85 protein-coding genes, 8 tRNA genes, 1 other RNA gene and 2 pseudogenes (2 of these 96 running past the window's edge) are annotated in these 115343 nt (G+C 45.9%); 25 read left to right on the top strand and 71 right to left on the bottom strand.

Going from position 1 to position 115343, the window contains the following annotated elements:
* Both L5M29_RS08085 and L5M29_RS08080 read right to left on the bottom strand, forming a co-directional pair.
* On the bottom strand, positions 1–1329 hold the 5' portion of the coding sequence (locus L5M29_RS08085) for a hypothetical protein (RefSeq protein ID WP_113941018.1). Its footprint begins 183 nt before the window's first position; only the first 1329 of its 1512 coding nucleotides appear in the window; it begins with the start codon at positions 1327–1329; its stop codon lies off the left edge, out of view.
* A 388-nt stretch (positions 1330–1717) separates the two neighbouring features.
* A complete protein-coding gene (locus L5M29_RS08080) occupies positions 1718–3073 on the bottom strand; it encodes an MATE family efflux transporter (RefSeq protein ID WP_263167191.1) in 1356 nt (451 codons plus the stop codon).
* Between the two features lie 400 nt (positions 3074–3473).
* On the opposite strand from L5M29_RS08080, the gene L5M29_RS08075 reads away from it, so the two are divergent.
* Complete coding sequence (locus tag L5M29_RS08075; RefSeq protein ID WP_028760700.1) at positions 3474–5015, top strand: MFS transporter; 1542 nt, start codon at positions 3474–3476, stop codon at positions 5013–5015.
* Between the two features lie 100 nt (positions 5016–5115).
* Here the strand turns inward: L5M29_RS08075 and L5M29_RS08070 are convergent, their stop codons facing one another.
* Complete coding sequence (locus L5M29_RS08070) at positions 5116–5640, bottom strand: DUF3087 domain-containing protein (protein WP_263167216.1); 525 nt, start codon at positions 5638–5640, stop codon at positions 5116–5118.
* 384 nt (positions 5641–6024) lie between these two features.
* On the opposite strand from L5M29_RS08070, the gene L5M29_RS08065 reads away from it, so the two are divergent.
* A complete protein-coding gene (locus tag L5M29_RS08065; RefSeq protein WP_263167188.1) occupies positions 6025–6786 on the top strand; it encodes a substrate-binding periplasmic protein in 762 nt (253 codons plus the stop codon).
* Positions 6787–6864: 78 nt separating this feature from the next.
* On the opposite strand, the gene L5M29_RS08060 is transcribed toward L5M29_RS08065, so the two are convergent.
* The 10 genes from L5M29_RS08060 to malQ all read right to left on the bottom strand — a co-directional run bounded on the left by L5M29_RS08060 (position 6865) and on the right by malQ (position 25688).
* Positions 6865–7971 (bottom strand): CobW family GTP-binding protein, encoded by a 1107-nt coding sequence (locus L5M29_RS08060; protein ID WP_263167186.1) that lies wholly within the window; start codon positions 7969–7971, stop codon positions 6865–6867.
* 270 nt (positions 7972–8241) lie between these two features.
* Positions 8242–9660 (bottom strand): DEAD/DEAH box helicase, encoded by a 1419-nt coding sequence (locus L5M29_RS08055; RefSeq protein ID WP_263167183.1) that lies wholly within the window; start codon positions 9658–9660, stop codon positions 8242–8244.
* A 129-nt stretch (positions 9661–9789) separates the two neighbouring features.
* Positions 9790–12837 carry an EAL domain-containing protein gene (locus L5M29_RS08050; protein WP_263167181.1) on the bottom strand — a complete coding sequence of 1016 codons (3048 nt, stop codon included), beginning with the start codon at positions 12835–12837 and terminating at the stop codon, positions 9790–9792.
* A gap of 128 nt (positions 12838–12965) precedes the next feature.
* Complete coding sequence (locus L5M29_RS08045; RefSeq protein WP_263167179.1) at positions 12966–14585, bottom strand: glycogen synthase; 1620 nt, start codon at positions 14583–14585, stop codon at positions 12966–12968.
* Positions 14586–14688: 103 nt separating this feature from the next.
* The gene (gene glgC, locus L5M29_RS08040; protein ID WP_006085131.1) at positions 14689–15951 is read right to left on the bottom strand and encodes a glucose-1-phosphate adenylyltransferase; all 1263 of its coding nucleotides are present in this window, start codon (positions 15949–15951) and stop codon (positions 14689–14691) included.
* Entirely contained in the window at positions 15944–16087 is a 144-nt protein-coding gene (locus L5M29_RS08035; protein WP_263167177.1) for a hypothetical protein, read from the bottom strand. Before L5M29_RS08035 ends, glgC begins: the two co-directional genes overlap by 8 nt.
* A 61-nt stretch (positions 16088–16148) precedes the next feature.
* Positions 16149–18683, bottom strand: a complete 2535-nt coding sequence (locus L5M29_RS08030) for a glycogen/starch/alpha-glucan phosphorylase (protein WP_212600350.1) — start codon at positions 18681–18683, stop codon at positions 16149–16151.
* Between the two features lie 18 nt (positions 18684–18701).
* On the bottom strand, positions 18702–20897 hold the full coding sequence (gene glgX, locus L5M29_RS08025; RefSeq protein ID WP_263167172.1) for a glycogen debranching protein GlgX: 2196 nt from the start codon (positions 20895–20897) through the stop codon (positions 18702–18704).
* A 1-nt stretch (position 20898) separates the two neighbouring features.
* A complete protein-coding gene (glgB, locus tag L5M29_RS08020; protein WP_263167168.1) occupies positions 20899–23130 on the bottom strand; it encodes a 1,4-alpha-glucan branching protein GlgB in 2232 nt (743 codons plus the stop codon).
* A gap of 131 nt (positions 23131–23261) precedes the next feature.
* The gene (gene malQ, locus L5M29_RS08015; RefSeq protein ID WP_263167166.1) at positions 23262–25688 is read right to left on the bottom strand and encodes a 4-alpha-glucanotransferase; all 2427 of its coding nucleotides are present in this window, start codon (positions 25686–25688) and stop codon (positions 23262–23264) included.
* Positions 25689–26280: 592 nt separating this feature from the next.
* Here malQ and L5M29_RS08010 point away from each other — a divergent pair.
* On the top strand, positions 26281–26910 hold the full coding sequence (locus tag L5M29_RS08010) for a peptidylprolyl isomerase (protein ID WP_012588211.1): 630 nt from the start codon (positions 26281–26283) through the stop codon (positions 26908–26910).
* Positions 26911–27022: 112 nt separating this feature from the next.
* Here the strand turns inward: L5M29_RS08010 and L5M29_RS08005 are convergent, their stop codons facing one another.
* The 6 genes from L5M29_RS08005 to betI form a co-directional block, all read right to left on the bottom strand.
* A complete protein-coding gene (locus L5M29_RS08005) occupies positions 27023–27499 on the bottom strand; it encodes a MarR family winged helix-turn-helix transcriptional regulator (protein WP_006080852.1) in 477 nt (158 codons plus the stop codon).
* A 102-nt stretch (positions 27500–27601) separates the two neighbouring features.
* Positions 27602–28306 (bottom strand): TorF family putative porin, encoded by a 705-nt coding sequence (locus tag L5M29_RS08000; protein ID WP_263167162.1) that lies wholly within the window; start codon positions 28304–28306, stop codon positions 27602–27604.
* A gap of 14 nt (positions 28307–28320) precedes the next feature.
* Complete coding sequence (locus tag L5M29_RS07995; RefSeq protein WP_263167159.1) at positions 28321–29538, bottom strand: BCCT family transporter; 1218 nt, start codon at positions 29536–29538, stop codon at positions 28321–28323.
* A gap of 372 nt (positions 29539–29910) precedes the next feature.
* Positions 29911–31596 (bottom strand): choline dehydrogenase, encoded by a 1686-nt coding sequence (betA, locus tag L5M29_RS07990; RefSeq protein WP_263167156.1) that lies wholly within the window; start codon positions 31594–31596, stop codon positions 29911–29913.
* 9 nt (positions 31597–31605) lie between these two features.
* A complete protein-coding gene (betB, locus tag L5M29_RS07985) occupies positions 31606–33075 on the bottom strand; it encodes a betaine-aldehyde dehydrogenase (protein WP_263167153.1) in 1470 nt (489 codons plus the stop codon).
* Entirely contained in the window at positions 33060–33671 is a 612-nt protein-coding gene (betI, locus tag L5M29_RS07980; protein ID WP_263167150.1) for a transcriptional regulator BetI, read from the bottom strand. The genes betB and betI overlap by 16 nt, the downstream gene beginning before the upstream one ends.
* 601 nt (positions 33672–34272) lie before the next feature.
* On the opposite strand from betI, the gene yiaY reads away from it, so the two are divergent.
* The 3 genes from yiaY (at position 34273) to L5M29_RS07965 (ending at position 37132) form a co-directional block, all read left to right on the top strand.
* Positions 34273–35421 (top strand): L-threonine dehydrogenase, encoded by a 1149-nt coding sequence (yiaY, locus tag L5M29_RS07975; RefSeq protein WP_263167149.1) that lies wholly within the window; start codon positions 34273–34275, stop codon positions 35419–35421.
* An 850-nt stretch (positions 35422–36271) separates the two neighbouring features.
* Positions 36272–36637, top strand: a complete 366-nt coding sequence (locus L5M29_RS07970) for a hypothetical protein (protein WP_028760718.1) — start codon at positions 36272–36274, stop codon at positions 36635–36637.
* A 288-nt stretch (positions 36638–36925) separates the two neighbouring features.
* Complete coding sequence (locus L5M29_RS07965) at positions 36926–37132, top strand: hypothetical protein (RefSeq protein WP_028760719.1); 207 nt, start codon at positions 36926–36928, stop codon at positions 37130–37132.
* Between the two features lie 81 nt (positions 37133–37213).
* Here L5M29_RS07965 and L5M29_RS07960 read toward each other — a convergent pair whose 3' ends face one another.
* From L5M29_RS07960 to aceB, 3 genes are all read right to left on the bottom strand, one after another.
* Positions 37214–37582 carry an acyl-CoA thioesterase gene (locus L5M29_RS07960; RefSeq protein ID WP_006080843.1) on the bottom strand — a complete coding sequence of 123 codons (369 nt, stop codon included), beginning with the start codon at positions 37580–37582 and terminating at the stop codon, positions 37214–37216.
* A 535-nt stretch (positions 37583–38117) separates the two neighbouring features.
* The gene (aceA, locus tag L5M29_RS07955; RefSeq protein WP_263167147.1) at positions 38118–39443 is read right to left on the bottom strand and encodes an isocitrate lyase; all 1326 of its coding nucleotides are present in this window, start codon (positions 39441–39443) and stop codon (positions 38118–38120) included.
* A 140-nt stretch (positions 39444–39583) separates the two neighbouring features.
* The gene (gene aceB, locus L5M29_RS07950; RefSeq protein WP_263167146.1) at positions 39584–41233 is read right to left on the bottom strand and encodes a malate synthase A; all 1650 of its coding nucleotides are present in this window, start codon (positions 41231–41233) and stop codon (positions 39584–39586) included.
* An 860-nt stretch (positions 41234–42093) separates the two neighbouring features.
* Between aceB and L5M29_RS07945 the strand changes: the two genes are divergently transcribed.
* The gene (locus tag L5M29_RS07945; RefSeq protein ID WP_263167144.1) at positions 42094–44556 is read left to right on the top strand and encodes a TonB-dependent receptor; all 2463 of its coding nucleotides are present in this window, start codon (positions 42094–42096) and stop codon (positions 44554–44556) included.
* A gap of 92 nt (positions 44557–44648) precedes the next feature.
* Here the strand turns inward: L5M29_RS07945 and L5M29_RS07940 are convergent, their stop codons facing one another.
* The 4 genes from L5M29_RS07940 to L5M29_RS07925 all read right to left on the bottom strand — a co-directional run bounded on the left by L5M29_RS07940 (position 44649) and on the right by L5M29_RS07925 (position 49607).
* Positions 44649–46418, bottom strand: coding sequence for a monovalent cation:proton antiporter-2 (CPA2) family protein (locus L5M29_RS07940; protein WP_105249794.1), 1770 nt, complete (start codon positions 46416–46418; stop codon positions 44649–44651).
* A gap of 329 nt (positions 46419–46747) precedes the next feature.
* Complete coding sequence (locus L5M29_RS07935; RefSeq protein WP_263167213.1) at positions 46748–48481, bottom strand: GGDEF domain-containing protein; 1734 nt, start codon at positions 48479–48481, stop codon at positions 46748–46750.
* A gap of 63 nt (positions 48482–48544) precedes the next feature.
* Complete coding sequence (locus L5M29_RS07930) at positions 48545–48757, bottom strand: hypothetical protein (RefSeq protein WP_263167143.1); 213 nt, start codon at positions 48755–48757, stop codon at positions 48545–48547.
* Between the two features lie 58 nt (positions 48758–48815).
* On the bottom strand, positions 48816–49607 hold the full coding sequence (locus L5M29_RS07925; protein ID WP_263167141.1) for an SAM-dependent methyltransferase: 792 nt from the start codon (positions 49605–49607) through the stop codon (positions 48816–48818).
* A 427-nt stretch (positions 49608–50034) separates the two neighbouring features.
* On the opposite strand from L5M29_RS07925, the gene L5M29_RS07920 reads away from it, so the two are divergent.
* Entirely contained in the window at positions 50035–50526 is a 492-nt protein-coding gene (locus L5M29_RS07920) for an outer membrane protein assembly factor BamE (protein ID WP_028760727.1), read from the top strand.
* 89 nt (positions 50527–50615) lie between these two features.
* On the opposite strand, the gene L5M29_RS07915 is transcribed toward L5M29_RS07920, so the two are convergent.
* Positions 50616–50948: an RnfH family protein gene (locus tag L5M29_RS07915; protein WP_263145130.1), complete on the bottom strand. Its 333-nt coding sequence runs from the start codon at positions 50946–50948 to the stop codon at positions 50616–50618.
* Positions 50938–51375 carry a type II toxin-antitoxin system RatA family toxin gene (locus L5M29_RS07910; RefSeq protein WP_028760728.1) on the bottom strand — a complete coding sequence of 146 codons (438 nt, stop codon included), beginning with the start codon at positions 51373–51375 and terminating at the stop codon, positions 50938–50940. Before L5M29_RS07910 ends, L5M29_RS07915 begins: the two co-directional genes overlap by 11 nt.
* Before the next feature lie 278 nt (positions 51376–51653).
* Between L5M29_RS07910 and smpB the strand changes: the two genes are divergently transcribed.
* Positions 51654–52145 carry an SsrA-binding protein SmpB gene (gene smpB / locus L5M29_RS07905; protein ID WP_006080832.1) on the top strand — a complete coding sequence of 164 codons (492 nt, stop codon included), beginning with the start codon at positions 51654–51656 and terminating at the stop codon, positions 52143–52145.
* A 71-nt stretch (positions 52146–52216) separates the two neighbouring features.
* Positions 52217–52572, top strand: a transfer-messenger RNA (tmRNA) gene (ssrA, locus tag L5M29_RS07900).
* 178 nt (positions 52573–52750) lie between these two features.
* Here the strand turns inward: ssrA and L5M29_RS07895 are convergent.
* Together L5M29_RS07895 and L5M29_RS07890 are read right to left on the bottom strand one after the other, a co-directional pair.
* The gene (locus tag L5M29_RS07895; protein WP_263167139.1) at positions 52751–53989 is read right to left on the bottom strand and encodes a DEAD/DEAH box helicase; all 1239 of its coding nucleotides are present in this window, start codon (positions 53987–53989) and stop codon (positions 52751–52753) included.
* Between the two features lie 99 nt (positions 53990–54088).
* Entirely contained in the window at positions 54089–56809 is a 2721-nt protein-coding gene (locus L5M29_RS07890) for a putative bifunctional diguanylate cyclase/phosphodiesterase (protein ID WP_219250111.1), read from the bottom strand.
* A gap of 519 nt (positions 56810–57328) precedes the next feature.
* Between L5M29_RS07890 and L5M29_RS07885 the strand changes: the two genes are divergently transcribed.
* Entirely contained in the window at positions 57329–59746 is a 2418-nt protein-coding gene (locus tag L5M29_RS07885; protein ID WP_198572106.1) for a Lon protease family protein, read from the top strand.
* 71 nt (positions 59747–59817) lie between these two features.
* On the opposite strand, the gene L5M29_RS07880 is transcribed toward L5M29_RS07885, so the two are convergent.
* Positions 59818–60885, bottom strand: a complete 1068-nt coding sequence (locus L5M29_RS07880; protein WP_263167137.1) for an alkene reductase — start codon at positions 60883–60885, stop codon at positions 59818–59820.
* A 133-nt stretch (positions 60886–61018) separates the two neighbouring features.
* On the opposite strand from L5M29_RS07880, the gene L5M29_RS07875 reads away from it, so the two are divergent.
* Positions 61019–61600, top strand: a complete 582-nt coding sequence (locus L5M29_RS07875) for a TetR/AcrR family transcriptional regulator (protein WP_263167134.1) — start codon at positions 61019–61021, stop codon at positions 61598–61600.
* Between the two features lie 176 nt (positions 61601–61776).
* On the opposite strand, the gene L5M29_RS07870 is transcribed toward L5M29_RS07875, so the two are convergent.
* Together L5M29_RS07870 and L5M29_RS07865 are read right to left on the bottom strand one after the other, a co-directional pair.
* Positions 61777–62001: a TIGR02922 family protein gene (locus L5M29_RS07870; protein WP_028760777.1), complete on the bottom strand. Its 225-nt coding sequence runs from the start codon at positions 61999–62001 to the stop codon at positions 61777–61779.
* 332 nt (positions 62002–62333) lie between these two features.
* Complete coding sequence (locus L5M29_RS07865) at positions 62334–63902, bottom strand: methyl-accepting chemotaxis protein (RefSeq protein ID WP_263167132.1); 1569 nt, start codon at positions 63900–63902, stop codon at positions 62334–62336.
* Positions 63903–64337: 435 nt separating this feature from the next.
* On the opposite strand from L5M29_RS07865, the gene L5M29_RS07860 reads away from it, so the two are divergent.
* Positions 64338–65060: a YebC/PmpR family DNA-binding transcriptional regulator gene (locus L5M29_RS07860; RefSeq protein ID WP_028760779.1), complete on the top strand. Its 723-nt coding sequence runs from the start codon at positions 64338–64340 to the stop codon at positions 65058–65060.
* Positions 65061–65125: 65 nt separating this feature from the next.
* On the opposite strand, the gene L5M29_RS07855 is transcribed toward L5M29_RS07860, so the two are convergent.
* Positions 65126–66790: a carotenoid oxygenase family protein gene (locus L5M29_RS07855; protein ID WP_263167131.1), complete on the bottom strand. Its 1665-nt coding sequence runs from the start codon at positions 66788–66790 to the stop codon at positions 65126–65128.
* A 13-nt stretch (positions 66791–66803) separates the two neighbouring features.
* Positions 66804–67313 carry a DUF2141 domain-containing protein gene (locus L5M29_RS07850; RefSeq protein ID WP_263167130.1) on the bottom strand — a complete coding sequence of 170 codons (510 nt, stop codon included), beginning with the start codon at positions 67311–67313 and terminating at the stop codon, positions 66804–66806.
* A 183-nt stretch (positions 67314–67496) separates the two neighbouring features.
* On the opposite strand from L5M29_RS07850, the pseudogene L5M29_RS07845 reads away from it, so the two are divergent.
* Both L5M29_RS07845 and L5M29_RS07835 read left to right on the top strand, forming a co-directional pair.
* Positions 67497–68695 (top strand): annotated as a pseudogene (locus L5M29_RS07845) (sensor histidine kinase).
* A gap of 29 nt (positions 68696–68724) precedes the next feature.
* The gene (locus tag L5M29_RS07835) at positions 68725–69375 is read left to right on the top strand and encodes a response regulator transcription factor (RefSeq protein WP_263167127.1); all 651 of its coding nucleotides are present in this window, start codon (positions 68725–68727) and stop codon (positions 69373–69375) included.
* A 93-nt stretch (positions 69376–69468) separates the two neighbouring features.
* Here the strand turns inward: L5M29_RS07835 and hpf are convergent, their stop codons facing one another.
* Together hpf and L5M29_RS07825 are read right to left on the bottom strand one after the other, a co-directional pair.
* A complete protein-coding gene (gene hpf, locus L5M29_RS07830; RefSeq protein WP_028760784.1) occupies positions 69469–69825 on the bottom strand; it encodes a ribosome hibernation-promoting factor, HPF/YfiA family in 357 nt (118 codons plus the stop codon).
* A gap of 248 nt (positions 69826–70073) precedes the next feature.
* Positions 70074–71642, bottom strand: coding sequence for a methyl-accepting chemotaxis protein (locus tag L5M29_RS07825; RefSeq protein ID WP_105249832.1), 1569 nt, complete (start codon positions 71640–71642; stop codon positions 70074–70076).
* A gap of 428 nt (positions 71643–72070) precedes the next feature.
* On the opposite strand from L5M29_RS07825, the gene L5M29_RS07820 reads away from it, so the two are divergent.
* The 5 genes from L5M29_RS07820 (at position 72071) to L5M29_RS07800 (ending at position 75654) form a co-directional block, all read left to right on the top strand.
* Entirely contained in the window at positions 72071–72445 is a 375-nt protein-coding gene (locus tag L5M29_RS07820) for a DUF3649 domain-containing protein (RefSeq protein ID WP_131523016.1), read from the top strand.
* Position 72446: 1 nt separating this feature from the next.
* Positions 72447–74117 (top strand): PepSY-associated TM helix domain-containing protein, encoded by a 1671-nt coding sequence (locus L5M29_RS07815; protein ID WP_263167126.1) that lies wholly within the window; start codon positions 72447–72449, stop codon positions 74115–74117.
* Positions 74114–74464 (top strand): DUF3325 domain-containing protein, encoded by a 351-nt coding sequence (locus tag L5M29_RS07810; RefSeq protein ID WP_113940646.1) that lies wholly within the window; start codon positions 74114–74116, stop codon positions 74462–74464. The genes L5M29_RS07815 and L5M29_RS07810 overlap by 4 nt, the downstream gene beginning before the upstream one ends.
* A gap of 87 nt (positions 74465–74551) precedes the next feature.
* Positions 74552–74989: an OsmC family protein gene (locus L5M29_RS07805; protein WP_131523019.1), complete on the top strand. Its 438-nt coding sequence runs from the start codon at positions 74552–74554 to the stop codon at positions 74987–74989.
* Between the two features lie 224 nt (positions 74990–75213).
* Positions 75214–75654 (top strand): hypothetical protein, encoded by a 441-nt coding sequence (locus L5M29_RS07800; RefSeq protein ID WP_263167125.1) that lies wholly within the window; start codon positions 75214–75216, stop codon positions 75652–75654.
* 106 nt (positions 75655–75760) lie between these two features.
* Here L5M29_RS07800 and L5M29_RS07795 read toward each other — a convergent pair whose 3' ends face one another.
* The 6 genes from L5M29_RS07795 to thrA all read right to left on the bottom strand — a co-directional run bounded on the left by L5M29_RS07795 (position 75761) and on the right by thrA (position 85891).
* On the bottom strand, positions 75761–79045 hold the full coding sequence (locus tag L5M29_RS07795) for a S41 family peptidase (protein WP_263167123.1): 3285 nt from the start codon (positions 79043–79045) through the stop codon (positions 75761–75763).
* A 347-nt stretch (positions 79046–79392) separates the two neighbouring features.
* Positions 79393–80250, bottom strand: coding sequence for a substrate-binding periplasmic protein (locus L5M29_RS07790; protein ID WP_263167120.1), 858 nt, complete (start codon positions 80248–80250; stop codon positions 79393–79395).
* A gap of 280 nt (positions 80251–80530) precedes the next feature.
* The gene (locus L5M29_RS07785; protein ID WP_028760793.1) at positions 80531–80824 is read right to left on the bottom strand and encodes a hypothetical protein; all 294 of its coding nucleotides are present in this window, start codon (positions 80822–80824) and stop codon (positions 80531–80533) included.
* Between the two features lie 284 nt (positions 80825–81108).
* Positions 81109–82392: a threonine synthase gene (gene thrC, locus L5M29_RS07780; RefSeq protein WP_263167119.1), complete on the bottom strand. Its 1284-nt coding sequence runs from the start codon at positions 82390–82392 to the stop codon at positions 81109–81111.
* Between the two features lie 71 nt (positions 82393–82463).
* Positions 82464–83426 (bottom strand): homoserine kinase, encoded by a 963-nt coding sequence (thrB, locus tag L5M29_RS07775; RefSeq protein WP_263167118.1) that lies wholly within the window; start codon positions 83424–83426, stop codon positions 82464–82466.
* On the bottom strand, positions 83423–85891 hold the full coding sequence (gene thrA, locus L5M29_RS07770; protein WP_263167117.1) for a bifunctional aspartate kinase/homoserine dehydrogenase I: 2469 nt from the start codon (positions 85889–85891) through the stop codon (positions 83423–83425). Before thrA ends, thrB begins: the two co-directional genes overlap by 4 nt.
* A gap of 641 nt (positions 85892–86532) precedes the next feature.
* On the opposite strand from thrA, the gene slyD reads away from it, so the two are divergent.
* Together slyD and L5M29_RS07760 are read left to right on the top strand one after the other, a co-directional pair.
* Positions 86533–87192 carry a peptidylprolyl isomerase gene (gene slyD / locus L5M29_RS07765; RefSeq protein WP_198572123.1) on the top strand — a complete coding sequence of 220 codons (660 nt, stop codon included), beginning with the start codon at positions 86533–86535 and terminating at the stop codon, positions 87190–87192.
* 237 nt (positions 87193–87429) lie between these two features.
* A complete protein-coding gene (locus tag L5M29_RS07760) occupies positions 87430–87801 on the top strand; it encodes a hypothetical protein (RefSeq protein WP_028760798.1) in 372 nt (123 codons plus the stop codon).
* A 64-nt stretch (positions 87802–87865) separates the two neighbouring features.
* Here the strand turns inward: L5M29_RS07760 and trpR are convergent, their stop codons facing one another.
* The 15 genes and pseudogenes from trpR to recA form a co-directional block, all read right to left on the bottom strand.
* Positions 87866–88141 carry a trp operon repressor gene (trpR, locus tag L5M29_RS07755; RefSeq protein ID WP_028760799.1) on the bottom strand — a complete coding sequence of 92 codons (276 nt, stop codon included), beginning with the start codon at positions 88139–88141 and terminating at the stop codon, positions 87866–87868.
* 197 nt (positions 88142–88338) lie between these two features.
* Positions 88339–88677: pseudogene (locus L5M29_RS07750) on the bottom strand (transposase); the annotation flags it as partial.
* Between the two features lie 520 nt (positions 88678–89197).
* Positions 89198–89274: transfer RNA gene (locus L5M29_RS07745), tRNA-Arg, on the bottom strand.
* Positions 89275–89375: 101 nt separating this feature from the next.
* Positions 89376–89467: transfer RNA gene (locus tag L5M29_RS07740), tRNA-Ser, on the bottom strand.
* A 45-nt stretch (positions 89468–89512) separates the two neighbouring features.
* Positions 89513–89589: transfer RNA gene (locus L5M29_RS07735), tRNA-Arg, on the bottom strand.
* 49 nt (positions 89590–89638) lie between these two features.
* Positions 89639–89715, bottom strand: a tRNA-Arg gene (locus L5M29_RS07730).
* 49 nt (positions 89716–89764) lie between these two features.
* Positions 89765–89841, bottom strand: a tRNA-Arg gene (locus L5M29_RS07725).
* Positions 89842–89927: 86 nt separating this feature from the next.
* A tRNA-Arg gene (locus tag L5M29_RS07720) sits at positions 89928–90004 on the bottom strand.
* Positions 90005–90048: 44 nt separating this feature from the next.
* Positions 90049–90125: transfer RNA gene (locus tag L5M29_RS07715), tRNA-Arg, on the bottom strand.
* Positions 90126–90147: 22 nt separating this feature from the next.
* Positions 90148–90239 (bottom strand) — tRNA-Ser (locus L5M29_RS07710).
* 205 nt (positions 90240–90444) lie between these two features.
* A complete protein-coding gene (gene csrA, locus L5M29_RS07705; RefSeq protein ID WP_006082602.1) occupies positions 90445–90642 on the bottom strand; it encodes a carbon storage regulator CsrA in 198 nt (65 codons plus the stop codon).
* A gap of 118 nt (positions 90643–90760) precedes the next feature.
* Positions 90761–92017, bottom strand: coding sequence for an aspartate kinase (locus tag L5M29_RS07700; RefSeq protein WP_006082603.1), 1257 nt, complete (start codon positions 92015–92017; stop codon positions 90761–90763).
* Positions 92018–92026: 9 nt separating this feature from the next.
* Entirely contained in the window at positions 92027–94651 is a 2625-nt protein-coding gene (gene alaS, locus L5M29_RS07695) for an alanine--tRNA ligase (RefSeq protein WP_263167115.1), read from the bottom strand.
* Between the two features lie 319 nt (positions 94652–94970).
* Entirely contained in the window at positions 94971–95441 is a 471-nt protein-coding gene (locus L5M29_RS07690; RefSeq protein ID WP_411569039.1) for a regulatory protein RecX, read from the bottom strand.
* Positions 95442–95458: 17 nt separating this feature from the next.
* The gene (gene recA / locus L5M29_RS07685) at positions 95459–96526 is read right to left on the bottom strand and encodes a recombinase RecA (RefSeq protein WP_105251812.1); all 1068 of its coding nucleotides are present in this window, start codon (positions 96524–96526) and stop codon (positions 95459–95461) included.
* 402 nt (positions 96527–96928) lie between these two features.
* Here recA and mutS point away from each other — a divergent pair, with 402 nt between their 5' ends.
* Positions 96929–99499, top strand: coding sequence for a DNA mismatch repair protein MutS (gene mutS, locus L5M29_RS07680; protein ID WP_263167111.1), 2571 nt, complete (start codon positions 96929–96931; stop codon positions 99497–99499).
* 132 nt (positions 99500–99631) lie between these two features.
* Here mutS and rpoS read toward each other — a convergent pair whose 3' ends face one another.
* From rpoS to mazG, 11 genes are all read right to left on the bottom strand, one after another.
* Complete coding sequence (gene rpoS / locus L5M29_RS07675; protein ID WP_028761361.1) at positions 99632–100612, bottom strand: RNA polymerase sigma factor RpoS; 981 nt, start codon at positions 100610–100612, stop codon at positions 99632–99634.
* A gap of 80 nt (positions 100613–100692) precedes the next feature.
* Positions 100693–101589: a peptidoglycan DD-metalloendopeptidase family protein gene (locus L5M29_RS07670; RefSeq protein ID WP_263167110.1), complete on the bottom strand. Its 897-nt coding sequence runs from the start codon at positions 101587–101589 to the stop codon at positions 100693–100695.
* Positions 101590–101689: 100 nt separating this feature from the next.
* A complete protein-coding gene (locus L5M29_RS07665; protein WP_028761363.1) occupies positions 101690–102325 on the bottom strand; it encodes a protein-L-isoaspartate(D-aspartate) O-methyltransferase in 636 nt (211 codons plus the stop codon).
* Positions 102322–103071, bottom strand: a complete 750-nt coding sequence (gene surE / locus L5M29_RS07660; protein ID WP_105251808.1) for a 5'/3'-nucleotidase SurE — start codon at positions 103069–103071, stop codon at positions 102322–102324. Before surE ends, L5M29_RS07665 begins: the two co-directional genes overlap by 4 nt.
* Positions 103068–104171: a tRNA pseudouridine(13) synthase TruD gene (gene truD / locus L5M29_RS07655; protein WP_263167108.1), complete on the bottom strand. Its 1104-nt coding sequence runs from the start codon at positions 104169–104171 to the stop codon at positions 103068–103070. The genes surE and truD overlap by 4 nt, the downstream gene beginning before the upstream one ends.
* Positions 104172–104191: 20 nt before the next feature.
* Entirely contained in the window at positions 104192–104677 is a 486-nt protein-coding gene (gene ispF, locus L5M29_RS07650) for a 2-C-methyl-D-erythritol 2,4-cyclodiphosphate synthase (RefSeq protein WP_263167106.1), read from the bottom strand.
* Positions 104678–104714: 37 nt separating this feature from the next.
* Positions 104715–105506: a 2-C-methyl-D-erythritol 4-phosphate cytidylyltransferase gene (gene ispD / locus L5M29_RS07645; protein WP_263167103.1), complete on the bottom strand. Its 792-nt coding sequence runs from the start codon at positions 105504–105506 to the stop codon at positions 104715–104717.
* A 12-nt stretch (positions 105507–105518) separates the two neighbouring features.
* Complete coding sequence (ftsB, locus tag L5M29_RS07640; protein WP_105253074.1) at positions 105519–105818, bottom strand: cell division protein FtsB; 300 nt, start codon at positions 105816–105818, stop codon at positions 105519–105521.
* A gap of 99 nt (positions 105819–105917) precedes the next feature.
* Positions 105918–107213 carry a phosphopyruvate hydratase gene (gene eno, locus L5M29_RS07635; protein ID WP_105251763.1) on the bottom strand — a complete coding sequence of 432 codons (1296 nt, stop codon included), beginning with the start codon at positions 107211–107213 and terminating at the stop codon, positions 105918–105920.
* A gap of 230 nt (positions 107214–107443) precedes the next feature.
* Positions 107444–109081, bottom strand: a complete 1638-nt coding sequence (locus L5M29_RS07630; RefSeq protein WP_012587102.1) for a CTP synthase — start codon at positions 109079–109081, stop codon at positions 107444–107446.
* A 116-nt stretch (positions 109082–109197) separates the two neighbouring features.
* Positions 109198–110121, bottom strand: coding sequence for a nucleoside triphosphate pyrophosphohydrolase (gene mazG, locus L5M29_RS07625; protein ID WP_263167101.1), 924 nt, complete (start codon positions 110119–110121; stop codon positions 109198–109200).
* A 537-nt stretch (positions 110122–110658) separates the two neighbouring features.
* Between mazG and aguA the strand changes: the two genes are divergently transcribed.
* Positions 110659–111771, top strand: coding sequence for an agmatine deiminase (aguA, locus tag L5M29_RS07620; protein WP_263167099.1), 1113 nt, complete (start codon positions 110659–110661; stop codon positions 111769–111771).
* A 73-nt stretch (positions 111772–111844) separates the two neighbouring features.
* Positions 111845–113551 (top strand): amidase, encoded by a 1707-nt coding sequence (locus L5M29_RS07615; RefSeq protein ID WP_263167097.1) that lies wholly within the window; start codon positions 111845–111847, stop codon positions 113549–113551.
* Positions 113552–113732: 181 nt separating this feature from the next.
* Here the strand turns inward: L5M29_RS07615 and L5M29_RS07610 are convergent, their stop codons facing one another.
* Together L5M29_RS07610 and L5M29_RS07605 are read right to left on the bottom strand one after the other, a co-directional pair.
* On the bottom strand, positions 113733–114797 hold the full coding sequence (locus L5M29_RS07610) for a methionine synthase (RefSeq protein WP_263167095.1): 1065 nt from the start codon (positions 114795–114797) through the stop codon (positions 113733–113735).
* 55 nt (positions 114798–114852) lie between these two features.
* Positions 114853–115343, bottom strand: the 3' portion of a protein-coding gene (locus L5M29_RS07605) for a DUF1852 domain-containing protein (RefSeq protein WP_061782783.1). 484 nt of this gene lie beyond the right edge of the window; only the last 491 of its 975 coding nucleotides appear in the window; the start codon falls outside the window, past its right edge; its stop codon occupies positions 114853–114855.

The raw sequence follows: 115343 nt of genomic DNA, 5'->3' as shown, positions 1-115343 counted from the left end.
CTTGAACTCTTGAAATTCATCAATCTTCTCAGTGGTTTTAATCATGTACTGCACTAACTCTGCATTGCTGTTCGAAGCCAATAGCGCCTCAGCTTTAGCACTGATATTGGCACTCGCCTCGGCAATCACCAGCGCGCGTGCCTGCTCGTCTTTACTCATCACTCGGCTGTAATTTTCAGGTGTGCGGGCAATACTGGCATGCTGTAAGTAACTGCGCAGATGCTTATCGAGATCCTTACGGAAATTATCTAAGTTCTTCTGCATACTGACTAAATCATTGTCGAGTGCAGTGACTTGTTGCAGTTCTTTTTCGATTTCAGACATAAACCGTTCGGCCTGCTGATAAATTTTCAGGCCATTTTCTTCAGCAAACTTTTTATCACTACGGCTTAAGTCACTGTTGTCATAATTAGAGCGATCAAAAGTCGCCGCTAAGAATGACTTAAAGGGTTCGGCAAAGGCGGAATACGCACCGGCACTGACCACGTTTAAGGTGGCAGTAGCTAAGTCACCAAAGGGTTTCACCATAGAGCCTAAACGCGCCTGTTGGAGAGGCGATGCCACACGTTTAGCGTCAGTTAAAACCGACCTAAAAGTGTTATATCCCATAGGGTTAGACATTTTATTGCGCTCAGACGTCGCCAACACAAAGGTGATACTTGAATAAATAGCATTCGAGTACTCGAGGTATTGTCTTTGGCTCTCGAGCTGGGCGGCATAATTTTTACCTAAAGTACGAAAGGACTCAGACTGCACTTCGTAATTCTTGTCAGCTTTCAGCTTATCTAAAATCCCGCCGATAATTTTCTGCTCATTTTTTTGCAGGGCCATATCAAGGCGAATTTTGCCTAAGCTCAAATCGTCCAAACTGATAGGGCCATTAATGGCCTCAATATCAAGACGGATATATTGGCGACTCGGATCATCAATAGACACTCGGTGTGCTAAATATTCGTTAGCCCCAGGGGTGATATCGATTAAAGCAACATGCTGCCACTGGGCATCGAGCTTTAATACCGGAGAGGTCAATACATTGATTCGATATTGGGTTTGAGTATTCTGGGTTTTGACCCAAAACTCTAATAGACCCGCTTCAGAAATAGGGTACTTACTGACGATACTGCTATTGCCTTCGACGCAAAGCAGCGCACTTTCACCTGTGTGAGGTTCAGCGCCTTCAAATTGACAACCCATGATCCACGACCAAGGTTGAGATAAACGATTGCCTTCGAAGTCGCTGGCAAACACTAACTCATTCTCTTTGGCACTGGCATTAACTGTCGTTAACACGCCAAGCAACAGCATAGAAATGACTGCAGTGGTGCGCATAAGGGCCTCATAAAACATAAATTACTAAAATCAACGAGCGAGTCATTCGGCTCAATACCCAGTCATATCAACAATCAATCGACCCAAAAGCCTAAGCGAACTCAGTCTGTTAATTGAGGGCTATAGCCTCGGCTCAACAGCACGCTTGGATAAGTCATTTTTGATTGCAGATTAAACCAGCGAAATGTACCAGAGGCCATCATCCCACGCTAGCCCTAAGTCATGTTTAACGACGAAAGATATGTGGGCAATTACAATCGGGGCCATTAATCACCCCAATTGTAAAATTTACGTAAAACTAAACACTTATGCCACAGCTACAGGTTACTTGCCTCGCCCCTTGTCTTGTCAATAAATCAGGCGAAACCAATACAAACCAAAGCAAGGATTAATGCAGACGTGCCTCGACTCGCTTCATGGCGTAAAACATCCATATCGTCAAGATAGTGCTACAGGTCGCGAGCGACACCCACACACCAATCACGCCGAACGCCCATGCAAAGCAGTAGATAATCGCAGCGATAAGAATAAGCTTAGCGCCCGTCAGCATAGAAGCTTGTTTCGAACAATTAATCGCTTGGAAGAAACTCGCACCAACTAAGATTAAGCCTTCCATAGGCAAGCCCCAAAAATACCAGCGCATACCTTCAATCGCCACTGGTGTTAAATTCGGATTATCACCGGCAAACAAATACACTAACCATTCAGGGCGAGAATAAATCAGCGCTAAACCTAAAGCTGCGGTAAGTAACGTCATACCAAAGGCAATATTGCGCGCTTGTTTAACCCTGTCGAAACGCCCAGCTCCCGCGTTGAAGCTATAAATGGGTTGAGTACCAAGCGCAATGCCCTCAAAAATCAGATAGAAAAACGCTTCGGTGTAACTCACCACACCATAGGCGGCCACATGTAATGGACCGCCAACCCACAAAAAAGCCGTATTATGCAAGGTTAACACTATCGACAAATACAGATTCATCAAAAAGCTGGGGAAACCAACGCGGGCTATATTAAGGCAATTATCGAGCTTGAGCTTCATCTGCTCAAAAGTGATTTTAAGCTGAGTGCGCGGACTGAAAAAATGCTGTAAACACAAAAGCCCCGTTACCGCCTGCGACAACATAGTCGCAATCGCTGCACCTGCTAAACCAAAGGGGAAAACCACAATAAACAGCCAGTCTAAGAAAGTGTTTAATACACCACCCAAAATCAGCACCCAAGTCACCATGGATGGCCTGCCATCATTACGCAGCAGTGTGGTGAAGGTCATTGAAATTATGGGGAAATGACACAGTGCAAAATACCAGAATAAGTATTCGTTAGCATTTTCGAGCATCTCACCTTGCGCCCCAAGGGCAACCAAAATATCTCGCGAGAATATCCCACCAACAAGGGCAAAAAAGCATCCCGTTAATAAACATAACGTAAAGGCATTACCCAGTAGTTTACGGGCCTTGACTACATTACCTTGGCCAAGATTGATTGACACTAATGCCGCGCTACCCATACCTATCATGGCGCCAATAGCGTATAAAATCGCGCCCACAGGGTAAGCTAGCATCATCCCCGCCAGCCCTGTTTCACCTAAATAGTGGCCAACAAAGATGCCATCAATTGTCACATATACGCCCGTGACCAACATAGAGGCTATGGTGGGTATGGTATAGCGCCAAAAAAGCTTCGCAATCGGCGCCTCGAGCAAGCTCATATCCGCAGGAGCATGATTAGATGTTGTTGCTGTCATTAGCGTTTCTCACAAAAAGGGGGGCTAGAGTCGTATCTATCTAGAAAAATGATCGGGTGAACAAAAATGCGACAATGGATTGTACCTAAAAATAGCGAGAACTCAAAGCATGTTCATTGTGAATAATTAACAATAAAGATTAATCATCACAATGACTTAAGCAGAAACAGTCCAATTTCAGCCAAATGACAAACTCAGTACAGTTCAATAACAGATGTGGGTTAATTCATCATTTTCTGCTACTTTTTTGGTGTTTAAGGCCGAATTAGGTAAAGTATCCGTTCAAGCAAGCCCATTAACGTATTTAAGCAAGATGAAATCATTAAATTTATAAATTTAAGCTTTTGATAATTAATGGGTTAAACAGAAATAAATTCAATAACAATAATAAGGGAAGGACATGAGTCAAAATAGTCCAAATGCAGGCAACGATCTGCGAGAAGTCAAACAGCTCGGCATGTGGGCCTCCATTACTAGCTTAGGTTATGTGTTTTGGTTAGTTGGCGGTATGGAATTAGTCGAGCGTATCGCCTACTACGGTGTTAAAGCCAGTGCTGGACTGTACGCTAAAGCGCCAGAGTCTGCGGGCGGCCTTGGGATCAGCCTGAGTGACTACGGCATTATTATTTCCCTCTGGGCGATCATGCAAACCTTTGTGCCCGTGTTCACCGGTGGCATGTCTGACCGAGTGGGCTACAAAGAAACCATCTTCGGCTCCACCATCATTAAAATCTTTGGCTATCTCGTCATGGCATTCTTCCCCAGCTTTTGGGGCTTCCTTGTCGGTGCATTACTCCTTGCCATAGGCACAGGGATATTTAAACCGGGCATTCAAGGCACCTTAGTGCTGTCCACTAATCGCAACAACACTTCAATGGCTTGGGGCATTTTTTACCAAGTTGTAAACATTGGCGGTTTCCTCGGGCCTTTAGTTGCTGTGCATATGCGCCAATTGTCGTGGGACAATGTATTTTTCGCCTGCGCCGCAATTATCTCACTCAACTTCTTATTCTTACTCACCTATACCGAGCCTGGTAAAGCCGAGCGACTGGAACGCAATAAGCAAATAAAATCGGGTGAAGTCGAACAAGAATCCCTGTGGCGTGATGCTTGGCGCGAGTTGAAAAAGCCGATTGTAATCTACTATATGCTCGTTTTTTCAGGATTTTGGTTCTTGTTCAATGCCCTATTCGATGTGCTGCCTATCCATATTTCCGAATGGGTCGATACCAGCGTAATCGTCACCTCCCTCTTTGGCAGCGAAGGCACCAGCAACGGCATTCTGCAATTTTGGCTTGGCCTCAATAACGAAGGCACTAAGGTGATGCCAGAAGGCATGCTCAACCTCAATGCGGGCCTGATTATGACCTGCTGCTTTATCGTTGCGGCGCTGACGGCTAAATACCGTATTACTACCGCTATGTTTATTGGTTGTTTGCTGAGTATTTTAGCTTTTGTGTTTATCGGTGCTTTCCATGCGGCATGGTTTATCGTATTCGCGATTGCCATGTTCTCAATTGGCGAAATGATGATTAGCCCGAAGAAAAACGAGTTTATGGGTAATATTGCTCCCGAAGGCAAAAAAGCCATGTACTTGGGATTTGTGATGTTGCCCCAAGGGATCGGCTGGGGATTAGAAGGCTATTTTGGCCCTAAACTCTATGAGATTTATGCATCAAAGGAATTGTTTTCGCGAGATTTATTGCTAGAGCGCGGTATGAACAGCACTGAGGTCAGCGCCATTCCTCAAGGTGAAGCCTTTACTACCTTGGTGAGTTACACAGGTGAAAACGCACACGATCTCACCCAATTGCTGTACCACAGCCATAACATTGGCATGGCGTGGTACATCATCGCCGCCATAGGGACTATCTCAGCGGTAGGAATTTACATCTATGGTAAGTGGTTACTCACACTACAAAGAGCCCAGCAAGCCGCCTAAGTGAAACTCGCTGACCTCATTTTGGGCAAGGACGACAAAGACAAGATAAGGGCTAGATGATGGCAAGGTGAGGAGCGATCCTCATCTTGCCTCATCAGTATCAGAAAGATCTTGTCAGCAACTCAGGCGTAAATTGTTCGGGCGACAGCAATAGGCCTAGGCTTTCGATTTGTGCATTCAAACGATTGAGATCTTGAGTCAGTGTCGGCAAGGTCAGCGTATTGTCATCGAGTACATACACTTGCCTTAAACTGGTGTAATAAAACAGCAGTATAATCAAAGCATTCACGTCATTTTGCGCTGCAGCGCCTTTAATCTTTATCAACTTACGATAAATACGATTATGGAGTTGCTTTAATTGCCACACATAATAAATTTCACTGAAAAAAGGTCGGTCTTTTAAGTTGTAAATCACGGCGCTACACAGACCCAGACTGAAAATTACGCCTAAGAGATTCAAGTGAAAATTACCTGTTGGCTCACCTGGCACTGGCGTTGCCCCAAACAGCGCAATGAGTCCAGTACCAAAAATCAGTGATAACACGACTAAGCTAACAACTAGAATAACAATGAATAAATTCATGTTTTTACGATACAAGGTTTTATCTATTTCCTGCAGCTTCATAACATCCCGCTCAAATAAACCGCCCAGCATTGGCGTATAAATCAATGAATGGCAGAGCATACCGCAATCCCCTTTATTCGGCCTTAACTGATTTAAACGCATAACGAAAATACATTTCTCCCCCTTATCCGCGAGCGATACAAACTGAAACCTTTAAGCGTAACTAAGCAGGCTGAGGGATAGGATGATGTATTGATTGAAGATCAACGGCTTAATGCCCTTACGATTTATCTTCCATTTATTTCAAAACATTAAAATGTTAACGTTCAATCAAATCTGGGTAAAATTTGCTAACCTTAACCCTAGTGAATTGCATAATAATATCGCCGCTTTTACGAGAGACTGTGTTCTAACCTCCCGCATTCAAACCACACAAGGAATACCATGATACTCAGCAAAGGCTTTGCACAGGTCGTCCTTTTGGCGCTCAGTAGCCTTTGCTTGACTGCACAGGCCAAAGACCTACTCGCAGTGGGTTCGAGTTTCAGCCAAATTTTTGAACTACAAGCCAATGGCGAATATACCGGCTTAGGTGTCGATATTTTGAATCGCTTCGCCCAGCAGCAAAGTGTGAACATTCACTATCAAATTACCCCATGGCGCCGCGCTATCTCTATGGTTGAACGTGGCCAAGCGGATATTCTTATTGGTCCCTACGATAACCCAGAGCGTAATGCCAACTTGGTTTTTGCGGCGAAGGCATTTTACCGCGATGATATGGTGTTTTATGCTCGGGCAGACAATGAAATAGTGTGGAATGGCGACTATGCCAGTATTAAAACACAACGGATTGGAAAAATGCAGGGCTGGAGTTATGGCACAAGGTTTACTGAACAAACTAAATCATTAAATATCAATGAATTTGTCGATATTAAAAGTGGCATAGAACGGCTTTCGCGGGGTGATTTAGATTTACTCGCCACCAATAGTCGCAATACAAATGCTGTGCTCGCCCAAATCAAAATCCCTAAAGCAATTACGCCAATCATGCCGATAATCGATGTCCGAGATGGCTTTATGGCTTTTCCGAAACAAGCTAAATTTGATCCGCTAAGAACTCGTTTTGACAGCTTCTTCGAGGAGATGATCCAAAATGGCACACTCACGACACTCGGCCAAAAATACCGCGTGACCTTGCCTTACTGATCCAACCTTATTATTCCCGTTAAATCTGACCCTCTTGGCGATGCTCACACCTGTAATAAAGAGTGATGGGGAACTCAGTTAGCTAAGACAAGCAATCAATTGCTGCTCAATCTCGTCCCAATTAACCTCCTCCATGGTAATCATTTCTAGTCTGGAATCTAGGATGTCATCGAGTTCAACCACAGTAAACTCATGGTCAATCCAGTTAAATCCTGCAATTCCATCAGTAGTGATCATCACGGCCTTTAATCTAAGCAACACTTGCCCAACGTCGGATGATTGAGCTTGCAGCTGAATAAAATCCATTAATTTATCAAAATCAAATTCTTGGCTCGGTTCAAACACCCAGCCGCAGCTAAAACAACCTTCACCTTGATTCTGCTTTCGCACTATACCGCGATCATCAAAATCAAGTGCGGCTTCGATTGCACCTTCGGCAAAGAGGCTCAACTCACTCAAGCGAGAACCACCAGCACGAAACAAGCTTGGGGCCGTCGTCGGTAGGCTGCCCAGCTTTAGGCCCGCGCTAGCATGCCCATTTATATTGAGTGACACGCGCCTTGGTTGGTTAAGATAGTCCAGCAAAGCGCTAGGTAAAGGCTGTTGATTAGAGTGGCTCACTACAGGAATATCAGTACGTTCAATATGGCTTAAATAAGTCTGCAATTCATAGAGTAACTTAGTATTTTCAGCATCATACAAGTCAGACTTAGTTGCGATGATCACATCGGCCACTTGCAACTGTTGAATAAAATTTGCATGTTCGCGATAGCGAGGATCGTGGATCTTACGCGCGTCGACCAAACATAGGGTGCTACGCAGTGAAATCACATTCTGATAATGGGGCGCACTCAGTACTTTAATGATTTCATTAGGATGCCCAAGCCCAGTCGGTTCAATCAATAAGCGGTCAGGTTTCGCTTTCGCAATCAACTGATTGATGGCCACTTGTGTCGGTACGCCCGCGGCGCAGCACATACAGCCACCCGCAACCTCACGAATTTGTATGCCGTTATCGGAGGAGTTCAGTAACCCCGCATCAATGCCGACCTCACCAAATTCATTGACCAGTACTGCCCAAATTTCATCCGCGGGTTTAGTCGCCAGCAATTGCTTAATCAGAGAGGTTTTACCTACACCTAAAAAACCTGTAATGATATTGGTGGGAATCGCTTTGATAATCATAAGGAAACTCGCTCGAATAGAAAGCTTGGCGCTCGAGTGTAGAAGTATTGGCTTTGAAGCTCAACAAAAAGCGCATCGGTGAGGATGCGCTTTTAGAATAGCGACAGGCTATGTAGCAAAATATGCAACTGACTATTCAACAGTCAAATCAACAAACTAGGCAACCGTTAGACGGCTAAACTAATAGGCACTTTGCACTTATTAGCCTTGATTGTTGGGCTTAGCTTATTTTGACTTAACTTATTTTGACTTAACTTATTTTGACTTAGCCTATTTTGACTTATTGGTGCGAGAGCCAAAACCTGACTTATTGCTCACCAAATTCGACTTAGGTTTAGTTGCATTAAACGGCTTACCTGAGCCAGAAGCTGGCTTAGCACGGCTAGAGGATTTATCTGCACCTGCTTTGCTGTCCTGTGCTTTACCTTTCGCGTACTTACCCTGACGAGACTGACCAATAGTACGATCCTGCGGCGCCTTATGGCTCCACTTTCCAATCGGCTTAATCGGTGCCGCGGGCGCATCACGGTAACGAGCAGGCAAAGGCGTGCCTTCTTCATAACCTGGTTGTACCGACACGGGCAGTTTCTGCTCAATCAAGGCTTCAATTTCAGCGAGCATTTCATCGTCAGAAGGTGAAACAAACGAAATCGCGCGACCCGTTAATCCAGCTCGGCCAGTACGACCAATACGATGGATATAGTCTTCGGCGAGGAAAGGTAATTCAAGGTTAATCACCATAGGCAAGGCATGAATGTCTAAACCACGAGCGGCCACATCGGTCGCCACCAGCACCCGCAATTTACCGGCTTTAAACTCTTCCAACACCCGATTACGGGCGCCTTGTGTTTTATCGCCGTGGAATACACCTGCGGCTATGCCATCCAGCTTTAATTCTTGTAACAAATGCTCGGCGCTTTCTTTCGTGCTGGCAAACACCAGCACTTGGCGCCAATTGTTGCGGCCAACGAGTTCTGACAACAGCTCGGCTTTGCGACGTTTATCAACGCGATAGACTTCCTGCACAACTGTGGATGCAGTTGTCGTATCGGCAACATTCACCCACTGAGGTTCATTCAGCATTTTCTCGGCAAGTTGTTTCACCGCATCGCTATAGGTCGCTGAAAACAACATGGTTTGATGCTGCGGCGCAATTAAGCGTTTCACTTTTTCAATGTCGCGCACAAAACCCATGTCTAACATGCGGTCGGCTTCGTCGATCACTAAGGTCGTGACACTCGATAAATCTAACTGGAATTGGCCAATAATGTCGAATAAACGACCTGGTGTCGCCACCAAAATATCAACGCCCTGCTCTACCCCTTTACGCTGGGGATTCATGTTGGCGCCGCCGTAAACCGCTAAGGTTTTCAGTGGTAGGAACTGGCTGTATTTTTGGATATTTTCGCAGACTTGAATCGCAAGTTCACGGGTTGGTGTCATCACCAACGCGCGTAAAATCGGTTTATCATTGCTGTCGCTTATTAAAGACTCGGCTGCCAACTTTTCAAGTACAGGCAGAGCAAAGGAAGCCGTCTTACCTGTCCCCGTTTGGGCGCAGGCCATAATGTCTTTGCCTTCAAAGGCAAGCGGGATCACTTTCTCTTGCACTTGAGTGAGTTGCTGATAGCCACACTCAGTTATCGCATTCAAAATAGGAGAAGATAAACCGAGTGTTTCAAATTTCATAGGGACTCTTTAGCTAAGTAGTAAAACTTTGATGCGAGGTGATACTCAATGCCCCAACGCGGGGCCGCGGAGTCTAGCAAAATTCGCGGCGTTTTTATAGGCAATTATCGCCACTAAGTTAATATCTCCTCAGACATGGGAGACTAAAAGCGGATCCTGTAAGTATTTTTGGCTAAATTCACCCGCAGGCACAGGTCTTGAGAACAAGTAACCTTGGCCGTAGTCACAGCCTGCAGCCAACAAGACTAGCCGCTGCGCATCGGTTTCGACACCTTCGGCAATCACCTTCATTCCCAACTTGTGGGCCATCACGATAATCGCCTCGCAGAGAATTTGATCGTTTGAATCGGTATCGATATGGCGGGTAAAAGATTGATCAATTTTAAGATAATCAATGTCAAACTTTTTCAAATAGGCGAGTGACGAATAGCCCGTACCAAAATCGTCCAGCGACACTTGCACACCCGCATCGCGGTAGGCCAGTAGTTTTTCGGTTACCCCCATACTGGCGTCCAATAACAGGCCTTCGGTAATTTCAACACAGACTCCCGCGCCTGTAATATTAAGATCTTGCAATAACTTCAACCAATCATTGAGCAGCGTGCCTTCATCACGAAATTGAATTGGGGATTTATTGACGCTGATTTGGATTTCAATCCCTAATTCATGACGCCACGCCGCACTCTGGCGAGCGGCTTGCTCGAACACCCAATTGCCGATTTCAACAATCAAGCCAGTATCCTCCGCCACAGGAATAAACTCAGCAGGCGACACAGCACCACGCTCCGCATGATGCCAGCGGATCAAGGCTTCAGCCTTAGTCACTTCACCCGTTGCTAAGGCAACAATCGGCTGATAATGCAGTTCAAATTCTTTATTCACGACCGCTTGACGTAAGTCTTGGATCAAGCGCATGCGGTATTTGGCGTATTCCTGCATCGATGGGGTGAAATAGTTGAAGCGATTACGCCCTTGATCTTTCGCCGCATACATAGCCTGATCCGCATGCTTGAGAAGCCCTTCAATACTGGTCGAATCATCGGGATATAAAGTAATCCCGATACTGACGCTGATATAAGCGGTTTCTTCCCCTAACACATAGGGTTCGGCAATTCTTCGCAAAATATTCTCGGCGACGCGCTCAATCCCCTTATGGTCTTCCATCGAACTTAACACCACAGTAAATTCATCGCCGCCAAGACGCGCCACGACGTCGGCATCACGCACACAGGATTTCAATCGACTCGCGGTTTCTATCAACAGTAAATCGCCCATAGCATGGCCTAAGGTGTCATTCACTTCTTTAAAGAAATCTAAATCCAAGAACAATAAGGCAAAGTGGTTGCGATTGCGGTCGGCATTTTTCACTTCACTGCTTAAATACTCCAACAACATGCGCCGATTAGGCAACCCCGTCAGCGTATCGTAGTTAGCCTGTTTCCAAATCAGATGTTCATTTTGCTTCTTATCGGTAATGTCTGAGAACAGGGCAACACGTCGATAGGGATGGCCTTCTTTATCATTAATCGTATTGATGGTTAACCAGATGACATATTCCTCGCCATTTTTGCGCCGCTGCCACATTTCCCCCTGCCATTGGCCCTTTTCACGGATCTCATTGTTCATTTGAGTGTAAAAATCACGGCCATTAAGGTCACAATAAAGCAGCCGAATATGTTGGTCCCGCACTTCAAATTCGCGATAACCCGTCATCACACTAAAGGCGGCGTTGACGGTAATAATCACGCCCTTTTCATCGAGGACACTCATGGCTTCAGAGCTGTTATCGTAAACCAGTGCCGACAACTTTAAGGATTCTTCGATAAGTTTTGCGTCGGTAATATCGGTATAGGTTCCACACATACGCAGGGCATTATCGTTGGCGTCGCGGCTCACGACTTTACCTGTATCAAGGATCCACCGCACCTTACGATTTACGGTATTTAAGCGGTACTCCATCTTATGTTGCGCCGTTTCGCCACGAATATGGGCCTCAATCGAATGCAGCACTTTAGGCCTGTCTTCGGCGACTATCGCATCCATCCATTGGCGACTATTAGCGTTGAGCATATCAACATCGCAGCCAAGAATATCGGCGCTGCGGGCGTTACGTTCGATACGATCATTGCGAATATCCCAATCCCACACCCCAAGATCGCTACTGCTCAGCACCAGTTCGAGTTGCTCACGACTAGCAAGTACCTCTTGGTCAGCAATGGCCTGTGAGGTGATATCTAAATATCCAGCAATAACAAGCAACACGGCATTATTACCACCACGCTTACAGGCGACTGTCATATGGGTGTAAACCACGCTACCGTCTTTAACGATAAAACGTTTATCCATCTCGTAATTATCGATATCCCCCCGCAGCATAAGCTCAAATTTCAGGGCATCCGCTTCTAAATCATCGGGATGAGTAATTTGTGCCCACGTCATCCGTAGCAATTCAGCTTCTGAATACTTGAGCATTTGACATAACCGTGGATTCACCTTTATCCACTTTTGATCTATCCCCGTTATTGCAATACCAATATTGCCCGCGTTGAATTGGCTCCTAAAAAGAAAATCATCCTGCAGACGAATTTGTTCATCACGCTCTAATTCAAAACGTCGCGATAACAAGCGGCTCAATAGCCAAGTCGCAATCGGGAAAATGGTCAATACTGGGAGGGTCACTTTGGCGAGTAATGGCATTGCTATGCCATCGGGTAGAAATAAGAACCACAACAACATCACGATATGAACGGTATAGGCAAAGAGAAAAATTTCTCCACCTGAAATATTGGCTAACAGAGACTTACGATATTGACGCCAGATCACCCCGATTAAACCGGATGACACTATCACGCCGACGCCAACCCATATACCAGCGCCACCGATACTGATGCGATACAGCGCCGTCATCACGACAGCAACTAAGGTCGGTAAACCACCGAAAAATAGACCAGAAGTACAGAGAATAACCGAACGGGTATCAAAGAAAACGCCAGGCAAATATACCCAAGGCGTACTCATAATAGTGATACCAATACCACCGATGAGTATCCCAATAATGATGCGCCACAGTAAAAAATACTGCCGCTGGTGTTTTTTAGGGATCACGTCGTACAAAAAGACCAACGCCAGCAATAAAGCCGCATTTTGTACTAACGGAAAGAGAATACCTTTATCCATAACTCAGAGAGCGACTCCAAAAATGAGGGGGCTTGATACCATTTTAACATTCCCCCACAAGTGTAGCAGAATCACTTAGAAATCATGCGTTAATTCCCTTTGCCGCATCACACTTTGGACTTACCACATTACATTTTGCAATAGAGTTGTTGACGATATTGCTCTGCAATAGAATGCCAGTCAAAACGCTGTGCCATGGCCGCAGCACGCACTTGTGACCATGTTTTCCCCTCGAAACAAGCAATGGCTTGCGTCAACCTTTGCAGAAACGCTTCGGCTTGCTCATTTAAGCTATTGCCGTTAAAAGCAAAACCATTAACGCCATCCTCAACAGTATCCTTTAAACCGCCTACACTATGCACTAAACATGGCTGCCCCGCGCGCATGGCCAACATTTGACTGATGCCACAGGGCTCAAAGGAACTTGGCATCAAAAATAGATCGCCATGCTGATACAGCGCTTCGGATAACGCCTCGTTGTATCCCTGCAAAAATAATAGGTTATCGTATTTAGCCCCTAACGCTTGGAAAGACTTAGCAATCGATGCATCGCCACTGCCGAGTAAAATCAGCAGCGCCGTCGGTTTTGTTTGCTTCAATGCTTTAAGTAAGGTTTCAAGCACAGATAAACCCGAGGGCAATTGATGGCGCAGCAGTAAGACTTTTTGATCGGTCAAGCGGCCCACCGAAGTCAATAACAGACTCGGTACTTGCTCCGCCACTGCTTGACGCCAATGGGCTTGGGTGCGGGCAAAAGCAATCATGTCCACGCCACTCACTTGCGTTTGATGCCCCTGCCATTGCACTAACGCAGCTTCAACCGCACTGAGCAATTGCTTAAACTCGGGTACTTGAATACGCGCAGGTGGCTTAGCGGGTAAATCCGATACTGACGAATATACACAGCCATTTAAAATCCCCACCACTTTGCCGTCATTGGCCTTGACCTGTAAGTCTTGCTCTAGCCCTTCGCCACCAAAAAATCCCGCTTCGGGTTTGGAGGGCTGCAACACTTCTTTGGCGTAACTGGGTGAGACTAAATGCACTTTGTCGCTCAGCACTATGCCCATGCGCATAGGGTTAACACAGTAGGGATAACGGGGATCAGTAATTAACTGTTTTTGCCCCTGCGTCAAAGTGGCAAACAGCTCGGGAAACCAAGCCGCAAAGGAGGATGAGTCTTGGCTTAAGGGACGTATCCCCTGCAGCGCAAGATTGTGGATAGAGAACACACACTCAATTTCTTTGAGAACACTGAACTCAGGCACGAATGCTCTTAACATGGCTAAGCAGCCCGCATGCCAGTCATGTAAATGCAGCACAGTCGGCATAGGCACTCGGCCAGTAACTAATGCTGTCGCGACGCTCGCGCAAAGGAAGGCAAACTTAGTCGCATCGTCGGCGAAAGGACGCTCGGCACTGCCTTGGCTATAAATCTGCCCAGGTACGGATTGCCATAATGCATGTTCGAGCAAATAAATCATCGCCTCTGGTACATGGGGATGGGGCATGGCAAACAAATGCACTCGCTCCAATCGGCCGCCAAAGGCCACAGTTAACTCGCCAAGATCTTGGGAGTGATTCGCTACCGCAGTTAAAAAGCCATAGCTTGGCATGATCACATCGGCGCACAAATCAACACCCGCCAGAGCGGCGGGTAAATCACGGATGACATCCGCCATACCGCCAACCTTGGCGCCCGCAAGGGCACCGTTTTCAGCCGCGACCATCAAAATGCGTTGTTTCAATTAATTGGATACTCCCGCTACTTCAACTGTGCAGCTTTTATTAAGCTGCCTATACCTAAGTCATTTTTACTTTAATGATCAATTTACTTTAATGATCAAAGCACTATTCATAGCCTACAGGCAAACCTAGCATGTCACGGGTCACTAAAGTCACGCCTTTTTCGGACACCCTAAAGCCTTTGGCTCTGTCGTGATCATGGTTATAACCTATTACCATGCCTTCGGGAATAATGCAGCCACGGTCGAGTATCGCATTCTTGATTTTGCAATGGCGCAGCACGACTACATCGGGTAGCACTACTGAATCTTCAACCAACGAATAAGAACAAACGCGTACTTCGTTAAACAATACGCTACGGCGCACTGTCGCCCCCGAAATAATACAACCGCCCGAAACAATCGAGTCCAACGCCATACCACGTCTGTCATCGTCATCAAACACAAATTTAGCGGGAGGTAATTGTTCTTGGAAAGTCCAAATTGGCCATTTCGCATCGTACAAATTCAGTGCTGGCGTGGGCGATAACAGTTCCATATTCGCTTGCCAGAAAGAATCTAGCGTACCCACATCGCGCCAATAGGCTTGCTCATTTGGGAAAGCACTCTTAAAGGGATAGGCGAACACATTATGTTTTTCGATGATCGCAGGAATAATATCCTTACCAAAATCGCGATCTGAGCTTTCGTTTAAGGCATCTTTCTTGAGCTGGTCAAACAAAAACTCTGTGTTAAACACATAGTTGCCCATAGATGCTAAACACATTTCAGGATTACCCGGAGAATGCTTAGGTTGCAGCGGCTTTTCTTCAAAGCCTAAAATGCGCATCTCTTCATCGACTTCCATCACCCCAAACGAACCCGCAGCTTCGGCAATCGGCACTTCAAGGCAAGAGACTGTCATATCTGCGCCCGACTCGGCATGGGCGGCTAATAACCCAGCATAATCCATGCGATACACGTGATCGCCAGACAACACCATCACGTATTTAGGCAGCTCGTGGCGAATGATATCGATATTTTGAAATACCGCATCGGCCGTGCCTTGGTACCAGTTTTCCGAATAGCGTTGTGAAGCGGGTAAAATCTCCACCGACTCGCCCAGCTCCTTCTTAAAATGACCCCAACCGCGCATCACATGGCGGATCAAAGAATGCGACTTGTACTGAGTCACAACCCCGACACGACGAATACCTGAGTTGATACAATTTGAGAGCGGGAAATCGATAATACGAAACTTACCACCGAAATACAGTGCAGGTTTAGCACGCCAATCCGTGAGTTCATGCAAGCGAGACCCGCGCCCACCAGCTAAAATCAACGCATAGGTTTCACGAGTTAAATTACTGATATAACGAACATTAGACATAGGCTCTTACTCCGAAATCGGCAAACTGATTGCCCATAAATGGCTTATCGATACGGCAGACACTGCCGTACTCCCCTGAGTATTTCTCACTTGCATTCCCCATTCCCTCCATTGATTCTGCATTCCTTTCAAACATTTATACTCATCCGCTATAACAAGACTTATAACCCAGAGCCCAACCCCTACAGTTTCCAACCCTACAGTTTCCAAATTTCATCGCGATAACCTGCGATCGTCACATCACTCGAAAAACGTCCGCTGGCGGCGGTATTGCGAATACTCATCTGCGTCCACACCTGCGGATCTTTATAGGCCCGCGCCACGGCTTCTTGCACGACTCGGTAACTGTCAAAGTCGGCGGCCGTCATCCATTGATCATCGCTACTTTCGATGGCGGCAATAATGGGATCGAAAATCCCCGGCTCCAGCAGATTGAAGTGACCACTTTTGAGTAACTTCATCACCTCAGATAACGCCGGTGAATCATCAATAATACTGCGCGGATGATAGTGACTACGTACCTGCGAGACCTGCTCCGCATTGAGTCCAAACAGGAAGAAGTTCTCAGAGCCCACTTCCTCTAACATCTCGATATTGGCGCCATCCATAGTGCCGATTGTCAGGGCGCCGTTCATCATGAACTTCATATTGCCCGTGCCCGATGCCTCTTTGCCCGCGGTTGAAATTTGCTCGGACAAGTCAGTCCCCGGACAGATTTTTTCCATGGCGCTGACGTTGTAGTTTGGTAAGAAAGCAAAGCGTAGGTAAGGCGTCACCATAGGATCGGAATTGACCATATGAGCAACATTGCTGGCGAGTTTGATGATCAACTTAGCCATAAAGTAACCGGGCGCCGCTTTACCGCCGATCAATACACAACGTGGCACCATGTTTTCGGTGTGGCCTTGCTGGATCTGATGATAGAGATGAATCACATGCAATATGTTGAGTAACTGACGTTTATATTCGTGAATACGCTTCACTTGCACGTCAAACAGCATAGCCGGATCGAACTCAACCCCACATTCCTTAACAATCATCTTAGCCAGCAAAGCCTTGTTGGCTTGCTTCACATCACGCCATTTTTGGATAAACGCATTGTCCTGTGTGAGAGCATTGAGCGCCGTTAACTGGCTTAAGTCTGTCACCCATTCTTGACCTAAATGGGCAGTCAGTAACTTAGCTAAGGCAGGGTTACAATGGGCAAGCCAACGCCTTGGCGTCACACCATTGGTACGGTTATTAAACTTATGCGGCCACAACTCATAGAAATCCTTAAACAACCCAGATTTGAGTAGTTGCGTGTGTAAACCCGCGACACCGTTGACCGAGAAACTCGCCACAATCGCCAAATACGCCATACGCACATGGGGATGTGGGCCATCTTGAATAATTGACATACTCGCCAATTTCTCACTATTTCCTGGCCAATGGTGGGCGACTATATCTAAGTAACGGGCGTTGATTTCATAAATAATTTCTAAGATGCGTGGCAACATTTGCGCCATCATACGCACGGGCCAACGCTCTAATGCTTCAGGCAACAGGGTATGGTTAGTGTAAGCCATGGTCTGACTGGTAATCGCCCATGCACTGTCCCATTCCAAACCGTATTCATCGATCAATAACCGCATCAACTCAGGCACGGCAATGCTAGGGTGAGTGTCATTCAACTGCATGACATTTTTAGCGGCAAACTGCGTAAAATCATGACCATGACGACTCACCCAACGTTTGAGTAAATCCTGCAAACTAGCGGAGGATAAAAAGTATTGCTGACGTAATCGCAGCTCTTTGCCGTTCTCGCTCGCATCATTAGGATAGAGCACCATAGTGATCTGCTCGGCCAAGTTTTTACGGGCCACGGCTTCCGTGTAGTCGCCTTGGTTAAACTCAGCTAAATCAAAATCATCGGTCGCTTCAGCCTTCCACAATCTCAGGGTATTTACCCGCCCATTGCGATAACCAGGAACAGGCATGTCATAGGCGACGGCGAGCACATCTTGGGTTTCAACCCAAATAATGTGCCGACGGCCTTGTTTATCGACATAGGATTCGGTATGACCAAAAAATGGCACAATCACGTTGTGGGTAGGGACACGCACTTCCCACGGATTGCCTTCGCGCAACCAACGGTCAGGGCGTTCAACTTGGTAACCGTCGACGATCTTCTGGGCGAACATGCCATATTCGTAACGTATGCCATAGCCTGTCACTGATAAGTCCATGCTGGCGCAGCTATCGAGGAAACATGCGGCTAATCGACCTAGGCCGCCGTTGCCTAAACCGGCATCATGTTCGGCCTCTTCTAACTCTTCTAACGATACCGCATAGTTGCTCAAGGCATCACGGCTATCTTGTTGCAAATCTAAACTCAGTAGTGCATTACCTAGTGCTCGGCCCATCAAAAATTCGAGGGATAAATACGCCACTTGCTTGCGCTTAAAATGGCTGTCATCCACTCGAGTCTGACGCCAATTATCTAGCATCTGTTCTTTCACGCTGTAAGCTAACGCTTGAAATAATTCGCAGCTCACGCCTTCGCCACGGCTGAGTCCATAACGTAAATGGCGCTCAAAAGAAGCGGGCAAAGCATCGCAGGGTTCACAGGGCTCAGCGGCTTTAGACTTAGTCTGACGCTTAGCGGGAGCCTTCTTGCTCGCGGCTTTTGACTGAGCTAGTGTTACTGGTTTTTCGCTGGTATTGGGGCTCAGCTCGCTTTTGTCACTCATAGTTAATTCCTTCATTTCCTATAAAATCAAATCAGCATGAAAAAGCATGAGACTACGATCTTGCAGTAAGTATCGCGTCGCAGAGATCTGAACATCCAGCGGCTCAGTTTGGGTATGAATAAGGCATTGCCACGGACTCAAGTGCTCGAAAGTCGGCAGGGTAAAAGCGAGAGGGTTGTCGTCGGCATTAACCATCAACAGCAAAGCTTGCTGCTTGCCTTGATCTTCTAAATCACCGGAAAGCACCACAGACAAACTGCGGCACATAGATTCAGTCCACAAGCTCTTGGTCATTTGTTCACCTTGGCGACTAAACCAATCTAATCGAGTACCAATATCGGCTAAGGATTCAGCCAATAACTGTTCGTGAATGAAGCGCTTAGCACATAACAGCGGGAAACGTTTCCGCAGGGCAATAAGCTGTTGAGTAAAGGCCAACAGCTCAGTGTCCATGCCCTTTGCCGACCAATCAAACCAGTTCAGTTCATTGTCTTGGCAATAGGCATTATTGTTGCCTTGCTGAGTGCGGCCCGTCTCATCACCGCTCAACAACATAGGCACACCTTGAGATAAAAATAGCGTAGTCAATAAGTTACGTTGTTGACGACTGCGAAGTGCCAGAATTGAGCTATCTTCGGTTTCCCCTTCAATCCCATAATGATGGCTGAAGTTTTCTTGATGACCATCGCGGTTATCCTCCCCATTTGCCAAGTTATGGCGCTGGGTATAACTCACCAAGTCTTTAAGGGTAAAACCGTCGTGACTGGTTAAAAAATTAAGACTAGTCGCAGGTGGACGGCCACTGTGCTCAAAAAAATCCCCCGAGCCGTGAAAACGCCGAGCAAATTCGGGCAACATGCTGTGATCGCCGCGCCAAAAGCGGCGCATAGTGTCTCTATATCTGTCGTTCCATTCGCTAAAAGCCACGGGGAAATTGCCCAATTGATAACCACCGGGGCCAATATCCCAAGGCTCAGCAATCAATTTCACTCGGCACAAAACAGGGTCTTGCAACAGCGCATCGAAGAAACCTGAGCCGGGATCAAAACCATAGGCCTCGCGACCTAAGCAAGCCGCCAAGTCGAAGCGAAACCCATCGACGCCCATGATTTCTACCCAATAACGCAGCGAATCTAGTACGAGCTGTAACATGCGTGGATGGTTGATATTTAAGGTGTTTCCACAACCCGTATCATTAATATAAAAACGCTTATCATTCGGATGCAGGCGGTAATAACTGAGATTATCTATGCCACGAAAACTAAAGGTCGGCCCAAGTCGACTCCCCTCGGCGCTGTGGTTATAGACCACATCGAGGATCACTTCGATACCTGCGCCGTGAAGTGCATCCACCATGGCCCGAAACTCACCAATATCGTCGGATGATAGATAACTCGGCTCAGGGGCAAAAAAGCCGATACTGTTGTAACCCCAATAGTTAGTGAGCTTTTTCTCGAGCAAAAATGGCTCAGTGAAAAAGGCCTGTACAGGAAGTAACTCGACACACGTCACCCCAAGTTCGGCCAAATAATCGATAGCCGGCTGAGTCGCTAAACCCGCAAAGGTGGCACGTTTATGGGGTTCAATCTCAGGATGCGCCGCCGTAAAGCCTTTAACGTGCATCTCATAAATGATGCTACGCTCTAGGGGTTTGGGCTGAAACCTCGACGCAAGGGGCTGAATCGACTGCTTGGCAGCTATCTCGATTAATGGACGAATGTCCACGACCTTGCATTTTGGCACATGGGCAGCGTTATCTAACTTACTGAAAGATAAATCTTCATCCATGTGGTTCAGCTCGTAACCATAGTTAGACTCATGGTCGCGATATTCACCGACGAGCTGGCGCGCATAGGGGTCGAGCAATAATTTATTGGGGTTAAATCTGTGACCAAGCTGAGGCTCATAGGAGCCATAAACGCGATAACCGTAGAGTTGCCCCGCCTTAAGCCCTTGTACAAACACATGCCAGATTTGCTGGGTTTGTTCAGTTAACACAATACGCGCGACTTCTTGCTCGCCATTGTCATCAAATAAACATAACTCAACCGCTGTGGCGTTAGCTGAAAATAACGCAAAGTTGACGCCATCGCCCTCAACATTAGCACCGAGCGGAAAAGGCTCACCTACCCCTAACGCCCATTTTTCGCTTTGAAATGGGTGATTTTTAGCGTCTGGGTTGAGCTTAATATCATCAGCCGTGGGCTTTTGCATGCTAGTTCGCCTCAGCCAATCCAGTTGCAGGCCCTATGACTAGGCAGCCCAAGGGTGGCACAGTGATCAGCGCGCTCTGCGCCATTCCCTGCCACGGTAGCGACTCAGCAACCACAGTGCCCGCATTACCTTGATTACTGCCACCATAAATCTGGCTATCGCTATTAAGGTATTCGCGGTAATCTCCTGCCAAGGGCAAACCAATACGGAACCCAGTGTGCAATTGGGGCGTCATGTTGATGACAAACACTAACGGCGCATCACCTGCTAAACCGTAACGCACAAAGGTAAAAATGCTGTCGCGGCTATTCTCACAATCTAGCCAACTAAATCCTGCGCCCTCGTAATCCTGAACCGATAAGGCTGGCATTTTTTGATATAAGTGATTGAGATCTTTAAGCCAACGCTGCACGCCTTGGTGCGGCTCGTAAGCCAATAAGTGCCAATCTAAACTCTGGTTATGGTTCCACTCATTTCGCTGACCAAACTCGCAGCCCATAAAGAGTAATTTCTTACCTGGATGCCCCCACATAAAACCGTAATAGGCACGCAGAGTTGCAAATTTCTGCCAATCATCACCGGGAATTTTATGCAGCAACGAACCCTTGCCGTGGACCACTTCATCGTGACTCACGGACAACATAAATTGTTCGGTATAGGCGTACATTAAACTGAAGGTCAATTGATGATGGTGGAACTGGCGGTAAAGCGGATCACGGCCTAAGTAGCTTAAGCTGTCGTTCATCCAGCCCATATTCCACTTAAAACCAAAGCCGAGACCTTGCTGATCCGTCGGCTTAGTCACCCCAGCAAAGGCGGTGGACTCTTCGGCAATCATGCAAATGCCGGGGAAAGCTTGGTACAAGCGTTGATTCAAAATTTGTAAGAAACTGATGGCCTCGAGATTCTCCCGTCCACCATAGGCATTAGGCAGCCATTGGCCCGGCTCGCGGCTGTAATCGAGATACAACATAGAAGACACGGCATCGAGACGCAGACCATCAAAGTGAAATTCCCGCAGCCAGTAACAAGCATTACTCAACAAGAAGCTGCGCACTTCACCGCGATCATAGTTATAAATCAGGGTATCCCAATCGGGATGTGTGCCCTTGCGAGGATCTTCATGCTCATACAGACATGTGCCATCGAAACGCACTAAGCCGTGGGGATCCTTAGGGAAATGCGCCGACACCCAATCGAGGATAATACCAATTCCCGCCTGATGGCAGGCATTCACAAAGGCCTTTAACCCATTGGCATAGCCAAATCTGTGGGTCGGCGCATAGAGACCCACTGGCTGATATCCCCACGAACCATCAAAGGGAAACTCGCTGATCGGCATCAGTTCGATGTGGGTAAAGCCTTGCTCCTTCACATAGGGAATAAGCTGTTCAATCAAGTCTTGATAATCAAGATATTGCTCGCCTTGCTCTCCCTTACGACGCCACGAACCTAAGTGCACTTCGTAGGCCGACATGGGCGCTTTATGCCAAGCAGTCGCCGCTCGCTTACTCATCCAAGCGGTATCATTCCAGCTATGGTGGGCTTTTGGGGGCACGATAGAAGCATTGTGGGGCGCGCATTCCATTTGGGTTGCCATAGGATCGGATTTAGTATGGCGCTCACCATTTTGATAAACCAAATCAAACTTATAGTGTGCACCTTCAGCCACATTGGGTAAAAATAGCTCCCATAAACCATTGGCAATATGTTGGCGCATCACATGGCGAGTATCATCCCAATGGTTAAAATCTCCCACCACAGACACCCGCTTAGCATTGGGTGCCCACACACAAAAATGCACACCTTCGACGCCTTGGGTTTGACGCCAGTTGGCACCTAAAAATTCATAGGCGCGCTCGGCGCTGCCTTCACCAAACAGGTAAATATCATCACTATTGAGCAGTGAATTAAACTGATAAGGGTCGACTATATCTAACTGACACAGGGGATATTCCACCCGTAGCAAGTAGAGAAACGGCTTGACGCGTCGTCCCAAAGTGCCGGCGAACAGTCCCTGCTCGTTGACCTTGTCCAGACTCGCCACTTTGCGGCCATCTTTAATGCTGATCACATCCACACTGAGGGCATTGCGAAAAAAACAACGAACAATTAATGCCTTACCCTCGTTGGCACTGTGCATACCCAAGAGCGAAAAAACATCAGTGTATTGACCATTAAGTAGGGCGACGTCGGCACCATCGTAGAAATAGGCATTGGCTTGAGTCATCATTTTTCTTCCGTTTATCAGTCAATTAAACTTGCAAATTGGCACTCTTTACCCACATAACACCCCCTAATAATCTAATCTTTAGGGATGGCATAATGTGGTGCGACTTAGGCAGCCTTTCGCTGGTGCTAGATTTAGCTCGGTAGCTGTCTCGCCACAGCGATATTTTGTAATCGCTGCAGTATCTCTGGCGAAGTCGACACTTGCGTTAAATTCAGCGGCAGGCGACGCTGCCAATTTGGATATTCGAGCCAAGTACCGGGAATATTCACCGCATGGCGATCGGCTAATAAATCGCACAGTTGCACGCTGTATAGCGCACTATTACCGCGAGCTCCTAAGGTCATCCAAGCCGTGAGCAAGGTTTGAATATCGAGTTCGGCTATCGTCACATCGGCTAACAGACCTTGAGCGACTAACAGTGAAATGAGTTGCTGCTTTTCATGTTCACGCCCCGCGAGCGCCTCGCCTAGCTGCTCGTCAGTTTCAAACAGGGATAACTGCCGACGCAGGTGTAAATCGCTGCCACACCACCAAGCGACTAAAGTCGGCACATCGTGATTCGCCAGCATCATTAAGCTTTGAGACTTATATTGATCCGGTGATTTAAAGCCTTGATGGTCTTTGCAGAAATAGAACAACTCGTTGGAATAAATGCCAGAAGTGTAGAGACGATGAATAATGTCAGGTGGCACCAGTCCTAAATCTTCGCCAATCACCACACAGCGAGCACGTTGGCTCTCAAGGCAAACGATGGCAAGCAAGGTTTCGACGGGATAATACACATAGGCACCGTGACCGAGTTGCTTATCCAGCGGCCACCACCAGAGTCGCAGTAAGCCCATCACATGATCGATACGCAAGGCGCCACAGCTTTCCATATTGGCGCGGATCAAGGCGATAAAATGGCTGAAATTATGTTGTTTTAACTTCACAGGATCGAGTGGCGTTAAGCCCCAATTTTGTCCTTGGGGTGCAAAGGGATCGGGCGGTGCACCTATGCTGGCATTCAAACAAAACTGCTCGGCATTAGCCTGTACTTCACTGCCCTGCAGCGCTGCACCGACGGCCAAATCACGGATCAATCCCAGCCCCATCCCAACCTCTTTAGCTTTTAGCTGACAGAGGTGTAACTGCTTTTCAGCCACAAATTGCAGGTAAAGATAGAAACCTTCCTCTTGCACAAACGCTTTAGGACTACGCAAATATTCCGCTTGAGCAAACTCTTGTAGCGCACTGCCCTGCTCACGCACAAACTCATGGAATCTTTGCGCTCTGGGCGTGTCGTTCGCCAGATGCGTGTCACAAAAAACGCGATATAACTGCTCAAAGGCACGGTATTTCAGCTCGCTCACTTTAGGATAATCGAGCCAATTATCACGATTCAGTAAGGCGATAGCCTCTACCCAAGTAGCGCTTGAAAATTCAGTGGCAAGAGCTTGGTATTCAGGAACGCTTTGTAATTGAATATAAAGAGGATTAAGTCTGCGGCGATCGCACGGACTGTAGGGACTCGGATGCTCTGGCGCCGCGATATCGAGGGCATGCAAGGGATTGAGTTGAATAAAATCCGCGCCCTGCGCCGCCACCAGCCCGATCAGTTGTTCTAAATCACCAAAGTCACCAATGCCCCATTGGCTCTCGCTGCGCAAACTGTAAAGTTGAACGCTGATCCCCCAAGGTTTATGGCGTTTACCTTGGGCGACAGCCGTGAGTACGCCTTGGTAGGCGGCCCGCGGCGCCACCATTAAGGTGCCAGAAAACAAAGTGCTGGTATCAGCTTCAGCCGTCACACAGCTCTCTAGCGCCAAGCTTGGCGCTTGTGTACTTGTCGATAGGGCATGTTTTAAGCTTAAGGCTATGCGATGAAAGCCCAAACCTAACACAAAGAAATCACTCGCATTTTTGTCGGCTGCATGCGCAAATGAGTCTTGGTTTTTTGTGAATGCAGGGTTGTTAGTGAACTCTTGGCTGCTCAGGAAATAGGACGCTAAATTCACCGCTTCAGTCTCGGCGGGCATTAAGTTGTCAGGGAAAGCTTGGGTCTTGGCCTCAGCTAGATCGAGGCGTGCGAATCCCAGTTGCGTAAGATCAAGGCGATAGTGTAGATAAAGCGTTTGTTCAATGCGGTAATCGCCAATGGACTTAAGCGCCGAGAAAGGCACATCGAATACGATGGACTCACCCTGTTCGCATTCAATCGCCACACTCAGATCTGAGGTGTAGGTTTCTGGTAAACAAAGGCTTATCCAAGGTTCATCCACAAAACACCAATGGAATTCAGGTAGAACCTGAGTCCAAGGACGGGCATCCAGCAAGTCAATTTGCGACGCGATCAATGCTTCGGTCAATACCGCATCGACACAGGTCAGCCCAGCATCACTCGATAACGCTTCTGTAGCAGGAGCATCAATGGCAGTCCCTGCCACGCTGTTTTTTTCCTGTAACATACAGGTCAAGATACCTTGCCTGTCTACCTCGGAAATATGGATATTTTGGCCAAAACAATCAGTAAATTCTGCTCCAACTCCCCGCAAATACAGCAACTTTTCCAGCCCCATATTTTGTCGCCCCCGCGACCGCTCATCCATAGCTTTAGATATACAGTAACCATGCCAACGAAAAGTAACAAGAAGATGACATAAATATTTCAGAGAAATAACAAAAAACTTTTTCAAAAAATCAGTAACTTACTAGAAGCACTCAGTTAAGTTGGCGCTCAGTAGCTATCAGGATATAAAGAGTGGAATGCACTAAATTGGGGCATGCGTTCAGCAAGAGGGCAAGCATGCTTCCCAAGACCTTGACGAGAGGCAGTTAAAAAAGACAAGCACTAAGCAGGGAACTAAGGCATAAAAATAACATGACAGGCGTAAGACATTTATATGTCATAGCATTCGAACTAAAACCCAATGAATAAGACCCAAAACATATCAACTAGTGAGTTCGGTGCAACACTTTGTATCAATTGCACTTTATAACTTGAACAGCCTATCTCTCCTCTGTCAACATCTCATCTCGCTACAGCGTAGAAACATAATAACAACATTACATTCATGGAGCCTGATATGCCCTCGCTTATCCGCCAGAGGCTCGCTCGATGGAACGCTAAAGCAGAAACTCCCCAATGATGATTGAGAATAAGGATATGAAATGAAGAAGTTATCAGGATTACTGTTTGTCGGCTGCATAGCCTTAACCGGTTGTGAAGGAAGTACAGATGGTGATCTAACGCCGACGCCACCGACGCCCGATCCCACTCCGCCAGCCTTAGCTGCGGATGTATGTTATTTAATGAAAACCACAAAAGGCGATATCACACTCGCCATTGACTTAACGAACATGCCAATCACAGGTAAAAACTTTAAGCAGTATGTTGATAAGTCTTTCTATAACGGCACCTTATTCCATAGAACCGTTAATAATTTTATGATCCAAGGCGGCGGTTTTACCACTGGACTCAAAAGCAAACCAGGCGATGCCCCCATCAAGAATGAAGCCGCAGTCGGTATTAGCAACAAACGTGGCACTATCTCCATGGCTCGCACGGATGACCCTAATTCTGCAACATCACAGTTCTTTATCAATGTGTTAGATAATCCACATTTGGATGCGTCTGCGAGCAATTATGGTTATGCCGTGTTTGGCAAAGTGGTTGACGGCATGGATGTGGCGGATCAGATAAGCATAGTTCCAACAAAAAGTAGCGGTGGTTTTGCCAACACGCCAGTACAAGAAATCCTGATTAACTCTGTGGCTAAAACAAGCTGCCCTGCTGCTTAAACATCTAAAAAGACGCACAGCTAAACGACATCGAGTTAAAAGCAAAAAAGCACTGAATCTTCAGTGCTTTTTCATTTTAAAATCTAATCAATTTAAAGCATGAGCTAAACGATTACTCATCCCCTTGGATCTTCCCTACCAAGAGCATAGGCGCCGCATCAATTTTATCGGCGTCCATCATAGTCGCAATACGCTCAACGGCTGAGAGCAATTGGCTCTGCTCCCATTCTTCAAGATTTTGATAACGCTTAATAAAATGATCCTGTAGCGGTTTAGGTGAGTCCTGTAACAGCGCTCGGCCCGCATCACTAAGGTATAAATGCACCTTACGTTTGTCAGTCTCACTGCGCAGACGGATCACTAAACCACGGCCCTCGAGTCGATCGATAATGGTCGTCACCGTCGCAGGGCTCAGCGTAATTTCTTCCGCCACGGTTTTAGCCAATGGCGCATCCAATTGGGCGATTTTCTGCATCACCATCAATTGCGGCCCAGTTAAACCTGAGTGTTTGTTCAGCTGGCGAGAATGAATGTCGATAGCGCGTATCACTCGGCGCAGCGAAATGAGCAGTTGTTCGTACTTTTCCATCGTTCTTTTCATTCTCCCCATTCTAAGCAACGAGTGCACCTTACCAGAAAGCGCGACTGAACTCACCAAGAGGAGGCACTTTTATGGTAAAAGTCCCTTAGATTACAACATGAATTGACGCGATACCGACAACACTAAGCGCTCGTCACTGGTATCTAAGTTCATGCTAGTATCTTCAGCGGCAAGACTGAAATCAAAGCCACTCCAGCTGGTCAGATAGGCGATACGGAAATGATTAAAAGATTTGCCACCATCCCATGACCATTTATCCTCATCAAGTGATGTCGAGCGATCGACACTAAAGCGAATATCATGTCCTTCAGCGAGACTGACAGTATGGCCAAGCAACATAGTGTAATGCTCACCACCCAAACCAAAGTAATCCCATGTATAGGTCAACTTAGCCTCAGAGTGACCCAGTGAACTATCATATCCTAACTTGCTATACAGCTCAGGATAGTTGTACTCATCGGAAAACGACTCGCCGTGGTAAGTGTAATAAGCCAGTCCGACATCGAAACTCAGTTGCTCATTGAGCTGATAAAACTTACCCGCATAGGCATCGAGCTCCAACCAAGTGCTGTCGTTCCCCCCAAAGTCGACGTTCGAGGTAAAGCCGCCCACGTACCATCCCGAATCAAAACCGTAATCCAAACTGCCTTGCAGTGCTGGGCCGCTGTCCGTTTGGCTGACACCATTAAAAGTGTAATCCGACGTCGCCGTTACAGTGGCCGATAATCCGGCATTGGCCGCTGTTGACATCAATAACAACCCTCCAGCGACAAGATAAAAACATTTTGATTTCATTATTAATTTTTCCATTAGTTGGCTAGCTCAATTTTAGTAAAGTCGATTTTGTTCTCTTTTGGCGAGCGCTCAATGGCACGAACAGTTTGCAATTGCGTCATCATGATGTAACCAAAACAGCTAAAGATCAGGCCCAGTGCGATTGCACCAACCCATTGAATTTGAAGAAAGTCTAATTGAAAGAGTAATGTCAGACTGCAGAGCAAGACTAAGTTAAAGCTGACATATTTAGGCTTGCCTAACCGCTCAATGGTCAAATTAAGATTATCGGTATACAGGCGCACCAGTGAGTCGAGTGAGTTGATTACAAAAGTAATTCCCACAATCACCATCGCCAGATTATAGAAGCCCGAAGTATCTAAGCCATTGGCGCTGTAGTAATAAAGTACGGTGAACCAGATAGCGATGGGGATAGACGGAAACACCATCATGGCCAACAGCACTTGATATGTTTTCATGCCGCCGACAAAGCGCGAGGTAAATTGACCGATCATAATGCTCCACGCAAACCACCAGAACAGATAAAACTCATGGTAGTCGTTGATGGGTAACATAAAATGTTGAATATTGCCGAAGTAGTCACCCAGCATGGCAAAGGTCGTAAAGAACTCGCCCACACTCGAGTCAGCCGATAAAAATGCACTGGCCCACATCATGGCAATCAAGCCTAAAAACAACCAAGTGCTAGCCAGACTCAAGATACGCACATAACGTATGCTAGTGCTGGAATACACAGCCGCGGCGATCACCATAAATACGATTAAATAGAAGCTACCGACTATAGTTTCGCCATCACCTAATTCGGGTAAATACCAAGGTAAATTGCTCAATAGCAAATAGGCGGTAAAGGCGCAGGTGCCAATAATTACGATATTATTAATGAACTTAACCCAAGGAATATCAAAAAACTTCACCCTAGGCTCGATGACACAAAAATAGAAACAGGTTAAAAAGTAGAAGCTCCAAATCAAGAAGGCCCAGAAGCCAAACTCAATCGCCAGTGGATTACTAAAGCCGTATTCAGGACTCGCCGCCACATTGGCGTAACCCGCAAACTCGGTGAGCGGAAACATGATCAAGCCGACATCAAGTCCTGAGGTAAACAGAATCGCGATAAAGGTAAAAGTACGCACAGGCGTCACCCCGATACAGCGAATATTGCCCCAGCGATAAATCACAAACGCAATCGCGGTAAAAGTGAACAGTATCCCTGCGGATAATAACCAAGTCATAATGAGCACTCAGTCCCAGTCGATACTGGGTGTAAGTCGGCATCTGGATATAAACCCATAAAATGTAACTCCATGTTTTTATTTAATAATAAAAACTGAACCATTTTTAAAGGCAACGTTCTGCCCTCAAGCCTTAAATATCGCTACTTAAAAACACTCCGCGATAGTTAAACCCTGATAGATGATCAGTCGTGAAAGCGGTCATTTGCACACTCACTGCGGGCTGACCGACCCTTTAGATAAAATAAATCATGACCCTTTTGAGTCATCAATTAATGAGTTTTGAGCCATCAATTAATGAGTCACTTCAAAATTGAAGCCGCCAGTCCGTCGATACGACGGACTGAGCAGGCGTGTTGTTAACTTATGGCTTTAACTTGTCGCAGTACTTCTTTGTGTGGTTTGCCAAGCGTCGGCAACCACAACGGCGGAATCTGCTGGCACTAACATCTCAGCCTCTAAAATCAGATCCGCGGCGCGCTCAGCCAACATTATGGTCGGCGCGTTCAAATTGCCGTTCGGGATAGTCGGGAAAATAGAAGAATCCACCACCCGTAAATTCTGCAATCCATGCACGCGGGTTTCGGGATCCACCACCGCCATCGCATCCATGCCCATCTTGCACGAACAAGAAGGATGGTAAGCACTCTCAACCGATTGACGCACAAAGGCATCGATTTGCGCATCGGTTTGCACTTGTATGCCGGGTTGAATTTCCTCACCGCGATACTCATCGAATGGCGCTTGATTGATGATCTCACGGGTCAAACGCACGCAGGCCCTAAAGCCTTCAATATCATCGGGATGCTGTAAATAATTGAACTGAATTTTGGGCGGCACTTTTGGATCTGCCGACACTAAGGTCACGGCACCACGACTTTTAGGCTTGTTATGGCCCACATGCACCTGAAACCCATGACCCGCAAAGGCTTCTTTGCCATCGTAACGCATGGCCGCAGGTAAAAAGTGGTACTGCAAATCCGGCCACTCCAGACCCGCTTTTGAGCGAATAAAACCACAGGATTCAAAGTGATTTGTGGCCCCTAGGCCAGACTTATCTAAGATCCACCGTGCACCGATTAAGAACTTGCTGAAAGGATCTAGCTTGCCATTGAGTGAAATCGGTTTAAGGCATTTGAATTGGAAATAAAACTCTAAATGATCCTGTAAATTCTGACCAACACCGGGCAACTCATGTTGTAACTCGACCCCTGCATCAGCCAATACTTGGGGATCGCCAATACCTGATAATTGCAACAAATGCGGCGAACCTATTGAACCAGCAGCTAAAATCACTTCTTTATTGCAGCGAATATCTTCAACTTTGCCTTTGTGCTCAATGCGAACGCCAACGGCTGTTTGTCCTTCCAATAACACTTTATGCACTAAAGCGTGGGTCACAACCGTGAGGTTACGTCTAGCCATCGCTGGGCGTAAATAGGCATTAGCGGTAGACCAACGCACGCCTTTTTTGACCGTCATGTGCATAGGGCCAAAGCCTTCTTGCTGCGCGGCATTATAATCGGCGGTCGATAAATACCCCGCCGCAATGCCCGCATCCACAAAGGCTTGGTACAGGGGATTCTGCATCTGATTACCGTTATTCACGCCTAACGGTCCAGACTCGCCGCGATACTCATCGCCACCAAAGGCCCAGGTTTCCGCCTTTTTAAAGTACGGTAAGCAATGGCTGTAATTCCAGTTGGTCGCCCCTTGCGCCTGCCACTCATCAAAGTCCCTAGCATGACCACGAACGTATACCATGCCATTGATCGACGATGAACCGCCAAGCACCTTGCCCCGAGGACAATGCATTTTGCGATTATCTAAATACGGCTCAGGCTGCGTCTCAAACTGCCAAGCATATTTAGGGCTGTTCATCGGAATTGATAACGCCGTCGGCATTTGAATAAAGATACTCTTATCACTGCCTCCGGTTTCTAATAACAGCACTTCGTTTTTAGGATCCTTTGACAAGCGATTGGCGAGCACACAACCCGCTGAGCCTGCGCCAACTATGATGTAGTTATAATATTTTTGCTCTAATGACTGGGCCAAAATGCCTCCTTAAAATGGGCTTTCTAAGGGCTGTAGACCCACGTAAACGGCTTTAACTTGGGTGTAATGCTTGAGTGTCTCGCTACCGTTTTCACGGCCAATACCCGACAACTTATATCCACCTACCGGCATTTCGGCTGGCGATGCACCATAGGCATTGATCCAACAAATACCCGCTTGTAACTGATGAATAACCCGATGGGCACGGCTGATATCTTGAGTGAACACCCCAGCGGCTAAGCCCATGGCGGTATTGTTTGCCCGAGCAATCACTTCGGCTTCATCTTTAAAGGTGAGTACCGACATCACAGGACCAAAGATTTCCTCTTGGCAGATGCGCATCTCGTCGGTGCAATCGGTAAAAATGGTTGGGGCGACAAAGTAACCATTGGGAGCATTTTCCGGCGTTAATGCTGTGCCACCGGTGAGCAGCGTTGCGCCGTCATCGATACCTTGCTGAATATAATCGAGCACTTTTTGCTGGTGGTCTTTGGAGATCAAGGCGCCAAAGTTAGTCTCTGGCGCCATAGGATCGCCCACCACAATATTAGTTTGAGTACGCATAAGCAGTTTTTCGATAAAGCGTGGATAAACCGACTCATGGACAAACACCCGCGTCCCATTGGTACAGACTTCACCTTGGGTATAGAAGTTACCGAGCATGGCACCTGAAACGGCATTGTCGATATCGGTATCGTCAAACACGATAAGCGGTGATTTACCGCCGAGTTCCATAGTGACGTCTTTTAATGAACTTGCCGCCGCGGCCATGACTTTCTTGCCAGTACCGACTTCGCCCGTGAAGGACACTTTGGCAATATCCGGATGCCCCGTTAACCAAGCGCCAACCTTGCCATCGCCCATTACAACGTTAAATACGCCATCAGGTAAACCCGCCTCACTTAAGAGTTGCGCTAATTTCAGTGCGCCAAGCGGCGTTTCTTCCGAAGGTTTAAAAATCATCACATTGCCGCTAGCTAAGGCAGGCGCCGCCTTCCAACAGGCGATTTGCAATGGATAATTCCACGCGCCAATGCCAGCACAAATGCCTAAAGGCTCACGGCGGGTGTAATAAAAATCCCCACCGACTTGCTGCTGCGCGCCTTCAAGCCCTGGGGCAATATGGGCGAAAAACTCGATAGCATCTGCGCCTGTGACCACATCAACCACTGAGGCTTCTTGCCAAGGTTTACCTGTATCGCACACTTCGATTGCCGCGAGTTCATCATTACGAGCCCGCAATAATGCGACCGCGTTTAACAGAATACGGCTGCGTTCGGTGGCACTCATGGCAGACCAAATAGCAAAGCCTTTTTTGGCGCTCTCGATGGCCGCTTGCTGAATTTTTTCATCGGCCACTTGCACTCGATACGCCAATTGCCCCGTGGCAGGATTGACGACGTCGAAGGTTTCGCCGCTGTCGTTAGCGAGCAACTGACCCGCAATAAAGTTGTACTGAACTTCTACTGATACTGACATGTATTAACTCCATGCTGCTTTATCACGTTATGGATAAAGGTTTTGCATAATTTTTCGGCCTGAACAAAATCCTGCTCAGGGGTTTCACTTAAGGCACTGCGTAACCAGAATCCATCGATCATCGCCGCCGTTTGCTCAGCAGCCATCAGGGCAAACTCTTTGGGCAACACGTGCCGAAAGGAAAAATGTAAGTTGCTGTATAAGCGGCGACTATTGATATTCTGCAAACGGGCTAACTGAGGATCGTGGACGGCCTGTGCCCAAAAACTCAGCCAAGTGTGAGTGACATTTCGTGAGCGCTGTAACTCGGTAAAATTCGCTTCAACTATCATCATTAAGCGCTCTGTTGGCGCCAACACTTGTCCTTGGATTCGATTGAGCAATGCTTGCTTTAACTGCTCGAGCAAGTGGCGCAGCGTCGCTTGGATTAAGCCCTGCTTACCACTGAAATAATGACTGATGATCCCCGACGACATCCCCGCCAACTGACTAATGCTGTTGATGGTCGTGTGCTGCAATCCATGCAAGGCAACCGATGCTAATGTCGCATCGATAAGCTGCTGTCTGCGTATCAATTTCATGGCGGTTTTAGGCATAAATACTCAAGGAATAACCACTCTCTCAATACTCTGAACGACGTTAATTGAACGTTCAATTAACAATCATGATAATGATTAGTGATGTAACTATCAACCTAAAATAGCACAGTGACAAAGCTCACAAGTTAGTTATGTAAAAAAGAATTAATCTGTAAAAACAAGATAAATGTATAGATTTCTTTGACTTGAGGCCCTACCACAACCACAGCAGCACGCATAAATTAATATTAGATATCAAACTAATTAACTGGAGTTAATGCTACGAATGAGAGTATTAATGAGGTTTAACCTCTGTTAGATTTAACAATTGAGCCGTCAAACTCTGGATAAGAAAGTGGGATAAAAAGTAAACGAAAAATGCACAGAAATGATGCATCACCAGGGGCGCTAACAACGCTAAAAAAACCATATCGTACGCCAACACTAATACCCGTCATAAAAGTCCGAAATTTAGTTACCCAGTTCCAACTTTAGTGGGAAATTACCCTCAGATAAGCGCCGAACTCGATCAAGCTCACACTTTCACTACCTCCAAATTGGTAGCTTGATCACCAGAAAAGAACACAACTTAATCTTTACAAGCAAATAGGTGGATTTTATGGCTGCTAAATTTTTTATTCCTTCTGTCAACGTATTAGGCCAAGGCGCAGTGGATGATGCTATCGGTGACATCAAAACCTTAGGCTTTAAACACGCACTCATAGTGACAGATAAACCCTTAGTCAAGATTGGCTTAGTGGGTGAAGTGGCCGAAAAACTCGGTCAAAATGGCATTACCGCCACCATCTATGATGGCGTACAACCTAACCCAACAGTGACGAACGTCGAAGCGGGTTTAGCCCTGTTAAAAGCCAACAAGTGTGACTTTGTGATTTCACTCGGCGGCGGATCACCCCATGATTGCGCCAAGGGTATCGCCCTTGTTGCCACCAATGGCGGCAGTATTAAAGACTATGAAGGGTTAGATCAATCCGCAAAACCACAGTTGCCGTTAGTAGCCATTAATACGACGGCAGGCACAGCCAGTGAAATGACGCGCTTCTGTATCATTACCGACGAAGCCCGCCACATTAAAATGGCGATTGTCGATAAACACACCACGCCTTTGCTGTCGGTCAACGACCCTGAGTTAATGCTGAAAAAGCCTGCGAGCCTAACTGCCGCAACCGGTATGGATGCACTGACTCACGCGGTTGAAGCCTATGTGTCTATTGCTGCTAACCCGATCACCGACGCCTGTGCGATCAAGGCCATGGAATTGATTCAAGCTAACTTAGTCAACGCAGTTGAAAACGGTCAAGACATCAACGCCCGTGAACAAATGGCCTACGCCCAGTTCTTAGCGGGTATGGCGTTTAACAATGCCAGCTTAGGTTATGTGCATGCGATGGCGCACCAATTAGGCGGTTTCTACGATCTGCCCCACGGTGTGTGCAACGCCCTGCTGCTGCCCCATGTGCAGGAATACAACGCCCAGGTCGTCCCTGCTCGCTTAAAAGACATTGCCAAGGCTATGGGTGTCGATGTGTCTGCGATGACAGATGAGCAAGGTGCTAGTGCGGCGATAGCGGCAATCAAAAAACTGTCTGTTGCGGTTAAGATCCCTGAAAACCTGACCTTATTAGGCGTGAAAGCGGAAGATATTCCAACACTTGCGGATAACGCGTTAAAAGATGCCTGTGGATTCACGAATCCAAAGCAAGCAACCCATGCGGAGATCTGTCAGATCTTCACTAATGCGCTGTAATTGTGCGCTGTAATCGCCATACCTTACCAATCGCAAGTTATCGCACTGTAATCGTGCGCTAACTTGCTGGATAACGACTTATTGTCCTGCTAGTGCGTAAACACGACTTCATCCTCCAATGAATTCGTTTTAGGCTCCAATAGTGCACAGATTATTGCTGCACTATTGGGGCCTTTTTTACACCTGTATCAACAAGATGGTGAGGTAAGTTACTATCTTAAAAATTGAGTAACAAAAACCAACATAAAACTCAGTGTCTATGCACCTTTGCACTGACAAAACACTCACAAATCAGCATATTCAAGAAGAAAGGATCTGAACCTAAAATATTCATAGCAAAATGATATAAAAAACGTGATCTCTGTGGGTTACAGACTGTTACAGATCCGATAAGATGGCCCCAGTTCGCTTTTTCCCTGCAAAAGATGAAGCCAGCTGAGAGGCCCGTTTTAACGAATGGGCCTCTGTCCATTCTGCCTTCTGCGTTTCCTCTGCGACAACTTATGCTGCCAGTTACCCGTATAGCTCCCATCAAAGTTTAATTAACCTATTTACTCCGCTGTTAACTCTTTTTATCAATAAGACTTACTGACGACCAAGTTGTTGCTTTATTAATCAGTAATTCAGCAAAAGCGAAACTTCACCCAAAACTGAGATCTAGCACAAAGTTATTGGCATAAAACTCATGCTAAATAGAGACATGACAGATTAAGTAAATGGTTAATTTTCATGCAGTAACTATCCTTCTCCGTCAAAAAACATCAAGGCTATATAGACTTAATTAATGATTGACCGAATTCAAAAACGATGCCTATGATGGCAACAATATCCTCGAACAGGTAGGTACGCTATGACTGCAATCACCCATGTATATAACTACACAGTTAGATGTCCACATTACAAAGATCCTGAACATCCCGTTACTTGGTTAAATCATATTGAAATGAACCAGTCCTGTGAGATCGCGTTAAATCGCATCACTAAATGGCACGAGCTTTCTGGGGAAAAAACCTTCGAAACGAATAAGTTTGTGGTTCGTAAAGCCGAAAATGAAGATGCTTACTTCTCAATGCAGAGTGACAGACTCAAAAATGACGGCCATGCCTTAGTCACCTTTAAAATCTTTTTAGACGATTGCTGTGACGATGCGGCGCCAGAAGAAATCATGCAGCACCTGATTGAAGACTATCAACAACGCTTAGCCAAACTCGAATAATCTTTGCAGTATTATTTAGCGACCTTAGACGCCAGTGCGCAAAACGCCACTGGCGTTTTTATTTGTCGAGTTCGATAACTCAACCCACGACGTCATTTAATGCTCTTAGTTTCACTCACTCGGTTGATACTCGAACAGAAACATTGCAACAGCGGCTCAGCAGATAATGTCGCCATAGCGTGATTCAGCTCAAGATCTGTTATATTGTCCCGAATGTCATTTTGCACAGTAAAAATGGCAAGGCCCAGTAAATTGAGTTACGAACTTAAATTGAGGATTGGCATCACAATGAATAAAGCGACGCTCATTATTATTCCTTTATTACTCGCTACATCCGCCTGTGCGGATTTAAAGGACGCAGGCCGTGCCATCGGCACAACGACTAAAGAAGTCACCACTGAGATAGGCCACGCGACTAGAGACACGACAAAAGCCATAGGTCATGCTTCACGGGATGCGGTCAAATCGGTAAAAGAAGATTTAACCAAAGACTAATGACAGTGACGCCTAGGCGTCACTGCACATTTTAAGCATCTTATACATTTAAGCATCACGCATTTTAAGCGCCACGCCCCCTTAAGCCGCATTCGCCCGAATACCATGGGGCACAGGCAATCCTTGGGCATTCACATGCACAAACACCATCTTATCTATACTCACCACTGGCGCCTGCGTCATTTTATTGCGTACTTGACAGCTCACGGTAATAGAACTGTGGCCGAGACTCACTAGCTCCAGACCAAACTCAATCACATCCCCTTGATGCGCTGGCGTCATAAAGTTGATTTCAGAAATCAGCTTAGTCACATGGCTGGTGCTCTTCATCTGGCAGGCAGCAAAGATAGCGGCCTCCTCGTCTATCCAACTGAGCAACTGACCGCCAAACAGGGTATTTGCTGGATTTAAATGTTCAGGTTTAACTAAACGGCGACTGTAATATTTCATGGCGGTGACCTCAATGTGAATGCCAATAATCAGCTTTAATGAGCTGTAACTTCCCGTGATATTAAGAGCATTATTCAGGCCACATTTGATAGCTATTAAATAACAATGAGATAGCAATAAGCTGCTGTAAAATAATCCGATTATTGCACCAAGTCGCATCAGAGTTGCACCATATTAATCAGCACAATAGTGAACCAATAAGCAAAAAAATAGCGACTCATAGAGTCGCCAAGCTAAGGCAAGCAAAAAACTTACTGGGTAGGAAGTTAAGTCACAAGGTTTGACTTAAAAACCCGCGCAGCACATGTAGGCGAACTGCACGGGGACAACAGCTGCAAAGCAGCTAAACACAGGCTTACGGGTAACACTCTTTCATACTCAACTCGAGATTTAAGCTGCAAGCTCGGTAACTCATCACAGTCCGCTCTTGCCCTCTATTTCGAGTTTTTAACCACGCCTCACCAGATACATCAGCATAAGGCGTGCTAAGGATTAATCCACAATCACAATGGATCATCCTAAGCGCTTCTACTGCTTAAAACTGTTCTTCTTCGGTAGACCCAGTCAGTGCAGTCACTGAAGAATGGCCACCTTGAATAACCGTAGTCACTTGGTCGAAATAACCTGTGCCCACTTCCTGTTGGTGCGCCACGAAGGTGTAACCTTTCTTCGCTGCTGCAAACTCAACTTCTTGAACTTTTTCAACATAATGCTTCATACCTTCGCCACGAGCATAGTCGTAAGCGAGGTCGAACATGTTGTACCACATGTTGTGGATGCCAGCTAAAGTGATGAACTGGTACTTGTAGCCCATATCTGACAATGCTTGTTGGAAGCGCGCGATAGTGGCGTCGTCCAGATTTTTCTTCCAGTTGAACGAAGGCGAACAGTTATAAGCAAGCAGTTGATCTGGGTACTGAGCATGAATCGCTTCAGCAAAAATACGCGCTTCTTCAAGATCCGGTTTAGCGGTTTCACACCAAATCAAATCCGCATACGGAGCATAAGCCAGACCACGAGAAATCGCTTGGTCAAGACCAGCTTTAACACGGTAGAAACCTTCATTGGTGCGCTCGCCAGTCACGAAATCACGATCGTATGGGTCGCAATCTGAAGTTAACAAATCGGCCGCGTTAGCATCGGTACGTGCGATAACCAGTGTATCGACACCGCTCACATCCGCCGCTAAACGTGCAGCAACCAGCTTTTGTACCGCTTCTTGGGTTGGCACTAATACTTTGCCACCCATGTGGCCACATTTTTTCACTGAAGCTAACTGATCTTCAAAGTGAACACCGGCAGCGCCCGCGTCGATCATCGACTTCATCAGTTCGAAGGCATTTAATACGCCGCCAAAACCCGCTTCTGCGTCAGCAATGATTGGCAGAAAGTAATCAACAAATTTTTCATCTTCTGAATTAACGCCATTGCCCCACTGAATTTGATCAGCACGACGGAAAGAGTTATTGATACGTGATACCACAGCGGGCACAGAGTTGGCTGGGTATAAAGATTGATCTGGGTACATAGTGCCGGCTAAGTTAGCATCGGCTGCCACTTGCCAACCTGAAAGGTAAATCGCTTCGATACCCGCTTTCGCCTGTTGTACCGCTTGACCACCCGTTAACGCACCCAATGAATTCACATAGCCTTTTTTAGCGCCACCGTTAACCAATTCCCATAACTTAGTAGCACCGCGCTTAGCGATAGTATTCTCAGGCACGATTGAACCGCGAAGCGCAACCACTTCTTCTGCGGTATAAGGACGACGCACGTGTTTCCAACGTGGGTTTTCTGCCCAATCTCGCTTGATTGCATCAATCTGCTCTTGACGTGAAGTCTGAGTCGTTGCCTTAGTCATAGTGTCGCTCCTTTCTCTTTGATGTTGTAGCTATCATGAAACTGCCCCCCAGTTTCACTCTGCTAAATTGTTTGGTTGGCGGTAGCCCCGCCACAGCTAAATCTGGTTTACCTAAAACGGTTCAAGCAAATGAGTTCATTCTAAGCTGTCAGCATTTCGTAACCGGGTAAGGTTAAGAAATCGACCAGCTCGTCGGAAGTGGTAATGTCTTCAAGCAACACGGCTGCTTGGGTGAATTTGCCATGGGTGAATCTGTCGCTACCCACTTCTTTTTTCACGTTCGACAGCTCTTCAACCAACATGTCTTTAAAGAGTTGCTTGGTCACGAGTTTGCCGTTTGACAGCGACTTACCGTGTTGGATCCATTGCCAAATTGAGGCTCTAGAGATCTCAGCCGTAGCCGCATCTTCCATTAAGCCGTAAATAGGTACGCAACCGTTGCCGCTGATCCACGCCTCTAAATACTGCAGTGCGATACGAATGTTCAGACGCATCCCCTGTTCGGTGCGCTCACCGTCGCAGGTTTTAAGTAACTCGCTGGCAAGGATCGGTGCGTCTACATCACGGGTAATATGTAATTGATTACAGTGATCTTGGCCTATGTATTCGTTGAAAATCCCCATAGCGGTGTCGGCAAGGCCAGGGTGCGCGACCCAAGTGCCATCGTGACCGTTACGCGCCTCAAGCTCTTTATCTCGACGAACTCGCTGCAATACCGCTTCGTTCTGAGCAGGATCTTTAGCAGGAATAAAGGCTGCCATGCCGCCCATCGCTAAGGCACCGCGTTTGTGGCAGGTCTTAATCAAGAGTCTTGAATAAGCGCTTAAGAAAGGCGTATCCATAGTGACGGCTTGGCGATCCGGTAAGACTCGGTCGCTATGACGTTTTAATGTTTTGATATAGCTGAAGATGTAATCCCAACGACCACAGTTCAGTGCGACGATATTGGAACGTAGTTCATAGAGAATTTCGTCCATTTCGAACACGGCAGGCAAAGTCTCAATCAAGCAAGTACATTTAATCGTGCCCGCTTGCAGACAAAACCTTTCCTCAACAAAAGCAAACACTTTTGCCCACCAGCGCGCTTCAATATGACTTTCTAACTTAGGAATATAAAAATATGGACCACTGCCCTTGGCCAAAAGTTGGCGATAGTTGTGGTAGAAATACAGTGCGAAATCAAACAGTGAGCCAGGAATCGCTTTGCCATTAAACTGCACGTGTTTTTCTTTAAGGTGCAGACCACGAACGCGGCAAATAAGCACTGCAGGATTTGGCCCTAATTTATAGTGCTTACCCGTGTCCGGTGCTGTGTACTCAATATCGCCACGCACTGCATCACGTAGATTGATTTGACCTTCGACGACTTTTTCCCAGCTTGGTGCTAAAGAATCTTCGAAATCGGCCATAAACACTTTGGCATTGGCGTTGAGTGCGTTAATCACCATTTTACGTTCAACGGGACCTGTGATTTCTACGCGGCGGTCAAGTAAGTCATCAGGAATACCGCGAATTTGCCATGCACCATCACGAATAGCGCGGGTTTCAGGCAGAAAGTCGGGTAATGAGCCTTTATCGATACGCGCTTGCTTATCTTTACGTTTAGCGAGTAAGGCGGGTACTTCGTCGGCAAATTCACGACAAAGGGATTCGAGTAAGGCGACAGCCCCTTCGGTAAAGATGACTTCTTGGCCTGGAATGTCACGGCCCACAATATTAAGCGTGGCGTTTGCTGTAGCTTTACCCAGTGTCGAATTCAATTGCTGTTCACTCAAAGTGTGTTCCGTCATCTTGATGCCCTCCCAAGAGGCTCCACTATCACAGGCTTAACGCTGACATATAAAGCAGTAGCATCCCCAATCACCACAGCTTATAAACTCACCAAAAAACCATCAAATGTTTGTTTCGAACTAAAACTTACCGACAAACGTTTGTATTTGCAACAGTCCAAGATTGACAAAAACATGCATTAACCTAGGTAAAAACCATGCTAAAATTGGTCTGACCAAGCAAGAAAATTAACGACAAATAACTGATAAATATTCAATTAAACATTTTAATCACATATGACAATTGCAGTTAAATGAAACTTGTCAGACAACTTTACCAATCAATACGCAAAGTAATTAATTACGTAATTAAATAACCAATAGTAAGTTTATAAATACAGCATTTTTACTCTATTAGACCTAAGTAGAAAATGCTCAACGTTTTGAACTAACCTAGAGGTAAGTCAGATAAAATCATATAAATCATAATGATAAAGACTGTTGCTATTGCTGCAAATTAAAACGACCGTTTCATTTTGACGTTTACGTAAACGAAATAAGTGTCGTGTGCGATTCAAACTAAGTGCCAGGTTGCGTTTCCCGATCAACAAGGTGGGATGTGATGGTTAACTCAAAAAATAAATCACTTTTTTATAAAAAAAATGAAACAAATTTGACATTACAGCGGGATGGAGCTTAGACGCGACTTTTTATGAAGCTTTTCTCCTGCGAGAACCCATATCTTACTTCCTCAAATACATGCCTTTTCGTAACACTTATTCGCAGCACTGCACATTTCAACCACGACATCTGAAACATATGTTGCCAACTTAAATGCAAATCATTACTATTCGCGACCTATTTATTTGGGGGAACCATTAATGAAATCATTTCGTTTGTCACTAACTGCACTCGCCTGCCTTTCCGTTTTATCGCAAACTGCATCCGCCGAAGCTAACTCGGTATCAGCAAATGCTGAAGCCAACGTTGAGCGCATCACGGTTTATGGCAGACAAAACTCAGTAGTGAAGAATTCAGGGCTGGCGACTAAATCCGATATGTCTCTCATGGAAACACCCGCTGCAGTTGTAATTGTTGACCAAGAACTGATCGAAACCCAAGGTACAGATAATCTGCAAGACTTGATCCGTAACATTAGTGGTGTGACTCAAGCGGGTAATAACTATGGCATCGGTGACAACATAGTCATCCGTGGTTTAGGCGCAAATTACACCTATGACGGTATGTATGGCGGTGCTGGCCTTGGTAACACTTTCAACCCCACGCGCTCTTTAACCAACGTTGAATCCGTAGAAGTATTAAAAGGCCCAGCGACTGGACTCTATGGCATGGGGAGTGCTGGTGGCGTCATCAATTTAATTGAGAAAAAACCGCAATTCGAGTCAAAAAACAAATTTACCGCCGAAGTTGGACAATGGGATACCTACTCCCTTGCTCTGGATAGCACGGGCGGTCTGAGCGATGATGTCGCCTACCGTTTAGTGGCAAAATCCGGCCGCAGTGATGGCTATCGCGATATAGGTACAGACAGAGACGAAATCTATAGCGCCTTAAAATGGGTATTAAGTGATAGCCAAGATGTAATGCTTTCAGGTGCTTACATTAAAGATGCTATCGCCGTTGACTCTATTGGCCACCCGATTCGAATTTACAATGCCGATTCAGTCGGCGGTAAGAGCGCGGGCGAGGTCACGTGGCAAGATCTGGTTAATGATCCCAACGGTAATGGTCTACAACTCACCGATGCACAGCGTCAGCAGTTAGCGGCCTCTTTATCTGGCGCTGACGGCTTAACCCCTTATTCGTTTGGAGATGCAGGGCTGATTTCGCCAATGGCGAAGGACAATGAGGGTGAAGAGTTAAGATTTAAACTGACCCATAATATCTATTTCAGCGACAATTTGTTCCTCAATCAACAATTGCAGTATCGCGACTATACGTCAGGTTTCGCCCGCCAAACTGGTGCCTATAACTATGTCTATTGGAAGCGTAACATCAAGATTAAAAACGTACCTACCGACGTGATTAACGAAGAGCCTAGATCGCCTTTAGTTGAAAACGGCGAACTTTATCCTTTTGCTGCAAGACGTCAGGAATACCGTAAAGTGGATGCCGACGAGACTTCGTGGCAGTACTTTGCCGATTTACGTTATGACTTCCAAATTGGCAATATAGACAATGAATTATTGCTCAATGCCAACTATGAAGACCGTAATATTCGCTTCCAGCAATATTCTATCTACGATGCGGATCAAATCTTTAAAAACAAAGATGGCAAAATCATTTACCAAGGATCTCTGCCTTATATATACGACATCCGCAATCCTAATTGGGGCACAGGTAAATTCGAGGACTATGACCCACTCAAAACCGCTAACTATGACAAAAAAGTCAGCGCTTGGGGCGTAGGCTTACAACATGTCAGTTATCTGCCATACGGCTTTACCACGCGTATTGGTGTTGCCTTTAATGAGATTAAACAAGCCTATGAGCACTTTGGTGTTGATCCACGCTATAGCACTAGCCAATCCCAAGCGACACCAGAAGCCGATACCACAGATAACGGTATGACCTATAACCTAGGGTTAACCTACATGCCGATTGAGGATTTATCATTTTTCATCAACCATTCTAAAGGGCGCACCGCTTACAGTGTACTTGATGCAGTAAAAGATAATGCTACCGACCGAGATGATTCAGAATCGATTAGTAATGATTTAGGCATGCGCTTTAAAGCATTTGAGGATCAATTACTTGGCTCACTGGTATTCTTTAAAAGCTCGCGTACTAATGTCGCCTATAACAACCCTGATTATACCAATGGCATATTAACCCCTAATATTCCCGTGTATTTTTACGATGGTAGCGAAGATACTCAGGGAGTTGAACTCGATCTCAATGCCCATCTTAATGATCAATGGCGCATTAACCTCAACGGCATGTACCAAGATGCAAGGGATAAACAAAATCCAAATACTTTAACCTACAATAGCCGACAAAAAGGCGTACCTTATGTCACTGCCAGTGCTTGGATTACCTATGGCGCGGATTGGTTTAGATTATCAAGCCCAATCGAGCTGAGCCTTGGTGCAAAATTTGTCGATGATCGCAGTACGCACTCAAGCTCATTTGGTATTCCAGACGGTTACGTGCCTAGCTATACCGTCGTTGACTCGGCAGTAAGCTACAACGCGGATTCTTGGAAAATCCAGCTGAACATCAATAACCTTTTCAATAAAGACTATTACAGTAAAGCCATGTTCCTCGGTGGTATGCCGGGTGAAGAACGCAACGTCAAACTGCAATACAGCTATAGCTTTTAACACTTAAACATCAGCGTTAAATTTGATGTTGTAAACCAATAAAAAAGAGAGCATTTATGCTCTCTTTTTATATCCAAATCAGAGTGACAACATTAGCTCACATTCTCCCTATCTCCACGCATAAGGGATTCCAACTCTGCCTTACCCTTATTCGATAGATTGATTAACGTCGCTAAATCATTTTGATGGGCTGCGCTAGCAATCACCAGTTTCTTATCATGTTCAGCAAAGATTTTTACCCGCTCGTTGGCTTGTACCTGCGATAAACCTAGGCCTTGGAGAATCTTCTCACTGGCCGATAGCGCCGAACCAAAGGTCTCACGAAACACATCCGTCACCCCAAGGCTCATCAAACGATAAGCATGGTTACGGTCCCTCGCCCGCGCGACTATGTTGATATGGGGAAAATGCGTTTTCACTTGCTGAGCAATTTCAATGGAATCCTCAACACTATCCACGGCAAGCAATAGTAATCTAGACCGAGCAATCCCCGCCGACATCAACATGTCTAAGCGTCTGGCATCCCCAAAATACACTTCACCACCGTATTTACGAATAACATCCACATGACTCGCATCCTTATCCAATGCGACAAAAGGGATACCTGATGAGGCCAAAATACGCCCCGTGATCTGGCCTACTCGACCAAATCCAGCAATCACCACTTCAGATTCGGTGACATTAATCGTATCTGGCAAACGAGTATCCACCACTTTGGCTTTAGTTGCTCGGAACAAAGTAAATAATAGAGGCGTTACTGCCATAGACAAACCAATAGCAAGCACAAGGACTTGCGCAATTTTATCGCCGACAATACCAGATAGCTGCGCCTGAGATAAAAGCACAAAGGCAAATTCGCCCCCTTCAGCAAGGATCAAACCTAGTGCAATACTAGGCCGCCATTTGTGGTGCCGAATACGCCCCAACACCATAAGCACAAAGGTTTTAATCAGCAACATAGCCATTAAAATGCCCAGAATAAGTAACGGATCAGATATCAATAATTTCAAATCCATACTCATACCGACAGCCATAAAAAACAGCCCAAGCAATAAGCCTTTAAAAGGTTCTATGTCAGTTTCGAGCTGGTGCCGATAACTTGAGTTAGCGAGCATAATACCCGCCAAAAATGCCCCCATGCCCGCAGAAAGTCCCAACCACTCCATTAACTCAGCGCTACCCATGACCAGCAATAATGCAAAAGCGGTGAGCACTTCACGCACCCCACTGCTTGCCACTAGTTTAAGGAATTTAGGCAGTAAATATTTCCCCACTAACACAAAACCAACGAGCGCAAGACACGTCCAGTACCAAGGCACCGCATGATGTTCAATCTGAGCAGAATTGGGCGCCAAATATGCTGTCAGCAGCAACATAGGGATAACCGCAAGATCTTGCATTAACAAGACCCCAAAAGCATCACGTCCAAGTGGGGTTGTAAGCAACCTATGCTCACTCATTAACTGCACGGCAAAGGCTGTCGATGATAAAGATAGCGCGGCACCAACCACTAAAGCCGCCTCAATAGACAAGCCAAAGCCCCAAGCCAATCCTCCAATCGCAGCCCATGACAACAACAGCTGACCACTACCTAAACCAAAGATAGCACTGCGAAGTTCCCATAATTTACTTGGATTCAATTCGAGACCCAGCACAAACAACATGAGCACCACACCTAACTCGGCAAAATGCAACACAGCAGCAGGATCAGAAACTAAGGCCATGCCACCAGGGCCTAAAATGATGCCAGCAGCTAGATAGGAAAGGATCGGGCCAGCGCCAAAACGTTTACCTAAAGGAACAAAAATAACCGCCGCCAATAAAAATAGCAGCACCGACGTGAGTAAACTCGACTGTTCCATGAAGGCTCCAACGGAAAAAGGAATGCGCATTGTTCTATGTAAGGACCCAGCAATAGCTAGGCAATTATCAGCTATGATATCCCATTTATTTATTAACAAGGTCAAGGCAATTCATTAAAAATGAGAAATTTTGATACGAAAAACACTTAAGCGTAGAGGAAATCAACTGGAGCAACAAAGCTGAGTAAAAGAGCACTTAGAGACACCTTAAACTGTTATCGCATTTTGTGAGTGACTGCAAAATAAAAAACGAGCAATAAACTAAGGAAGGATAAAACCAGTAAGGGCTTGCCAACTCTGGATGAGACTAAATGCTCACTCGACTTACATTACACAGAGGGCGATGCAATATGACGCCGTAAATCAGTTGCCTGCTTGTCACATTTTAATATGTCAGAATAGCGAACTACGGTGTTGCGGCCATTGGCCTTAGCGGCATAGAGTGCCATGTCGGCTCGGTGGAATAATGGATCTAAACTCAGATCATCAGCCATTAAACCGCTCACACCAAAACTTGCCGTTATGACGAACTTATGCCCTGAATGTTGGGTATCAATGGCCTCGATACGAGCTCGACATTGCTCCGCCACTTCCATGCCTTTCTCTTCATCGGCATAAGGTAATAAAATTGCAAACTCCTCACCGCCGATACGAGCAAAAACATCACCATTTCGGATATGGGATTTAAGGGAGTCAACCACCTTTTTAAGCGCCCAATCGCCAGTTCCATGACCAAAAGAATCGTTGATACGTTTGAAGAAATCTAAATCGAATAAAATGACACAGAAATCCCCGCTACGAGCCATGGCTTGCACAAAAAGGTTTTCTCCCAACTCTTGCCCTGCACCACGATTCAATATGCCTGTTAAGGCATCCATTCTCGCCATACGCATAAACTTACGTTTCTGCATCTGACCTACGGCTAACAAAATCCCAAGGAAGAACAGCCCACCCACTAGAATAGTGATAAACATCAGCATATTGGTGTATTCCCGCTCTTTTACCATTTGCTGAGCGATGTAAAGTTCACGCTCTTTATTGAGTAAATTGATTTCACGCGCCTGTTCATCAGCATTAAACTTAGCCGCCTGATAAGCGAGGGTTTTCATTCTAGATTGGTCAAAAATCAATTGATTATAATATTGTTCTTTTCTTGTGTATTCATAGGCTTGCTCAAATTGTTTATCCGCCACCATCAGTTCGGCAAATACCTTATATGCAATATGCTTATGTTCGATGTAGCTATTATCATCGGGGAATGAAAGCACTTTAACGGCGTGACTTTTCGCTTGAACCTGCTCATCCATGGCAAAGTAATTCTCGGCAAGTAGTGCATGCACATGGCTGATTTCTAACTGAAATTGAAAAGCTTCATACCCTTTTAAAGCTAATAGTAGAATCGCTCTCGCACCTAAAAAGTCGCCCCGCTCCTGCCAAACCATAGCTTTGCCTTTTATCGACATAGTCGCCAGAAGGGGGAATTGCTTCGCATCACAGTATTGACGGCTATCTTCGAAGGCATCGAAGGCGTCGGGATTTTTCACGCCGAGTAAATAAATAGCGCGCAGCAATTTGGCATGGCAAATATCGCGGACATCGGTTTCCTTTGCGAGTTGTAACACCTTATAGGCATAAAGGCCCATATCACTATAAGCGTCCATTTCGGAATAAATATTGGCAATTCTTAGATATGAGTGCCGTTTAATCGTGACATCATCAATATTCACCACTAGGGCTAATGCTTGAGCGACTGCAGCCAAGGCTTTGTCATAGTCACGCAGACCTATATATACCGTGGCTTTGTAACTATAAACTGACGCCAATAAATCAGTATTTGGCACTAAGGTTTCGGCTTGGTGTAGATCATCTAACGCTTTAGTGTATTCACCAGTGAAAAAATAACCTATCGCTCTATCTATCCTCAGTCGTCCTTGTTGTATTGTAGTTAAACGACTGAATTCTTTCTCATATTCGGCAAGTTTTTTCTGCGCAGCACTAAGATCAGATTGCAGTAATACATCAAGCTCATTGAGTGCCTGATCAAAATAGAGAGAGTTAGCCATCAAAGCTGTCGAACACAAGGCGAAGATGGCTAATAGGGCACAACGTAACCGTTTCAAGATGAGTTAATTATTACCATGATTGACTAAAACAAATGTTTGATAATTTTGGTCGCCACTCAAAACTTTTAGTTTTGTCATATCCCCTGTTATTACAGCGCTAATTTCTTCATCAGTTAACCCATGGGCGCGCATTACGGCCTCCGGGTCCTGTTGATACGCTTCCATCAGTTGTGCATCTTGACCTAACTGGGTAAAAAAATCCGATAATGCAGACATACCTTTCCTTATTTATATGATGACTCCCGAATTCAGCTCAGAAGTACAGCACTCACAATTAGCCTAAATCTTCAGGTCTAATGCCTAATTTAGTTAAAATAGCATAGTTGTATTCGAGTTTTTTTGCTGGCGGGATCAGTAAAGTACTGATCGGAGACAAGTTTGCCTCGGGCAGCTTACTCAACGGCAAATACTCAATTCTAGGGGCTTGAACTGGCAGATTAGCAGCTTCGTAGATCACCACTTGATGATCTCGCGGATACCATTGATTCAGTTGTTCAACCAAAATCAGCAGCCTGTCACTCGTAGTATGAAACTGAGTTAAGGTATGTTCACCAGCAATCGCAATTTGCCATAACAATAAATGGGTTGTCGGATCGGGCACATGATTAAAAAACATAAACTGGCTAGCTTCAAAGCTTTGATGGCCAGAGCTGCCGGGGTCAATACCCAGATCAGCCCATAAACACGCCTCGGCCGAAATCCCCGGCTCCATCTTCGCTGAAAACCCTTCTGCCCTCGCCCGTGTAATCGCCATATGGGAAACACAGGCAAAGACTCCAGGATGACCATAGAGCGCACAAACGGTTTTTTTGCCAGCCCTTACGGCCTCCAATATAGAATTAACCATTTGTTCGTAGGTTTCTCGGCGATTTTTAACTTCACCATTTTGTGCATAAAACGGCTGTAAATTGATGACATTGGGATTAATGTTCTGGATCCAACGCTGCGAAAAACCATCGGGCAAGAGTGAAAACACGACATCAGCGTGCTCAATATAACTACGACTCATCACACTGATCTGTCCGGCCAGTTGTAAACCCGTACCTACACAAACTAAAGAACCCAATGCATCTATCCCACTATTTTATTTCGAAGACTGCAAACTCACGACAAAAAGCCACAGTACAAGAACACAATAAAAACATATCGGTAACTTTAATCTGATTTTAACGAGATTACTATGTTTATCGCCACACATACTGTCTATCGACTTACTAACTAATTGCTTGGCTTTAAAGAAGAAATCGCTCACATTTACTCTTTCCCAATCCAGCCAACAGTAAACCTGTACGGCTCTGAAGCAGAAAATCATACTCTTAGCCCCATATGACTTCAGCGAATAAATATCCTTAAAGATTGAGAACTAAAGCCAACATACTGGGTCGAAAAGTCACACAATTCGATCTATGACGGTAGCAAAGCCCGATTGCCCTTGTCATGAGGGGGAATGCTTGGGTATTATGGCCGCCAGATTTTCAGAAGTAGCGCATACAATGATCAATAAAAAGCAAAGTCTTACCCTACTGGGCGCTGTGGCGCTCTCTGTTTCGCTCAGTGCCTGTAGCGTGTTCGATTGGTTGATTTATAAGCCTGACATTCCACAGGGCAACTACATGGAACCGCAACAAGTTGAAAAGTTGCGCATTGACATGACCAAAGAACAAGCCGAATACATTCTCGGCCGTCCGGTATTACGAGATAGTTTTGCTGACGATACTTGGTACTACGTGTATCACTACAAGAGTGGGCGTGATGCCAGCATTACGCATAAAGAACTCATACTGCACTTTACGGGCGATAAACTTACCTCAGTGAAAGGCGATTATGAACTGAGCAAAGAATTTAGTACGCCGCTAGAACAAAGCAGCTTGCCAACAGGTAATAAAACTGAGCTAGTGCCACAAATTCCAGCACAGCGCGCCGATGAAAAGCCATTAGTGAAAGAAAATCAAGCTGAAGCGCAAGTTCAAAAACCAATTAAGTAATATCCTAAACTTTGCTTATGCTCTTCTCAGTCAATCAAATACAAAAAAGCGCCCAAGGGCGCTTTTTTATGGAGCAATGATGTCAGTATTTAAGCCCGTCCGCCCGTCACTTTATTCGCGCGGCCTTCATCTTTAGCTTTATCTGCTCGGCGACGACGCACATCCTTAGGATCAGCAATCAAAGGACGATAAATCTCAACCCTTTGCCCCGGTAAAATCACTTGGTCATGCTTAATCACATTACTAAACACACCGAGCTTAACCGTGTCTAAATCGATCTCAGGAAAAAAGCTTACAATGTTACTTAAACGCACAACCTCAATCGCTGACGTGCCGGGATTCACATTCACCGAAATCACTTTTTGCTGTGTAGGCAAGGCGTAAACCACATCAACTACAAACTTATCTGTCTCATTTGTCACTGTAAATCACCTTAGCGCGACTCGTAAATGCCGTCACCATTGATACCATAAGATCATTAAACACTTTACCAAAGGCCATATCGGCTAACGAACTTGAAAACTCAAAACTCAGCTCGAACTCTACCTTGCAGGCCTCTTCAGTCAGCTCAGTAAAACGCCACTGCCCCAATAAATGCTTAAAGGGCCCATTTTCCAATGTTAAATCAATACTCTTACCAGGAACCACTTGGTTGCGAGTCGTAAATGTCTTACGGATCCCCGCTTTACTCACATCAACAGATGCCAGCATAGTCTTGCCATCAAATTCTAAGACTTTGCCACCCACACAACCGGGTAAAAACTCCTTATACGACTCGACATCATTCACTAAGTCATACATTTGCATCGCACTAAAACGGACTAACACACTTCGAGAAATTTGCGGCATAGGACTTAGTACTCTTCACTAACGTATTCACAGCGACCTAAGCAAACTCAAACGCACGAAAAGAACGCACGTGCAATAAACAACTTAGGCCAGCAATCAAAATTTGCACGGATTTTATCACGATACGTAAAAAACGCACCCCTTGTGCACTTAAGCTGATACTCAACACCCTAATCACGTTCAAAAAAACAGCAACAACACGATAGAGGCTTGAAATTAACTAAATAAACCCTTATATCAATACCAAATTGATTCACCGTGCGTATAATGGCGCCACTATGGTAAAGAAAAATTCAAGCAAAGCCGCGCCTGCGACTATCGCACGTAATAAGCGCGCAACCTTCGAATACCGTTTCGAAGAGAAAATGGAAGCCGGCCTATCCCTCATGGGATGGGAAGTGAAATCTATCCGTATGGGTAAGGTCAACTTGTCCGACTGTTACGTATTCCTGAAAAATGGCGAAGCCTTTATGCATGGCTGCACCATTATTCCCTTGAATACGGCATCGACACACGTTGTCTGCGATCCCCTACGTTTGAAAAAGCTGCTACTCAGCCGTAAAGAGCTAGATAAACTAGCGGGCTTAGTTGAGCGCCAAGGCTACTCTATTATTCCTATCTCAATGTACTGGCGTAAAGGTGCATGGGTGAAAGTGGAAATTGGTCTAGGTAAAGGTAAGAAAGATCACGATAAGCGCGAAGATACTAAAGCGCGTGAATGGGAAGTTGAAAAAGCCCGCGTGATGAAAAAAGAAAAAACGCACGGATAATGAACAAACGATTGAACTTGAAGCAAATGATGCTAGGTGATCATAGTGCTACGGGTTACAATCAAATTCTTGGGGGCGATTCTGGATTCGACAGGATTCACGAAACCCTGGGAGCATGCCGAGGGGCGGTTGGCCTCGTAAAAAGCCGCACAGTTATAGTTGCAAACGACGATAACTACGCTCTAGCAGCTTAGGCTAGCTAGCCATCTGACACAGGTCTCTCAAATGGGCGGTGTATACAGATGGTCATCTTACATTTGATAGCGAGGGAACTCCGTCCGGGGGTGAACCGCGAAATAGTACCGGACTCGCCCGATGAAATCCTGTCTTTCGGAGTTTATTCGGGTTAATTAAAAGAGAGACTAAGCATGTAGTGCCTTGGATGTAGGTGTTCTGGACGCGGGTTCAAGTCCCGCCGCCTCCACCAATTTTACCAGAAGGGCTTAACCGCAAGGTTAAGCCCTTTTTGTTTGAACTTTCAGGCTATTTTGAGCTATCAATTCAAATGCGGCGGCGGGAACTGAACTGGCGTCGATAAATGAATCATGTCACCACTTGATCTAATCTCTATTAGATTCAGCCATTCAGACGCCGCACCTAAAAAACTACCTTTTTCCCTTTCCACCCAAAGCGCGCTTTTTAGCACGTTGTTTTTGCGCCGCTTTGCCGTTACGTCTAGGTTCGGTATCCATCTTATTAAAGTCGGGTTCGAAGCCTAGTAACCATTGTTGTGGTAGACGCTTGTCGAGCACAACTTCAACTTCTTCCAATAATAGGGCGTCCTCTTGACTAAAGAGAGTGATGGCAAGCCCTGCACTGCCCGCTCGACCTGTGCGACCGATACGATGAATATAATCTTCAGCGATAAAGGGTAGCTCAAAGTTGATCACATATTTAAGCTCGACGATATCTAGGCCTCTGGCGGCGACATCCGTTGCCACTAGCACTTGGATCTTACCTTGTTTAAATTCCTGTAAAACTTTCTCGCGCGCGCCTTGGGACAAGTCACCGTGAAACGCCTGAGTGATAATATCGGCTTTATTGAGTTGCTGAACCAGTTTATCGACGCCTTGCTTAGTGCGGCTAAAAATCAACACTTGATGCCAGTTTTTACTGCGTACCAGATGGCTAACGAGTTCGGTTTTACGGTCGGCGTCGACGGCATAAACCACTTGTTCAATTTCGGCAGCGGTCGTGTTGCGCTTGGCAACTTCAATCAACTTGGGATCGCGCAGTAAGGTTTTACTTAAGCTGAAAATAGCGGCATCTAAAGTGGCAGAAAATAACAGGGTTTGCCTATCACTCGGTACTTGCTTGAGCACGGCTTGGATCTCATCCATAAACCCCATGTCGAGCATACGGTCAGCTTCATCGAAAACAAGCACACTCAATTGCTTAAGATTTAATGCACCTTGTCTAAGGTGATCAAGTAAGCGACCCGGAGTTGCGATTAACACATCAATCCCTGCATTAAACACGGCGACCTGCGCATCGATACTCACGCCGCCGTAGGCGATGCCGATACGAATATCAGTCCCTTTAGCGTACTTAACAAAACTCTGCTGTACCTGCACTGCCAGTTCACGTGTCGGCACTAAGACTAATGCGCGTACGGGTCTCACAGCCGTTAACTCTTGCGAAGGGCTGAGTGTCATCAAATGATGCAAGATAGGCAAGGCGAACGCAGCGGTTTTGCCTGTACCCGTTTGGGCGCCAGCCATCACATCCCGTTTAGCTAAGATGGCAGGGATCGCTTCTAACTGGATAGGCGTTGGCGATTCATAGCCAAGAGCCGCTAGGGTATTCACTAACGTGGAGTTTAAGGATAAGGCACTAAAAGACATTGCGGTTAACCACTGAAAATAATGGCTAGAATTTTAGCAGACACAAACCCAAGCGACTAGCGGCATAGCGCTAGTCCTATTGTTATATGCAAACTTGTTTTACGATAAAAATGCGTCGAGATCTGCAGCTAGTTGCGGACGACTAAAAAGGTAACCTTGGGCTTGATCGCACTGGTTTTGTTGTAGGAAATCAGCTTGCTCTTTAGTTTCAACCCCTTCGGCGATAATTTCCAGCTTCAACGCATGTCCAAGCGCAATCACAGCCTTAGCGATAGCGGTATTGTTGGTATCGAAGGGAATGTCTCGCACAAAAGATTGATCAATTTTCAATTTATGAATAGGCAGTTTTTTCAAATAGTTGAGCGATGAATAGCCAGTACCAAAATCATCAACCGATAATTCGATACCCAGATCGCCAAGTCGCTTTAAGTCACGGATAGCAAGATCAGGGTTCTGCATCATCACACTTTCGGTCACTTCAAGCTCTAAATGCTTGGCGGGCAAACCCGTTTCAGCTAAGACACGTTTCACATCATCCACAAAGGAACTGCGCTGTAACTGTTGTCCTGCCACGTTCACGGCAATACGGCCAAAATGTTTGCCTTCACTAAGCCAGCGCATGCCTTGACGGCAAGCGGTTTCTAAAACCCATAAGCCAATTTCATGGATAAGACCTATTTTTTCTGCCACAGGAATAAATATCGCGGGAGAAATCAACCCCAGTAGAGGATCGTGCCAACGCAGTAATGCTTCAAATCCCACGGTTTGTCGAGTCACTAAATCAAGTTTTGGCTGGTACATTAAGTACAAAGCATTTTGCTCAATCGCGCCATAGAGGGCACTTTGCAGCTTAAGATGTTCAAAAGACTGTTGAGTTAAGGACTCAGTATAGAAAGCATAATTATTGCGGCCATCATTTTTGGCGCGATACATGGCTGCATCGGCGTTACGCAGTAAAGTGTCCGCATCGGTTCCATCATTCGGATACAAAGAAACGCCCATACTCGCCGTTAAACGTAAGTGGTCGCCCGTGCTCACAATAAAAGGTTGCTCAAACACTTGGCGCAATTGATTTATGGCAACTGCGGCATCTGCACTATTGTCGATCCCTGAAATCAATGCCACAAACTCATCGCCACCAATCCGTGATAACACATCCTGATCACCCACTTGACTGCGTAAACGCTTGGCAAGCTCGACCAACATCTCATCGCCTATACTGTGGCCAAAACTGTCGTTGATATGCTTGAACAGATCGACATCAATCATCACAGTCGCTAATTGCAAATTCAGCCGCTTAGCTTGTCGCACTTCTTGCTTAAGCTGCATCATGAACTTCATGCGATTGGGCAAATGCGTTAGCGGGTCAAAATACGCTAAGTGCGTGAGTTGCGCTTCATTCTCTTTCTGGGCTGAAATATCGGCAAATACAGCGACAAAATAACGCACATCTCCAACGTCATCATAAATAGTGCTTATGGTGATATTTTGCGGAAAAATCGTGCCATTTTTACGCCGATTCCAAATTTCGCCATTCCATTTACCTTGAGTAAGCAAGGCATTCCAGAGTTTATCGAAAAAATCTTTATCATGCCGACCCGAACTAAAAATCCGAGGATTCTGGCCGAGTAACTCTTCCCTCACATAACCTGTGATCTCAAAAAATGCACCGTTAACGTCGGTAATATTGCCATGCCGGTCGGTCACAACCACACCTTCAACCGAGTTTTTAAACACATTGGTCGCCAGTGTCAGTTGTTCTTCAACTGCTTTATGCTTGGAGATGTTGCGAGTCATACCGATAACGCCCACGAGCTCACCCAGGGCATTGAGTGTTGGGAGTTTTAGCGTTTCTAGCCAAAGATGATTTTTAGCTTCACTGCCATCTAAACACTCAGCGACAATGATAGGTGTACCAGACTCGATAGCGAGCCTATCACCCTCTAGAAAAATCTCTGCAATATCAGCACCAAAGAGTTCAACATCGGATTTACCAACAATCTCACTACGGGGCATTTCCCACGCATTCTCAACACTACGATTGCAAAGAGTGTAAATGCCAGCGGCATTTTTCATCCAAATATGTTCGTCAAAACTATCGATAAAAGTTTGTAAATCGACCGTATCGACACGACTCGATGAACCTCGGCTTAATGTTTCAGCCGCATTATGTTGGCTCAATATCTCGCCTAACTGGTGTTGAATGCTATCGCTGATAAGCTTAGTGAGTTGTAGCGTTTTTGAATCTACGCCGTGAGCCTCGTTATGATAGAAACATAAAAAGCCAAAATTAGCCCCAGATGGCCAAGCGAGAGACAAACAAATCACGCTGCCGACTAAGTTGCAAGTGTGCCAATCTGAGTGCTGCCGAGTATCCATAATTAACAGAGGCTCACGTACCTGCTCAGTTAGCTGTGATACAGATAATGCAGCCGTGATTTGATGACTGCCTAATCGGGGCAATGCTGAAATTGGCTCACTCAGGCAGGACAACTTAGCATTACTTAGAGGAGGAATAGTAGGTTTATCAATAACATCAAAGGGATTAGGAACGATTTTAGATGGTGTGACCATTGAGGGCATCACAACGGACTGGCTTATAACAGGCTGGGTGTTAGCCAAATGATTGCCACTTAGGTGGCTGAGTATTGCCTGTATTTCACTTTCAGCCGCAGAGTCTGAACTTAACATGCTGCTAAGTTCACCCGCAGCATTCCATGCTAATAACATTGCTTTACTGCTTGATATCTCAGCGACTAAATTTAAGTCACTCAACCAGTTATCCAGCTGTTGCTGCGTAATAGGTACATCTATCATCATCTTGCCAACTCAGATCTCGTTACTGCTCAATTGGCCTACGGCGAGAATACCGTAAGACCTTAAACACATGCCCAATATTGCTACAGAGGGAAAACGTTAACCAAGCAGTAAAATCTCATAAAATTTTACGTTTAACATCAAATCAATACATCTCAATTGGCACTAAGGTTGGATCTAAAACTTACTCCATCATATCCACCTTTTAGGGTGGTAGAGGTCAAACCATCAAAATTCACACTAACTTACTCACACTCAGCAGACTGCTTGCACGGGTAAATCCAACTAACATTGCATTTGCTACTTTAGCACAAAATTTTAGTGTCAGTATCGCGATAAGTTTATTGAGTAACAATTAGTTAGACTTAATCAATTAAGTCTTCCCCCGATAATTCAGCACTTTCTTAGCGAGAGAAAACCATCCCTAAAGACATATATCAGCAATAACAGAGTTTTGATTGACAAAAATGCTATCTTATTGTCTACAATGGAAATAATAAGGCTGAAAAACCAAGGATATTTATGCCCACTGACGTCGTATCAAGCCAAGCTACCCTGCTCAACAGTAAACAATTATATCGCATTTGCGAACTCGACCAATTAAGCACAGATTGCCAATCGACAGCAGAACTCACACCTCTCAATGATATTGTCGGCCAAGAACGCGCCCAGCAAGCAGTAGAGTTTGCAATGGGAATTAAAGAAAAGGGTTACAACATCTACGCCATAGGTCAGAACGGCCTCGGCAAACGAACTATGATGCTGCGTTACCTAAGCCGTCACGAGCCAAACGACCATACCCTGTACGATTGGTGCTATGTGGTTAATTTCGATGATACCCGTTGCCCTAAAGTGCTCAAACTGAGCGCAGGGACTGGGCTTGAATTTAAAAAAGCCGTCGAAAAGTTGATGCTTAAACTTGTCAAAGCTATGCCTTTAGCCTTTGATAATGAAATGTATTATGCCCGCACTGAAAAGCTCAAAAGCCAATTATCACAGAAACAAGAAGTCGCACTCACTGAATTAACCGAAGAAGCAAAACAAAAAGGCATCAGCCTCAGTTTAACCATGCAGGGCGACTATCAAATGGTAGCGCTCAATGGTGAAGAACCCCATGACGAAGCTTCATTCGAAGCATTGACAGAGACTGAACGTAGTCAATTTGAAAGTAATATCAATGGCCTAGAAGTTAAACTGCGCGGTATTATTCGCCAAATCACTGAATGGGAAGAAGAATTCAGCGACAAGCAGCAAGAACATGACGAACAAGTCGCCAAAGAAGTGTTAATTCATTTTATTAAGCCACTCAAAGATAAGTTCAAGCACCAGCCCGAAGCGCGGACTTTCTTAACCGGTATGCAGGCGGATATCTTAGACAATTTAGATATCTTTTTAGAAGAAAGTGAAGAACAACTGGGCCTAGCCTACGCTTCCCTTGAAAAGAAAATGCCCCGCCGCTACCAAGTTAACGTTTTGGTCGCTCAAGGGACTCAAAAATTCCCTATTGTCGTAGAAGAAAGCCCAAGTTATCACAGCCTATTTGGCTATGTGGAAAATGCTACCTTCAGGGGGACAGTGTTCACCGACTTCTCACTTATCCGCTCCGGCAGTCTGCACAAAGCTAACGGCGGCGTGTTATTGATGGATGCGGTAAAAGTGTTAGAACGCCCTTACGTGTGGGACGGGTTAAAACGCGCCCTGCGTTCACGCAAACTCGATTTAAGTTCGCTGGAGCGTGAAGTGTCACTGTCGGGCACTATTTCATTGGCGCCTGAGCCTATCCCCTTAGATGTGAAAATTATTCTGTTTGGCGATCACGAAACCTATCAGCTGTTACAGCACTATGATCCTGACTTCAGTGAGTTATTCCGCGTTACCGCCGATTTTGAAGATGTGATGGACAGAACCTCAACTTCTGAGGCGCACTATGCCCGCTTTATTTCGAGCATAGTTCACGACAACAACATGCTACATTGCGACCGTGCGGCTATAGCACGCATCATCGAATACAGCTCGCGGGAGGCCGAAGATCAACAAAAACTGTCGCTACACTCGGCCAATATTGCCAACCTGCTGCGGGAATCAAACTACTGCGCTAAATCTTCGGGTAGTCAGCAAATTTTAGTGCCGCACGTTGAGCAAGCACTGCGAAATCAAGAGCAAAGAGTCTCGCGTCTGCACGACAACATAATGCAAAGCTTTACCAACGGCACGACCTTGATTAGCACTCAGGGCAAAGTGGTTGGGCAAATCAATGCCTTATCCGTCATCTCGACCTCAGATCATCAGTTTGGTATGCCCAATCGCATCACAGCAACCACAGCGTTTGGTAAGGGTGAAGTGATGGATATCGAGCACAGAGTCAAACTTGGAGGCCGGATCCATTCTAAGGGCGTGTTGATCTTAACCGCTTATTTAGCCTCAGTGTTAGGTAAGACGGCGCAAATCCCGCTCACCACTTACCTCACCTTCGAGCAATCTTACAGCGGCGTGGACGGTGATAGCGCATCGATGGCCGAATGCTGCGCCATTATCTCGGCTATTAGCGAGCAAGCAATTAGGCAAGATATTGCCATCACAGGTTCGATGAACCAATTTGGTGAGGCTCAGCCCATTGGCGGCGTGAATGAAAAAATTGAAGGCTTCTTCGATGTCTGCAAAATAAAAGGCCGTACGCCGGAGCAAGGGGTGATTATTCCTGCCTCGAACATGGCCAACCTTATGCTGCGCAAAGACATTGTCGATGCAGTGGCACAGGGAGAATTCCATATTTGGGCTATTACCCATGTGACTCAAGCAATGGAGTTACTGCTCGGTAAAACCGCAGGAAGTTTGCCGCAAACGGCCGCACCTAGCCAAGGGCAATATTCTCCCGAGAGCATTTTCGGCATAGCTCAGCAAAAACTCACCGCACTCAGATCCTTAGTTAAAGCGGATTAAATAAAAGGCACGAGACAAACGAAAAGGGTTAGCACATGCTAACCCTTTCTTTATAAAGCTATTAAGCGAAATTACACTAAGCTTGTAAGCATTTCATCGCTGTAAGGAACAAGTTCAACGCCATCACGCACGCGAGCAACATAGTCAGGATTGGCAATAAATGGACGACCGATAGCAATCAAATCAAACTTATTCGCCGCAATCGCTTCACTGGCGGTTTCAGCGCTGTAGCTTCCAACTCCCACTAAAGTTTTGCCATAGTGTGCGCGCACATAGCTTGAAGCTTTGCCACCAAGATAGTCGAATTCCATGCTGTCATCGAAAATCCCAATATGCACAAAAGCGATATCGCGGGATTCCAGCTCAGGCAAGAAGTAATCGAACACTTCGCGGTCACGACTATCTGCCGCCATATTGAAATAAGCCCCTGGAGAAATCCGTAAACCGGTTCTGTCTTTGCCGATACGAGCCACAACAGCATCGACAACCTCAAGCGCAAAACGGGACATATTGGCAGGTGTTCCACCGTATTCATCGGTGCGGCGATTGCTGTCATGGTGTAAGAAAGTGTCAATCAAATAACCATTTGCACCGTGGATTTCGATGCCATCGAACCCAGCTTCAATGGCATTTTCCGCCGCTTTGGCGTAATCACGCACTAGGCCTTGAATATCCTCAAGTGTGGCAGGTTTTGGCGTGACATATGTCAGTTCGCGCATTCTTGGCACGCTGCCTTCAATCTTCTGTGCTGATGCAGCAAGCACATCACCACCACCGAAAAAGTGTGGATGAGCAACACGGCCCGTATGCCATAACTGCACAAAAATCTTACCGCCATTGGCATGTACAGCATCGGTCACTTTACGCCAGCCAGCAATTTGCGCTTGAGTAAAAATACCAGGGGTATTTGGATAACCTTGAGCATCGGGACGAATAATCGTCGCCTCTGTGATGATCAAACCCGCTTCGGCGCGGCGTGCATAATAGGCGACCATATCATCGGTCGGCACTAAATCGGCATCCGCCATACAACGGGTTAAAGGTGCCATTAAGATACGATTATTTAAGGTAATAGTGTCATTAAGTGAGTAGGTATCGAACAGATTTACCAATGAATTTGGCGTGGTTTGTGTGGTCATTTTCTCAGTCCCATTCTTGAATATGCATTCAAGATATTATTATTTGAACGATCATTCAAGTTCATTTTTGAATGTTTGTTCAAATTTAGGTAGAATCTGGCCTAAGTGTTTCTATACAAGTGAATTAAATTCGATGCGTAATGCAGAGTTCGACCGAGAACAGGTACTTCGCGGCGCTATGGCCGCCTTCATGCACAAGGGTTACACCAAAACGAGCATGCAAGATCTTACTCAAGCCACGGGATTACATCCGGGGTCGATTTACTGTGCCTTCACCAATAAACGCGGGTTATTAATCGCGGCCATAGAGCAATATCAACTCGACAGAAACGAGCAATTCAACAATCTATTCGGCAATGGCGAGAATGTGCTGACTAATTTGAAAACCTACTTAGATCATCTCGTTATTGAATGTCTGAGTTGCGATAGCACCCAAGCTTGCTTACTGACAAAAGCGTTAAATGAAATTGCAGAGCAAGATGTTGAGATCCGGGACATCATCAATCAGTATCTACAATCTTGGCAGCAAGCACTCACGCTACAATTTGCCACTGCAACGTTGCAAGGACTCCTCCAAGGCAATCGCAGCAGCGAGCAAAGAGCCCAATATTTAATGATGGGAATTTATGGTTTAAGAACCTTCGCCCATACCCATCCTAATGCCGAAACCTTACAGTACCTTGCAGACCAATTATTGGCAGAAGTCTGCCATTAAAGTGCGTTAATTTGTGGGACAGTAAATATCTGAATGACTAACCGAATATGATTAGGCGAACAAGCGCTAACATTAATAGAAATAGATGGATTGAATAGAATTTTTGCAGAAGATGTCGGGACGATAATTTAGCAAAGCGAATTATTCGTCCCAAGAATGACGATTAGTTTAAAATGTTAACCTATATTAGCTTGAGCAAACACTCGCTCTCCTAATGAATTCAATATCTTACACTCACCTTCAAGTACAGCAATGATAGATTTTCCCTTGCGGAAACTTGCAGGTATCATCACACGCCCAGCTTCACTCACTGGTAAATTACCTAATACGGCGTTGTGCATAATTAACCCTACGGGTGCATCATAATATAAAACAGTTACAGTCGCTTGATTTGCTTGCATCACATTTAACTCACATTAAGCAGCATCTACTGCGTTATATTTACGTCGCAAGAGAGCTCCCTGTCCTCAACATTTTAAAATATCCAGAAAGATATTTTAAACATTTTAAATCAATTACTTAAGGTCTCATTCAAATTTTATGATTTTTTATTGGATACAATACTGTCTTATACTGTACACCTTGGGCTATTTAAGCACTTCGGCAAAAAGATGCCAATCTATTTCTATTATGTTAACCAATTACCCACCATCGATCACATATAAGACACAAATAAAGATGCGTTTTTATGCATTTTTTAGAGTAAACAACCTAAATTTGAGTTATCAGTAATCTACTTAGCTTTAAATCCCACTCGAAATCCGCCCCAATGTTTACCGTTTACAAAAATGGGCACCGACAAGTCGTGCATCACTTCGCCCGTATCGCGTTTATAAGTTTGCAATAGCACAGGTTCAGTATGGGCGCCGCAACGGATCCCTGTCGGATCATTAAACAAGCGTTTGGTTCGATTGTGCACCATATCAACCTCAACTTTGCCTGTCAGTGCTTGGCTAAAGCGTTTATTATGGGTCGGAAAATAACCTTTCCTATCAACGGCTCCCGCATAAATAATTTCGCTGTGTTTTGCCAGAATGGGCTCTTGAATTGTTGGAAAATGCTGATCGGTATAACGATCGAAAGCCGTGCTGTATTTCTGCGGCTGAGTATTGGTAATAGGTTGGTATTTAGGATTAAACAAATCAGCCTCGCTAAAACTGCCACTGGCTAAACCTTGTGCTAACTTGTCACCGCACGCTTTAGCGGCAACATTCGCCAATTGCAGAACCTGCTGATCGAAGGTTTGTGTATCCCATTTAGACAGCGCTTTAAAAATACCCTCAGTGGTCAAGGATAAAGTAAAGGCCTGCTCGGATACGCTATGACTCTGTTTACCCGTCGAATTTAATGAGTCACGTATTTGAGTCACCGAGCGGCTAATGTCGTTAGTAGTGTTGTTATATTGTTTGAGTGAATCTTCCATATCACCTAAGGCATGGGCCGATTGGGTCACAGAAGCCGAAATCTCAGTGAAGTGCGCGTCTAACTCGCCCATGGCGGCGACCACATCGGCGGTTTGCATTACGACTCGCTCCATCAGCCCAGAAGTTTTATCCGTTTCACTGCGGATTTCTAATAGCATTTTGCCAATATCTTGGGTTGCACCCGCCGTTTTCCCCGCAAGGCTGCGTACTTCGTCAGCCACTACCGCAAAACCTCGACCCTGCTCCCCCGCACGAGCCGCTTCGATAGCCGCATTTAAGGCCAGCAGATTCGTTTGCTCGGCAACAGAGTTAATCACCTCGGTAATTTTTTGGATTTCTTCGGCTCTTGATTTAAGCGCCTGCACTTGCTCAGCGGCGGTATCAATATCCGTACTCAGTGAACGAATGGCTGCAACACCTTTCTGAGCTTGACTTCGTCCCTGCACGCTAACGCGCTCAGCCTCTTGAGCTTGACCTAAAATATCGGCTGCATTATCACCAAGTTGGGCCGTAGTGTGGCTCAATTGCCCTGCAGCAACCGCAATGGCGCTGGCATGCTCGCCATTTGATTCAATTGATTTATTCAATAAATCAATAAAATGCGACACCTCAGCCGAACCGATAGCCATTTTGCTGGTTTGCACACTAATGTCGTGGGCGGGGATGCTTTGCTCTTGTAATGCCTTAATGTTTGCCTCATCGGTGTCGAGCTTAGCCTTAGATGCGCGCAAACACACCCACACTACTAAGCCACAGGCAAGAACGCCCAAGATCAACGCCTGCACAATACTCGGAAGATGCAGTCCCTCAAGTAATAAACTCCCCAGAGTGACCAGCGTGAAACTGATGAAAATTAAAATTTTGTGCTGTATTTCCATATACTTCCCGTAACTGCGCAAGGTAAAAATGAAAGGGAAATGCTAAGAGTCGAATCATTAGCCTTCGTTCAGCTGCTATCAATTACAGCGGCTATTGCTTACAACTGACGAGGGAGGGCTAACTATGATAGCGCTCAAGATTTATAGTTTTAGTCTATTTCTCTGAATAAGCTAGATAATTTATCTCGCTAAATAAACAAAGTAGAAGTTAGCTATCATCAACAGTCTCACGAGCGTATGGCATTAGACATTAGTATTAATCTATCGCGATATAGTCCTAGCCTATCTAAAAGCGGATCTTCCTTGATAAAACCAACTTTGCCCTGAAATGCGTGCCCCGTCGCCTTCTAGGTAATAAATCACATAGGGACGACTGCACTTATGCCAAGAAAACTGCTAATATCGGCGCAATTTTTTTGAGCTAACGAGATCAAGATGGGCAGAGCATATCAAAACAAGAAAGAATCCATGGCGAAAACAGCCGGTCAAAAAACCCGCATTTATTCACGCTACGGTAAAGAGATTTACGTTGTCGCTAAGCAAGGCGGCGTTGAGCCCGATGGAAACTTATCACTGCGTCGCTTAATTGAACGCGCTAAGAAAGACCAAGTGCCTGCGCATGTTATTGAACGCGCAATTGAAAAAGCCAAAGGCGGCGGTGGTGAAGATTACGATACCGCCCGTTACGAAGGTTTTGGTCCTGGCAACTGCATGGTCATTGTTGACTGCTTAACCGATAACGTAAAACGTACCTTCACCGAAGTGCGTCAAGCCTTCGTGAAAAACGATGCCAAACTCGGCGGCCCTGGTACAGTTGGCCACATGTTTGATCATCAAGCCGTGTTCGTGTTTGCGGGTGATGACGAAGATGCGATTTTAGAACTGCTGATGATGGCTGACGTTGATGTAAGCGATGTTGAGCTGGAAGATGGCTTAATCACAGTTTACGCGCCGCACACTGAGTACTTTAAAGTCAAAACTGCGCTGACCGAAGCGATGCCAGAGGTTAACTTTGAATTTGACAATATCACCTTCGTACCGCAGGACATGACTAAAGTTGAAGGTGAAGATGTCGTTATGTTTGAAAAGTTTATTGCCGCACTTGAAGATTGTGACGACGTACAAAACGTCTATCACAATGCGGAAATTGATGACTAAACGTTTCTTTCGCCTGAAACAAGAACGCAGCTAAAAGCTGCGTTTTTTATTTATAGATCAAAATATTAAGCTTCAATAAAGCAGCCATGAAACCCTAGTGGCAATACCCTGTTCATTTGAGCCGAAGCGATGGGGCCCGCACTGATGTCACTGGCACGAAACAAAGACAAACCAGACTGTGCATTATGGTAATCGAGCCAAGTCATCAGTAAATAAGCTTCGTGCTGCTCAGTGGCGGGGATATAGAGCGGCTCTTCGGCAATCTTGCCTTTGCCAAGATAAAACGCGCTATAGCTCGCGTCGCCAAGTGTTTCCGCACTGTGCTTGCTGCTGTCTTTTGCATTATGAATACAATACAGAGTGTTACTTAGCCCTGATTCAGAGTCAGATTCTGCTTCATATTTAAAGTTAGAGCTGGAGCCAGAGTTAACAGCTGAATCTGATCTTGCTCCAACGCCAAATAACGGAACAAACTCCGAAGCCCCACCTGTTTTCTCTGCAAACGCTTTTTCACCGCTAGTTTGTTTCTTACTCATAATGTGCTGCGAAAACTGGGGGAACTCCATCATCACGCCGCTGCGCTTAATACGTGCAGAGAAAGACAAGGTCTCCGCAAACTGCGCTTTGCTAGCTGCTGTAAATGCTACTGTGAGCGGTACTGTGATCGTCACTAACTCTGCATGGGGTGTCTTAGTTTTACGCTCCCCCGTCAGTAACCCCTTCATCCCTTGGGTTAAAATAGCTGAATTGGGATAGAGGCAAAGCTGCACAGAAAGTTCGTCATTCTTCTCAATGGCTTGACCAAAGTGAAACACAAATCCCGCAGGTAGCTGGTGTAACTGCCGCGTTTTAAAGTCGGCTTTGTCGATAACCAGTAATTGCGATGGCAATTCGGGGCGCCATTTAAAAGCATTAATATAGGTTTCGCCCTCTTCATACACGCAAGATGAAATGTAAAACACCAGCTTATTCTCACTCTGCGCGAAGGCATGCAAGTAACTCGCCTGTGGTAATTCAATCACTTCCATTCTGGCAACGCTGTCATCGGCTGCCACTTGATACACAAGTAATTGCTTATCACCACCGACATACCAGACGCCAAAATTCCATAGTCCACCTTGGCCATCATCGAGTGGATGGGCGGAAAAGGGTAAGCCCTTAAACTTGTCGCCAAAGCTTTTCACGCCGAGCGTGGTTAAGGTCTGGGCATCGAGTCGATAGGGTGAACCCGCTTCCCACAAGGCAAGCAACTCGCCGTGGCGCGGCAATAAACTGGTATTGGCCACATTCAAGTCATCGTTATTTCGAATAGGTAAAGCATTGGGGATCACTGTGCCTGCAGTGGTGTACTTAAACGCGCCAGCGGCCTCTTCCACTTTAAACTTCTTTGTTTGGATGAACTTGGCCTGATGCTGAATTTGCCCATTGCTCACACTAAACTGTTGCACCATGCCATCGCCATCGAACCAATGCTGATATGCCTTACCTGCCCGAGACATTTTCGCTGGCCCATTACGATATAGATTGCCACTCAACTGCGCTGGCCACTCGCCCGAAACCTGCATAGTGAGTGGCTGATAGTCGCCTTGCGCCCCATTAAAACCTATGGCCCATGGCTCACGTGCGACCGTTTGTGCGCTATCCAGCGCCAATAATTTATCAACCGAACTTGCCCAAACAGCACTCGTCATGAGGGCGGCTGAACCTGCTAAAAATTGACGTCTATCCATGGTGCAGCCCCCCTTAGCGAATATGTATGGTGATTTGCGCATCGGCCTGCAGACTAAAACTGGCGTCTTTAAAGCTCGCTGGTCCAAAACTGCCGGCGTTATTGCTAAAGCCATAGCCTTCACTCGGCACGCTTAACATATTGGTATCCAAGCTGTGGTTGCCGTTTTCATCGTGAAAGACCTTGACCGCATATTGGCCATCGGCGAGATCGCTAAATACCAGCCTATGCTCTGTTTTAGTTACGGGCTTTATCATAGACGCGCTAGGATTGTGGCCTGCGGCGTAATCCTCGGCATTGGCGTAAAGCTCCACCATCAAGGCGCCAGTTTGTACTTGAATATTATCGATATCCACAGTCAGGGTATGTGTCTGGCTGCCTGTGGACATGGAGCCTGCCGACATACTTCCTGCAGACAAGAGTAAGCAAGCTAAGCCTGCGCCCCAAATCGCTGATAACGTCCTTTTCGTCTTATTAGCTTGGCGAACCTGTGTTGGTGTCATAATTAAGTTCATGTGTTTCATGTCTTACTCCTGTTATTTGCGCTGATTAGTAACTGCGATGGAGTTAGCTTAAAAAATCGTAGGACGAAAAACAGGTGCCAAAAGTCATGAAACAAAATGATAACAATATGACTTTTGGCATAGTGACATCTGGCGGTGATACCCTAGAATGGTCGGCAGAATTGAATTAAGGGATAGACATTCGTGCTAGAAAATCGATTAGCGAAAGAAGAAAACATGTTGATTGCCGCTGGAGTGCTCACTTGGGCATTAGTCGCTTGGATCGGGATAACCCAAGCCGCATTGCATACATGGCAAGGCATGCTAAATGCCGTACTGTATGGGCTGTTTTTAGTGCAATTTATACTAATAGCAACGGACATAGCTCCACATAATAATATTCAACTTCGCCGCCTTGCCACATTAGCAATGCCCTTGATCGTACTGAGCTTATTACTCACGGCAAACCATGCATTGCTGCCGATCCTCTTCGTTATTTGGGCGTCACTGTTGCCTGAGTTTTTCAATCGCCGCCAAGCTATTTCACAGCTGCTGCTAGCCAACCTTGTTTATTACGCGCTGCTGCAATGGCAATTGCATGAACAAAGCAATGTGTTCAATATTTTGATTTATCTTGGCTTTCAACTCTTTGCCTACAGCAGTAGCCAAGCAAGGCTTTCTGAACGTAAATCACGTTTGATACAAGAACAGCTAAACCAACAGCTTATTGCCACTCGCGCCCTACTGAGCCAAGCCAGCGAACAGCAAGAAAGATTAAGGATATCACGCGATTTGCACGACATTCTCGGCCACCAACTCACAGCACTCTCTCTGCAATTAGAAGTTCTGAGCCATACAGCGCCCGAGGAGCTCAAACCTCAAGTTAACCAAAGTAAATCCTTAGCTAAAGAGCTACTTGAAAGTATTCGCGCCGTCGTCAGGGCTCAAAGAGTGCAAGTGGGATTGGATTTAGTCCCACCTTTAGAGGCACTGATGACCCGCTTACCCAGCGTGACTCTTAACTGCAAAGGGATGAAGCCACTGCAATCAGCCGAACTGACTCAGGCACTACTGTTAGTGCTGCAGGAAGGCATCAGCAACGCCGTACGTCACGTCACGGCAAGGCGAATCAACTGCAACTGAGCATGCAAGACTCCCAAAGCGCGCTGGTATTGCAACTAAGCGACAACGGCATGGGGCTTACACGGGGAGCCGCGCGAAACGCATCAGTTAAAAGCGGCACAGGGCTAAACGGTACAGGACAGCTCGGCACAGGACAGTTCGGTACAGGGCTTGGCGGCATGCAGGAAAGGCTACAACCCTTTAATGGCACCTTGGAGTTAAGGGCAAATGACTCGGCGTCCGGTTGCCAACTCACCCTTACACTCCCTGCACTCGCTTAACTTTTTATTAAAAACGCTTTGGGATCTCTATGGATACGCAAAACAACATCATCAATGTCGGCTTAGTAGAAGATCAACAATTGGTTCGCCAAGGTATCGCCAGTCTGCTCGCCATTTCCGACAACATTCACGTGTTGTGGCTGGCCGAAGACGGCCAAGATGCACTCAAAAAGCTTGCCAGCAATCCCGTCGATGTACTGCTCAGTGATATCCGTATGCCAAATCTTGATGGTATCGCCATGCTCAAACAGATACGGCAAAGTGCTAATCGCTTACCTGTCATCATGTTAACCACCTTCGATGACAGTGAGTTATTCCTCAATAGTTTGCAGGCGGGCGCCAATGGCTTTTTGCTCAAGGATGTGTCACTCGACAAGTTACTGCACGCCATCGAAACCGTCGCTAAAGGCGGCTACTTGATTGAGCCTTCGGTGCTCAAACAGATGAGTGAGCCTAAACCTGCATCTAGCGTTGGGGTAACTAGAAATGAATTATTGTCGGAACGGGAGCGGGAAATTCTCAGTTTTATGGCGGGCGGCTTCTCCAACAAGGAAATCGCCAATGCGGTATTTTTAGCCGAGGGCACAGTGAAGAATCATGTCTCTAACATACTCACTAAACTCGATTGCCGAGACCGTACCCAAGCTGTGCTCAAGGGATTACAACTGGCATTGATTTAACCCATTAGCATTAAACCAAACCCGATTGCCAACAAAAAGGGCCATTTAAGGCCCTTTTTGTGCTCATCTAAAGCGATGAGTTATGACTAAAACCTAACGAAGATCCATCTCTTGGATAATTTCATGGGCAATAGCTGGCGTTGTACAGCTCGGGGTTTCATGCAAATCCGCTTTTAGCTGACCTTTACGGTGCTTAAGTGCTGCATCTAATTTTTTCGATGCGGCTTTGATTGCTGGGTACATAACCTCATCAGTACCTGAAGCAGAAATACGGCTTCCTTCATAATTCGTACGAAGCTCAACCTGATACTCGCCATGCTCTTTCGCAATAATAATGTCCAGTGCGATCAGAGAGGGGAAATGGGTGGCGATTTTTGCAAATTTTTCGTTAACATCTTCTCTAATAGAATCAGTAACATCGACGTGGTGACCAGAAATATTTATTTTCATAGGTTGTCCCTTTTAGTGTCATTACTTTTATTTTTGCTTCACTAATAGAGCTTGGGGCATGCAGGATAAAACACAAGGGTTATTGGCAAATATTTCGGTCAACTCAGGTATTAGCATCTCCTAAATGTGACCTCCATCAAGAAGTCAAAAATAAAACAGCAAGAAAAACATGATTAAGTGATTGATTTATAAACAGGCATTAATAATAAATCAATCACAAAATGCAATACGACATAAGGTAAATACGCTTAATATTTACGTTGCACACTCTGCTGCCAAAACTGTTGGGACAAATGATGCGTCTTGGTCGATAAACGCGACACTTGATCACCCCGCGCTGCCGCATCGAGCGTCTGCTCTAAACTCTGCTGAGCCAAGTCGCTGATCACATGGATGGCTCGGCTAATTTCTGCGGCCACCGAAGTCTGCTGCGTCATCGCCGCCGCATTATCATCACTCAAAGAATTAATTCGCGAAATAGATGAAAGCAACTCGCCAAAAGCCACACTCGCATCTTGCGCTAAGCTTACCGAACGTTTTACCTGTTCCTGCCCTGCCATCATGGTCGAGGTTGCCCTTTGAGTGCTTTCCCTAAAACGACTAACAATTAACTCAATTTGTGAGGTTGATTGGCTAGTACGGCTCGATAATTGTCTGACCTCATCGGCCACCACGGCAAAACCACGACCACTCTCCCCTGCCCGTGCCGCTTCAATTGCTGCATTTAAGGCTAATAAGTTAGTTTGGTCGGCAATGGCACGTATGACTTCGAGCACTTGGTGAATCGCACTGCTATCTTGTTCAATAGCTTGTACAACATCGGAAAAGTGGCTCACTTGCACACTTAACTGGTGTATCGCATCAATAACCGTTTCTAAACGTGAATGACCGCGTTGAGCCGCCTCATGGCTCGACACCATTTCCGAGGCAGTGCGATGAATGTTTCCCGTTACTTCAGCAAAACTGGCACTCATCTGCTCCATCGCAGTCGCAGCTTGCGTGGTTTGTTCACTCTGACTATCGGCATGCTCCCAAGTGTTTGTAATGGTTTGTTTAAGGCTGACACTTTGTGCTTGGATCTCACTGGCAGAATCAGCCATACGGCCAACAACGCCACCAATTTCAGTGATCAAAAAACGTAGGGCGAGGTCTAATTTACCGATCTCATCTTGGCGGCCAGTGTACACGCCCGTAGCGACGGGATCGTCAATAATGTTGGTTGCCATAGACACAAGCTTTTGCAGCGGCTGCATCAGGTAATACCATGCTAGGCACGCGAGACTCATTCCCACCATCGCGGCAACTATGGGGGAATAACTGGCAATCATCGCCGTAGCCGTAATCGAAACCAACATGGCCAGCAGTATTTTACCACTGAAACCTAACCTATCTTTACGCAATACTTTAGGTTGCTTGCCTTGATTAATATCACTGTAAATACTCTCAGCGGCTTTAATCTGCTCAGGGGTAGCTTGGCGACGAACAGATTGATACTCATGAACTTTACCATCTTCATACACAGGCGCGACATAGGCATTCACCCAATAATAGCCGCCCGTTTTGGTGCGATTTTTAACTATCCCCATCCAAGGCTTGCCCTGCTTAATTCGCTCCCAGAGGATCTTAAATGCAGCCGCAGGCATATCTTGATGGCGCACTATGTTATGTGGATTCCCTTGCAACTCAGCAACACTAAACCCACTGATCTGCGAAAAGGTCTGATTCACATATTTAATGTTTCCCTTCAGATCCGTCGTTGATAGTAAAATCGCATTATCTGACAGGTGTGTTTCACCATTTGTAGAATTTTTATGCATAGGGTTATCAGGCTAGGTCTCGGTAAAAAAGATAACGCATTCTGCCAAAACCGTCGTCTATCAAAATTGATAAAGCTCACATTGGCAGCATAAAAATTAACCTAACGCTAAACAAGCAGTAACCACTAAACACATATCAACAAATAAAAACAAACAATTGTGACAGGGCGCTCGTTACGCTACATACGTTAAACTCGTCACCCTACACTCGCTAAAGCAGATCAGCTTAAGATCACAAATTCACATTCGAATCTAAATGATATCGTTTATCATTTGAATTAACTAAGTTATACTTCTCGCGGTTAGCTATCTACTGCTATAGAAATGCATTTGTCGTTAAGCCAAAAAGCTCAAGCACACTTTGCAGAATCAACAGTAACGGATAGCCATAACAGACCCATATTGGCTCGAAATGAGAAGTGGCACTTATGTCTAATACACCCGCGTTTGAAACCTCAACGCAATCTTCTACAACTCAAATGCGCTCGTTCTCGCTGATTTCGCGGGGAATTGTGCAATGGTTTAAGCAAGAACAATCGCAGTTTGCCTTCAAAGTCTTTGCCCGTGCGAGTGCCGCTCTACTGGCGGGTTATGTTGCGGCAGCAACCTTGGCTTGCCTGCTGACATTAGTGCTACCTATGCCGCGCTTTGAAAGCACGATAACGGCCAATATGTTAGCTTTCCTGTTTTATGCCATCGCTATTATTTATGCCTTTTGTGTGCGTAAAACCTGGCATGCGTGGCGAGATTTAGGCTTAGTGAGTTTGTTATGTTTTGGATTGATCAAGGTATGTGGGCAATAAGATGAAAGAGACATTTTTTAGAACTTTATCTTGGCTACATACCTGGGCAGGCTTGCTCGTATGTTGGGTATTATTGTTGATCTTTTTTGCGGGTAGCTTGAGCTATTTTCGCCATGAGATCAGCCTTTGGAATGAACCCGAATTACATAAAGGGGTTTATCAAGACTACCGAGCCGATACCCTCGAAAACCAATTAGATAAAGGTCAAAGTTACATAGAAGCGCATTCACCAGCAACAGCGCAGCGCTGGATGATAGGTTTTCCAACTGAACGAACCCCCTTTCAAAGCGTTAGCTGGCAACTGCCACCAGAAAAAGGTCAGCGTCGTGGCAAGACTGAAGAACATGTAGCCTTAGCAGATGGCAGCGGCATGATCTCTGAAGTGCGTGAGAGTCGCGGCGGTGATTTCTTCTATCGTCTGCACTTTGACTTGCACTATATGTCCGCTATTACAGCGCGTTATATCGTCGGCGTTTGCACTATGTTTATGCTGATCGCCCTTATCAGTGGCATAGTGATCCACAAACGGATCTTCAAAGATTTGTTCAGTTTTAGACGGGATAAAGGCGCTCGCTCTTGGCTAGACGCGCACAATGTGAGCTCTGTCATCGCCCTGCCCTATCATTTGATGATCACTTATACAGGGCTTATTACCCTAATGCTTATCTATATCCCATGGACGGTTAATACCGCCTATTCGGGTGATAACCAAGCTTTTTTAAAAGAACTTAATCCCGCCAGACAAACCGAGAAAGCCGCTGGGATTAGTGCGCCACAGGTACAACTGAGCCAATTACTACCTCAAGTGAAAGCCGCATGGGGCGATGCGCCAATTAAGCAAGTGATAGTGTCATACCCTAAAGATCAAAATAGCCAAGTGACCTTTTACCAAAACACAGGTAAAGATGTGACCGATGAAGCCAATATTTTGATATTCAACGGGGTAAATGGTGAGCTTAAATATGCCAGCCCGCACGAAGCCTCAGGAGCATCCGCGACTTACGATACTATGATGTCGCTGCACACGGCACGTTTTGCCGCACCGCTGCTAAGATTTTTATTCTTTTTCTGCGGTTTATTAGGCTGCGCTATGATCGCGACAGGCACTTTGATGTGGGCCATTCGTCTACGTCAAAAACAGCAAAAATTGATCGATAAAGGCGAGAAACCAAGCTTTGGATTACGTTTAGTTGAAGGGTTAAACTTCATGTTTATCTTAGGATTACCCTTAGGCACTGTAGCCTTCTTTTACGCCAATCGTCTCTTATCGACAAGTTTTGCAAGCCGCTCTGAATGGGAAGTTCACAGTTTCTTTATCGCGTTAGCGGCAATGGGAGTTTGGGCTTTCTTGGGGCGTTCACGTCGCCAGTGGCAAACCGCATTACGACTCACAGGGATTTTGTGCTGTGCGCTGCCTGTGCTCAATGCCTTCACATCACCAAGCAATATCATCGACAATATCCAATCCCATCAATGGGCTTTAGTCGGATTTGACGTGCTCGCAGTGCTACTTGGTTGCGCTATGCTATTTGCCAGTAAAAGAGTGACTTTGATTGCTAAGGCCCCCGCTAAACGCCCAGCAAAAGCAAAAAATGCACGTAGAAGCGAATCCCAAACATCCCTTGCCAGCGACCTTAGTTCGTCATCTTCATTGGAGGAAGCCAAATCATGATGCCAGAATTTATTCCCCTACTTGGGATCTTAGGTTTGAGTTATCTTTCCCTCGCCCTGTTTGCCTTAGCTAAATTTGGTCACTTCAAGGATGTGTTCAATCGTCCACCAGCACAATGGCAAAGTCGTTTGCTAACCTTGTTTGCTTGGTTACTACTAGCATTTAGCTTAAGTGCCTGCGCGAGCGATCAGGGCTGGGCCTACGGGAGCATTTTGTTTATGGGAATAATTTCCCTCGCGGCAATGCTGGTCATCCTAACGTTAAGCTACAGCCCGCGCCATTTACCGATAGGAATCGTCACTGGCAGCGTGCTCACTGGCACTCTATTACTGAGTGCTGGGATCTAATGTCCAGCTAACACTGGCATGGCGATCATGGCTAAGTGAGCACCGCTAGGCTATAGTGCCCTGATGTCCTTCAGATAGGAGAAAATAATGGGCTTTAACTTAACGGTTAACTGGCAAACCTCGCCCGCCGAAGAAGGCGAATTTTGTCGAGACCACAGTATTACCTTTGGCAGCGGCCAGACGATTCAAGCCTCGTCGGCACCGGAATACAAAGGCAATGGGCAAAATGTCAATCCAGAGGAAAGCCTGTTGGCTGCATTATCCTCATGCCATATGTTGACCTTTCTAGCAATTGCGCATCTTAAGCGCTTACCTGTAACCTCTTATGTGGATAATGCCACTGCAGAGCTAGGTAAAAACGATGCGGGCAAGTTGGCCGTGACAAAGATGGTGCTTAATCCTAAGGTCATTTTCGCTGAAGGGGTCGAAGTTAGCCAAGAAACCCTTGAGAAAATTCACGAGAAAGCACATGCAAATTGCTTTATCGCTAATAGTTTAGCAACAGATATTCAAATCAAGTTTTAGGATTTGAGCAGATCTTTATGGCCCGCTGATGGTTTTCCTAAGCGGGCTTTTTTATTGCCGCACCGTAACTCAATAGCTGTCTGAATCATTGCTATCATCGAATTATCCGCGCCACCTAATCATCCACAGAGTCTAACTTTTCACCATTATTCAGCTCAGGTCCAGCTTTTAAAAAGTACGATAGAAGCCAATCTTAGCTTGGTATCATCTGTTGGAATTAAAAGATGCACATTCAACCACTGCGAAATTCCCTGTCTGTAAGCCCACAAAAAAATGTCTCCACTGCTGAATTTGCACAAGTTAACAATGCCGTTCAAACCAGCGCACCAGCGTCAACTGATACAGTAACGCTTTCTAGCGATGCAAAACAATTGGCGGCGAATGCGCAAAAACCAGCAGAAATGCCAGCACTGAGGGATAACATAGAAACCTTAGTCGAATTGAAACACGCGAAGATGAAGTATCAAGTGATCGCCGACATGACCAATTTAGCGACAGGAACGAGCCAAGGGATTTCAGCGCCAACGGCCTATTATCTAAGCCATAACGAAGACGCGAGAGCAATGACAGTTAATCACCTTGCCCAACAACAGCAAGTGAACACTATGCAAACCTATGCGGAAACAAGTAAAAATGGGAATAGAAGTATTAATGAATGGGCATAAAAATGGGTGTTGTCTCGGGAACCAAGAGACAACACCCTAACTTTGTACGCGGACATGCTAGCCGAGATACCTTAAATTTCGGTTAAATACTGAATTTAAATATCAATTACTTAGCTTTAATATCCTGTGCCATACCTTTTACAGGCAAAGGTTGCACTTTTAAGGCTGGGATTGGCTGTTTAACCAACTCATCCTTTAAATAACTTATTGCAGTTTCAAGCTGCGCATCTTTTCCATTAAAGGTAGCAAAAGGTAAGTTATCGACTTCAATATCCGGCGTTACGCCATGGCCTTCAAGCACCCAGCGGCCATCCATTGCATACTGTGGATACTCGGCCACCCGCGCCATCCCTTTATCGGTCAACGCATTTCGCCCAGATAACCACACGCCCGCCCCTGCCGTTTGCTTACCAATTAAGGGCGCAATACCAAGTGCTTTAATCCCTGCGGAGAAGGTTTCGCCGTCGGAATAGGTCAGTTCATCGGTTAACACCACTAAATGACCGCGGAAGGTTTGTTGCATATTGGTGTTTGGCGTGCCGTGGGTCGGTTGCCAAAACGCCCAAGCGCGGCGTAGTAACTTCTCGATAATCCAACTGTCAATATTGCCACCGCGGTTACGGCGAACATCGATAATCAAACCCTCTTTATCGTAGTTGGCATAAAACTCACGGGCGAAACTTTCAATATCACCACCGCCCATGGCATATAAGTGCAAATAACCCATCTTGCCCTGACTTGCATCCTCGACCACAGCCGCATTATGGCTCACCCAATCTAAGTAACGTAATTGACTGTCCACCACAGCACTAACGGGCATGACGATGGTTTTATGGGTTTGGCTACCACGCTTAAGCTGTAGTAATACTTGCTTATCCTGTTGATTGCGTAAAAGACGCGTGACGTCAGCCACATTCGCCACTGGCGTGCCATTGATAGCCAGCAGCATATCGCCTTCTTTAGCATCGACTTCGATACGATTTAACGGTGAAGCATTAGCAGGTAACTCAGGATCGTTACTGTAAATGTGCGCGATTTTCACGCCATCTGCAGTTTGTTGTAGGCGCGCGCCAAGGCTTGCCGCTTTAGCCGCATCGGGATCTTGAGGTATGTCACCACCGCGCACCTGTGAGTGCAAAGAATCTAACTCGCCCATCATTTGCATGAAGATGTCATTCAGTTCGTTACGATCGGTCAGGCGGTCGAGCAAAGGCTGATACTTAACTTTGGTCGCTTGCCAATCGAGGCCGCGCATTTTTTTGTCGAAGAAAGATTCTCGGTGCATCAACCACGCATCTTCAAACATTTGCTGCCATTCAAGCTGCGGAGAAATCGCTAACTGCCATTGTTCCGTTTGCACTTTGGCATTATCCGTATCGCCTAATTTATCGCCGCCATCAACAATCAGGAGTGATTTCTCATTACTGTGCTTACGTAGCATCAGCTTTTTACCATCGGCAGAAACCTCATATTGGCCAATGTCCTCGGCAAAAACCTCGGCTTTGGGGCTTAATCGGTCAAATTTGATGGTCATTAAATTAGGGGCAACATCGTCACCAATAGCTTGATCTAACAGATAAAGTCTATCATCGATGACGCGCAGCTTACTGTAATTGCCTGAATCGACAGGCACTTGCCATAAACGCTGGGAGATCCCTGCCCAATCGATTTTCACTGGACTCGGTTTATCCTTAGCATCGGTTTTTTCAACTTGATTCGATTCGAGTTCATTGGGTTTACTAAAGGGGAATTTGGCATTTTTGACCAGTGCGATGGCAAAAATTTGGCTGCGTTTATCAAACACAGGGCCCATGTTTCTATCGCCCCAAGGTGAACTTGGTGTTGCGCTGAATTGGCGGTTTGACAGGAAATATAGCCACTGGCCGTCACTGCTAAAGGTTGGCGAATAGGACTCGTATTTGTCGCTGGTGAGCGTCTCTACCTTATTTTCATCCACAGAATACAGGACGATTTGCGGACGTTGTTTACCGATTTCCGACTTAGTTAATGCAATAAAACGGCTGTCACCGGACCAGCGGATATCGGCGTAAGGCCCAAGTCCCTCACCGTTAGTGATGATTTTTTGATTTGTATTTTTCTTTAAGTCGAGCAGCCAAACGTTACCATCGTTATCGTCATGGGCGATAAATCGACCGTCACTGGACAAATTAAGACTCATTCTTAAAGTATGACCGTCTTTGGTTAACTGTTTAGCGCCACTGCTGCCATCAGCAGGGAATTGCCAAATTTCCTGCTGACCTGTCATGTCGCTAATCGCATAAACCGACTTGCTATCTTGGCTCAACACCGCTTCCCTTACGCGATAAGTTCCCGGCAGTGCAACTTGAACTAAACGCGAGCCATCAATACCCGCGATCGCCACGTGGCTGCGGGCGGTGATCACCACTTTATCGCCAGCGGGGGCCAAATTAGTCGAAGAAGCGTAATCCATAGGATCTTTTACCCAATGCTCACGGCGCTCGGCAAAATCGGAAGTGAGTTCAATATTGAGTAACGAGTCTTTAGCGGCCGCAATATCAAACACATGGATATCCGCACCTAACTGGAATACCACTTTGCCTTGGTCCATCCGCGCACCGCGGACTTGCCAATCTTTAAATTGGGTCAACTGTTTTGCACCTGAACCATCGAGCGCACTCGACCAGAGGTTGTCGTTGCCATCGCTGTCGCTAATAAAATAGAGTCTGTCCTGCCATAGCATAGGTTGGCGCACTGAGCCGTCGTGTTGGCCGCTGAGCAACTGTGCTTCGGTTTTGCTGCCGAGTTTAAAGCGCCATAATTCACCTTTTGCACCGCCACGGTACACTTTGGCGTTATCGCCAGTCACTTGCAGACCAAAGCGGGTGAAGTACACGTATTCGTTGCGATCATCAATCACACCTTCAACTGCATCGGCTAAGGGTAAATCTGTGGTGGTGAGAGTTTGAGGATCGACGCTGCGCAGCATCCAATTATTAGCAGGACCAAAGCCCGTGTCGGTGGAATATAAAATCTCGCCTTTGGCAGTCCAGCCCTGAACTCGTACACGGCTATTCTCAAAACTCACCCGTTTAGCCACACCGCCCGTAATAGGGATCACATACACTTCGCTCGCGCCTTCATAGTTGGCAACATAAGCAACCCACTTACCGTCGGCCGAAATAGTCGCCCCTAGCTCTTCCGCAGGTAAACTCGTTAAGCGAGTCGCCGCTTTTTGACCTAAGGTCTGAGTCCATAAATCCCCTTCTGCAGTAAAGACTAAGGTTTGATCGTGCAACGCGGGCGCACGGTAATACCCTTGATTGCTCACCGCATCGGCAGCGATGGTTTGGAACGCTGTTAATGTGCCTAGGGCAAGCATACAGCAGGCGACAGAATGGCGAAGTTTCATGTATGACCTCTATCCTATTGTTATTTTTTAGCAATAGACTCTTTACTACGAGATTTTGCTAGCAGATTTAGCGAAGAAATTCTTGCCATGGGCTTTTGTAAAAAACCACAATCAAGTCCAAAGCATGACAATTGAGCCCAACAAGCTAGCAGAATTTGATAGAGAGTTCAGTAACTTCAAGTCAGAGAAGTTTTAGCAAATGTGTCACATCTTAAATCGCGGAGGAGCAACTGAATAAAAGACAAGATTCTTTAGAGGAAAACATCAAAGATCATAGCGTTACCATATTGCACTAGGGTAAAAATATACCAGAGTCGGACATGAGTGGCTAACGTGAAGGGCTAATGTTAAGGGCTGACATACAGCGTCTTTAGCGGACTGTTTAGGCGGCTCATATTAGACTGTTTCGCCAGTGTCATTTGTTGCCATTTATTGATCACTCGTGCAATTTCACCGTTATCCATCAATGCCTTAATCGCATGATTAAACTGCTCTAACTGGCTTGTCTTGATACTCGCTTTACTGAACATTAAATGAATATGGTTTTGATCTAACACTAACTTAAGTGGCACTAGCTTGATGCGTTGATGCTGGCTGGCGATATAGGGCATAGCTAAGGTATCTCCGACGATCATATCTCCCCTACCGTAGATAAGCATTTGCACAGACTTATCTGAGTCGGGACTTAATACTAACAAGTGCTCCTGCTCTAATCGATATTGAGATTCTTGATAATCTGCACCATACCAACCGCTAGAAGGGACAAGTAGACGCAATTTTTGGGTAAAAATGTCCTCCCATTTATCGATATTAATCTGATCTTTTTGCTCATAAAGTACAAATAAGCGCAGCTCTTCATCCCGGTAATAGGTTGAAAAAAGAGCATAGTTTTGACGTTCATCCGTCATAGTCGCTCCCATCAACACATCTAACTGTCCTGCTCGCAACATCTGATGCGAGCGCTTAGCGGGCACATTAATAAAATGAACTTCACAACCAAGATACACTGCAAATGCCCGCATCAGATCCACATCTAAACCTTGGGCTTCTCCTTGAGGATCTTGCCAAGCATAGGGAGGCCAATCGTTGTAACCGACTTTAATCGTGTTCTTACAAGGTAAAGGGCTATTGACCTGCGACGCACTTACAGCGGGCAAGACTAAAAAAAACATAAATAAGACAGGAACGTATTTAAACCATGGCATAGGCTAAGTTACTTGCCTCTTAAGTTGATGATCCTCTCTTGATTAAGATGAAGTATAACGATTCAGCGTCAGACTTCCGCGAGGGAGTTCTACCTCAGTAAGCGTAGTTGTCACTTAGATAGCGCGCCATAAACACCGGCGAGATCACAGTAATTAGCCTAAAAAAGGGCGAGGAATTATAACAAAAAAGCACAACAGCCAAGAGTGAGATCTAAACGACTCACTATGCTGCGATAAAGGCTAAGCCTGAACGCAGGAAATAAAATAAAGTTTTATAAATTTAAATCAGACACTTATAAATAATAGCAACAACTTTAGTGGGATCCCCCATATCGACTTGTAACCAAACTATGTGTGTCCCCCCCAATTCCTCACCCTGAGCCGTGGCGGACTCTTTAGCTTCATCAAGCCGGTTTTCATGGCGGCTCACCCCAGTAACTAAAGCAAAACTATCGCAGTGGGTGACTTCAAAATCGTAGGCCACGTTAATGCGACGATATAGTTCATGCTGCTTGGTCGCACATCCAGATATTAAAACGCAAAAACATGTACTTAACAGAAAAAATTTAGACAAATCAATTAACCCACAGATTAAACACGCGGGTGAACATAACTAATTGCAATAGATAAAATTGTGAACAATGTCACATATAAGAAACCAAGGATAATACAGAAAGTTACAAATATTAATTAAATATCATGTAGTTAACTAAGGGTTGTTTTATGTTCACTGGTAACACAAGCTCATCAATTCCTCGCCATAAAACTCACACTTGTAAAAAAAGGGAGCCAAGCTCCCTTCCTGCTTTTACGCCATGTTATTCCACTGCTAGGCAGACATCAGTAGGGCTAAAGCCCTTAAGCTAATATTTTGAATAAATGCACTTTTAATGCAGCAAAATCTGCCGCTAATTCCGCGGATAAGATGGGCTTACTCGCAACAGCTTCAAGCTCAGGCGGCAAGGGTAAGTTAAGCGTTAATTCTCTATCCACAACATCCTTAAATTTAGCGGGATGCGCCGTCCCCAAGAATATGCCCACTTCATCGGGCACTAAGGTTAAAGATAAGGCCTTAGCCGCAATCGCCGCGTGGGGCTCAGACACATAACCTTGAGCGTGTAACTCAGCTAATGCCTGTGACGTTTGTTCCTCCGATAAGCGAATACCCACTAAGCTACTCAGTGGCCAGCCTAATTTCTCACAAATGGCTTCCACACGCGGCCAGTTACTGGGTTCACTCACATCCATGGCATTGGACATAGTCGCTTGAGTCGGATTGGGCTGCCATTGACCATTGTCTAAATAACGCGGCACTGTATCGTTGGCATTGGTCGCGGCAATAAAGCGTTTAACTGGTAATCCCATCGCTTTAGCGAATAAACCTGCGGTGAGGTTGCCAAAGTTACCACTTGGCACTGAAATCACAGGATCGGCTTCATGGCGTTGTTTAGACTGGGCAACCGCTTCAAAGTAATAGCAAATTTGCGCGAGTAAGCGGCTGATGTTGATAGAATTTGCCGAGTTTAAGCTCAACCCATCGCGGACTTCGGGATCATCAAAGGCGCGCTTAACCAGATCTTGGCAGGCATCAAAATCGGACGAGACGGCAACTGTATGGATATTTTTGCCCAAAGTCGTGAACATCTTTTCCTGTAGTTCACTGATCTTGCCCTTAGGATAGAGCACCACCACATTGACTTTCTCAAGCCCATAAAAAGCATCGGCAACCGCGGCGCCAGTGTCGCCCGAGGTCGCAGTCAAAATGGTTAAGCGCGTGTCGCCCACAAAAGCATTAACGCATTGCGCCATAAAACGCGCCCCAAAATCTTTAAACGCCAGTGTTGGACCGTGGAATAATTCGAGGCAAGCGCGCTGCTCATCGACGGCAACCAAAGGTAAATCGAAGTTAAAGGCACGCTCAACTAATTTATCGACCGCATCTTGGCCTAACTCAGAGGCAAGCCATGCGCCGAGTACTTTTTTACTGCGCTCAACGAATGGCAACGCCAGCAGCCCTTCAATATCGTCTAATACGGGTATTTGACTAGGAAAGAACAAACCTCTGTCTTTACCTAACCCCAGCTGTACCGCTTCTTTAAAGCTCACTTTCTGCGAAGGGTGTTTTAAATTATATAGTTCCATGCTCAACTCAACCTTTTGATGCTAAACCTTAAATGCTAATTTGGGGTACTTAGTCTTAGCTAAATTAACTATTAATCGACTCTACGCGTGCCTTGCTCATCGAGGCGACACACGTGGGCAAAGCCACCCACCTCGGTAAGATAATGCTGTTCTAACCAAGCTTTAGCGGTATTTGCCGTGGCTAAATCATCGGTAATCGAAAACAGCGTTGGGCCGCTGCCCGAAATCCCCGTAGTCAACATGCCTAAATCGGCTAAAGCGGCTCTGGCCTTGTCGTAACCCGGGATCGCGGCGGCGCGATAGGGCTCGGCTAACACATCCTTTAATACGCTGATCGCAAGCTTGGCATTCTGCTGGTAAGACGCATGCACAAAGGCGCTTAAATAACGGCCAAAATCGATAGTGACACTTTTATCATATTGATCAGGCATGAGTTTGCGCATCATTGCCGTTGAGAGTGAAATCCCTGGATAGGCCACAACCCAATACCATTCTTTAAAGCTGGGTATTGCTTCGCAAACTGTGCCCGGCACATTGAGCATCAATTGCATGCCGCCCAAATAACAGGGGGCAACGTTGTCATAGTGCACACTACCGCTGATCTTCCCTTCAAACTCGCCCATCAGTTCCAGCAGTGCTTGCTCGTTATAGGGTCTGTCAAAATGTTCATTCAAGGCATATAACGCCGCCACGACTGAGCTTGCACTCGACCCTAAACCACTGCCGACGGGCAGGTTCTTTTCCAGTGTGAGTGCCACACCTTCATCTGCTTTACCCTGCGCAGTTAAAAACTCCTTACTCATGGCTGTTAAGAAGAATTCGGCACATTGGTACACAATATTGTCTTGCGGATTTTCAGGCAGTTTATGGGCCCAAGCGCCGGTTTGCATAAGACTCACACCCGACGCTGCTGCGGCGATAGTCACTCTATCGCCCAGTAAACTACCATCAATCGGCGCTAATGCTGCACCGAGTAAATCAAATCCGACTCCTACGTTACCCATAGAGGCTGGAGCGTAAACGGTCAAACTCATACACTCACCTCACGAGTCCAATTCAAGGTTCTTAATACATCGGCAAAGGCACCAGCAGCGGTCACTTCAGTCCCTGCGCCATAGCCGCGTAGCACAAAGGGAATGGGCTGATAATAGCGGCTATAGAACGCCAAGGCATTTTCACCGCCTTTAACGCTATAAAGCGGATCCTGTGCATCCACTTCGGCGATACGCACACGGCACACACCATCCTCAATTTGCCCAACATAACGCAGCACTTTACCTTGGGCTTTGGCCTGCGCCACTTTTGCGGCAATTGCGGCATCAACTTGCGGTAATCGTGCCATAAAGCTTTCAACATCACCTGAATCATCAAACTCGGCTGGCAATACAGATTCAACCTGCACGTCACTGAGCTCTAACTTTAGTCCCACTTCACGGGCAAGAATGAGCACTTTACGCGCCACATCCATACCACTCAAATCATCACGGGGATCGGGCTCAGTAAAACATTTTTCCCGCGCAAGACCAGTTGCTTCAGAAAGTGTCATGCCTTCATCGAGCATGCCGAAGATAAAGGATAAAGAGCCCGATAAAATACCGTTAAACTTATGCAGTTTGTCACCCGCAAATAACAGTTTTTTCAGGTTATCGATCACAGGTAAACCCGCACCGACTGTGGTTTCGTATAAGAATTGGCGACGCTGTTTTAATGCCGTTTGGCGCAGTGCTTGATAATAAGCATAATCGCGAGTGTTCGACTTTTTGTTCGGCGTGACAACATGCAAACCTGAGTTCATCACATCCAAATACAGATCCGATACTTGCTCGCTCGAGGTGCAATCCACCAGCACTGGATTAAGCAATTGTTGCTCTTTTGCCCATGCGAGTAATGCTGGGATATCACAAGCTTGCTGGCTATCGGCAAGCAAGCTAGACCAGTTGCTTAAATCGATGCCTGCGCTGTCGAGTAACATCTTGTTCGAATTCACTATGCCGCAAACACGGATACTGATGTGCTGCTCTTTGAGCATGGCAGACTGTTGTTTTATCTGCTCGAGCAGGCCTGCCCCTACATTGCCGCAACCCACTAAAAACACATCTAAATACTGCTGCACATCGAAAAAGCCTTGATGACAAGCCGCCACCGCATGCTTAGTCTTACGCTGCTCGATCACAGTCGAAATCGACCGCTCGGATGATCCTTGGGCAATGGCGATAATGTTCACGCTCGCCTGCGCTAACGCTTGGAAGAAACGCGCTGCCACCCCTTTGTGAGTGCGCATGCCATCACCAATCAAAGAAACGATGGCGAGCTCATGACGCATAGCAATAGGTTCAAGCAAGTCACTTTTTATTTCTAATTCAAACTCTTGCTCTAAGGCCCATTTCACTTTGGCCGAGTCAGACGTCGCCACACAGAAACTAATACTGTATTCAGAGGAGCTTTGGGTGATTAAAGACACTGACACGCCGCTGCGGGAAATCGCCGCGAGAGTACGGCTCGCCATGCCAACCATGCCTTTCATGCCAGGGCCTGAAATATCGAACATGGTCTGGTTATCTAAGTTGGAGATAGCTTTAACCTGCAAGCCGGTTTCATCGGCTTGGTTTGATACCAGAGTGCCGGGCGCATCGGGGTTAAAACTGTTTTTGATATAACAGGGAATATGGAACTGGGCGATAGGCGCAATCGTCTTAGGATGCAGCACCTTAGCGCCAAAATAGGAGAGTTCCATCGCCTCTTGATAGCTGAGTTGTGATAACAGCTTAGCATCTGCAACCACACGGGGATCGGTATTATAAACACCGTCAACATCGGTCCAGATTTCACAGCTCGAAGCATCTAAACAGGCGGCGAGCACGGCAGCAGAATAGTCAGAACCATTACGGCCTAACGTCACCACTTTGCCCTGTTCATCGGCGGCGGTGAATCCCGGCATTACCCATACGCGCTTTTCACCTAATGCCAACGCACGAAACCTTGGCTTACTCACAGCGATATCGACCACGGATTCTAACGGCCGACCACGACCCAGAAACAAGACGCGAGGATCGAGTTGAGCAGACGTGATCCCCTTAGATAGCATCACTTGTTCCATCAAGGCTGCAGATAAACGCTCACCTGCCACCACGATTTCAGCACGTATGCCATCAGGACACTCTTGCAGTAAGCTAATGCCACGTAATCTATCCTGCCAAATTACCAGCTGCGCATTAAGTCCAGAAAAGAGCTGTTCACTCTGCTCACTCGACAACATTGAAGTAACAGCATCTTGGTATAGCGAGGTAAATACCCGCTCAACATGCTGCAGCACAGACGAATAATCTTCACCTTTAACTGCTACATCAACCATTTCTAGTAACGCATTTGTCACAGTCGCTGGGGCCGATAGCACTGTGGCTATGGGTTCAAGCTTAGATGACTTAGCAACGATATCCGCCGCCATCGAGAATCGCTGCCAATTTGCAAGCGAGGTACCACCAAATTTCATTACTTTCATCTTGTTCTCCTGTACCGCGCCCGACTTAGAAATAAGAGCTAGAAACAAAAAAGCCCGCTTCTTTGTGGGAAGCGGGCTCATCGTTAAAATTCTTTAGGGTGTATCAGCCCGCCCCCACTGTTGTTGTAGTGGTGGTTGTAATAATGGTAGTTACTACGAAACCTAGGCTATGCATGTGTTTGGGCTAATCCATGTTAATTTCTTGATAAACAGAATTGCTTTTTTTACCCGCGCTTGTCAACCCCTAAAATGGATTATTTATAGGCAAATATTAACGCTCGATAAAATACTGCATCAAGATTCGTTAATATGAAGTTTTCTAGGGGTAAAAATGCGATTTACGCAATAGATAACTGTTAACGTCAACGTAATGCGGCACGGAAACCATTAGATAATCACTTGTTTTTAATATAATTATTTATAATACATTTTCAAGTAATGCGTTATTTGTTCTAACTCATCACTCAGGCTAAATTGACAGGCTAACGAGCAAAAATCACATTACTCATCCTTTCTACCGTAAAGCACCGACAAATTTGCCTAAAAAAAACCTGTGCGATATCTAACATAAGCCACTTCAAATTATCGCCAGCACTAAAAAAGCACGTTATTATGCGCGCACATTACGAATTGGAGGCGATATGAAGATCACTCAACACAGCGCGGTAACCATTCATTACCGTTTATCAGATCAAGAAGGCAGACTATTAGAAGACTCTTTCGACTCTGAACCTATGCTATATCTACACGGCACTGAAAACCTGATCCCAGGTTTAGAAGCCGCATTAGATGGTAAAAGCAAAGGCGAAAAACTCGATGTCACTATTAGCGCCGAAGAAGCCTATGGGCCTTATCACGATGGCCTACGTCAAGCCGTGCCATTAGAAGCCTTTGGTGATATCGAAGATATCGTCCCAGGTATGCGCTTCATCGCTGAAACTGAAATGGGTCAGCGCCCAGTTCAAGTCATGGAAGTGAAAGACGATGTGGTTATCGTCGATGGCAACCATCCTTTAGCGGGCCAATCGCTCAATTTCAGCGTCGAAATCGTTGACGTTCGTGAAGCCTCAGCCGAAGAAATCGCTCATGGCCACATTCATGCCCAAGGTGGTTGTGGAAGCCATGGACATGATCACGACCACGGCGGTGGATGCTGTGGCGGTTCAGGTAAACAAGAAGCGGGCGGCTGTTGTGGTGGTGGTTCAGACCACGATCATGGACACCACCATGAAGAACACGAAGCCTGCGACACACCTAAAACAGGCTGTGACGGCAATGGCGGCTGTGGTTGCCGCGGCTAAACAAAGCCTGATACCAGAAGTTAAACGAGAAGTTGTTTATCCGTAAGTGATTAAACTGCCATGGTTTAACCTTTTAAAATGCACGCCCTTAATTTAAGGTCGTGCATTTTTTATACACAAGCGTTTATAATATTCGTAATAGATAAATAACTGACTGGTAAATTGAAGTATTCAAATTTTATATGAATATTTTCAATTAGATATTGATATCAACCTAAGTTAAGCGACGGAGTGCTTATGTTAACCAAACCACTTTACGAAATTTTGCCTTTTGGCTACATGGCGCTCGGTAGTTCGAGTTTTATTGCACTCGACATCAACTATGCCTTGATAGCGGCAACTGTGGTATTTGTATTAGGTGCGAGGATCTACGTTATGCGTTCTCAAAACCGTCGAACAGACTCGGCTAAGCGGCGTAAATCGGGTTATCTTCCCGAGATAATTTATAACTTTCTACCTTTTATCTATCTCTTAGCGGCGCTGGCTATCTTTAAATTCCTTCCCAAGGATCTTTACCCAATTCTGGCTATCTGTTTACTCAGCTACGGCTTATACATTCTGGTTCGTCGTTCCCTCTATCGTCGTCATAAGCTTCCCATCACGCCTTAAGGCTTAGTTCTATTCACCACAGTAGGAGCAGATGATATTCACAAGAGTTGTATCCACATGAACACTAACCAATTAATTTTTGAACTTTCGCCCTATGCTCAGAAGACATATTCTTCAAATAATTAGAACAACGTGTAATCGTTGCAATACTGACTTCATATTCCGCAGCGATATGCCTTTGACTCATTTCCCCGTCTAGCAGCAATTGAAAGACCTTCAAACGTCCGGCAACGGCACTACGTTCTTCTTCGGTTAACAGTAAATGAAACAACACAGAAAGATCTTCATAATTGCTGTGGCTCAAAATTTTTTCTAATACTAGATCCCAGTTAGCTCGCATAATCACCCTCATAAGTACTGTTCAAGCATTACATTAGCAGTCTAACAGATTTAACTCAAACCACCTGAATTAGAATAAAAAATCAAATAATTCCCTATTAGTGAACCGCTCGAGAAGAAATCAATATCATGCAGACGCATATTTTTAGAGCCTGTTGATCTTTAGAGTACAAGCATTGTCCAGTAATACATAGGTAACTATATTAACGTAAACACCAGTGAAACCATACTTGCGCAACTTATCGTTAACTTATCGTATCCATTTGATATTGCTCGATAGCGTTTAATTCTTCCAAAAGCATTCTCAACTAAATGTCGATATCGATATAAACACCAATCGACCTTCAGCTGAGCTGTATTTTTATAGTGGCGCTTTGGAAAACCTGATTTTTCGCCTTTATTAATGATAAATTCACAAAAAGTATCACTGTCATAACCTTTATCAGCAATCACAGTATCAACTTAATTCAGATTGATTCAGATGTTCAATTAGGCTGAGAGCGTGTGTAATACGTGTTTCTGCCCTTCTGATAATTCGAGTAAAGAATCAGCCTTCTTAGAAGATAACTTTGATTTGCCCATAGAAGGGGCCATTTCAATAACCTACCTCATCAGCAAAGATAATTGAACCTTGTAGCGGCTCAAACAACTCCCGGAAAACCAACCGCATTCTTTATGATCAAAAGCCTTTCTCCAAAATAAGTGCATTCAACTTAGACATACACTCGAAGCATCGCCTCCTGAGCCCGTATGCGGCTTATCACCGTTAAAATGAATCTGTTATTGAGACAGCAAATAACACGCCTGAGTTAATGCTAAAGAGCCGACACGGATACCCTTGCCATCATAAACTCTCTCACCGGTAAAAAAGGAATAGTTTGGTAAGTTCGATCAAAGAAAGGGAAGAAAGAGGCTAAATAGCTGGAGATACTTAAACCATAGAATAGGTAGCCAACAAGATAAATAAACCCAAATATGATGCAAAAGAAGGCTTAAACCAAAACTAATCATGCAAAGAATAAAAAAGCCCTGCAATTGCTTGCAGGGCTTATCTATATGGTGCGCGTGGAAGGAGTCGAACCTCCGACCGCCTGGTTCGTAGCCAGGTACTCTATCCAGCTGAGCTACACGCGCAAACTCGTTTTTGTACTTCTAAGATCCAATCAAGATTGAGTCTAGGATGAGCACTTTTATCTCGCAAATTTATTCTATTCTTCTCGACTAAAAGAATAGAATGGCGGAGAAGGAGGGATTCGAACCCTCGATGGGAGTTAAAGCCCATACTCCCTTAGCAGGGGAGCGCCTTCGGCCACTCGGCCACCTCTCCGCGTTTAACGCTTTAAATCAACAAGACGTATCTCGTTAACTATATTGGTGCGCGTGGAAGGAGTCGAACCTCCGACCGCCTGGTTCGTAGCCAGGTACTCTATCCAGCTGAGCTACACGCGCATGTTAAACGGTAAAACACTAATACGACCTAAATCATATTAATTTAAATTGGTGCGCGTGGAAGGAGTCGAACCTCCGACCGCCTGGTTCGTAGCCAGGTACTCTATCCAGCTGAGCTACACGCGCATGTTAAACAGTGAAACATTAATACGATTTAAATCATATTAATCTAAATTGGTGCGCGTGGAAGGAGTCGAACCTCCGACCGCCTGGTTCGTAGCCAGGTACTCTATCCAGCTGAGCTACACGCGCATTTTAACTCTTTGCTATTAGCAATTATCTACAAAATTTCTTATGAAATTCAAAACTGATGAGTTAAAGATTAACTAATGCAGAGATGGTGCGCGTGGAAGGAGTCGAACCTCCGACCGCCTGGTTCGTAGCCAGGTACTCTATCCAGCTGAGCTACACGCGCGACTTGTATCTAAATTTACTTTTACATCAAACACTAATAAAAAATGGTGCGCGTGGAAGGAGTCGAACCTCCGACCGCCTGGTTCGTAGCCAGGTACTCTATCCAGCTGAGCTACACGCGCACTGTTTTCTATCTTTAAGAAATGGCGGAGAAGGAGGGATTCGAACCCTCGATGGGAGTTAAAGCCCATACTCCCTTAGCAGGGGAGCGCCTTCGGCCACTCGGCCACCTCTCCGTTTTCTTGGCGCACATATTACTGTTTGACGAAAATAAGTCAAACCCTTTTTCCGAAACAGATTCCATTTGAACTGTTTTTAATCACATTGCTGTTATATCAAGCCAATGTATTGATTTACGCCAATCTTTCGGTCTAAAAAATAAAAAAGCCAGTTAAAAAACTGACTCTTCTGTTGCCGTAGTACGCTTGCCAAAACAAGGTACTAAAAGTTACCACCTTCCGATGGTGTACCTGATTTTTCAGATTGAATGCGTTGGTAGATTTCTTCGCGATGAACAGAAACCTCTTTTGGTGCATTCACACCAATACGCACTTGATTGCCTTTTACCCCTAGCACTGTAACTGTGACTTCATCACCAATCATCAGTGTTTCGCCAACACGACGAGTCAAAATCAGCATTCGATAGCTCCTTTATTTCTTAATTCAGCTTACACACGGCACTCATCCGGTAGATGGGCTTATTATAAGGTCAGCTTAGTACAAATTAATAGTATTCAATACTCAAACGGTTATTTAATTACACCTTATTTAGCTCGAAAGCGTGATGTAACGCCCGAACAGCCTTGTGTAAGTCCCTTTCATCGATAACGGTTGATAATTTACTCTCTGACGTCGTGAGTAACTTAGCATGAATAGTTTCATTACCCAAGACTTCTAACATCTTAGTCAACAATCCCATTTTTGCCTGTAAACCTTTGCCAACTAAAGATACTTTTGCACGTTGACGTTCGATAATCAATGGCCCGAGAGCAAGGCTTTCACTTAAGCCTTCGAGCTCATTAAGCAGAGTATCAACCTTAGCTTCTGCGAGCATAAAACTGACGCGACCCGAAGGATCATCCTCATGGATCCTCAATGGAGAAATAAATTCCACGTCGATTTCCAATCGAGTTAAGCAGCCTAACAACGCTTGATAGCGTTCACTGGTGGTAAACAGCCCTTCAATCGTCAGCGTTGCCAGCGCCTTATTAATCGCAATACCTTGCACTAACGAGGCAATCGTTAATTCCGACTCGTCGCCAAATTGGATTAACGTCCCCTGCCCAGCTTCAAAGCTCGACAATACTCGCAGCGGTACGCGAAAACGCTCGGCGTATTCAACAGAATCAGGATGCAATACTTTAGCGCCGAGCTTTGCCATTTCGAGCATCACATCAAACCCAATCACATCGAGGCGACGTGCACTGCTATCAATATTAGGATCTGTGGTAAATACCCCTGCCACATCGGTAAAAATCTGGCATTCATCGGCTTCTAACGCTGCCGCTAAGGCTACTGCAGTGGTATCTGAACCACCGCGTCCTAAGGTGGTCACTTCACCTTGAGGATCGATGCCCTGAAACCCTGCAACGATCGGCACAACACCGTCGGCTAACAGGGATTGCAAATACTCAGTATCGACGCGCTCGATACTGGCGCGGCCAAATTGACTATTTGTATGAATTTGCACTTGATCGCCCGTAAGGGATTTCGCTTTTATGCCGCGACGTTGTAGCGCCATCGACATCAAAGCAATACTCACTTGCTCACCCGTCGAGACTAGCATGTCTAACTCGCGCGCCGAGGCGCGCGGATTAATTTGTGCTGCAAGTGCAAACAGGCGATTCGTCTCACCCGCCATCGCGGATAAGACTAAAACTTGCTGCTCACCATTGTGAGCTGACTTTGTAATCTGCTCAGCGACCGCTTCGATACGTTCAATAGAACCCACCGAAGTGCCGCCGAACTTTTTCACAAAAAGCTTGCTACCACTAAGCTTTCGTTTTTGGGGCACAGCAACCTCTTAAGCTAGACGCTCAGTAATCCAAGGTAATACTTGAGCCAATGCCGCATCCAGATTTTCTGGCTGGCTACCGCCCGCTTGAGCCATATCAGGACGACCACCGCCTTTACCGCCCACTTGTGCAGCGACCATAGCGACTAGCTCACCCGCTTTGACTTTACCGATCAGATCGTTACTCACACCCGCGATCAGGTTAACTTTCCCTTCCTGCGCGGTACCAAGAACGATAATGGCCGATTTCAATTTCTGTTTTAATTCATCTTGCAAGCCACGTAATGAACTTGCCTCAACGCCGTCTAATTTTTTGATCAGTACGTTAACGCCATTAACTACAACGGCATCGCCCACTAAGTCTGCACTCGCTGCGGCCGCTAGCTTATCTTTCAGCTGCGCCATTTCTTTTTCGAGTTGCTTCATCTTATCGAGCTGCGCTTTTAACTTAGCAACCACTGAGTTGGCATCGCCTTTCAATAAGGCTGCAGCTTCTTCCAGTTCAGCTTGTTGCTGCGCCACAAAAGCCATAGCGGCAGCACCAGTCACGGCTTCGATGCGACGTACACCCGCTGCAATGCCCGCTTCAGAGGTGATTTTGAATAAGCCGATGTCGCCAGTGCGGCCCACATGGGTGCCGCCACACAATTCGATAGAGAAATCGCCCATAGTCACAACACGCACTTGTGAATCATATTTCTCACCAAAGAGTGCCATAGCGCCTTTCTCTTTAGCTTCATCTATGCCCATTTCAGCGGTTTTAAGTTCATGGTTACGACGAATTTGAGTGTTAACTAATTCTTCAACTTCTTTTAATTCAGCAGCTTTTACGCCTTCGAAATGGGAGAAGTCAAAACGTAAACGCTCAGGATCAACCAAAGAACCTTTTTGCGAGACATGAGTACCGAGCACTTGACGCAGTGCGGCATGCAGTAAATGCGTAACAGAATGGTTTAACTGAGTACGGTGACGCAGTTTTTTGTCCACTTTCGCTTCAATAACTTGGCCAACGCTCAAGCTACCTGTAGCCAAAACACCTTGATGGCCCGTTGCTTGACCATACTTTTGCGTATCGTTTACCGTAAACTCAATACCGTTTGCAACCAATTGGCCTTTATCGCCTACTTGACCGCCAGATTCAGCGTAGAAAGGTGTTACATCGAGCACGACAACGGCTTCATCACCCGCTTTGATCGCCGTCACTGACTCACCATTTTGATAAATCGCGGTGACCTTAGCTTGACCCGCTAATTCGGTATAACCACTAAATACAGTTTCAGCATCAATTTTCAGCGCAGCGTTATAATCTGCACCAAAGTTACCGGCAGCTTGTGCGCGGCTACGTTGTTCAGCCATGGCGACTTCGAAACCTGCCTCATCGACAATGATGTTGCGCTCGCGACATACGTCAGCGGTCAAATCCATTGGGAAGCCATAGGTGTCATACAGCTTAAATACGGTTTCGCCGTCTAAGGTGTCACCTTTCAACTCGTTTAAGGCCGTATCTAAAATACCTAAACCACGTTCAAGCGTACGAGCAAATTGCTCTTCTTCCGCTTTCAGTGCTTTTTCAACAATCGCTTGAGTCTCAGCTAACCCTTTTGCTGCATCGCCCATCACCGCAATCAAAGACGGAACCAGCTTGTAGAAGAAAGCTTCGGTCGCACCTAACTTGTTACCATGGCGAACTGCGCGGCGAATAATACGGCGCAGCACATAACCACGGCCTTCGTTCGACGGCATAACGCCATCGGCAATTAAAAATGCACATGAACGGATATGATCGGCAATGACTCGCAGCGACTTTTCAGATAAGTCACTAACACCAATGACCTCTGCGGCTTTAGCAATCAAAGTACGGAAAATATCGATTTCGTAGTTAGAATGTACGCCCTGCATAATCGCAGCAATACGCTCAATCCCCATGCCTGTATCAACCGAGGGCTTAGGCAAAGGTAACATTTCACCCGATGCTTGACGGTTGTACTGCATGAAAACGATGTTCCAGATTTCGATGAAACGATCACCATCTTCTTCCGGACTGCCAGGACGTCCGCCCCAAATATGATCACCATGATCATAAAAAATCTCAGTACATGGACCACAAGGACCGGTATCACCCATTTGCCAGAAGTTATCTGACGCAAAGGCGGCACCTTTATTGTCACCGATACGTATGATGTTCTCGGCAGCGACACCAATTTTTTTATTCCAGATTTCAAAGGCTTCATCATCTGTCTGATAAATAGTGACGCACAGACGTTCCTTAGGCAGCTTTAACGTTTCAGTTAAAAAAGTCCAACCCAAACGAATCGCTTCTTCTTTGAAATAATCTCCAAAACTGAAGTTACCTAGCATTTCGAAAAAGGTGTGATGACGTGCTGTGTAGCCAACGTTATCCAAATCGTTATGTTTACCACCAGCGCGTACACAACGTTGAGCAGTGGTCGCACGCGTATAATTGCGTTTGTCCATGCCAAGAAACACGTCTTTGAACTGGTTCATGCCTGCATTGGTAAATAAAAGTGTGGGATCGTTGCCTGGCACTAATGAACTACTGTCCACAACTTGATGACCATTGCTGCGGAAAAATTCGAGGAAAGCGCTTCTGAGCTCTGCTGTAGTTTGATACATGAAATCATCCTGAATTGGGTAAGCATTACCAGCTACGCCTTAGGCTAGCCGTATTTCTATTTGCCCAGCATTATAAGCAGACTAAGGAAGGACGACCAGTCTTGATTGGTGATATACACATCAGGAATTTAATATTTTAGCGTGAATCGCCCACACCAGAGTCACTAGAAGCAAAACGACAGGATAAAGCACAAATAAAGACGGCGTAAGTTTATCGCGGCACGGACAATATTTAAGCAAGTGAGTCTAATGTGAAGTACGAAATGGACAATACCCATTGATGATATTTAGATGAGCTTTTACAGTCTTAGCTCCAAATTTAATAATCTTCATCGAGATCATTGGGATCTGAATCTAGTGCGTAAGTGATTTGATCGTACCTAAAGCCTTGGCCCATTAAAAAACGCACTCGTTTGGCCTTTTCCTTTGCGATGAGATCCCGAGCTTTAGAGCCCTTCACTTCTGTCACACGGGGAATGCCGTATTTTTTGGTGGCTTTATCTTTTGCTAGCTCAAACCAATCACAATCACAATTAACCAAAGCGGCTTCAATGCAGTCTTTAGATAAGCCTTTCTGTGCGATTGCTTGGCGGATGCGTATTGCACCGTGGCCTCGACTGATGTGGCTTCGCACCAACAGTTCGGCATAACGAGCATCATTAATAAAACCGGAGGATTCGCAAGCATCGAGTACAGGTTCGATATCGTTAAGTTCGAAACCTTTTTCGAGCAATTTATCGCGGATTTGTAAACGGGAATAATCGCGGCGCGCTAACAGCGCGACCGCAATTTGATGGGCTGACTGACTCAGAATACTTCGCCTGTCTCTAAATCAATATTGTCCTCAGTACTATCATCAGCTTTGGCAGCCAAGGCACTCGGATTACTCAAAAGCAACTCACGTAGCGTCTTGTCAATTTCAGCCGCAATAGCTGGGTTTTCAGTCAGATATTTGCCAGCATTAGCACGACCTTGGCCGATTTTATCACCTTTATAGCTGTACCAAGCACCCGCTTTTTCAATCAACTTATGGGCTACGCCTAAGTCAACTAACTCACCAGTACGGTTAATACCTTGGCCATAAAGGATTTGGAACTCAGCCTGCTTAAACGGCGCTGCAACCTTGTTTTTCACCACTTTAACGCGAGTTTCGTTACCGACCACTTCATCGCCGTCTTTAATGGCACCAGTGCGGCGAATGTCTAAACGAACAGAAGCATAAAACTTCAGCGCATTACCACCGGTTGTAGTTTCTGGGTTACCGAACATCACACCAATCTTCATCCGAATTTGGTTGATGAAGATAAGTAAGGTGTTAGATTGCTTTAAGTTACCCGCAAGTTTACGCATAGCTTGGCTCATCATACGCGCCGCTAGGCCCATGTGAGAATCACCAATTTCGCCTTCGATTTCAGCTTTAGGCGTTAATGCCGCCACTGAGTCGACTACGATAACGTCAACAGCACCTGAGCGAGTTAAAGCATCACAAATCTCAAGCGCTTGCTCGCCGGTATCCGGTTGCGAACACAGCAGGTTATCAATATCTACGCCCAATTTTTTAGCATAAATAGGGTCTAGTGCATGCTCTGCATCGATAAAGGCACAGGTTTTGCCTTCACGTTGCGCTGCCGCAATCACTTCTAAAGTCAGTGTTGTTTTACCTGATGATTCAGGACCATAGATCTCAACGATACGACCCATTGGCAAACCGCCAGCACCTAAAGCAACGTCCAGAGACAGAGAACCAGTAGAAATGGTCTCAACATCCATAGAGCGATCTTCGCCCAGCTTCATGATGGAGCCTTTACCAAATTGTTTCTCAATTTGGATCAATACCGCAGCAAGTGCTTTCTCTTTATTTGGATCGACCTTCATTCCTGTTCCCTCATCAAGACAAGCATTAAGCTGTCAAAAGTGATATTCAATTTACAAACGGGTAATTCAAAAAGCCGTGCTTTTTGTCTTAATTCTGCTGACTAGTATACTGTACAATCATACAGTATCAAGACCTGTGACTGAATTATTTTTAGCTGATAGGATTTTTAATATGGCCAAGGTTTTAGCGAATATCAAATCAGATAATAGCTCCCTTTGATCAATATCCATCGTTAAGGGCTCAATTTTCGCTAAATTATTGCTAAGATTGGCGCAACAAATTTTGCGTGGTCTTTTTAGCTGAAAATTGTACAGCAGTCTTCCGCTTCCATAGCGCTTAATCACCCTTAACCACACAAACTGTATCGCCTTTAGGCAGTCACAACGGACGATAACGATTTAATGAATGTAATTGATACCGATGATTTAGAAAAACATACTCCTATGATGCGTCAGTACTTGACGATGAAAGCAGAACATCACGATATGTTGCTGTTTTATCGCATGGGTGACTTCTACGAGTTGTTTTATGACGATGCTAAACGCGCTTCTGAGCTATTAGGCATTTCACTCACTGCGCGCGGTAAAAGTGGTGGCGATCCTATTCCGATGGCGGGACTTCCTTACCATGCTGTGGAAGGCTATCTTGCAAAATTAGTTCAAATTGGTCAATCAGTTGCGATTTGCGAACAGATTGGCGATCCCGCGACATCTAAAGGGCCCGTAGAACGTAAAGTGGTGCGAATTGTCACACCAGGCACCTTAACCGACGAAGCGTTGCTACAAGAACGCCAAGACAATCTGTTAGCCGCGGTTTATCAAGGTAAAGTCGGTTTTGGTTATGCCACATTAGATGTTTCATCCGGACGTTTTGTGATTGCAGAGCTCGACACGCGAGAGTCATTAGAAGCGGAATTGCAACGCACTAATCCCGTTGAAATCCTCTACAGTGAAGACTTTGGCGAACTAGGTCTACTTAACGGTTTTAAAGGTAAACGTCGTCGCCCTGAATGGGAATTTGATTACGATACGAGTATCAAGTTACTACTGGCCCAGTTCGGCACTAAAGACTTACATGGTTTTGGTATCGCAGATGCACGTTTATCACTGCAAGCTGCGGGTTGCTTGATGCAATATGTCAAAGACACACAGCGCACGGCACTGCCCCATATCAATGCCATTATCCGCTTCAATCAAACCGATAGCATAGTACTCGATGCGGCAACTCGCCGAAATCTAGAACTCACTCAAAACCTTGCCGGTGGCCGCGATAATACCTTAGCCGCAGTATTAGATAACACGGCAACGCCTATGGGCAGTCGTATGTTACAACGCTGGATCCATCAGCCGCTGCGAGATCCTAAGCAAATCAAGGCGCGCCAACAGGCGGTGACTGAACTCCTCGATACCGCAGCCCATGAAGGTTTGCATGAGCAGTTAAAGGCACTTGGCGATATCGAACGTATCATGGCAAGGTTAGCCCTGCGCACTGCCCGTCCAAGGGACTTTGCACGTTTACGTCAAGCTCTGGGCTTATTGCCTGAATTACAACAGAGTTTAAGTACACTAAGCGCGCCGCACACGACTCAATTGCGTCAACACTTAGGCGAGTTCCCCGCTGAGCAAGCCCTACTTGAGCGCGCGATAGTCGATAATCCACCTATGCTTATCCGCGATGGCGGGGTGATCCGTGAAGGCTACAACAGCGAACTAGATGAATGGCGCGGTCTGAGCGAAGGAGCGAGTGATTACTTAGTACAACTTGAAGCCAGAGAAAAAGAACGTACTGGCATCAATACACTTAAAGTCGGCTATAACCGCGTACACGGCTATTACATCGAAGTAAGCCGCCTGCAATCCTCACAAGTACCGCTCAATTATCAACGCCGCCAAACACTTAAGAATATGGAGCGTTATATCACGCCCGAACTTAAGGAATACGAAGAAAAAGTCCTCTCGAGCCAAGGTAAAGCGCTGGCACTCGAAAAGCAGTTATGGGAACAGTTATTCGATCTTATTCTGCCGAAATTACATGAATTACAGTCTTTTGCTAGAGCAGCGGCTGAGCTTGATGTACTGAGTAACTTTGCCGAGCGTGCCGAAACCTTAGGCTACACTTGTCCAGAGCTGAGCCAAGATATCGGCGTACAGATAGAGGCTGGTCGCCACCCAGTGGTGGAGCGTGTTAGCCAAACGCCGTTTATCGCTAACCCAGTGACCTTGCACAATCAAAGACGTATGTTGATTGTCACCGGACCCAACATGGGCGGTAAATCGACCTATATGCGCCAAGTCGCCTTGATTACACTAATGGCCCATATTGGTTGTTTTGTTCCAGCAGATCGCGCCCTGATTGGCCCGATTGATCGCATCTTTACCCGTATTGGCGCATCAGACGATCTGGCCTCTGGCCGCTCAACCTTTATGGTCGAAATGACTGAAACGGCCAACATCCTGCACAATGCCACTGCCAGTAGTTTAGTGTTAATGGATGAAATCGGCCGTGGAACATCCACCTATGATGGTTTATCGCTAGCTTGGTCGGCGGCGGAATATTTAGCCCAGCAAGTCGGGGCTATGACCCTATTCGCCACCCATTATTTTGAATTAACTCAATTGCCTGAGCTAATGACAGGCGTGTATAACGTGCACCTTGATGCCATAGAGCACGATGATACCATCGCCTTTATGCATGCGGTACAGGAAGGTGCAGCCAGTAAAAGCTACGGCTTACAAGTTGCGGCACTTGCTGGCGTGCCAAACAAAGTGATTAAAGCAGCGAAACATAAATTGCAGCAATTGGAGAGTCGCGATCACCAACCAGAAGGAACGAGGACGCCCATTCAAAGCTTACTCGCTTTACCTGAACCGGTTGAAAATCCAGCTTTGACTAAATTAAGTAGCATTAATCCCGATAACTTAACGCCAAAACAGGCGCTTGATTTGCTCTATGAACTGAAACGCTTGAGCTAGACATCAGGTGATCTAAATAAAAGCCTAAAAATAACAACGCCCACTCTATAGTGGGCGTTTTACTTTATGGCGTGATCTCACACTAAGTGCATTTCCTGGATAGCTTCTCTGAAAGGCACCAGAAGACAGATATTAGTTTCTAAATAAAGCTTCAACAGATAAACCTTGAGAACCCAATAAATCACGTAAGCGTTTTAATGCTTCCACTTGGATTTGACGAACACGTTCACGGGTTAAACCAATTTCAGCCCCCACATCTTCAAGCGTAGAAGGTTCATAACCTAACAAACCAAAACGACGGGCTAATACTTCTCTTTGTTTTGTGTTCAACTCGTTAAGCCATTTCACCACCGAGTTAGAGATGTCTTCATCTTGCACTTTATAGTCAGGGCCAACACTATCATCATCGGCCAATACATCTAATAATGCTTTCTCGTTATCGCCCCCCAAAGGCGTATCAACAGAGGTAATTTTTTCATTCAGCTTAAGCATGCGGCTCACATCAGAGCTAGAAACTTGCAGTTTTTCAGCAATTTCTTCCGCTGTAGGTTCATGATCCAGTTTTTGTGCTAATTCGCGGGCTGTGCGCAAGTATACGTTGAGTTCTTTAACAACATGAATCGGCAAACGAATAGTACGAGTTTGATTCATGATAGCGCGTTCAATCGTCTGTCTGATCCACCAAGTCGCATAGGTTGAAAAACGAAAACCTCTTTCTGGGTCAAACTTTTCTACGGCACGAATTAAACCTAAATTACCCTCTTCGATAAGATCGAGCAGTGCTAAGCCGCGGTTATTGTAACGACGTGCAATTTTTACGACGAGACGTAAATTACTTTCGATCATGCGATTACGGGATTTTGCACAACCTTTTAAGGCCTTACGGGAAAAGTAAACTTCTTCTTCTGCGCTAAGCAGTGGGGAAAAACCAATCTCACCTAGATAAAGTTGAGTGGCATCAAGATTTTTTTGCAGGTCATCTTGGACCTGTTGTTCTATTCCTAGCTCTTGGACTAGATCGGTGGCAACTTCTTCTTTTTCAAGATCAAAGTCTACGGTTTCTACGGAAAAATCTACTAGTGCTTCTGCGGCAGTGCTATTTATGCGGCTCATGATCAAATCTCCCAAACCTAATTAAACTGCTGAATTAGTGCAATTTCCTATCCTCCATTTGCCAACAAGGCCCCAAACAATCATTGTTTAGGTAAATAAGTAAGTGGGTTTACAGACTGTCCATGGTAACGAATTTCAAAATGTAACATTACCCGATTGGCACCTGTATTGCCCATTTTTGCAACAGTCTGCCCTGCGAGGACATGTTGCTTTTCTTTGACTAAGATCTTGTCCGTATGAGCATAAGCACTAAGGTAATCGTCACTATGTTTAATAATCACTAAATTACCGTAACCCCTAAGAGCACTTCCTGCGTATACCACCCGCCCATCTGCAGCAGCTTTGATGATATCTCCCCGATTTCCCGCGATCTTAATACCTTTATTTCCCTGCTCATTGGCAGAATAAGTTCCGATTAACTTCCCTCTTACTGGCCACTGCCACTGACTCACACTGGCTGGCAGTGTTGAGGTGGGTGGAACCATTAGCTGGTTAACATTTTGTTGGGAACTTGTTACAAGGTACGCGGGCTTAGCTTTCTGATCAAGTGTTTTTTTCAGATCGTCACTTGACTTAGCATTAGACTGATAAACCTTATCATCTAATTGTTTTTTATCACTTTTACTTGAGTTAGCATCTGAATTACCCGTTATATTTCCATCTAAAGTCGTAGATTTTGATTGGTTACTAGATTTAGCATTAGATAAATATAAAATCTGTCCAGGGTAAATTGTATAAGGGTTATCTAATTGATTAAGTTTAGCTATTTCAGAAAAGTCTTTCCCTGCAGCCCAAGAAATAGAGTAGAGAGTGTCACCTTTTTTAACTTTATATGAATTCGATTTAATGTGGCCTTTGCTATTTTTAGAGTAGCTATGGGAAATATTTTCGACGGGTGCGGGTCTGCTGGCCTGAAAGCTACAGCCTACAAGCAGAAATATAAAGCAAAGGTTTAAGAGTAAACCCGCATTCAACAATAAAAACTCCTTGGTAAGGTTGTATTACTGTTTATGATGAGAAAATGACGCCTTCTGTGCAAAACAAGCACTTCGCTTAACACAGTAGCACAACACAAGGTTAAGCTAACTCTCCATTAATTAAAGGTACAAATTTAACCGTTTCAATGGTTTCAGAACTAAAGCGGTCAGCAGTGCGCGTAATACGCATCAATTGTTGAGTATCCTCTCCCACAGGTAAGACTAACACCCCTCCATCAGCCAACTGAGACAGCAAAGCTTCTGGTATAGTCGCCGCCGCCGCAGTCACCATAATGGCATCGAACGGACTACGATTAGCCCATCCCAACCAACCATCACCATATTTGAACGACACATTATGCAAATCTAATCGTTTTAAACGCTGTCTTGCTTGAATTTGTAAACCTTTGATCCGTTCGATAGTACAAAGCTGAGGCACCAATTGAGCCAAAATGGCTGCCTGATAGCCCGATCCCGTCCCCACTTCTAACACTCGCTGTGGCATCTTGTGCAGTAAGAGTTCGCTCATACGGGCAACGATATAAGGCTGCGAAATAGTTTGCCCTTGTCCAATTGGCAAAGCCGTATTTTCATAGGCTTTATGGGCTAGCGCATTATCGAGAAACATTTCTCGCGGCGTATGCGATATCGCCTTTAACACGGCTTGATTACGGATCCCCGCATCTTGAAGCTTTTTAGCTAAATTCACCGCCGATGTTAAGGCAACTCGAGTCATATTTTATCTACCCAATTTTGCAATGCCGTTAGTTGTCCGTAGGCGGTTAAATCAACCGTCAAGGGCGTAATTGAAACATAGCCATTGGCGATAGCATGAAAATCAGTGCCCTCTGTGGCATCTTGCTCTTGTCCTGGTGGACCAAGCCAAAAGATTTCACGTCCGGCAGGATCTTGCGTTCGCACTATGCCTTCGGCCTTATGACGAGCACCGAGGCGAGTCACTTTGATCCCTTTAATTTGATCAAGTGGCAAGTCAGGCACATTCACATTTAAGATCTGATCTTTTGCCAAAGGCTGGGCCAACAAACCTTGAACTATCCGCCGAGCATAAACAGCAGCCGATTGATAATGTTCGAATTTACGGCCATTAAGCGAAATCGCTATTGCAGGAAAACCTAAAAAGCGTCCTTCCATCGCGGCGGCAACCGTCCCCGAATATAAGGTGTCATCGCCCATATTTGCCCCCGCATTGATGCCAGACACCACCATATCAGGTTCGCCATCACATAATTCTCGGATAGCCAAATGGACGCAATCTGTCGGTGTACCGTGAACGGAAATATAGCCATTATCTAACCTATTAATTCTTAATGGATTAGTCAAGGTTAATGAGTTGCTCGCACCAGAGCAATTTCGATCCGGCCCCACAGTCAGCACTGTCGCAATTTCAGCCAAAGCCTCAGATAAGGCTTTGATACCTGGAGCATTAATCCCATCGTCATTGCTAACAAGGATACGGATCATGACTCTGCTTCAGTCTTAACAGTATCAATGTTAGCGTTAATTACCTCAGGCGCAGGCTCCTGCACCAATGTCGCTTGCCATTGCTGCTCTTTAACATCTTGATAATTAACTAACTCTCTCAATAACGATGTTGCAAAACTGCCCGCAGGCAACACAAACTCCAGCACTAAGCCATCGGCGGTTTGTTCGTATTTAAGGCCTTGGGGCTCAAGCAGTAACGGACGACGTTCTTGCTCTAATCCGGCGTGCTCTAAACCATAGCAATCGTCAGCTAACTCACTCATGGCTAAGGTTTCCACCGCAGCAGCTTCACCTTGGGGTAACATCATGCCGCGCCCCCACAATGGTGCAGAAAGTTGAATGTCTTTTTCAATCAGACGCTTCAATACAATGAGATCCCATTCAGGCGTAACAAAGAAGCTTTTGCTGCCCGCTAACATCACACAATCACCCGCTAAAGGCTTAGTGCCATGGTTGGCTAAACGGTACGACACCACAGTGTTAAACAGATTTGAGCGCACGGCAGACAAATATATGCTGCGCTTATTTCTATCTTTCACTTTTTTACCCGCCATCATTTGGCGACCAAACACTAAGTTTTTGCCATCGTGACCAAAGCGCTGCTCACCAAAGTAATTGGGCACGCCCACTTGAGCGACCTTTTCGATACGACTGATAATGTCTTCCACTTTGGTGACATTTCTCAGGGTAAGAATAAAGCGGTTACCGACTAAGGCACCGATTCGCAGTTTCTTGCTGTGGCGGCTGCTCGACAATATAGTCAAACGCTCGCTATTGAGCTCCTTCCAAGCAGGCGTTTCTTTACCTGGAATACGCACACCGAACCACTGTTCTGTGATGGCATTTTTATCTTTTTGCCCAGCGTAGGTGACTTCCTTTGGATGCACCTTAGCGAACTTAGCGATCATTTCAGCGACTTGTACTGTATTTAGCCCTTCTTTGCGTACATGCAGCATATGATGTTCACCTTCACCCGTCGGGCTAAAAGGCAAAATCTCTTTCACGATAAAATCGCTATTTTGGGTTCTTAGATCTGCTGTACCTAAAGGCTTACCATACAGATAATGTAATTCGCTCATGGGACTTTTTTACTCTTAAGTTAATCGTGTTTGCGGGCCATAAGTACCACGGCTTCTACCGCAATACCTTCTTTACGCCCAGTAAATCCTAGCTGTTCAGTCGTGGTCGCTTTGACGTTAATGTCGTCAAGTTCCGAGGTTAAATCGGCGGCTAATATCTGGCGCATTGCCTCAATGTGCGGCGCCATTTTAGGGGCTTGCGCTATGATAGTGACGTCAAGATTACCCAGCACAAAGCCTTTCGCCCTAGCTAAAGCATAGCAATGACGCAGCAATACGCGGCTATCAGCACCTTTATAGGCGGCATCCGTGTCGGGGAAATGTTTACCTATGTCACCCAGCGCCAGTGCGCCGAGGATCGCATCGGAAATCGCATGCAGTACCACATCACCATCTGAATGAGCGACTAAGCCAGTTTCATAGGGCACTTCTACGCCACAAAGAATAAGGGGTCGTGCAGCACCAAATTTATGCACATCGAAACCATGGCCGATACGGATTTTCATTTAATATTCCTAACGTATTATTTTACTTGGATTATGACTATTTTGCGGCACGCATTAAAAACAATTCGGCCAATCCCAAATCATCGGGATGCGTCACTTTTATATTGTCAGCACGGCCCGAAACGAGTCCGGGTGATATCCCCGCCCATTCCATCGCCGAAGCCTCATCTGTGACTACCGCACCTGCAGCCAGAGCCGCATTGAGGTAATTTTTTAATTGCTGCGCTGGAAATAACTGCGGCGTCAATGCATGCCATAAATTATCGCGGCACACAGTGGCACTGATTTCACCCTGTTTATTCGCGCGCTTCATGGTATCGCGCACAGGCATAGCCAAAATAGCGCCTTGGGGGAATTGCACTCTGGATGCGAGTAACTTGTCGATATCCGTCGCGGTTAAACAAGGTCTTGCCGCATCATGCACTAAGGCCCAACTGTGCTCGGGCGCAATTTGCAGCGCCGCCAACACAGAATCAGCGCGTTCACCGCCACCTATTACTGTAATCAATTTGGGGTGCACGGCCTGTGGCAAGGTATCGAAGATAGTATCGTTCGAATGTAAGGCGACGATCACTTGAGAAATGTGCGGATGGGACAAGAGCTTATCTAAGGTATGAGCAAGAATACTCTGGCCGCACACCTCAAGATATTGCTTAGGTCTGTCGGCGCCCATACGGCTACCTATGCCTGCGGCGGGAACGATGGCAACCACAGCTTGAGTGACATGCTCAGCTTGGCGCTGCAATTCAATTTGTGTTACCAGATCAGATTGACTATCGGGATTGGATTGTTCATTTAATCCAAGATCTAAATGTCCTAGCTCTGTCATCCTAACTCCATATTACTGAGATGGACTCGATACCGAGCGCTCACCACCCACGACGCGATAGAAGGTCTCGCCTTCTTTAACCATGCCAAGTTCGTTGCGTGCGCGCTCTTCGATGGCTTCTGTACCACTTTTCAGATCGATGATTTCTTCCTTCAGCACTTGGTTACGCTCATTGAGTTTGGCGTTACCTTCTTGCTGGGCGGCAATTTGTTTTTGCAGAACGAAATATTCAGGAAGACTATTACCTCCCGACCAAAGACGGAATTGCAGTACACCGAGTAGCACTATGAGTGCAATGACAAAAAATTTCATGGAGGAATTAGCGTCAGTATCTTGGATTAAAAAAATATACAGCAGATAGTACAACAAAAAAGGCCACCAAGTGGTGGCCTTTTTACATCAAATATTAAATTACGCCTGACCTTTGATCTCTTTCAAACCACGGTATGGGGCTTTTTCACCTAATTGCTCTTCGATGCGCAGCAATTGGTTGTACTTAGCAACACGGTCAGAACGACACAGTGAACCGGTTTTGATTTGGCCAGCAGCAGTACCTACGGCTAAGTCAGCAATAGTTGAATCTTCAGTCTCACCACTACGATGTGAAATCACGGCGGTATAACCCGCTTCTTTCGCCATACGAATAGCCGCTAAAGTCTCAGTCAATGAACCAATTTGGTTAAACTTGATAAGGATTGAGTTAGCAATACCGTTTTCAATACCACGGGTTAAGATTTTAGTGTTAGTAACGAATAAATCGTCGCCCACTAATTGGATCTTGTCACCCATGATTTGAGTTTGATAAGCCCAGCCGTCCCAATCTGATTCGTCTAAGCCGTCTTCGATAGACACGATTGGATATTGGTCAGCCAATGATTTTAAGAAATCAGAGAAACCGTTCGAGTCGAAGACTTTGCCTTCGCCCGCTAAATCGTATTTGCCGTCTTTGTAGAATTCAGATGCAGCGCAATCCAGCGCTAACGTCACATCAGTACCTAACTTGTAGCCAGCCAGTTCAACCGCTTCTTTGATAATGGCTAACGCATCAGCGTTTGACGCTAAGTTAGGTGCAAAACCACCTTCGTCACCCACAGAAGTGCTTAGGCCTTTGTCGTGCAATACTTTTTTCAGTGTATGGAAGATTTCAGCGCCCATGCGCAGTGCTTCACGGAAGGTTTTCGCGCCAACAGGTTGCACCATGAATTCTTGGATATCAACGTTGTTATCCGCGTGCTCGCCACCGTTTAAGATGTTCATCATAGGCACAGGCATAGAATATTGGCCTGGTGTACCGTTTAATTCAGCGATATGCGCGTATAAAGGAATACCTTTAGATGCTGCTGCTGCTTTAGCAGCCGCTAAAGACACAGCCAGAATCGCGTTTGCGCCTAACTTGTCTTTGTTTTCTGTGCCATCTAAGTCGATCATGATTTGATCAAGCTCAGCTTGTGCCGTCGCATCTTTGCCTAATAATGCAGCGCGGATGACACCGTTTACGTTAGCAACAGCGGTTAATACGCCTTTGCCTAAATAACGGCTCTTATCGCCATCACGTAATTCTAACGCTTCGCGGCTACCGGTTGATGCACCAGAAGGCGCCGCAGCCATACCCACAAAACCACCTTCTAAATGCACTTCGGCTTCAACAGTTGGGTTACCACGAGAATCCATAATCTCGCGACCAATCACGTTAATAATCTTAGCCATAACACCCTCGATTTAAGTTTAAAGATAAAAGAAAAAACCAATACCTATGGGAATAAATGGAAGTCACATACCGCAGAAAATAACCAAATTCCATTTACGGTTTGCGTCCATACAGATGCAACTAGTACGCATGCTGTTTATACCCAGAGGTATTAAGTTCTTATGTTTCAAGTCGCGACGAGTGTAGCAAAAGGCCGGCCCCACTGTCGCGGGTCCGGCCTCACATATTCTTACTTCAGATCACGTTTTTGATGCGCACTTGCCGCAGCAATAAACCCTTCGAACAATGGGTGACCATCGCGCGGCGTTGAGGTGAATTCAGGATGGAATTGACCTGCAACAAACCATGGGTGATCTTTTAATTCGATCATTTCCACCAGTTTACGATCAGAAGACAAACCGCTGAAGATCATGCCAGCCTGCTCTAAACGCTCTCTGTATTTGTTGTTCACTTCGTAACGGTGACGATGACGTTCTACACAGCTGTTGCCTTTGTAGGCTTGAGCCGCTTTTGAACCCTCGAGTAAATGACACAATTGAGCGCCTAAACGCATAGTGCCACCTAAGTCAGACGCCTCATGGCGCTGCTCAACATTACCTTCTTCGTCAATCCATTCAGTGATCAAACCCACCACTGGGAACGGTGTTTCTTTATTGAATTCAGTTGAATGTGCATCAGCCATACCTGCAACATTACGCGCAAATTCAATCAGAGCAACTTGCATACCTAAACAAATACCGAAATACGGTAAATTGTTTTCACGGGCAAATTTTGCCGCCAGTATCTTACCTTCAACACCACGCTCGCCGAAGCCGCCTGGTACTAAGATACCGTCTAAACCCTGTAAGACTTCTTCGCCTTTGGCTTCTACGGTTTGTGAATCAATGTACTTGATGGTCACTGATACGCGGTTTTTAAGGCCAGCGTGTTTTAATGCTTCGTTGACTGACTTATAGGCATCTGGCAGTTCAATGTATTTACCCACCATACCAATAACGACTTCGCCGTTTGGATTAGCTTCTTGATAAATAACATTTTCCCACTCAGACAGATCCGCTTCACGGCATTCTAAACCGAAACGCTTAACCACTAAGTCATCCAAACCTTGTGAACGTAACAAAGCTGGGATTTTATAAATACTATCAACATCTTTTAATGAAATAACCGCACGCTCTTCGACGTTACAGAACAGCGAAATTTTGGCTTTTTCATTCGCAGGAATCGCACGATCACCACGGCAAACCAGCACATCTGGTGCAATACCGATAGAACGCAGCTCTTTCACTGAGTGTTGAGTTGGCTTAGTTTTCACTTCGCCTGCAGCACCTAAGAAAGGCACTAAGGTTAAATGCATGAACAGAGTACGATCACGACCCAGCTCAACACCGAGCTGACGGATAGACTCTAGGAACGGCAAAGATTCGATATCACCCACAGTACCGCCGATTTCGACGATAGCCACATCATGGCCTTCGCCACCTGCTAATACTTTTTCTTTAATCGCATTAGTGATGTGTGGGATAACCTGAATAGTTGCGCCCAAATAATCGCCACGACGTTCTTTACGTAATACTTCTTCGTAAATACGACCGGTAGTGAAGTTGTTACGACGATTCATCTTAGTACGAATGAAACGCTCGTAGTGACCCAAGTCGAGATCTGTTTCTGCACCGTCTTCAGTAACAAATACTTCGCCATGTTGGGTTGGGCTCATGGTACCCGGATCAACGTTAATGTAAGGGTCCAGTTTCATGATGGTTACATTGAGACCGCGGGCCTCTAAAATTGCAGCTAATGATGCTGCTGCAATGCCTTTACCTAGTGATGAAACAACGCCACCAGTAACGAAGATATACCTTGTAGTCATGCTGAACCTGAGAAAATGAGTTTGAAAATACGTGCTTGTAAGAAAGCACTAGGACGGGGCAGTAGTATACCAAAGGCGGCGCGATTCGACAAACACCAATCGGGATAATTTGCCGTTTATCTCGTCTCCGTCGCTTTTACTTGGTCCCAATAGGCATCAAGCTCCATTAATGTGTGCTCTTCCATGCTTTTACCGCTCTCACTCGCCAACTGTTCTACACCGCGAAAACGGCGTTCAAATTTAAGATTGGCTTGGCGCAACGCTTGTTCTGGATCGACCTTAAGATGGCGAGCTAAATTCACCACGGCAAACAGCAAGTCGCCCATTTCGGACTGCACTTTAGCTTGGTCTTGCTCGTCTTGATTAACTTCATGCAAGACTTCATCAATTTCTTCGTGGATTTTAGCGACCACGGGCTCAAGTTCGGCCCAATCGAACCCGACTCGCGCCACCTTTTGCTGAATTTTGATTGAGCGCGACAGTGCAGGTTGTGAGCGAGGAATATTGTCTAACGCAGAAACCACAGTATCAACTTGGGTTTCACCCGCCACTTGCTGCGCCTTTTGTTCACGCTCAGTCGCTTTAATCGCTTCCCAATTGGCTTTCATCGCTTGGGCGCTATCGCCTATTTGCGGATTTTGCTCACCAAACACATGGGGATGACGACGGGTTAACTTATCGCTGATTTTCTCAATCACAGTGGCAAAATCAAACTTGCCTTGCTCTTTACCAAGCTGACAATAGAATACGATTTGAAATAACAAATCCCCGAGTTCATCGGGTAACTCATCCCAGGCTAAACGCTCTATGGTATCGGCAACTTCATAGGCCTCCTCTAAAGTAAAAGGCACTATGGTTTGAAACGTTTGCGCTTTGTCCCACGGGCAACCCGTGTGCGGATCACGCAGTTTTTCCATTATCTTAAGCAGCGGCTCAACATCTGTTATAGACAGTTCTGTTGTAGACAGTTCCGTTGTAGAAGTTTCAGTGATAGAAGGTTCAGTAGAAAATGAGGTTAATGGCGCAGTGTGGGAAGTCATGCTGATATCCTTTAAAGATAAATACTGCAACGGGCGAATATTGAGAAAGAACAAAAAATACGCCTCCGCAAAATACGCCTCCGCAGTGTTTTTTAGCAAAAGGCTACAATAAAGCGATGATGATAAGCTAGGTAAAATAAAAGCGCTATTTTGATGCTGAGATCAGATTTTAGTGCTGTATTTCAACTAAGACTTATTTTAACTAAAGAGCATTCGCTCCATTTCGTAATTCACTCATCTCGTGAGCAATAAATTGACAAGCTTCCTCCCCTACAAATTCTCATCTATGTCCTGCATACAAGTATTTAGCGCAAGCCATCTTAAATGATAAGATACGCAGCAATATTTCAATGAAGCTAAAACTCACCGAGTGAAAACCTGACAATTTCGGCCAAACTATGCACATGAAACTATGCACATGATAAATGCGGTCCTTCAATTTATTCATTTGATTGATGTTAGGTATATTTCGATTCTGTCGTCCGATGTTAGGACGCACACCCTTATCGTTTTTAAGCATTACTGGAGACAAAACTCATGACAAACGTGACAGTGGATGCCACGCAGTTAACGACTAAGCCATCCCAAGATGGTTTTTATATGCCTGGCGAATGGGCTGCGCAGCAAGCGGTGTGGATGATTTGGCCCTATCGTCCTGATAACTGGCGTGCAGCTGGTGCTTATGCTCAGGCGACCTTTGCTAAGGTGGCCGATGCCATTGGTGCGACAACCCCTGTTTATATGGGTGTTCCTAAGACGTTTTTAGCCGAAGCTAAAGCGGTGATGCCATCCCATGTCACCTTGGTTGAAATGGACAGTAACGATTGCTGGGCTCGTGACACTGGGCCAACCGTCGTTGTGAATGACAATGGCGAATGCCGTGGTGTTGACTGGGGTTTTAATGCTTGGGGCGGCCATAACGGTGGTTTGTACTTCCCATGGGATAAGGACGAGCAAGTCGCGCAGCAGATGCTTGCGCAGCATGGTTTTGCCCGTTACAGCGCGCCGCTGATCCTCGAAGGTGGCTCCATCCATGTCGATGGTGAAGGCACCTGTATGACGAGTGCAGAATGTTTACTCAATGCCAACCGTAACCCTGAACTGACAAAAGAACAGATTGAAGACTTACTGCGTGACTATTTGAATGTTAAGCAGTTTATCTGGTTGCAAGATGGCGTGTATATGGATGAGACCGATGGCCATATCGACAATATGTGCTGTTTTGCCCGTCCTGGTGAAGTCATTCTGCACTGGACCGATGATGAGACTGATCCCCAGTATCCACGCTCAAAAGCGGCGCTCGATGTGCTGCAAAATACCGTGGATGCCAAAGGCCGTAAGTTAAAAATCCATCTATTGCCACAACCGGGGCCGCTGTATTGCACCGAAGAAGAATCAAAAGGCGTGACCGAAGGCACTGGCGTGCCACGCACGGCGGGTGAGCGTTTAGCCGGTTCTTATGTGAACTTTTTAATCACCAATAATCGCATCGTGTTCCCACTGCTTGACCCTGCAACCGATGATATCGCCGCCCAAAAACTGCAGGAAATCTTCCCAGAGCATGAGATTGTGGGTGTGCCAGCCCGTGAGATTTTATTAGGTGGCGGTAATATCCATTGTATTACCCAGCAGATCCCCTCTGGAAAGTAATCTAAGGAGAACAGCATGACGATTGATGTCACTGTTATTACACCACAATTAGCTTTCAGCGGGAGGGTGTAAGATGTTTGAAGTCACTGAAGTTTCTATTGCCGAGTTGCGTGCTGCGCTCGAATCTGGCCGCACCACCGCAGTGGAGTTGGTTAAGTCGTATCTCGCGCGGGTTGAGGCGTATGACGGCCCTGCGACAAAGACTAAGCTCAATGCGTTAGTGGTACACAATCCCGATGCGCTCAAAGAAGCTGAGGCGTCAGATGCGCGCCGCGCCCGTGGTGAAATACTGAGCCCACTTGAGGGTATTCCGTATACCGCCAAGGATAGCTATTTGGTGAAGGGGCTGACGGCAGCTTCTGGCAGCCCAGCCTTTAAGGATTTAGTGGCGCAGTATGATGCCTTCGCCGTTGAGCGCCTACGCGCCGCAGGTGCCATTTGCCTAGGCAAAACCAATATGCCACCTATGGCCAATGGCGGCATGCAGCGTGGTCACTATGGCCGCGCTGAAAGCCCATACAATGCTGAGTATCTTACTGCACCATTCGCTTCGGGCTCTTCCAATGGGGCAGGCACGGGTACGGCGGCAAGTTACTCTGCTTTTGGTCTTGCCGAAGAAACTTGGTCGAGTGGCCGTGGCCCTGCGTCCAATAATGGTTTATGTGCCTATACACCGTCTCGCGGCGTGATTTCGGTGCGCGGTAACTGGCCGTTAACGCCGACCATGGATGTTGTCGTGCCTTATACCCGCACTATGGCCGATATGCTTGAAGTGTTGGATGTGATTGTGGCCGACGATCCTATCACCCGTGGCGATCTCTGGCGTCTGCAACCTTGGGTACAAATCCCTAAAGCATCAAGTGTCCGTCCAGCATCTTATCTGGAGCTTGCCGCTCAAGCCGACACGCTTAAAGGTAAGCGTTTTGGTGTGCCGCGCATGTACATCAATAAGGATGAATTGGCGGGCACTAGCGAAAATCCGGGCATTGGCGGGCCAACGGGGCAACGTATTCATACCCGCCAATCAGTTATCGATCTATGGGAAGCGGCTCGTAAAGCCTTAGAAGCCGCTGGCGCCGAAGTGATTGAAGTCGATTTCCCGTTGGTATCAAATTGCGAAGGCGACCGCCCAGGTGCGCCGACCGTGTTTAACCGCGGTATCGTCACGCCTCAATTCCTCCATGATGAATTATGGGAACTCTCAGGTTGGGCGTTCGATGAATTCCTGCGTGCTAACAATGACCCTAAACTCAACAAACTTGCTGATGTTGTTGGGCATTTGATTTTCCCCCACGACTTAGGCACCTTGCCTAACCGTGAAGGTGACTTAGCGGCAGGCATGGAAGAGTACGTCAACATGGCTAAGCGTGGTCTTAAATCCTATGACCAGATCGACAGTATTCCCGATGGTCTGCGTGGCTTAGAGAAGACGCGTAAGCTAGATCTCGAAGACTGGATGGACGAGCTAAAGCTCGATACAGTGCTGTTCCCAACCGTGGCAGATGTCGGCCCTGCCGATGCGCATGTGAATCCGGCTTCCGCCGATATCGCTTGGAGCAACGGAGTTTGGGTCGCTAACGGAAACCTTGCGATTCGCCATTTAGGCGTGCCGACTGTGACTGTGCCTATGGGCGTGATGGCCGATATTGGCATGCCAGTCGGTTTGACCTTCGCAGGCCGCGCCTATGACGATAATAACCTGCTTAAATTTGCAGGTGCATTTGAGTCAACAGGTGACAGGCGCATGATCCCGCCACGCACACCAAAACTTGGCCAATAAGCGCTAAGACAATGCATAAGCCTAAGCACTAAATGTAAGAGCTTAGAAATGAACAATGGGATTGGCATCAGAATGCCAATCCCGTTTTTTTAATACTTACGTCGATACCTTTTCAACAAAGCTAGACTTATGCTGCTATAAAACATGCTGCTGTAAAACAGACAACAACACTTAACGCGTCTTATCTTAATGCCAAGAGCTCTTTTCTGACGATCTCTGCACCTGCACTCAAGGCGTTGAGTTTGCCTCTTGCGACTTGATGGGATAAAGGCGTCATGCCGCAGTTAGTACAAGGATAAAGCTTGTCGGCATCGACAAATTTAAGGGCTTTTCGTAGGGTGTCAGCCACTTCCTCTGCGGTTTCAATCGTGTCGGTGGCGACATCAATCGCGCCGACCATGACTTTCTTACCGCGAATGAGTTCAAGTAGCTCCATTGGCACATGGGAGTTGTGACATTCTAGCGAGATAATATCGATATTAGACTTTTGCAGTTTAGGAAACACTTCTTCATATTGGCGCCACTCTGAGCCCAAGGTTTTTTTCCAATCTGTATTGGCTTTGATGCCGTAACCATAACAAATATGCACCGCCGTTTCGCATTTAAGCCCTTCAATGGCTCTTTCTAAACACGCAATACCCCAATCGTTTACCTCATCAAAAAATACATTAAAGGCAGGCTCATCAAATTGGATAATATCAACACCCGCAGCTTCTAATTCTTTGGCTTCCTCATTAAGAATTTTGGCAAATTCCCACGCAAGCTTTTCGCGACTTTTATAATGGTCATCATAAAGCGTATCTATCATGGTCATAGGCCCAGGCAGCGCCCATTTAATCGGTTGTGTGGTTTGCTTGCGTAAAAATTTGGCATCTTCAACAAACACCGACTTTTGACGGCTCACAGGGCCGACAACCGTGGGCACACTTGCATCATAGCGATCACGAATTTTAACGGTTTTACGTTTTGAAAAATCAACGCCGTTGAGGTGCTCAATAAAGGTAGTGACAAAATGTTGCCGCGTTTGCTCGCCATCACTGACAATATCAATCCCTGCTAGCTGTTGATCCTGTAATGACAAACGCAGTGCATCGTGTTTACCGGTAATTAATTCCTCTCCTTGCAACTTCCATGGAGACCAAAGTGTTTCAGGCTCTGCAAGCCATAAAGGTTTAGGCAAACTGCCCGCAGTTGAAGTCGGTAACAGTGTCTGGTTAAGCGATGTTTTATTAAGTCGTGTTGTCATAATAATGATGCCGTATTAGATTAATTATTGAGCGTGACAATTAGGCGCAGAGCGACTAAAGGTAATTAGCTGACCATTGTTCAAAAAACGTTTGATAAGGCTTGATAAAGTGCTCCGCTGCAAATTTGCCTTGCTCATTCGCCAATTGGCTACGTTCTGCTCGGTCATAAACAATTTGAGTCAGAGAATGATCCAGATTTTTCAAATTAGGTTGATAGCATTTTCCGGCAACAGCATTGGCATTATAAATCTCAGGGCGATAGATTTTTTGAAAGGTGCCCATAGTGCTGATGGTGCTTATCAACTCAAGATGAGTGTAATCATTCAGTAAATCACCAAAGAAATAAAAAGCTAAAGGCGCCACGCTATTTGGCGGCATAAAATAGCGCACCTGTAAGCCCATTTTTTTGAAATATTGCTCAGTTAAAGACGATTCATTTGGCTGATATTCAACCCCTAATACGGGATGCTGATTCTCAATTCTATGGTAGGTTTTATTATCCGACACACTGAGGCAGATAACCGGTGGCTTATTAAAATTCTGTT

The organism is Shewanella sp. SM95 (assembly GCF_025653595.1).
Taxonomy (GTDB): Bacteria; Pseudomonadota; Gammaproteobacteria; order Enterobacterales; family Shewanellaceae; genus Shewanella; species Shewanella oncorhynchi.
The sequence above is the reverse complement of the archived record's forward strand: the minus strand, read 5'-3'. Positions and strand labels throughout refer to the sequence as shown.

What these genes read in the sequence shown, in the direction of transcription:
- L5M29_RS07760 (WP_028760798.1), top strand. Translation starts at nt 87,430, where the DNA reads ATGTTAACCAAACCACTTTACGAAATTTTGCCTTTTGGCTACATGGCG.
- L5M29_RS07665 (WP_028761363.1), bottom strand. Translation starts at nt 102,325, where the DNA reads ATGACTCGAGTTGCCTTAACATCGGCGGTGAATTTAGCTAAAAAGCTT.
- L5M29_RS08075 (WP_028760700.1), top strand. Translation starts at nt 3,474, where the DNA reads ATGAGTCAAAATAGTCCAAATGCAGGCAACGATCTGCGAGAAGTCAAA.
- L5M29_RS07960 (WP_006080843.1), bottom strand. Translation starts at nt 37,582, where the DNA reads ATGAAATATTACAGTCGCCGTTTAGTTAAACCTGAACATTTAAATCCA.
- mazG (WP_263167101.1), bottom strand. Translation starts at nt 110,121, where the DNA reads ATGACTTCCCACACTGCGCCATTAACCTCATTTTCTACTGAACCTTCT.
- L5M29_RS07875 (WP_263167134.1), top strand. Translation starts at nt 61,019, where the DNA reads ATGCGTAATGCAGAGTTCGACCGAGAACAGGTACTTCGCGGCGCTATG.
- L5M29_RS07890 (WP_219250111.1), bottom strand. Translation starts at nt 56,809, where the DNA reads ATGATGATAGATGTACCTATTACGCAGCAACAGCTGGATAACTGGTTG.
- L5M29_RS07970 (WP_028760718.1), top strand. Translation starts at nt 36,272, where the DNA reads ATGACTGCAATCACCCATGTATATAACTACACAGTTAGATGTCCACAT.
- L5M29_RS08080 (WP_263167191.1), bottom strand. Translation starts at nt 3,073, where the DNA reads ATGACAGCAACAACATCTAATCATGCTCCTGCGGATATGAGCTTGCTC.
- L5M29_RS07940 (WP_105249794.1), bottom strand. Translation starts at nt 46,418, where the DNA reads ATGGAACAGTCGAGTTTACTCACGTCGGTGCTGCTATTTTTATTGGCG.
- L5M29_RS07850 (WP_263167130.1), bottom strand. Translation starts at nt 67,313, where the DNA reads ATGAAACACATGAACTTAATTATGACACCAACACAGGTTCGCCAAGCT.
- L5M29_RS08070 (WP_263167216.1), bottom strand. Translation starts at nt 5,640, where the DNA reads ATGAAGCTGCAGGAAATAGATAAAACCTTGTATCGTAAAAACATGAAT.
- thrC (WP_263167119.1), bottom strand. Translation starts at nt 82,392, where the DNA reads ATGGAACTATATAATTTAAAACACCCTTCGCAGAAAGTGAGCTTTAAA.
- betB (WP_263167153.1), bottom strand. Translation starts at nt 33,075, where the DNA reads ATGTCAGTATCAGTAGAAGTTCAGTACAACTTTATTGCGGGTCAGTTG.
- L5M29_RS07995 (WP_263167159.1), bottom strand. Translation starts at nt 29,538, where the DNA reads ATGACTTGGTTATTATCCGCAGGGATACTGTTCACTTTTACCGCGATT.
- L5M29_RS07815 (WP_263167126.1), top strand. Translation starts at nt 72,447, where the DNA reads ATGAAAGAGACATTTTTTAGAACTTTATCTTGGCTACATACCTGGGCA.
- L5M29_RS08030 (WP_212600350.1), bottom strand. Translation starts at nt 18,683, where the DNA reads ATGAGTGACAAAAGCGAGCTGAGCCCCAATACCAGCGAAAAACCAGTA.
- aceB (WP_263167146.1), bottom strand. Translation starts at nt 41,233, where the DNA reads ATGACGGAACACACTTTGAGTGAACAGCAATTGAATTCGACACTGGGT.
- csrA (WP_006082602.1), bottom strand. Translation starts at nt 90,642, where the DNA reads ATGCTGATTTTGACTCGTCGTGTTGGCGAAACACTGATGATTGGTGAT.
- aceA (WP_263167147.1), bottom strand. Translation starts at nt 39,443, where the DNA reads ATGACTAAGGCAACGACTCAGACTTCACGTCAAGAGCAGATTGATGCA.
- L5M29_RS07820 (WP_131523016.1), top strand. Translation starts at nt 72,071, where the DNA reads ATGTCTAATACACCCGCGTTTGAAACCTCAACGCAATCTTCTACAACT.
- ispF (WP_263167106.1), bottom strand. Translation starts at nt 104,677, where the DNA reads ATGAAAATCCGTATCGGCCATGGTTTCGATGTGCATAAATTTGGTGCT.
- L5M29_RS07920 (WP_028760727.1), top strand. Translation starts at nt 50,035, where the DNA reads ATGATCAATAAAAAGCAAAGTCTTACCCTACTGGGCGCTGTGGCGCTC.
- rpoS (WP_028761361.1), bottom strand. Translation starts at nt 100,612, where the DNA reads ATGAGCCGCATAAATAGCACTGCCGCAGAAGCACTAGTAGATTTTTCC.
- L5M29_RS08050 (WP_263167181.1), bottom strand. Translation starts at nt 12,837, where the DNA reads ATGGATAAAGGTATTCTCTTTCCGTTAGTACAAAATGCGGCTTTATTG.
- glgB (WP_263167168.1), bottom strand. Translation starts at nt 23,130, where the DNA reads ATGATGACTCAAGCCAATGCCTATTTCTACGATGGTGCCGACGTCGCC.
- L5M29_RS07835 (WP_263167127.1), top strand. Translation starts at nt 68,725, where the DNA reads ATGGATACGCAAAACAACATCATCAATGTCGGCTTAGTAGAAGATCAA.
- thrB (WP_263167118.1), bottom strand. Translation starts at nt 83,426, where the DNA reads ATGAGTTTGACCGTTTACGCTCCAGCCTCTATGGGTAACGTAGGAGTC.
- L5M29_RS07880 (WP_263167137.1), bottom strand. Translation starts at nt 60,885, where the DNA reads ATGACCACACAAACCACGCCAAATTCATTGGTAAATCTGTTCGATACC.
- L5M29_RS07810 (WP_113940646.1), top strand. Translation starts at nt 74,114, where the DNA reads ATGATGCCAGAATTTATTCCCCTACTTGGGATCTTAGGTTTGAGTTAT.
- L5M29_RS07630 (WP_012587102.1), bottom strand. Translation starts at nt 109,081, where the DNA reads ATGACTACAAGGTATATCTTCGTTACTGGTGGCGTTGTTTCATCACTA.
- yiaY (WP_263167149.1), top strand. Translation starts at nt 34,273, where the DNA reads ATGGCTGCTAAATTTTTTATTCCTTCTGTCAACGTATTAGGCCAAGGC.
- aguA (WP_263167099.1), top strand. Translation starts at nt 110,659, where the DNA reads ATGACAAACGTGACAGTGGATGCCACGCAGTTAACGACTAAGCCATCC.
- L5M29_RS08060 (WP_263167186.1), bottom strand. Translation starts at nt 7,971, where the DNA reads ATGATTATCAAAGCGATTCCCACCAATATCATTACAGGTTTTTTAGGT.
- L5M29_RS08005 (WP_006080852.1), bottom strand. Translation starts at nt 27,499, where the DNA reads ATGGAAAAGTACGAACAACTGCTCATTTCGCTGCGCCGAGTGATACGC.
- recA (WP_105251812.1), bottom strand. Translation starts at nt 96,526, where the DNA reads ATGAAGGTCGATCCAAATAAAGAGAAAGCACTTGCTGCGGTATTGATC.
- thrA (WP_263167117.1), bottom strand. Translation starts at nt 85,891, where the DNA reads ATGAAAGTAATGAAATTTGGTGGTACCTCGCTTGCAAATTGGCAGCGA.
- L5M29_RS07825 (WP_105249832.1), bottom strand. Translation starts at nt 71,642, where the DNA reads ATGCATAAAAATTCTACAAATGGTGAAACACACCTGTCAGATAATGCG.
- glgX (WP_263167172.1), bottom strand. Translation starts at nt 20,897, where the DNA reads ATGCAAAAGCCCACGGCTGATGATATTAAGCTCAACCCAGACGCTAAA.
- L5M29_RS07855 (WP_263167131.1), bottom strand. Translation starts at nt 66,790, where the DNA reads ATGGATAGACGTCAATTTTTAGCAGGTTCAGCCGCCCTCATGACGAGT.
- ispD (WP_263167103.1), bottom strand. Translation starts at nt 105,506, where the DNA reads ATGACAGAGCTAGGACATTTAGATCTTGGATTAAATGAACAATCCAAT.
- malQ (WP_263167166.1), bottom strand. Translation starts at nt 25,688, where the DNA reads ATGGGGCTGGAAAAGTTGCTGTATTTGCGGGGAGTTGGAGCAGAATTT.
- L5M29_RS07795 (WP_263167123.1), bottom strand. Translation starts at nt 79,045, where the DNA reads ATGAAACTTCGCCATTCTGTCGCCTGCTGTATGCTTGCCCTAGGCACA.
- slyD (WP_198572123.1), top strand. Translation starts at nt 86,533, where the DNA reads ATGAAGATCACTCAACACAGCGCGGTAACCATTCATTACCGTTTATCA.
- L5M29_RS07865 (WP_263167132.1), bottom strand. Translation starts at nt 63,902, where the DNA reads ATGGAAATACAGCACAAAATTTTAATTTTCATCAGTTTCACGCTGGTC.
- L5M29_RS08035 (WP_263167177.1), bottom strand. Translation starts at nt 16,087, where the DNA reads ATGTTTGAAAGGAATGCAGAATCAATGGAGGGAATGGGGAATGCAAGT.
- L5M29_RS07610 (WP_263167095.1), bottom strand. Translation starts at nt 114,797, where the DNA reads ATGACAACACGACTTAATAAAACATCGCTTAACCAGACACTGTTACCG.
- truD (WP_263167108.1), bottom strand. Translation starts at nt 104,171, where the DNA reads ATGAGCGAATTACATTATCTGTATGGTAAGCCTTTAGGTACAGCAGAT.
- L5M29_RS08055 (WP_263167183.1), bottom strand. Translation starts at nt 9,660, where the DNA reads ATGAAATTTGAAACACTCGGTTTATCTTCTCCTATTTTGAATGCGATA.
- L5M29_RS08065 (WP_263167188.1), top strand. Translation starts at nt 6,025, where the DNA reads ATGATACTCAGCAAAGGCTTTGCACAGGTCGTCCTTTTGGCGCTCAGT.
- alaS (WP_263167115.1), bottom strand. Translation starts at nt 94,651, where the DNA reads ATGTATCAAACTACAGCAGAGCTCAGAAGCGCTTTCCTCGAATTTTTC.
- L5M29_RS07910 (WP_028760728.1), bottom strand. Translation starts at nt 51,375, where the DNA reads ATGCCGCAAATTTCTCGAAGTGTGTTAGTCCGTTTTAGTGCGATGCAA.
- L5M29_RS07805 (WP_131523019.1), top strand. Translation starts at nt 74,552, where the DNA reads ATGGGCTTTAACTTAACGGTTAACTGGCAAACCTCGCCCGCCGAAGAA.
- L5M29_RS07935 (WP_263167213.1), bottom strand. Translation starts at nt 48,481, where the DNA reads ATGGCTAACTCTCTCTATTTTGATCAGGCACTCAATGAGCTTGATGTA.
- hpf (WP_028760784.1), bottom strand. Translation starts at nt 69,825, where the DNA reads ATGAAAATAAATATTTCTGGTCACCACGTCGATGTTACTGATTCTATT.
- glgC (WP_006085131.1), bottom strand. Translation starts at nt 15,951, where the DNA reads ATGTCTAATGTTCGTTATATCAGTAATTTAACTCGTGAAACCTATGCG.
- smpB (WP_006080832.1), top strand. Translation starts at nt 51,654, where the DNA reads ATGGTAAAGAAAAATTCAAGCAAAGCCGCGCCTGCGACTATCGCACGT.
- L5M29_RS07945 (WP_263167144.1), top strand. Translation starts at nt 42,094, where the DNA reads ATGAAATCATTTCGTTTGTCACTAACTGCACTCGCCTGCCTTTCCGTT.
- betI (WP_263167150.1), bottom strand. Translation starts at nt 33,671, where the DNA reads ATGCCTAAAACCGCCATGAAATTGATACGCAGACAGCAGCTTATCGAT.
- L5M29_RS07965 (WP_028760719.1), top strand. Translation starts at nt 36,926, where the DNA reads ATGAATAAAGCGACGCTCATTATTATTCCTTTATTACTCGCTACATCC.
- ftsB (WP_105253074.1), bottom strand. Translation starts at nt 105,818, where the DNA reads ATGAAATTTTTTGTCATTGCACTCATAGTGCTACTCGGTGTACTGCAA.
- L5M29_RS07790 (WP_263167120.1), bottom strand. Translation starts at nt 80,250, where the DNA reads ATGCCATGGTTTAAATACGTTCCTGTCTTATTTATGTTTTTTTTAGTC.
- L5M29_RS07800 (WP_263167125.1), top strand. Translation starts at nt 75,214, where the DNA reads ATGCACATTCAACCACTGCGAAATTCCCTGTCTGTAAGCCCACAAAAA.
- mutS (WP_263167111.1), top strand. Translation starts at nt 96,929, where the DNA reads ATGAATGTAATTGATACCGATGATTTAGAAAAACATACTCCTATGATG.
- L5M29_RS08010 (WP_012588211.1), top strand. Translation starts at nt 26,281, where the DNA reads ATGAAGAAGTTATCAGGATTACTGTTTGTCGGCTGCATAGCCTTAACC.
- L5M29_RS07870 (WP_028760777.1), bottom strand. Translation starts at nt 62,001, where the DNA reads ATGCAAGCAAATCAAGCGACTGTAACTGTTTTATATTATGATGCACCC.
- L5M29_RS07615 (WP_263167097.1), top strand. Translation starts at nt 111,845, where the DNA reads ATGTTTGAAGTCACTGAAGTTTCTATTGCCGAGTTGCGTGCTGCGCTC.
- trpR (WP_028760799.1), bottom strand. Translation starts at nt 88,141, where the DNA reads ATGCGAGCTAACTGGGATCTAGTATTAGAAAAAATTTTGAGCCACAGC.
- L5M29_RS07860 (WP_028760779.1), top strand. Translation starts at nt 64,338, where the DNA reads ATGGGCAGAGCATATCAAAACAAGAAAGAATCCATGGCGAAAACAGCC.
- surE (WP_105251808.1), bottom strand. Translation starts at nt 103,071, where the DNA reads ATGATCCGTATCCTTGTTAGCAATGACGATGGGATTAATGCTCCAGGT.
- L5M29_RS07895 (WP_263167139.1), bottom strand. Translation starts at nt 53,989, where the DNA reads ATGTCTTTTAGTGCCTTATCCTTAAACTCCACGTTAGTGAATACCCTA.
- eno (WP_105251763.1), bottom strand. Translation starts at nt 107,213, where the DNA reads ATGGCTAAGATTATTAACGTGATTGGTCGCGAGATTATGGATTCTCGT.
- L5M29_RS07885 (WP_198572106.1), top strand. Translation starts at nt 57,329, where the DNA reads ATGCCCACTGACGTCGTATCAAGCCAAGCTACCCTGCTCAACAGTAAA.
- L5M29_RS08000 (WP_263167162.1), bottom strand. Translation starts at nt 28,306, where the DNA reads ATGAAATCAAAATGTTTTTATCTTGTCGCTGGAGGGTTGTTATTGATG.
- L5M29_RS07930 (WP_263167143.1), bottom strand. Translation starts at nt 48,757, where the DNA reads ATGTCTGCATTATCGGATTTTTTTACCCAGTTAGGTCAAGATGCACAA.